Source organism: Clavibacter davisi, from assembly GCF_052751415.1.
In genome coordinates this window covers 3,138,409-3,249,243 of record NZ_CP199882.1, presented here as the reverse complement: position 1 = coordinate 3,249,243, position 110,835 = coordinate 3,138,409, and the positions used below count along the sequence as shown (strand labels likewise).

The following is a 110,835-nucleotide window of genomic DNA, read 5'->3' as shown; positions in this document are numbered from 1 at the left end:
ACGGCCATCCGGACGTCCTCGAGCACGCGCGCGCCGGCGATGCCGAGCGCCTTGCGGGCCTCGTCCTGCGCCCAGACGCCGCCGAACTGGCCGAACGCGCTGCCGATGACCGCGGTCGGCTTCCCCGCGAGGGCGGAGGCGCCGAACGGGCGCGAGGCCCAGTCGATCGCGTTCTTGAGCACCGCGGGCATCGTGCCGTTGTACTCGGGCGTGACCACGAGGAGCGCGTCCGCGGCGGCGATCGCGTCGCGGAAGCGGACGGCCCCGTCGGGGACGGATCCCTCGACGTCGACGTCCTCGTTGTAGAAGGGGAGCCGGTCGAGGCCGGTGTGGATGTCGAGCGTGACATCGTCGGGGGCGTGACGCTGGGCCGCCTCGGCGATCTGCTGGTTGGTGGAGCCGGTGCGCAGGCTCCCGACGAGCACGAGGACGTGCGTCATGGTGTTCTCCTTCGGGGTCGTTCGGGTCGGGTCGTCTCCGTCGACGTGCCGCGGGGTGAGAGGCGCGTGCCTCTCCCGGGACCCTAACCGGCCTCCTCGGGCGTCTCCTCGGACGGGTGCCTGCGCGGATGGTCGCCGCCGGTGGACCCGGTGCCGTCAGCGCGCGCCGATGTCCGCGAGGATCCGGTCCGTCAGCTCGGCGAGGGCCACCGACTCGGCGTGCGGCATCTCGGCGCACTCGACGCTGCCCGCGCGGATCGCCTCCTGCGCGGCGCGGAACATGGGCACGTAGCCGCGGCCCTCGATGTCGTGCTCCTGCCGCTCGGCGTCGCCGTCGGCGGGCACGATCACGAGGCCCGAGGAGGCGAGGAAGAGCGGATCCACCTCGATGCGGCCGGCCGTGCCGCTGACGGTCGCGCCCAGGGGCAGTGCCGCGACGAGCGAGCAGGCGAGCGTGGCCTGGCGGCCGTCGGGCCAGCCGAGCAGGATCGCGACCTCGGTGTCGACGCCGCGCGGGAGCACGGTGCCGATCGCGGACACCGAGGAGGGCGCGCCGAACAGGCCGTGCGCGAAGGCGAGCGGGTACACGCCCATGTCGAGCAGCGTGCCGCCGCCGACCCCGGGATCCCAGAGGCGGCCCGCGCCCTCCTCGGTGACGAAGCCGAAGGACACGGCGATGGCGCGGGGATCGCCGATGCGGCCCGCGTCCAGCGCCGCGCGCACGGCGAGGTAGCCGGGGGAGAACGCCATCCACAGCGCCTCGAGGAGGAGCCGGCCCTCGGCGCGCGCGAGGTCGACGAGCGCGCGGGTGTCGGCGGCCGTCGTGGTGAGGGGCTTCTCGCAGACGACGTGCTTGCCGGCGCGGAGCGCAGCCTCGGCCTGCGACCGGTGGAGGGTGTGCGGGGTGGCGACGTAGACGGCGTCCACCTCGGGGTCGGCGAGGAGCGCCTCGAGGGTGTCGTGGATCCGCGCGATGCCGCACGCCGCCGCCAGCTCCTCGGCGCTCGCGCGGGTGCGCGAGTGCACGGCGACGACCTCGATCCCGGGCACGAGCAGCATGTCGGGCACGACCGAGCGGGCGATGCCGGCGGCACCGACGACGGCCCAGCGGGTGGGGCGGGCGGCGTCGTGGCCGGTGCCGGTGCCGGTGCCGGTGCGGGTGCCGGTGCCGGTGCCGTCGCCGTCGGGGGAGGGCGCGGGCGAGGGCGGCATCGACGTCGACATGCGACGAGCCTAGGCCGGGGACCGCGGCCGTACACTCGACCTGATCCACGCCGCGCCTGATCCGAGCAGCACCTGAGGGGGACCGTGGCCGCCGACGACGAGCAGCAGCAGCCCACGCTCGAGATGGTCGGCGCGCTCGCCGGGGTCAGCCGGGCCACGGTCTCGCGGGTGGTGAACGGATCGGGCAAGGTCGCGCCCGGTGCCGTCGCCGCCGTCCAGGCCGCCATCGCGCAGCTCGACTACGTGCCCAACCGGGCGGCGCGCTCGCTCGCGGGACGCCGCACGAACGCCCTCGCGCTCGTGATGCCGGAGCAGACCGCGCGCGTGTTCGCGGATCCGTTCTTCGCATCCCTGATCCAGGGCGCCATGACCCACCTCGCCGCCACCGAGCACACCCTCACGCTCCTCATCTCCTCGCCCGCGCAGGCGGAGAAGACGCGGCGCTTCCTGCTCGGCGGCAACGTCGACGGGGTGCTCGTCGTCTCGCACCACTCCGGGGACGCGACCTTCAGCGGCCTGCGCGACCGGCTGCCCGTGGTGTTCGCCGGCCGCCCGCTGCGCGAGGACGACCGCGACGCGCCCACCGTCGACGTCGACAACGTGGGGGCGGCGCGCGTCGCGACCGAGCACCTGATCGCGCGCGGCCGCACGCGGATCGCCACGGTGGCCGGCCGGCAGGACATGCCCGCGGGCATCGACCGGCTGCGCGGCTTCCGGCAGGCGATGGCGGCGGCGGGCCTGGATCCGACGCTCGTCGAGGTCGGCGACTTCTCGCCCGCGTCCGGTGCCGACGCGATGCGCGCGCTGCTCGCGCGCGGCGAGCCGATCGACGGGGTGTTCGCCGCGAGCGACCGCATGGCCGCAGGCGTCTACACGGCCCTGCGGGAGCACGGCCTGCGGGTGCCGGAGGACGTGGGCGTCGTGGGCTTCGACGACGACTACCTCGCGGAGTCGGCCGTGCCGCCGCTCACCACCGTGCGCCAGCCCAGCCAGGAGTTCGGGCGGACCATGGCCGAGGTGCTGGTGCGGCTGGTGGCGGGCGAGGACGTGGATCCGCTGACCCTCGTGCCGACGACCCTGGTGGTGCGGCAGAGCAGCTGAGGCGCCTACCGTCCGCTGAGCAGCGCGAGCATCTCGTCGTGACGGCCGTCGCGCTCGGCGAAGCGGAGGCCGTGCACGTCCTGCACGAGGATCTCCTCGTCCTCCGGGCGGGCCTGCAGGATGCCCATGACCTCGTCGAGGAAGTCCTCGAGCGGCATCGCGTCGGCCGCCTCCGCCTGCCCGGGCATGAGCGCGGTCTGCACCTTGGGCGGCACGAGCTCGACGACCTCGACCGATGATCCGGCCAGCTGCGCGCGCAGGCTCTGCGTGTACGAGTGCACCGCCGCCTTCGTGGCGCTGTAGGTGGGTGTGACGGCCAGGGGCACGAACGCGAGGCCGGAGGAGACGGTCATGAGCGTGGCCTCGTCGCTGACGAGGAGGCCCGGCAGGAACGCGTCGACCGTGCGGATGGTGCCGAGGAGGTTCGTGGTGACGATGGCCTCGGCGGTGGCCTGGTGCGCGGGGTCGCGGAGGTCCTCCGGCTGCATGATGCCGGCCATGGTGATCACCACGTCGAGGTCGGGGTGGCTGCGCGCGAGCTCGTCGCGGGCGGCGGTGATGGACGCGGGGTCGGCCACGTCGAGCACGACCGACGCCATGCCCTCGTGCCGGGCGGTGATCTCGTCGAGCAGCTCCGCGCGCCGCCCCGCGACGACCACGCGGTTGCCCGCGGCGTGGAGGCGCTCGGCGAGCCCGAGGCCGATGCCCGAGGTGCTTCCGGTGATGAGGACGGTGCGGCCGGTGATCTTCATGGTGCTCCTTCGCGGCGGATGCGCGGCTGGCGGGGTCGGGATCGGTGCGTGCGCCGCGCGTGGGGCGCGGCTGCGTGGATCGAGTGTGGCCCGTCGCGGGCGCCGCGGGGGTGGGCGCGCGGGGGAGCGGGGGAGGATCCAGCGGGCGTTCACGTGGGGAGGGGCGGGCCCGGGAGGCTCCGCGCGCGGCGACGCGCGCGACCGCTACCTTCAGCGGGTGCCCTCGCCCCTCCCCGCCCCGCCCGCGTCGACCGGGAGGTCCGGGACCGCCGTGGCGGCGACCGCCTTCTGGACCCTGCTCCTCGGCACCGTCGTGCTCTTCGTGCGCGGACTCGTGGTCGTCCTCGCGGACCCGTCCGCCGCGCACGACGCCCCGGCCTGGATCGCGGCGTCGGCGGCGCTCGTGCTGCTCCCGGCCCTGGTCGGCCGCGCGGCGCGCGGGGACGCCATCCGGCGCGCCCTCGGCGCCCCTCCCGCGACCACCGTCCTCGGCCTCCGCGCCCCGGCGCTGGTCGCGGGCCTCGCGGGTCTCGCGGCGATCCCGGCGGTGGTCGAGTCGCTCGAGATCGGCCTGCCCCTCGTGCACGTCGCGGGCGCGCTGGCGGGTGCGGTCGGGGTCGGTGCCGCCAGCCGGATCCTCGGCGGACGGGCGGGGGCCGACGCGGTCGAGCTCCGCGACGGCCTCCTCGACGGTGTCCCGTTCCCGGCCGACGTGCCGTGGGACCGCCGCGCCGTGCTCCTGCGCGTCGCCGGGATCGGCGGGCTGGCGTTCCTCACGATGGTGGTCGGGGCCGCCGTGCAGGCGCCGCCCGTCGACCCGTCGTCGCCGCTGGCCGACGGCGTCATGGCGCTGAGCATCGGCGCGGCGGGCATCGTCGCCGGCATCGCGAGCATGCTCGTGGTGCGTCCGGCCGGACGGGCCCTGCGTCCCCTCCTCCTCGACCTCGACAGGCCGACGCGGACGGCCGTCCTCCGACGTATCCGCGGCGCGGGCGCGGCGCTCGCGCCGGACCACGAGTGGCGGGCCGCGCGGATCGCCCGGGCCTGCCGCATCGGCGAGGCGTTCAGCGCCGCGGGCCTCGTGCTCATCGTGATGGGCGCGTCCGCTTGCGTGCTCGGCGCGGCGTCCATGACGCCGCCCGGTGCCACCTCCGTGCTGACGTCCGTCGCCATCGCCCTCGCGTTCGTCGGCGCGCTCCTCGCGGCCGTCCTCGGGGTCGCCTACGGCAGCGTGCTGGTGCACTCGGCCGGCGATGCCGTGATCGCGCTGGCCGCATCCCCGCGGCCGGGAGCGGTGGAGGCCGACCGCTGGTCGGCGCCGACGGGCGTGCCGCTCGGCTGATCCGGCAGGCGGCGTCCGCGGTCGGTCTGCCCCGTGCCGGGGAGCCGTCGGAGCGCCCGTGGGTCCATGGCGTCGACCGGGGAGCGCACGCGGCACGGCCCCCGGATCCACCCCGACCGACACGGCGCACGCCGGCGGCCTCGGCTCCCGCATCGCCCTCCTGATCGTCCTGGTCGCGCTGATCCTCGGCCTCGGCACGCTCTACGGCTTCGGGCTGTACCAGGTGGCCGTCGTCGCCGACGCGGATGCGGCCGCGATCCTCCCGCAGGTCACCGCGGGCCTGCTCGCGCTCGCGTTCGCCCCGGCCCTCGGCCTGCTGGAGCTGCAGTCGTGGCGGGACCCCGAGCGCACCGCCGGGACGCGCCGGCGCCCGGTGCGGGTGATCGTGTGGGTCGGCATCACCGCGCTCGCCGTGGTCGTGCACGCGGTCGCGTCGCTGGTCGGCGGCGTCTCCCCGCTCGTGGTGCTCGGGTTCGTCGTGGCCGCCGTCGCGACGGCCGCCGCCAGCTGGATCCTCGTGCTGCGTGCCCAGGCCGCCGCGGTCCGCCGGCTGGGCGAGCGCCTCGCCGACGACAGCCCGACCCTCTCGATCGACCTCGACTGGACCGCCGACACGGCGCGACGCAAGTGGCGCCTCATCGGCCTGGTGTTCGTGGTCGCGCTCGTCGTGACCGTCGGCGGCACGCTGCTGCTCGGCCGGTTCGAGCGGCAGGATGCCGCCACGGTCATCGCGCTCGTGCTCCAGTTCTCGCTGCTCGCGCCGGCGCTCACGTGCCTGTTCGTGTCCGTCGGCGCGCAGCTCTCGGGATCCGCCATCACCGGGGGCCTGGCGAAGGAGGACCGGAAGGCGGTGGCGCAGCGTGCCCTGGGCAAGGGCGAGGAGCTCGAGCCCGAGCTCGAGTGGCGCGCCGCGCGGCTCGCCGTCTTCAGCCGCACGCTGCAGCCGTTCCAGCTGGCGCAGTCGCTCATGCTGCTAGTCGGGATCTTCGTCCCCACCCTCATCCGCGGCGACATCGACGGCTGGCTGTTCGTCCTCTTCCTCATCAGCCTCGTCGTGTTCGCCGGCACGCTGCCGTTCGCGATCGTGCAGCACCGCCGCATGTCGCGGTACGCCGCGACCGTCGGCGACCTCCCGCGTGCGGACGCGCCCGTCTCGTCCGACCCGCCTGCCCAGCCCGCCTGATCCCGTGTCGGCGGCCCCCGCTACCGTCGACCCATGCCCGAGGGTGACTCCGTCTTCGTCCTCGCCGCGCGCCTCCGCGCGCAGGTCGCGGGCGCGCTCGTCGCGGACGGGGAGCTGCGGTCCGGCGCACGGGCGGGAGCGCGGCTCGGCGGGCGGCGCATCACCGGGTTCGACACGCACGGCAAGCACCTGCTCATGCGGCTGGACGACGCGTCCACCCTGCACACGCACCTGCGCATGCAGGGCTCGTGGACGGTCACCGGGCCGGGCAAGGGCGTCCCCGAGCGGATCCAGCACCAGGTGCGCGTGCGCCTCCGCCTCGACGACGGCCGCACCCTCTGGGGCATCGACCTGCCCGTGGTCGAGCTGATCCCCACCCGCGACGAGCGCGCGGCCATCGGCCATCTCGGGCCGGACCCGCTGCGTGACGACTGGGATCCGGCGCTCGCCGTCGCCCGCCTCGCCGCCCGGCCGGACGACGCGATCCGCGCGGCCCTCCTCGACCAGCGCCCGATGGCCGGCCTCGGCAACCTCTGGGTCAACGAGGTCGGCTTCCTGCGCGGCGTGCACCCCGCGACGCGCGTCCGCGACGTCGACCTGCCGCCACTCGTCGACCTCGCCGCTCGCTCGCTGCGTCACTCGGCGACGGTGCCGGCGGCGTACCAGATCACGACGGGTGATCCCCGCCGCGGCCGCACGCACTGGGTGGCCGGCCGCGCGGGCCGGCCGTGCCTGCGCTGCGGCACGACGGTGGTCGGCGTCGACGATCCGGGCGGCACGAGCGAGCGCGGGCGGCGGGCGTGGTGGTGCCCCAGGTGTCAGCCGGCTCCTCCACGCTGACGATCGGTCCAGCCCCGTTCCCGGTCCCGTGCGGCGTCCTCGAACCGAGGCGGAGACCTGCTTGACTTGCCGAATGGTTGCGCGCGGCTTCGAGCCCATCGGTGTCGGGTACGAAGGGCGCGATGTGGACGGGCTGCTGGCTGTCCTCGGATCGCGCGGCGTCGAGGTCCTGGTGGACGTGCGGCTCAACCCGCTCTCCCGCAAGCGCGGCCTCTCCAAGAAGGCGCTCTCGGAGCGCCTGGTGCGCGAGGGCATCGAGTACCGGCACGAGCCGGCCCTCGGCAATCCGCGGGACAACCGCGACGGTTATGCGGATCTGCACGGCGAGCCTGCGGAGCAGGCTCGGAGCGCCTTCCGGGCTCGGCTCGAGACGGATGAGGCGCGCGCGGCGTTGGACCGCATCCGGGCGGCGGGGGAGGCGCGGCAGGTCGCTCTCCTGTGCTTCGAGGCGGATGAGGCGCACTGTCACCGCGAGCAGATCCTCGATCGGCTGCGAGCGCTCGAGCCCGTCGCACCCTGAGGGTTCCGATGCCGGGAGTCCGGCGCACGGGCTCGGTGATCAAAAGAGCGTCACGCGTGTCTCGGTGGCCCGGGGTGTCGTCCACACCCCGAGCACCGCGAAGTTCCTCCGCTTCGCCGGGTGGGCGAAGTTGCCGACGAACAAGTACGTCAGGACAGGTTCGGAGAACTTCCCGGCCTCGAACTTCTCGCGGATGACCGCCTCCAGCGCATCCACCGTGACGTGCCGGAAGCGATGCTGCAGCGCCGCGAGCTCCCAATCGAGGATGCGCTGCCGGTGGCCGGCGCACTCGGGCGTCATGCACGTGTACGCGTAGCGGACGACGAGGCGCGGCGCCACCAGCGGAGGGACCTCGTCGACATCCCCGAGGAGCTCCGGTTGCTCCAGGTGCGCCGTCATCGCCTGGATCTGCGCGGGAGTCCAGCCGGGATGGGGCTCGATCGCCACCGACGTGAGAGCGCGCACCCGGACCAACCCCAGGGACTGCGCCCGGAGATCAGCGGCGACTCCGGCTTGCAGCTCGCACATGGTGGGCCCGGTGAGGGGCAGGAGAGCGGGGACGCGCGCGAGGCTGGTGGCGGGCTTGCCCACCAGCTCCACGGAATCCCACACCGGGCGTCTGCTCTCGTGACGATCGTCGCTCTTCGCGGGATTCACATCGACGTCGATGATCTGGTACTTGGCGTACTTCTGCTCGCCGGACAGATGGCGGAAGGGCACCGGATAGAGGCGGATCCAGGAGGGCTCCGGCTGGTCGAGGCGCACACCGGCGACGCAGACCGTGTCGATGTACTTCTTCGACGGCTCGGGAGCCGCTTTCACGGTGATGAGCACCCGCATGCGTTCGGCCAGCATCGCCGCCCCTCTCCTCGATTGCTCGGAGAGTAGGCACGGAAGGGAGCGTCCCGTCCCGATCGATGCAGGAATGTGAGCCGGGCTGCTTCGCTACACCGGGGAGGGACTCGAGGAGGCGTGATGCGGCGACGCACGCGACATCGGGCGGGTCGCTCGGCTTCCGCCCTCCGCACCCCCCCCGCGCGAGGATGGCCCCATGCCCACCGACGACCTCGCCCGCTGGCTGCGCGCGCAGCCCTCGCTCACCGGATCCGCGCCGTCGCTCGACCTCGCTGCGCTCCCGGACGACCCCGACGACCTCTTCCGCACGTGGATCACCGCGGCCGTCGACGCGGGCGTCCCCGAGCCGCACGCGGCGACGCTCGCGACGGTCGACGCGGACGGCCTGCCCGACGCCCGCACGCTGATCCTCAAGGACGTCGGCCCGCGCGGCTGGGCGTTCGCGGGCACGCGCTCCTCCGCCAAGGGCGCGCAGCTCGCGGCGAACCCGGTGGCGGCGCTCGCGTTCTGGTGGCAGCCGATCGTGCGGGCGGTGCGGGTGCGCGGATCCGTCGCGGAGGCCACCGCCGAGGAGAGCGCCGCCGACCTGGCCGCGCGCTCGGCCGCGGCCCGCGCGGACGTGGATCCGGGCGACTGGGTGCTGTGGCGCATCCGCCCCGTGCACGTGGAGTTCTGGCAGGGCTCGCCCGACCGGCGGCACACGCGGATCCTGTTCGACCGCGTCGGCGACGAATGGACCCGGAGCGGCGCCGGCGGCGAGGGCCGCACCTAGCCGGACCAGTCCCGGGGCGACCCGGCGCGGGCGGGAGGCGCCACGCCCGCCCGCGCCGCGCGACGTCAGCGGCGGTCTCGGCCCACCGCGGTCACCGCATCCCCGATGGAGGTGCCGGGGTGGTCCTCGCGGTACGCGCGCACCGCTCGGGCGTCGATGTCACCAGCCGGCCGCGTCGGCACCCGCCCGAGCACGCCCCGGCCGGAGAGGAACGCGACGGCCAGGGCGGCCACGATGAGGAGCATCCCGAGGACGTGATCGATCGTGAGGAAGGTCACGACCGCGAGGAGGGTCAGGAGGATCGGCGCAAGGGCCCGGAGCCAGCGGTTCATGAGAAGCACTGCTCCTTGATCTGGGTGACGCCGATGAGCTCACCGGCGAGGGCGGCCGCAGCACCCCCGAGGGCCTGCACCTTCTCGTAGGAGAAGCTCGCGCCCCACATGATCTTCGCGGCCTCTGTGACTCCCCCGAGCGACTTGATCAGGGCCTTGACCTTGAGGATCTTGGCGGCGGGGAAGGCCGTGGACGCGATCACGGTCGCGATCGCCGCGCCGCAGCCGAGGACGCTGGCCTGCGTGCTCACCATGCCCTCCGGTGCGGTGTTCGCGGGCGCGTTCGCGGCCAGCCACTGCTGCGTTGCAGCGTCGCCCTGGACGAGGACGTCATCGGGGATCTGCTCCACGAGTGCCAGGCCCTGCTCGAAGTCCCGCAGCTGGGCCTCCGAGGGCGCGCTCTGCCCGGTCGATGCGGCAGGAGCCGATGATGCGGCTGCCACGGCGGGACTCGTCCCGCCGAATGCGACGGCCACTCCCACCGCACCGCTGAGCAGGAGGGCCGATATCTGATTCTTGCGCTTCATCTTCCTGGGTCCTCTCGGATCGGAGTCGGACGGTCGTGCTGATCAGCACTTGAGACGGTAGCGACCGGACGGCTCTTTTTCCACAGGCTTTGACGGCATACCCAGCGAAGGGCGGAGCGCCGTGGTATGGGACCAGCCTTCTCGGCCTCCTACTGGAAGGCGGGGTCGTCGCCTACACGAGCGACGCCACCCCGAACACCGCCGAGGCGATCGCGAAGCCCATCGCGCCGATGGCCGTCTCCATCACCGTCCACGTCTTGAGGGTCGTCTTCACGTCCATCTCGAAGAAGCGGCCGACGAGCCAGAAGCCGGAGTCGTTCACGTGGCTCGCGACCACGGATCCACCGGCCACCGCCACGACGAGCGCCGCGACCTGGAACGCGTTGTAGTCGCCCGCGAGGATCGCCGGGGAGACGAGCCCCGCGGCCGTGGTGAGCGCGACCGTCGCCGACCCTTGCGCGATGCGGAGGATCGCCGCGATGAGGAAGCCGGCCAGGATGATCGGGATGCCGAGGTCGCCGAGCACGTCGGCGAGGGCGTCGCCGATGCCGCTGGTGCGGAGCACGCCGCCGAACATGCCGCCGGCGCCGGTGATGAGGATCACCGAGCAGACCGGCCCGAGCGCCGACTCGAGGGTCTTCTCGAGCGCGCTCTTGTCGATCCCGCGGCGCCGCCCGAGCACGAACGCCGCGACGAGCAGCGAGATGAGGAGCGCGACGGGCGTCTCGCCGAGCGTGCGGAGCACCTGGTACCAGGTCTGGTCGCTCGTGCCCTCGGAGAGGATCCCGCCGGTGGAGGCGGCGTTGAGGCCGGTGTTGAGGAAGATCAGGAGGAGCGGCAGCAGCAGCACGGCGATCACGGTGCCGAACCGCGGCGGGTTCGACTCGGCGTGCTCGTCGGCCTCGCCGAGCAGCGTCGGGATCGGCAGCACGAACCTCTTCCCCACCCACAGGCCGAAGAGGTACGCGGTGACGTACCAGGTGGGGATCGCGGCGACGAGGCCCACGAGGATCACGATGCCGACGTTCGCGCCGAAGAACTCGCTGGCCGCGACCGGGCCGGGGTGCGGCGGCACGAAGACGTGCATCACCGAGAAGGCGCCGGCCGCGGGGAGGCCGTAGCGGAGGACGCCGCCGCCGAGGCGTCGGGCCACCGAGAAGACGATGGGCAGCATCACGACGAGCCCGGCGTCGAAGAAGATCGGGAAGCCGAAGAGGAGCGACGCGACCCCGAGCGCGAACGGGGCGCGCTTCTCGCCGAAGACGCGGATCAGGGTGTCGGCCAGCGCCTTCGCCCCGCCGCTGGTCTCGACCAGGCGCCCGAGCATCGCCCCGAGCCCCACGAGCAGCGCGACGGCGCCGAGCGTGGATCCGAAGCTGCCGACGAGCACGGTCACGATCTGCGAGGTCGGGATCCCGGTGGCGAACGCGGTGACGAGGCTCACGAGGATCAGCGCGACGAACGCGTGGATGCGCAGCGTGATGATCAGGATCAGCAGGACCGCGATGGCGCCCGCGGCGATCAGGAGGAGCGGCCCCGCGGTGAGGGTCTGCGTCCAGTCTTCGATGGTCATGGGTCTCCGTTCGGCTGGGCGGATCCGTGGATCGCGTCGCGGGAGGCGGCGCCCGGCCGGGGAGGTGGGCGTCGGTGCCTGCGTGGGGCGGGCGGCGGCGGGGCCGCTCGCGTTCCGTCTACACAACACCCGTAGCCGCGTCCGCGTCCTCGAGGCGATGGCGCTCCTCGTGCCGAAGCGCCGCGCGGGCATCGTGGTGCAGGGCCCGGACCGTTGGAACGTCTCCGACCCGCGCATCATCCGCTGGCGCCTCACCGGCCCGGCCCGCTCGGACCAGTTCCGCTCCCTCACCTAGCTGCGCCGCGCGGACGAGCCGGTCGCGGCGTCACTGGCCGCGCCTAACGCGACTACTGCTCAGCGCACGCGCACGCGCATCGCCGATCTCGCGGTCGCTCTCCGCCGCCCCTGCGAGGCCGGCGCCCTCGTCGACTTCCTCGCCGCCGACATCGAGTTCCACCACCTGATCCCCGAGGCCAGCGGTCACGACGTGTTCTGCGCCCTCCGCGAGGTGACCACGGAGGTCCTGAGCGGTCGCACGCACCAGGGCCTGATGCCGCGGCCGCCGCGGCCGCATGCGCTACACACTGACGAGTAGATGGGGCACTTGATCCGGGATGGCGACGCGGCGACGGCGGAGTCGTTGCTGCCGGAGGGTAACAGTGAGATTCGCTAGCTTTCTGACCTATCGTCTTCCGCCCCGGCGGAGAGGTGACCCGCCGTATATCGACTACCGAAAATCGTAATCCTCGTCCATGCCGCTCGACAACCAAATATCCTCGGCGTCGGACTCGCTCAGCATGTTACTCGACGGGCCGTCTGACCCGGAGTCATGGTCCTCGCCAATAGTGCAACGACAATCCTCAGCGTACACCGATCCAGGATCATCATCGCGCTCGGTGAACTTCTTATGCTTAGGCCCTGTGGGCATCTGGTCCTCGACCTCGTTTGGGCTCCGTCAGTAATCGTGGGGAGGAGCCAACACCGCCTGAACCAGAGCTTAGGGCCGTAGTACGACGCCTAAGCCCGGGCCAAATCAAGCTCCCGTCGCAAGAGTGACCACCCCTCGGTAACATCTCAGCCTCGCGATAGTACGACGGGACTGGTGGGCCGCAAAAAAAGTATCGCCGTACTCATCAAGACCGCCGCTCGAGCCCCGAAGACCCTCCCACACGCGCTGCTCACCTTACTGTGTCCGTGGGCTAATAGTGTGCCCTTGCTGGTCGGTAGAGAAGAGTGGAGTCGGTCGTCAGCTCACTCTCGTGCACCCGGCCGCTCTAGGTTCAATAAAGCCGGGTGCCACCCTTATTGGGGGTGCCACAGCTGAGAACTGCTTGTCCTTACTTCAAGCCTCGAGGCCATACTCGTCATATGGAACACCCGGTAGCTTTCCTCCCAGAACCCGAATATCTCGCCCGCATAGGTGCCCTTGCGTACACGGTTTCGAGTGTGGAGTGGATGGTGTTGGGGGACCTTGGCCGCCTTGCCTCCGACTTACCGGATCAGCTGTCGCTGACCGCGCTGGAGTCCAGGACGACGTCCCAGATCGCGATAGAGATAAAGGCTGCGCTTTCTGAAGTCGCTGCCGGGCCAACAAAAACATACTTGGTTGCCGCATATAGGGCGCTATTTAAGGTGGCCACCATTCGCAATGATGTTCTGCATGCGCGGCCGGCAACGCATCCGTCAGGGTCGCAGCGTCTTAGTAGGGCGGAGACCGCTAATCAGGCTCCGACGGGAAATCGTTTCTGGATCGACGACGGGTGGCTCGACGACGCTGTTTCAAGCGTAAACCAGCAATTGAGAAATGTATCTGAAGCCAGGCCGCCGTTCGCGTGACGTCGCGTTCGTTATCTTCGAATCAGACTACGTTCAACCTCACTTTTTACCTTTTCCGCGAAGTGCCAGCACGGGGGTCGATAACTTATGAAAAAGCTAAAAATAGACTTTACGAATTGCCACGGTATTCGTCACTTGAAGGCAGATCTTAGCTTCAAGGATGCAAGAGCAACTGCGATTTACGCGCCTAACGGAATGATGAAGACTTCATTCGCCCGCGCCTTTAGCGATTTGTCTCGACGGGAGGAGTCGACGGATCACGTATTCCCAGAGCGCGAAAGCTCCAGGACCATCACTGACGAAGATGATACCGCCCTCACGGCGGACCAAGTGGTTGTGATCGTCTCTTATGACGAGGAAATTGGGCCCACGGAGTATACTTCAACGCTCCTTGTGGACAAGGTCCTCCGCTCGGAGTACGCGGCGATTCAGAGTAAGATTATTGAGTCGAAGGCGGAGCTAATTGCGGCACTCAAGGCGCAAGCTCAAACAAAAAAAGACGTGTCTTCGGAGCTCTCGATGGCATTCACGCGTGACCGCGAGAGCTTTTTCAAAGCCCTCCTTCGTGTCGAAGATGAAGTTAAAGACGAAGAGTCTCCTTACGCGTGGTTGCCGTATGACGTTTTATTTGACGACAAAGTTGTTGCACTTCTGGCAACAAAAGACTTTGCCTCATCCCTTGCCAATTATGTCACTCGTTTTAATGAGCTTTTAGATTCGTCCTCGTATTTTTCCCGAAAAACCTTCAGCTATTACAACGCCGAGACTATCGCGAAAAGCCTGGGTGGAAACGGCTTCTTTGAAGCAAAGCACTCCGTCATTCTGAATGACGGAGCTGATGGAACCGCGCTGTCGACGCAGGCCCAGCTGGCGGAGTTGATTGCTTCCGAGAAAGAGGCTATTAGCGACGACCCGCAACTTCGCAAAACATTCACCGCGATCGAAAGCAAGCTCACTAAAAATATCGAGTCGCGGCGCTTTTTTGACCTCGTGTCGGACCATCAAGAGCTTCTTCTGGAGCTTGATAATGTTGAGCGCTTTAAGGAGCGTGTCTGGAAGTCTTATTTGAAGGCTAACGAGCCCCTTTATCTGGAAGCAGTATCTCGCTTTCGAAAGGCAGAATCGCGAAAAGCAGAAATTGAGGCGGAAGCCGGAGCGCAAAGGGGGCAGTGGGAAGATGTTATCGAAATATTCAATCGTCGCTTCTTCGTTCCGTTCACCTTAATTGCGGAGAACCGCACAAATGTAGTTCTTGGACTTGAGCCGGTCGCTAAGCTCGGTTTTGAATTTGCGGACGGTGGTGACCGAACTTCCGTGGACCGCGGAGACCTCTTGGGCGTCCTGAGTACGGGCGAGAAGAAGGCACTTTACATTCTTAATGTTTTATTTGAGGTCGAGCGCCGCAAGGGGGTGCCGGGTGACACCGTATTTATCGTTGATGATATTGCCGACTCATTTGACTATAAAAACAAGTATGCCATCATTCAGTACCTGAAGGATATCGCCGAGGTGCCAAATTTTCGCCTTGTGGTCCTTACGCATAACTTCGACTTCTTCCGCACGCTTGAAAGTCGTTTTGTACCTTACAGCCAGTGCCTCATGGGACAAAGGGCACCAGCGGGGATGGAGCTAGTAAGGGCAGCCGGAATTAAAAATCCTTTTATCAAGGACTTTAAGCCAAACTTCTTTACGGATGCAACCAAACGATCTGCCGCAATTCCGTTTGTGCGTAATCTACTCGAGTATACACGCGGCGAGGATGATCCTGGATACGTCAAGTTGACGTCTCTCTTGCACTGGAAAGCCGAAACCGCCACAGTCACCCAGGCTGATATCGACACTATCTTTAATGACTTATTTTCAACCACTGGCTGCTGGCCGAGGCCGGATGAAAGCGTAACTGAGATGATTGGCGAGGAAGCGCAGAAATGCGTCGCTGACGCAGTTACCATGGATCTAGCGAATAAGATCACTTTGTCAATCGCGATTCGTGTTGCTGCAGAAAAGTATATGGTCGATAAAATTGCGGATCAGTCGTTTGTTGATGGCTTACGTGCCAATCAGACAGGCCACCTCTTTGCGCATTACAGGAAAAATTTCCCCGACGATCGTGACGCAATTCGAACTGTTGACGAAGTGGTGCTGATGACGCCCGAGAATATTCATGTAAACTCGTTTATGTACGAGCCCATACTGGATATGACTGACGAGCACCTTGTTCGCTTGCTCAAAGATGTAGGCGCACTGCAAAAGAGTGTTTCTGGGATCTCTTCAAACTCCAGCTCTTGACGGTGTCGCCCAAGCGCCTTGAGTGGTTGAGTTTGGCAATCAAAACTCGAATTGATATTGATATTGGTGTGGAGCGAGTGACGGGAATCGAACCCGCGCTATCAGCTTGGGAAGCTGAAGTTCTACCATTGAACTACACTCGCGCGACCGGCCTGGGGCCGGGTCGAGACCACAGCCTAGCAAGACTCCGGCCGGGCGCCACCCCGCGCCGGTAGGCTCCTGCCGTGCTCCTCTCCGACCGTGACATCACCGCCGAGCTCGACGCCGGACGAGTGGCCCTCGATCCGTACGACCCCGGGATGCTGCAGCCCGCGAGCATCGACGTGCGCATCGACCGCTTCTTTCGGCTGTTCGACAACCACAAGTACCCCTACATCGACCCCGCCGAGGACCAGCCCGAGCTCACGCGCCTCATCGAGTCGAAGCCGGGGGAGCCGTTCATCCTGCACCCGGGCGAGTTCGTCCTCGGATCCACGTTCGAGCTGGTCACGCTGCCCGACGACGTCGCCGCGCGCCTCGAGGGCAAGAGCTCGCTCGGCCGCCTCGGCCTCCTCACGCACTCCACGGCCGGCTTCATCGACCCCGGGTTCTCCGGCCACGTCACGCTCGAGCTGTCGAACGTCGCGACGCTGCCCATCAAGCTCTGGCCCGGGATGAAGATCGGCCAGCTCTGCTTCTTCCGCCTGTCGTCGCCCGCCGAGAAGCCCTACGGATCCGGCGAGTACGCCTCCCGCTACCAGGGCCAGCGCGGCCCGACCGCCTCCCGCTCGCACCTCAACTTCGTGCACACCGACGTGACGGTGACGGACGCGGGGCAGTCGGGGGAGTAGCCCTCCGCTCGCCGCACGGTGACGCCCGGGCCTCACCGAGCACCCGTCGCGCCCGCGCACCCGCGCACCCGCGCACCCCCGTACCCACCGTGGAGAACCCGCCGACCCCACCTCCGCCGCGTGCCATCCTCAGCCACCGGTTCCGATTCCCCTCGTCGTGATACCGCCAGGGGCGCCCCTCCGCACGACCCACCACGCACGACAGCCACGCACCACGCACCAGCCAGCGATCCACCTGGGGCGCTTCGTCCGCACGCCGCCGGGCGCACACTCGTGCGCCCGGCTCCGTCCCACGAAGGAGAAGGCCATGTCGTCACGCCCACGCAGCAGCAGCAGAGGCAGCAGGAGGAGGTGGCTGGCGGCGCTCGTCGTCGGCACCGTCCTCGCCACCGGATCGGTCGCGGCCACCCACTCCGCCGACGCGGAGGAGGCTCAGGCCGCGACCGTCTACCCGTACACGCTGAAGTCGAGCAAGATCCGCGCCGGCTTCGCCTCCGACGGCTCGCTCCAGTCGCTGAAGATCCCGGGCGACCTGCACGACACCGAGTACCTCATGAACCCCACGACCGCGCCCGACCAGGCCGCGGAGAAGGACGTCGGCAACCGCCAGTGGCTCGGCAACCTGATGTTCTCCTACGCCACCGGCGACGGCGCGATCACGAAGGACGGCGTCGGATCCACCACGTGGAAGACCGCCTGGACCACCCGCTCCGGCGACGCCCGCACCGTCACCGCTACGCCCACGAGCGTCACGGTCACCTACGCCGACTCGAAGGACCCGCGCGGCGTCTCCGGCTTCACCGTGCGCGAGACGTACTCGATCGCGGCCGACGGCTCCCTCACGTGGAAGCAGGACGTCACCAACTCGGGCAGCCAGCGCCTCGTCATCGGCGACTGGGGCATGCCCGTCCCCGGCAACGAGCTGTGGAAGGGCGGCGACCGGATCTACGAACGCCGCGTCCTCACCCACTCCTACGTGGGCAAGAACGGCTCCTACATCACCCTCGAGCGCCCCAGCGGCCAGGGCCCGTTCGTCGCGCTGACCCCCGACACCGCCACCGGATCCGGCCTCGAGTACCAGGACCGCTGGCGCACCCAGGAGGTGGGCGACACCCCGTGGGCCTGGAACGAGGACAAGGAGGGCTCGATGGTGAAGGGCCTCAACGTCTACTACGCGCACTCCATGGCGATCCAGAAGACGAACCGCGGCTACCTCGGCTCCACCAGCCTCGCCCTCGCCCCCGGCGCGACGCAGAGCTACACGTACCACCTCGGCTCCGTCGCCGACGATCACGCGCTGAAGCAGTCGATGTACGACCAGGGGCTGCTCGACACCGCGGTCGTGCCCGGCTACATCGTGCCGGTCGACCGGAAGGCCGAGATGGCGTTCCGCGTGAAGGGCACCATCACGTCCGTCACGGCGCACAACCGCAACGACCTGCACGGCGCCACGCCCACGGATCCGACGGTCACGTTCTCACGCGGCAACGGCGACTACCGCATCTACGACATGGCGTTCGACCGCACGCAGCTCGGCGCGAACGACGTCACGGTGGCGTACACCGACCAGACGGGAGCTGCGCGCACCTCGGTGCTCCAGTTCTCGGTGATCGACGACATCGCGCACCTGCTCGACACGCACGCGCAGTTCATGGTCGACAAGATGCAGTGGACGCCGAAGGACGGCATCGCCGCCTCCGACATCCGGAACTACACGTTCGACGACTGGATGATGAACGCGAAGGACGGCAGCGTCCCCACCCCGTCCAATCCCGCGGAGGGCCGCCGGAACGTCTACGACGGCTATTGGGGCCTCGGCGACGACTGGGGATATCCGCACGCGGAGTTCCTCGCCGAGAAGCAGGTCGTCCGGCCCGACGCGCACCAGATCGAGGCGCTCGACATGTACCTCCAGAAGGCGGTCTGGGAGCACCTCATGGGCAACACCTCGGCCACCGCGGCGCCCAGCTACGTGATCCACGACTTCTTCGAGCAGGGGAAGCCGGGCGCCCAGAACGACACCCCCATCGGGCGCGGCTACGCGTACCCGCACATCTACAACACGTTCCTCTCGATGTACGAGGTCGTGAAGAAGAACCCGTCGGCGGTCGCGTACCAGCACCCCGCCGAGTGGTACCTCCAGGCGGCGTATGGCGTCTTCAAGGAGCTGTACGACAACAAGGACGTGTTCTACAACTACTCGACCGGGCTCATGGGCGAGCAGTCGACGCCCCGCCTCATCGACGACCTCCGGGCCGAGGGCATGGGCGCGCAGGCCGACGACATCGTGAAGAAGATGGCGACGAAGTACGCCAACGTCTCCGCGGCGAAGTACCCGTACGGATCCGAGTACACCTACGACAACACGGGCGAGGAGGCCGTGTACATGCTCGCGCGCACCAACGTCGACGCGGATCGCACGAAGGCGCTCAAGATCATGCGCGACATCGTGTCGAAGACCGAGGCCGACCGCGGCCGCATGCCCGTCTGGTACTGGAACTCCGTGCCCACCACCATCACGGGCGAGAACACCTGGCAGTTCCAGCACACGGCGGCGCTCGCCGGCTACACGATGGACGACTACATCAACCACACGGCGGCCCTCGAGACCGGCGCCCAGGCCGTCTCGCCCGCCCGCCGGGCCGAATTGCAGCGGCTCAACTACGCCGGGAAGGTGGCCGAGCTCGCCACGGTGAACGCGGGGCAGATCAGCTCCGCCCCGGAGAACATCGGCGCCTCCGCGTGGACCTACCAGTCCGAGCGCGGCAACCTCGGCACCACGGGCGTGGGCGGCGGATCCGACGTGCCGCTCCTCAACGGCTGGCGCGGCATGACCGGCGAGAGCGACCTCGGGCTCTGGGGTGCGATGCAGACCCTGAGCGCCGACGTGGTGACCGACGACCCGATCTTCGGCACCGTCGCGTACGGCGCCGACGTCTCGTCCGCCGGCGGATCGCAGACCGTCGTCCCGGAGGACGGCCTCCAGCGACGCCTGCACCTCGTCACGCAGCAGCTCTCGGTGGACCTGAAGGACGACGCGTACGCCCGCGCCACGGTGAGCTCGGACAGCACCGACCTGCGCCTCGCGATGCTCAACCGCGGCGGCGCCGCGCACTCCGGCGTGGCCGAGGTGAGCGGTCTCGCCTCCGGCACCTACGCGGTGGTCGTGGGCGGGGTGACGCAGCGCACCGTCACGGTGCAGCGTCCGGCGGCGGCGACGGATCCGATCGCGCAGCCCACCCGCATCGCGTTCGACGCGCCCGCCGGCGCCACGTTCGACGTGCACGTGGTGCGCACGGGGAGCTGAACCCGGTGGGGGATCCGGCGCGCTGCCGAGTACAGCTAGGCGCCCGGATCCCCCACCGCCGGCCCCGAGTGGTGGTGGTCGAACACGACGCTGGTGCGGGTCGACGCCACCGCCGGGTGCGCCGACAGGTGCTTCAGCACGAAGTCGCGGAGGTGGTCGCTGTCGCGGACGGCGATGTGGAGGATGAAGTCCTCGGATCCGCCGAGGAAGAAGAGCTGCACCACATCCGCCAGCTCGCGCATCTCGTCGGCGAACGCGGCCATCTCGTGCCGGGCGCCCGCACGGATCGCGATGCTGATGAGCGCCTGCAGGCCCACGCCCACCGCATCCGCGTCGATGGTGGCGGTGAAGCCCGTGATCACGCCGCGCTCGACGAGGCCGCGCACGCGGGTCACGCACGTCGACGGCGCGATGCCCGCCTGCTCCGCGAGGCGGCTGTTCGGGGTGCGCGCGTCGGCGCGGAGCAGGGCGACGAGCTTCCGGTCGACCGCATCCAGCGGCTCGGGGGCCCGCAGTTCCTTCGTCCGCATGATCCGCTCGCCCTCCCGCTCCGCAGGATCGCACCAGATGTACGTCTGCCGCCGACGATCCTACGGATTTCACGCGCTCGAAACGCACAATGGGCACCATGAGTCTCGCCCTCCCGCATCGCCGCCGCCGGCCGCACCTCGCGGGGAGACGAGACGGAGCACGCATGAAGGTCGGGATCCCCACCGAGATCAAGAACAACGAGAACCGGGTCGCCGCGACCCCCGCGGGCGTGCACGAGCTCGTGCGCCGCGGCCACGAGGTGCTCGTGCAGGAGGGCGCGGGGCTCGGATCCAGCATCACCGACGCCGACTACGTCGAGGCGGGCGCGACCATCGTCGCCACGGCCGACGAGGTGTGGGGCGCGGCGGATCTGCTGCTCAAGGTCAAGGAGCCGATCGCGGAGGAGTACCCCCGCATGCGCGCCGGCCAGACCCTCTTCACCTACCTGCACCTCGCGGCGTCGCGGCCCTGCACGGATGCGCTCGTCGCCTCCGGCACCACGGCCATCGCCTACGAGACCGTGCAGCTGCCGAACCGCCAGCTGCCGCTCCTCCAGCCGATGAGCGAGGTCGCCGGCCGGCTCTCCACCCAGGTCGGCGCGTACCACCTGATGCGCGCGGCCGGCGGGCGCGGCATCCTCCTCGGCGGCGTGCCCGGCACCCCGAAGGCGCGCGTCGTCGTGATCGGCGGCGGCGTCGCGGGCGAGCACGCGGCGGCGAACGCGCTCGGCATGGGCGCCGACGTCACGATCATCGATCTCTCCATCCCGCGCCTCCGCGAGCTCGAGATCCGCTTCGGCGGGCAGGTGCAGACGCGCGTCTCGTCCGCGTACGAGATCGCGGCGCAGCTCAAGGACGCCGACCTCGTGATCGGCTCGGTCCTCATCCCCGGCGCGCAGGCCCCGAAGCTCGTGACCGACGCGATGGTCGCGACCATGAAGAAGGGCTCCGTGCTCGTCGACATCGCCATCGACCAGGGCGGCTGCTTCGAGGGATCCCGCCCCACCACGCACGACGACCCGACCTTCCCGGTGCACGACAGCGTCTACTACTGCGTCGCCAACATGCCGGGCGCGGTGCCGGAGACCTCGACGCGCGCGCTCACGAACGCGACGCTGCCGTACGTGATCGCCCTCGCGGAGAAGGGGTGGAAGCGGGCCCTCGCGGAGGATCCGGCGCTCGCCCTCGGCCTCAACGTGCACGACGGCCACGTCACGAACTCGCACGTCGCGGCGGCGCTCGAGATGCCGCTGACGCCGGTCGCGGAGGCGCTCGCGGGTTGACGGGCTCGCGGGTCATGTGACCCGAAGTGGAGGCGGAGGAGCCCCGAACTGGTGCCAGGATCTGGTCGGTCCCCTGTCCATCGCCTGTCAGCCTCGGAGCATGACCCAGTACGCCCCACCTCCTGCATCCGCACCCGAAGCGCCTCGCACCAACGGCAACGGCCTCGGCCTCGCCGCCCTCATCGTCGGGATCGTCGCCCTCGTCGGCTCCGTCATCCCGTTTCTCAACTACGTCACCGGCTTCGTCGCCTTCGTCGGGCTCGTCCTCGGCGTGATCGCCCTGTTCCTCAAGAACCGCCGCAAGGGCGCCGCGATCGCCGGCACGATCATCAGCGTCGTCGCGCTGATCCTCTCCGTCGTCCTCGCGGTCACCTACACCGCGGGCTTCGCGTCCGGGGTCTCGGACGCCATCGAGACCTCGCAGGCGGAGGCCTCCGCGGCGGCCGAGCGGGAGGTCACCGTGACCTACGAGCTCACGGGCTCGGCGACCTCCGTCTCCGCCACCTACTCCACCTTCACGGACGGCAACTCCGGATCCGAGCAGGCGACCGAGCAGGCGCTGCCCTTCTCGAAGGAGATCGTCGCCAAGGTGGGCGGGACGTTCGACTTCTCGAGCTTCACCCTGAGCGGCACGTCCGGGACCGAGGGCGGCGACGTGACGTGTCGCATCCTCGTCGACGGTGCTCCGGTGGCGGAGCAGACCGCCACCGGCGCGTACGCGTCCGCGTTCTGCTCGGCCAGCTCGGAGGACCTGCGCGGCGAGTGATCCGTCGCCGCCGAGAGGGCCCTGCCGCATCGCGGTGGGGCCCTTCGGCTTCGGCCCCAGCGGCGTCCCGAGCCGAGGGCCGACAGTCGCAGGATCGTGATGCCGCGGCGACCGCATCCGCCTCCGGCCCTGGCAGGGTCGATGCATGACCTTCCGCTACGCCCCCGAGCCCGAGCCGACCGAGCCCCGGGAGCGGAGGACGTCGAACGGCGTCGGCGTCGCCGCGCTCATCGTGGGCGTGCTGTCGCTGATCGGCTCGGTCATCCCGCTGCTCAACTACGGGTCGGGGTTCCTCGCGTCCGTGGGCGTCGTGCTCGGCATCATCGGCCTGCTGCTCCGCGACCGGCCGAAGGGCACGGCGGTGATCGGGCTGATCGTGAGCGTCATCGCCGTGATCCTCTCGATCGTGCTCGCGATCGTCTACACGGTGGGCATCGCCACGCTCGTCGGCGGCGCGGTCGAGGATGCGCGGGAGCGGGCGCGCACGGCCGAGCCCGCCGTCCCCACGAGCCCGGCTCCCGGCGCGACGGACGGGATCGCGGTGGAGTACGAGCTGACGGGCACCGTGCCCACCGCGCTGGCCACCTGGAGCAGCGTGACCGCGGACGACATCGACTACGAGTCCGCCACCGCGCAGGGCCTGCCGTTCACGCGCGGCACGGTGCTGCCCGACGACGTCACGCCCCGGGACGGCGGCCTGACCCTGAGCGGGATGGCCGACGCGGCCGACGGCGACCTGACGTGCCGCATCCGCGTGGGCGGCGTGGTCGTCGACGAGCGGACGGCGTCGGGGCCGCAGGCGTCGGTCGTCTGCCTCGCCGACGCGGACGGGATCCGCGCGGCCGCCGGCTGAGGCGGGAGCGCACGCACCGACCGGTGCGCGCGACGATGGGCCCGGCGCGCGACGCACCGGGCCCGCATCGCGGGGGCGAGGTCCCCGATCCCTCCCTCGTCGTCCGACCGGCACGTGGTGGTGAGCTGTACCCGTGCACCGTTCCCGGTGCGAGGTGCGGGGCTGACGTGTGCTCGGCTCTCGCCGGGTGCGCTGCCCTCCGCGCCACAGGGGATCAGGTTGCCCGCTGATCCGCCGGGGTGTGCCCGCTCCGGACGACTACCGACTCGCCCCTACGCCTGCTCGACCAGCTCCACCTCCCAGTTCGCGCGCTGGATCCCGGCGTCCAGCTCCCGGAGCTCGCGCGCGGTGTCGTCGGCCCGGTCGCGCACCTCGCGGATCGGCAGCGCAGCGATCTGCCGCAGCTCGCTCCGCAGCTGACGCTGCGCGTAGGTGCCCGCGGCCACGCGTCCGGAGGCGGCGTCGGCCGCGGCCGTGAGGATCCCGTGCCGTGTCCGCAGCGCGTCGCGCCGGGCGAGCGCCGCCGTGAGCGGCGTGCCGTCGTCGAGGCGGGCGGCCGTGTTGGTGAGGTTGATCCGCGTCACGAGCTCCGCCAGCCGGTCGACCGTCTCGCCCGCCTCCGCGAGCAGCGCGGCCGCGTCCTCCGCGGGATCCTCGCCCTCCTGGTGCCGGGCGCTCACCTGGATCCTGCTCCGCAGCGACTCGATGCGCCTCTGCAGGTCGGACCGTTCCATCAGCGCCTCGGCGAGTCTCATGCGTCCACCGTCTCACGGCTCCGGACCCCACCCGGAGCGCGCATCCAGCTGCCGTCCGCCTCGCGGTCGCCTGGTGCGCGACGGTCCCCCACGCAGGCGGAGGCCCGGCGGGCCGGGGCATGTGCGGAGTCGCGCTCATCCCGTATAAGAAAAGGCGACATCGGCGCATAAACTGATGCTGGAGGAAGCGATGGACATGAGCGCGGCATTGGGCGAGCTGGCCGCAGCGGGGTTGTCCCTCGTGCCGGAGAGCGCGATCGCGTTCCGCTCGGCAGACGGGCGTCGCGTCCTCAAGGGGGCGACTCGACGCGCACCGACCCCGTCCGACATCCGCGACGACCTCGAGCGGCTGCATCCCGATGAGCGTGTGCTGTACGTCGTCGACCGCCTCACGCCATCGCTCCGGGCCGCCGCGGTGCGGGATCCGCGACTCGTCTTCCTGGACCTCTCGACCGGCGACGCGTGGATGGACGCGCGCGCGCCGCACGTCGATCGACCCGAGCGCGATCCGGCGCCGAAGCGCGGACGTCCCCCGTTCGGGCAGCTCGCCGTGGCCCGCGCGCTCCTCCTCGGAGGACGCTTCCGGCGACAGCGGGACATCGCGGAGCTGCTCGGGCTCACGCAATCCGCTGTGTCCCAGTCGCTCACGCGTCTGGGTGACGGCGTCGTCCGGACGGCGGCGGGCTTCGAGGCGGGGGACCGGGCGCTGCTCCTCCGCCTCGCCGACGAGGAGTACCCGGGAGCGGGCGGCATCACGACGCACTGGTGGCACGACGGCGATCTCGAGACGCAGGCGCGGATGGCGCAGGCGCAGGGCGGCGTCGTGCTGTCCGGCGATCTCGCCGCACGACGCATCAGCGCGTGGAGGAAGCCCGAGCGGGTCACCACGTACGCCCCGACCGGCCTCGACGCGGCGAGACTCGGCTTCGCCCTCGCGGACGCCGCTGACCACACGCTCTCCATCACCGTCCCCGCGGACAGGACGCTCTTCGCGACCGCGCGCGCCTTCGGCGCAGCGCCAGGGCTCGCCGATCCGGTCACCATCGCGCACGACGTGGAGCGCACGGGCAGCACCGGCGACCAGCAGGAGGCGGCCGAGCGGATCCGCGCCCTGATCCTCCGGGGCGCGTGGCGTCCCGGTGGTGTCGGCCGCGACGGGGTCGCATGACCGTGCCGTCCGCCCACCTCGTCGCCGGCGGCTCGGAGGACGACGCGGCCTTCGTCGCGCTCCGCGACCTCTCGCGGGTGCTGGAAGCGCATCCCGACGCGCGCGTGATCGGCGGACACATGGTCGGACTCATCGCCGCCGCGTTCCCGAGCCCCGGCCTCGTCGAGCGGCGGACAGGCGATGCGGATGCCGGCATCCCCGTCGAGCTCGCCATGACGGCTCCGTGCACGCGGCGCTCGTCGCCGCCGGCTACAGGGACATCTCGGGGAACAGGTACGTCCGCGGAGAGGCGGAGCCCCTGCCGACCATCGATCTCCTCGTCCCCGCCCTGACCGGCCGGTTCTCCGATGGGCTCCATGGCGGCCGCCGGCTCGATGCCATGCCCGGCCTCCACCTCGCCATGGCGTCGCCGTTGCGTCTCGACGCGTCGCTCCTGCTCCAGGACGGGACGGAGCTGTCGGCACCGGTGGTCGTCCCCGGCCTGGAGGCGGCCGTGGTCCTCAAGGCGTACGCGTGGCGTGGACGTGGAGGGCAGACGGTGAAGGACGTCACCGACCTGTCGAACCTCCTCCATGTCCGCGAACGGCATGGTGACGCCGCCGGTTCCTGGACGCTCGGGCGGCCGGGCCTCACCGGCGCCCGCGGAGATGCCCAGCAGCACCTGCATGCCCTCGCCGACCGCCTCGCCGGCCGTTCGGCCCGCCAGCTCGCGGTCGATCCCCGCCGACTCGCCGTCCTCATCGGGCGGCACGTCGCCCGCCCCTGAGGACCGCCGCCGAGGTGCGGGAGCGCGCATCCAGCTGCCGTCCGCCTCGCGGTCGCCGCGCTCGTGGATGATGGTCGGGGACCCGCACCGGGCGGGCCGGGACAGGAGCGACCGTGAGCAGAGCGCAGGCATCGGACGAGCAGGGCACGACGCGGGGACTGGTCCTCGGCGGCGGCGGCGTCGCCGGCATCGCGTGGGAGACCGGGCTGCTGTCGGGCCTGATCGCCGCGGGCATCGACCTCGACGCGGCGGACGCCGTCGTCGGCACGTCGGCCGGATCCGTCGTCGCGATCAACCTGCGCGCGGGCGCCATCGACGCCGCCTACGACGAGCACTTCGTCGACGTGGCGGGCATGGCCGAGCCCACCGGCAGCCGCGACCTCTCCCGCACGATCGAGGTCATCGGCGAGGGCGTCGTGAGCACCGCGGGCGAGATCCCGACGCGCCAGAGGATCGGCGAGTTCGCCCTCGAGGAGTACGACCCCGAGGTGGACGACGCCGCGAGCGTCGAGCGCATCGGCCAGCTGCTGCCGATCCACGACTGGCCCGAGAAGGACCTCCGCATCACCGCGGTCGACGCCGGCACCGGCCGCTTCACCGTCTTCGACAAGGACTCCGGCGCCGACCTCGTGCGCGCGTCCGCCGCGAGCTGCGCCGTCCCCGGCGTGTTCCCGCCCGTCACCATCGACGGCCGCCCCTACATGGACGGCGGCATGCGCTCCGGCACGAACGCCGACGTCGTCGCCGAGCACGAGCGGATCCTCGTCATCGCGTGCGGCCCCGAGGCGCCCGCCTCCGGCATGGGCCCGACGCTCTCCACCGTCGTGCAGCAGCTGCGCGGCCGGGCCGAGGTGCTCGTGATCCAGGCCGACGCGGAGAGCACGGCCGCGTTCGGCGAGAACTCGCTCCTGCTCTCGACCCGCAAGGTCTCCGCCGAGGCGGGCCGCCGCCAGGCCGAGCGCGTCGCCGACGAGGTCCGCGCGTTCTGGGGGTGATCCCGCCCGCCCGCCCGCCGGGTGCGCGACGAGGGGCCCGGCCGCGCGAAGCGGCCGGGCCCCTCGTCGGTGGAGCGTCGGATCAGACCGTGGGCACGGCCGCCGCATCCGGCGAGCCGGCGTGCGCCGGGTGCTCCGGGTACAGCAGCGGCAGCTGCAGCGTGAGCCACGGGCTGAAGGCCCACGGCGTGTGGGCGACCGCGGGGATCAGCTCCTCGGGATCCGCCCACCGGTACTCGCCGACCTCCTCGGGTCGCGGATCCACCGGCGTGGCCGCCACGGCGCGGAACACCGGGCAGATCTCGTTCTCGACGATGCCCGCGGCGTCGGTCGCGCGGTAGCGGAAGTCGGGCAGCACGAGCTCGACCGAGGCGAGGGTGAGCCCGAGCTCCTGCTCGGCGCGGCGGTGCACGGCCTCGAGCATGTCCTCGCCCGGTGCGGGGTGCCCGCAGAACGAGTTCGTCCAGACGCCGGGCCAGGTGAGCTTGCCGATCGCGCGGCGCGTGACGAGGATCCTGCCCTCCGCATCGAACACGTGGCACGAGAACGCGAGGTGCAGCGCGGTGTCGCGGGTGTGGACCGTCGCCTTCGGCGCCGTCCCGATGGTCTCGCCGTCGTCGTCCAGGAGGACGACGAGCTCGGTGTGCTGTGACATGCGCTCCCTGCTTTCCGTTACCGCCTCGATGTTAGGTTTCATCCGTGGACGCCACCAACCTCGCTGCCGTCTCCACATCGAGGCAGGCCCACGTGAACGGCGTGCTGGATGCGTTCTTCGCCCGCTCCCTCGTCCGCGCCGAGGCCATGGGCGACGAGTACGTGAAGCTGTGGCGCACGCTGGAGTCCAACACGGCCGGCGGCAAGCGCTTCCGTCCCCGCATGGTCATGGCCGCGTACGACGGCCTCGGCGGCCAGGACGTGCAGGCCGCGGCCCACGTCGGCGCCGCGTTCGAGATGCTCCACACCGCGCTCATCGTGCACGACGACGTCATCGACCGCGACTTCACCCGGCGCGGCGGCCCCAACGTCTCCGGTGCCTACCGCGACATCGCCACCACCCAGGGCCTGCCCCAGCCGCTCGCCGAGCACCGCGGCATGTCGGCCGCCGTCATCGCGGGCGACCTCGCGCTCGTCAACGCGTACCGCCTCATCGACGCGAGCGGCGTGCGCGACCTCACCCGGTCGCACCTGCTCGAGATCCTCGACGACGCCGTGTTCGCGTCCGCCGCGGGCGAGCTCATCGACGTCGAGTTCTCGCTCACGGCGGACGTGCCGAGCGTCGAGGAGATCCTCCGCATGGAGCGCCTCAAGACCGCCGTCTACTCGTTCGAGGCGCCGCTGCAGGCCGGCGCCGTGCTCGCGGGCGCGCGCCCCGAGGTCGTGGCCGCGCTCGGCGACTTCGGCCGGGACATCGGCATCGCCTACCAGGTGGTCGACGACGTGCTCGGCGTCTTCGGCGATGAGGAGGAGACCGGCAAGACGAACCTCGGCGACCTCCGCGAGGGCAAGCGCACCGTGCTCATCGCCCACGCCGTCCGCTCCTCGGAGTGGCGGGAGATCAGCGCGCTCGTCGGCAAGGACGACCTCTCCCGCGGCGAGGCGGCCCTCGTGCGCTCGGTGCTGGAGAGCTCCGGCGCCCGCGCGTTCGCCGAGGGCGTGGCGCGCGACCTCGCGACGGCCGCGTGCGCGCGCCTCGAGGACCCCGTCGTGCCGGAGGCGCTCCGCCGGGAGCTCGCGCCCGTCGCCGAGTCCGTGCTCGGGCGCATCCGATGACGCGTCGCCTGCCCGGCCGCCGGCCCGCCGCCCCCGAGGCGCCCACGGGCCTCGAGAAGTACGACCGGGTGGCGCAGGACACGGCCTCCGTCGTGATCCGCCGCTACTCCACCTCCTTCGGCCTCGCCTCGCGCCTCCTCGGCGCGGACGTGCGCCAGCACATCGAGAACGTGTACGCGCTCGTGCGCATCGCCGACGAGATCGTCGACGGCGCCGCGGCCGGTGCCGGCGTGGATCCCGCGCACGTCGAGGACCTGCTCGACGCCCTCGAGCAGGAGACCGAGGACGCGATGCTGCGCGGCTACAGCACGAACCTCGTCGTGCACGCGTTCGCCATCACGGCCCGCCGCGCCGGCTTCGGCGCCGAGCTCACCGCGCCGTTCTTCGCCTCCATGCGCATGGACCTGCGGCGCATGGAGCACACGCCCGCCTCCTTCACGGAGTACGTCTACGGATCCGCGGAGGTCGTCGGCCTCATGTGCCTCCGCGCGTTCCTCATGGGCCACCCCACCACGCGGCCCGAGCGGATCCGGTTCGAGGAGGGCGCCAAGCGCCTGGGCGCCGCGTTCCAGAAGGTCAACTTCCTGCGCGACCTCGCCGCCGACCACGACGCGCTCGGCCGCAGCTACTTCCCGGGCGTCGACGTCGCGTCCTTCTCGGAGGCCGACAAGGAGCGCATCCTCGACGACATCGACCACGACCTCCGCATGTCCGGCGCCGTGATCCCCGACCTCCCCGCCTCCAGCCGCCGCGCCGTCGCGCTCGCGCAGGGCCTGTTCGCCGAGCTCGCCGTGCGGCTCCGCGACACCCCGGCGGCCGAGCTGGCGCGCACGCGCGTGCGGGTGCCGGATCCGGTCAAGGCCCGCATCGCGCTCGCCGCCGCCACGGGCGCCGAGCCGTCTGGCGTCGACGGCCGCCTCGTCCGCCGCTCGCGCGCGCCCCGCGTCCACGGCGCGCGATCCACGCCCGCGTCCCGCGCGGAGACCGACGACCACAACGACCACGACGACCACGACCACCGCCCCGCCCCGTCCGACCCCGAGCAGCAGGAGAGCGCCATGACCGCACCCACCGCCATCGTGATCGGCGGCGGGATCGCCGGCCTCGCCTCCGCCGCGCTCCTCGCCCGCGACGGCTACCGCGTCACCCTCGTCGAGGGCCGCGACGAGGTCGGCGGCCGCGCCGGATCGTGGGAGCGAGACGGCTTCCGCTTCGACCTCGGCCCGAGCTGGTACCTCATGCCGGAGGTGTTCGACCACTTCTTCAAGCTGATGGGCACGAGCGCCGCCGAGCAGCTCGACCTGGTGCGCCTCCCCGGCTACCGCGTGCTCTTCGAGGGCGACCCGGATCCCATCGACATCCGCGACTCCCGCGAGGCCAACCTCGACCTGTTCGAGAGCGTCGAGCCCGGATCCCGCCCCGCGATGGCCCGCTACCTCGACTCCGCGAAGGAGGTCTACGAGATGGCGAAGAAGCGCTTCCTCTACACGACCTTCGCCGACTACCGCCCGCTGCTGAAGCGCGACATCGTCACCCGCACCGGCACGCTCGGGAAGCTCCTGCTCACGCCGCTCGAGACGCACGTGGCCCGCTATGTGAAGGACCGCCGTCTCCGCCAGATCCTCGGCTACCCGGCCGTCTTCCTCGGCTCCTCGCCCAAGCTCGCGCCGAGCATGTACCACCTGATGAGCCACCTCGACCTCGAGGACGGCGTGCTCTACCCGCAGGGCGGCCTCATCACCGTGATCGACGCCATCGAACGGGTGGCCCGTGCCGAGGGCGTCGAGATCCGCACGGGAGCGCCCGTCTCGCGCATCCTCACCGAGCCGACGAAGGCCGGCAAGGCGCGGGCGCGCGGCGTGCAGATCACCACCGACGCCGGCACCGAGACGCTCGACGCCGACGTGGTCGTCTCCACCGCCGACCTGCACCACACCGAGACCGAGCTGCTCCCCGAGGCGTTCCGCACCTACCCGCAGGCGTACTGGGACAAGGCCACCGCGGGCCCGGGCGCCGTGCTCGTGTACCTCGGGGTGAAGGGCGAGCTGCCCGAGCTGCACCACCACACGCTGCTGTTCACCGAGGACTGGGACGAGAACTTCTCCCGCATCTTCCCGCCGAAGGGCGGCACGACCTCGGTGCCGGATCCCGCCAGCATCTACGTCTGCAAGCCCAGCGCCACCGACGGCTCGGTCGCGCCCGCGGGCCACGAGAACGTCTTCATCCTCGTGCCGATCCCCGCCGACCCGACCATCGGCCGCGGCGGCATCGACGGCGCCGGGGACGCGCGCGTCGAGGAGATCGCCGACCGCGCCATCCAGCAGATCAGCGACTGGGCCGGGATCCCCGACCTGGCCGAGCGCATCGTGCTCCGCCGCACCTCGGGCCCCGGCGACTTCGCCGCCGACCTGCACTCGTGGAAGGGCACCATCCTCGGGCCCGCGCACACGCTCTCGCAGTCGGCCATGTTCCGTGCCGGCAACACGAGCAAGCGGGTCGACGGGCTGCACTACGCCGGCGGATCCACCATCCCCGGCATCGGCCTGCCCATGTGCCTCATCAGCGCGGAGATCCTCGTGAAGCGCCTCCGCGGCGACACGTCGACCGGCCCCGGCGCCGAGCCGCTCGTGCGCACGGTCGGCCGCCCGGTGGTCTGATGGGCCTCCTCTACCTCGCGGCCCTCCTCGTCACCCTCGGCTGCATGATGCTCGTCGACCGGCGCTGGCGTCTGTTCTTCTGGCGCGACCGCACCGCCGCGGCCGTCACCACGCTCGTGGGCGTCGCCTTCTTCCTCGCCTGGGACGTGGCCGGCATCTCGCAGGGCATCTTCTTCCGCGGCGAGACGCCGTTCATGACGGGCATCCTCGTGGGCCCCGAGCTCCCGCTCGAGGAGGTCTTCTTCCTCACGCTGCTCTGCTACCTCACGATGAACCTCGTCAACGGGTTCAGCCGCCTCGCCGACCACCACGTCGCCCGGGCGAGGGAGCGCGCGAACCGATGAGCTACCTCGTGCTCGACCTGCTGTTCCTCGCTCCCGTCGCGGTCGTCGGGTTCCTGTTCCGTCGCCTGCTGCTGCGCGAGGCCAACGCCGTGCCGTACGGATCCAGCCGCTTCGACTACCCCGAGTACTACTGGTACCGGCGGATGCCCGTCGCGATACTGCTCGTGATGACGCTCCTCTTCGACAACATCATGATCAAGGTCGGCCTCGTCGGGTACGACCCCGACAAGCTCGTGGGCCTCGTGCTCGGCTACGCGCCCATCGAGGACTTCGCCTACGCGATCGCGGCCCTCGTGCTGCTGCCGGCCGTCTGGTACCTGCTGCGCCGCCGCCGCAGCGTCTCCGGCATCGAAGCGCATGAGTGACGTGCGGGCCCGGCCCGGCGCCGCGGAGATGATCCGCACCATCGCGCTGTCGTCCCGCCCGCTCTCCTGGGTCAACACGGCCTTCCCGTTCGCGGCCGCCTACCTCACGGTCACGCGCGAGCTCGACCTCACGGCGGTGCTCGGCACGCTCTACTTCCTCATCCCGTACAACCTCGCGATGTACGGCATCAACGACGTCTTCGACTACGAGTCCGACATGCGGAACCCCCGGAAGGGCGGAGTGGAGGGCGCGGTGCTGGCGCGCGCGATGCACCGGCCGGTGCTGATCGCGGTGCTCGTCACGAACGTGCCGTTCCTCGCGTACCTCGTGGCGGTGGGATCCGCGGCGAGCCTCGCCGTGCTCGCCGTGAGCGTGTTCGCCGTGATCGCGTACTCGCTGAAGGGCCTCCGCTTCAAGGAGCGGCCCATCCTCGACTCGCTCACCTCGAGCACGCACTTCACGTCGCCCGCGGTCTTCGGCATCGTGCTCGCGGGCGGGACGTTCACGCCCGGGCTGTGGGCGATCCTCGCGGCGTTCTTCCTCTGGGGCGTCGCCTCGCACGCGTTCGGCGCCGTGCAGGACATCGTGGCCGACCGCGAGGGCGGCATCTCCTCCATCGCGACCGTGCTCGGCGGCGCCGCCACCGTGCGGATCGCGGTGCTCGCCTACGCCGCGGCCGGCGTGGCGATGCTGTTCACGGGCTTCCCTGGCATCGTCGCGGCCGCGCTCGTGATCCCGTACATCCTCAGCACCGCGCCGTTCTGGTCGATCCGCGACGAGGACGCGGAGGCGGCGAACCGCGGTTGGCGGCGCTTCCTCGGCCTCAACTTCCTCTCCGGCTTCGTGGTGACGATGCTGCTCATCGCGTACTGGCTCGCCACGCCCTGATCCGCGACATCGGCGACGGCGCCCGCGCTCAGTAGTGCGTGGGCATCATCCCCATGGCGAGCTCGCGGTGACGCCGGGCGTGCTCGCCCGCGAACGAGAGCAGCTCCATGTCGTGCTCGCGCATCCAGTCGATGGCCGCCTCCAGCGTGACCGCGGTGGAGACCCACACGCGGCGGCCGGACGCGTCGACCGCGTCCGCGTAGACCTCGTAGACGGGTTCCGCGCCGGCGGCGCGCACCGTGGGCACGACGTAGCCGAGCACGGGCTGCGACGCGACCTGCACGCGCCAGGCGCCCTGGTGGTAGCGGGCGTGCGGGTGGTGGACGAGGGGCTCGGGCTCGCGGGTCATCGGATGCTCCAGGTGGTGGGTCGAGGGCGCGAGCACCCGGCCGTGCTCGTGCACGACGATAGGCTCGGCCTCCGACACGGGGGTGTTCGGCGCATGATGGAACGACGCCCCTCGATCCCCAGGAGCCCATGACCCCGCCGATCCGCGTCCTCCACCAGGCCGTCCGCCCCTTCGTGGCGGCGAGCCTGCGCGGCGGCATCCCCACCCCGCTCACCGCGACCGTGCCCACGGACGCGCCGGTCGGCGTGGTGCCGGGTCCCGACCCCGACCGGATCCTCGCGCTCGGCGGCATCGGCGGATCCGGCGTGGGCCTCCGCACGCACGCGGACGGTGTCGTCGCGCAGTCGGCGCAGGCGCTCGCGGCGCTCACGGGCCGCGGGGTGGAGTGGCGCACGGTGCCGCTCGCCGACCAGCACCTCACCGCCACGCAGGAGGCCGTGCGGCAGGTGACGGAGCTGCACCGCTACGACGTCGTGCTCGTGATGCCCGGGGTCGCCGACGCGCTCGAGCTCGCGCGCATCACACCCTGGGTCCACCGCCTCGAGGACCTGCTCGACCACCTCGTGGAGCAGACCGCCGACAACTCGATCGTGCTCGTGTCCGACGTGCCGCAGGTGTCGCAGTACGTGGAGGCCGGCGCGTTCGTGCGCGGCCTCTTCCGCGACCACGCCGCGTACCTCTCCCAGCGCAAGGCCGAGGTGTGCGCGCGCTTCCCGCAGGCCGTCTCGGTGAAGCTGCCGGATGCGGGCCCGGTCGACTTCGTGGGCGGCGAGTTCCGCTACACGTCCATGTACCGGCGCTGGGGCGAGCACGTGGCCGGGGTCGTCGCCGACCTGCAGGCCGCGCGCGGCGGGATCTAGCGGCCGCGTCGACCGCCCCGCGGCGGGGGAGTGCGCCCGCCGCCCGTGCCGCCGGATCCGCCCTTCGGCGTCGGCTTCCCGCCGCCCTTCGCGCCCGCGGCGCCCGGCTTCCCCGCGGCCTTGCGCGCGGTCTTCTGCGCGGCCGTGGGCTTCCGGCGGTCGCGCTCGTCGTCGTCGCGCGCCGACCGCGAGCTCGCCGCGGTCCGCCCGCGGACGATGCCCACGAGCTCCTCGATGTGCGGGCTGGCGTCTCCCTCGCGCCAGGCCACGGCGATCCGCGTCTCCGGCAGGTCGTGCACCGGCACCGCGACCACGTCCTTGCGCGCGTGCAGCCGGCCGAGCGCGTGCGGCACGACGACGAAGCCGACGCCCGCGGCGACCAGCTCGACGGCCGCCGCCACGTCGTCGGGCATCGGCACCGGATCCGCGCCGGCCGTGCGCCCCGGCCAGCCCGGCACCTCGTCCGCCGGCTGCAGGAGCAGCTCCTCGGCGAGGTCGGTGATCTCGATCGCATCCGCGGTCGCGTGCGCGTGCTCCTTGGGCAGGATCGCGACCTGCACCTCGCCGTAGATCGGCACGATCGTGAGGCCGCGGCCGTCGACGGGGAGGCGGAGGAACGCGACGTCCACGGATCCGTCGACGAGGGACGGCGCCGCATCCGGCTCGGCGAGCGGCACGACCCGCAGCGGCACGTCCGGCACGCGCTCGTCCCACGCGCGGGTCCACTTGGCGACCGTCACGCCGGGCACGATGGCGACGACCAGCCCGCGCGGCGGGGCGGCGGCCTCGGCGGCGAGTCGCGCGTCGTCCGCGTCGATCGCGGCCCGGGTCTCGGCGAGGCGCGCCTCGCCGTCCGGGGTGAGGCGCGTGGGCCCCTCGTCGCGCACGAACAGCTCGACGCCCCAGAGCGCCTCGAGGTCGAGGATCGAGCGGCTCACGGCGATGCGCGAGACGTTCAGGGCCTTGGCGGCGCGGGCGAAGTGCAGTTCGTCGGCCACGGCGGCGAAGCGCCGGAGGGCGGTCGGGTCGGCGTCCACGGGAGTCCCCTCGATGGCCCGCTCGGTGGTGGCGCGTGAGCGGCGGCGGGTCCGATCCAGGCTAGTGCAGGGCGCCCGGGGCCCCGACGGTACCCTGGGCACATGACGAGCCCCGGATCCAGCCAGACGATGAAGGCCGCGACCGCGGCGAAGAAGCTGGGCGTGCACCTCCCGGCGACCCCCGTGGAGTTCCAGGAGTCGACCCCGTCCCGCGCGGAGCTCGCCGAGATGACCGCGAACCCGCCGGAGTGGCTGGCCACGCTGCTGCGCGACGGCCCGCACCCGCGCCCGGTCATCGCCGGCAAGCTCGGCGTCTCCATCGCCGGCCTCGCCCGCGGCGGCGTCGACGAGGCGCTCACCACCGCCCAGATCAAGGAGCTGCTCCAGGCCCCGCCGCAGTGGCTGGTGCAGGAGCGCGCGACGCAGGCCGAGGTGCGCGAGGAGCAGATCCGCGTGAAGAACCGCGACGCCGGCCGCGCCGCCATGGCCGCGGAGCGCGAGCGCCAGGAGGGCGCGGGCGGCTCGCGTCGCTGAGGCCACCCGCCGTCGCTGAGCGGATGGGCCGGGGATCGCCACGCCCTCATCCCGCGCCCGCGTGAGACCCTTGCTCGCGTGACCAGTCCGAACGCCCCGTCCCGCCCCCGCGACGCGGACGCCGCCGAGCCGGATCCCGCCTCCGACGTCCCGGGGCTCCTCACCGGGTCCCGCGTCCCCGGCACCGTCGGCGTCGTCATCGTCGCCGCGCTCGTCACCGCCGTGTACGTGCTGTACTCCGCGCTCCAGTGGCGCCGCTTCACCGTGAAGTCGTGGGACACCGGCATCTTCACCCAGCTCGCGCAGGACTACTCGCGCTTCCAGGCGCCGCTCGTCTCCATCAAGGGCGACGGCTTCAACCTCATGGGCGACCACTTCCACCCGATCCTCGTGCTGCTCGGCCCGGTCTACGCCGTGTGGCCGCACGCCTTCGCGCTGCTCGTGGTGCAGGCGGTGCTCATCGGCATCTCGGTGGTGGGGGTAGGGCGCCTCGCCGGTCGCGTGACCGGGCGCTGGGGCGCCATCACGGTGGCCGCCGCGTACGGGCTGAGCTGGGGCATCCAGGGCGCGGTCGCGTTCCAGTTCCACGAGATCGCGTTCGCGCTGCCGCTGCTGGCCTTCGCGCTCGACGCGGTGATCGCCCGACGGGCCCTCGCCGCCGCGCTCTGGGCCGCGCCGCTCGTCTTCGTGAAGGAGGACCTCGGCCTCACGGTCGCCGTCCTCGGCGCGATCATCGCCCTCACGATGGACCGCCGCGTCGGCATCGCGCTCGCCGGCTGGGGCGTGGCGTGGTTCGTGCTGGCGACCACCGTGATCCTCCCCGCGTTCAACCGCGAGGCCCGCTGGGACTACGCGTCGAAGCTCGACGCCGGCGGCGCGCTCGCGGATCCGTTCGGCACGCTCTGGGGGCTCTTCGCGGCACCCAAGGTGGAGACCGTCGCGTTCCTCGTGCTCGCGGGCGCGCTGATCGCCGTGCGCTCGCCGCTCCTCCTCCTCGTGGTGCCGACGCTGGCCTGGCGCTTCCTGGCCCCCACCGAGGCGTACTGGGCGCCCGGCTACCACTACGACGCGGTGCTCATGCCCATCGTGTTCGCGGCGGCGATCGACGGCGTCGTCCGGGCGCGTGGCGGCGGGCAGCGATGGCTCGCGAACGCGTCGCGCGCGACCGTGCCCCTGCTCGCCGTGGCCGCGGTCCTGCTGTTCCTCCGCTCGCCCCTGATGGAGCTCGGGAAGCCCGCCGCGTGGCAGCCGTCGCCGCGGGCCGCGCAGGCGCAGGCCGCGCTCGACCACGTGCCGGCCGGCGCGAGCGTGCTCAGCGACATCGGCCTCATGTCGTACCTCGTCGACGACCACGAGGTGTACTGGCTCGGCAACCCGGGCAACCCGGCGCCGCAGTACGTGGTCATCGACACGCTCGGCGGCGGGCTCGGAGCCGGCGCCCTCTCGGCCGACCAGTACGGCGCGGCCACGCAGCCGGGCGCCGCCTACCGGATCGTCTACTCCGAGGCCGGGTACCAGGTCGCGGAGCGGGTCTCCTAGGCGGATCGCGGATCCCGCCGGGCCGGGTTCGCGGATCCTGCCCGGGTTCGCGGATCCCGGCCCGGTGGGCGGATCCCGCCCCGGTCGGCGGTTCGCGGCCCGGCGCATCGCGGCGACCGGCCCGCCGTCCCCGCGCACGCGAGGAGGCCGGGCGCTCCCCCGAGCCGCCCGGCCTCCGCGTGCACGCTCCTCGCGGAGCGGTGGCGCTCCTCGCGGAGCGCCTCCCGATCAGATCGGGATGGCCGCCGTGAGCACGCCCACCGCGAGCATCACGAGCGACACCAGGACGGCGCGCCACAGCACCTTGCGGTGGTGGTCGCCGAGGTTCACGTCGGCCAGCGACACGAGCAGCAGGATCGCCGGCACGAGCGGGCTCTGCAGGTGCACGGGCTGCCCGGTGATGGACGCGCGGGCCATCTCCACGGGATCGATGCCGTAGTTCGCCGCGCTCTCCGCGAGCACCGGGAGCATGCCGTAGTAGAAGGCGTCGTTGCTCATGAAGAAGGTCATCGGGATGCTGAGCACGCCCGTGATGACCGCGAGGCCCGGGCCGAGCGCGTCCGGGATGATCGTGACGAGCCACGCCGACATCGCCGAGACCATGCCCGTGCCGTTGAGCACGCCGATGAGGACGCCGGCCGCGAGCACCATCGAGACGACGCCGACCACGCTGGGCGCGTGCGCGGCGATGCGCTCGCCCTGGTCCTTCAGCACCCGGAAGTTGACGATCAGGGCGATGGCGGCGCCGACCATGAAGACGTAGGCGAGGGGCAGCTGGTCCATGATCAGCAGCACGAGCACCGCGATGGTGAGCCCCAGGTTGAACCAGATGAGGCGCGGACGGAGCGTCTCGCGGTCGGGGTCGAGCATCGTCGAGCCGACCGTGGAGACCGCGGCCGTCTCGGCGCGCACGAGCGAGGGGGCGAGGGTGATGAGGCCGCCGCGCGGGGTCGCGGGGGCGCCGCGACCGGCGCGCCACCAGCCGGAACCGCCCGTGGATCCGCCGGAGCCGGCACCCGCGCCGCCGTCGAGGCCGCCCTCGGCCCGCGCCTCGCCGAGCGCCGCGAGGCGGTTGCGCTCGCGGACGCCCATGGTCCAGGCGAAGATGAAGACGAGCGCCAGGCCCACCAGGAGCGACGGGATCATCGGCACGAAGATGTCGGTCGGCGAGACCTTGAGGGCCGCCGCCGCGCGGACGGTCGGGCCGCCCCACGGGACGATGTTGAGCGTGCCGTTCGCGAGCCCGGCCGTGCAGGTGAGGACCACCGGGCTCATCCCGAGCTTGCGGTAGATGGGCAGCATGGCCGCCGTGGTGACGATGAAGGTGGTCGATCCGTCGCCGTCGAGGGAGACCGCCGCCGCGAGGATGGCCGTGCCGAGCACGATCTTCGCCGGGTCGCCGCCCGCGACGCGGAGGATGAGGCGCACCAGCGGGTCGAACAGGCCGACGTCGATCATGATGCCGAAGTAGATGATGGCGAACATCAGCAGCGCGGCCGTGGGGGCCAGGTCGCCGAGCGCCTCGATGACCATGTCGCCGATGCCGAGCCCGGCGCCCGCGAAGAGCCCGAAGATCGTCGGCACGAGGATGAGGGCGACCATGGGCGTCAGCCGCTTGGTCATGATGAGCGCCATGAAGGTGAGGACCATGGCGAAGCCCAGGAATACCAGCACGTGTGACTCCTTCGTCGGTGGGCGGACGCCCGGCTGAACACCACACGCTAGGTCGGCTTCCCCGCTTCGTCGCGCTTGTGCCGCTTCATCGCGATAGTGCACGCAAACGACGTTCTGCGCATTATGCTCACCTCGATGGATCGGGCGACGGGGCGACGACGGGCGGGGCTCGACTTCGCCCGGCGCACCCTCGTCCTCCAGCTGCTCGTCGTGCTCGTCGTCGTGGGCATCGCGACCATCGCCTACGGTCTGCTCAGCTCGTCGGAGAACCGCCAGGAGGCGCAGGCGACGGCACTCGCGATCGCGCGGACGACCGCCGAGGATCCCGCGCTCCGGGCCGCCGTCACCGCCGAGACCGCGGATCCCGCGCGACCCTCGGCCGCGGACCTCGCCGACGGGCTGGTGCAGCGGAGCTCCGAGGCGGTGCGCGAGCGGACGGGCGCGCTCTTCGTCGTGGTGACCGACGACCGCGGACTGCGGCTCGCGCACCCCGACCCGGCCGAGCTCGGGCAGCTCGTGAGCACGGATCCGGCCGTCGCGCTCGCGGGACGCGAGGAGGTCACCTGGGCGACCGGCACGCTCGGGGAGTCGGCGCGGGCGAAGGTGCCGGTGCGGGCGCTGGACGCCGAGGCGTCCGCGGGCGGTGCCTCCGGTGCGTCCGGTGCGTCCGGTGCCTCCGGTGCGTCCGCCGCCGACGGCCGCGTCGTCGGCGAGGTCAGCGTCGGCTTCGCGGCGGCGACCGTGCGCGACTCCATCGGCGTCGACGTCGCGGCCATCGCGGTGGTCGCCCTGCTCGCGCTCGGCGTCGGGGCGGTGGCCAGCGGGATCCTCTCCCGCCGTCTCGCTCGCCTCACCCTCGGCCTCCAGCCGTCCGAGCTCGCGGGCCTCGTGCAGGACCAGGCGGCCGTGCTGTCCGGGGTAGGCGAGGGCGTGCTCGGCCTCGGCCCCGACGGGCGCGTCACGGTCTGCAACCCGCGGGCCGCGGAGCTGCTCGGCCTCGAGGATCCGGTCGGCCGCACGCTCGCGGACCTCGGCGTCGCGCCGGTCCTGCGGGACGCGGTGGCCGCGGCGCGGGCCGGTCAGGGATCCACGGCCGGGTCCGCCGGCGCGCCCGACGCCGGATCCGCGTCGCTGCGCGCGGTGGTCGACGACCGGCTCCTCTTCGTCGACGTCGCCCGGGTCGCCCGCGACGGCCGCGACCTCGGCACCGTGATGGTGCTGCGCGACGAGACGGACGTCGAGGCGATGAGCCGCCGCCTCACCGCCGTCACCGCGATGTCCACGGCGCTCCGGGTGCAGCGGCACGAGTTCGCGAACCGCCTCCACGTCGTGCGCGGCCTCGTCGCGACCGGCCGGGTCGACGAGGCCGACAGCTACCTCGCGGGCGTGCTCGAGCAGGGGCCCGTGGCGTTCCCGACGGTCGACGCGGGGCTCGTCGACGAGCCGTACCTGCAGGCGTTCCTCGGCGCGAAGGCGATGGAGGCCGAGGAGCGGGGCGTGACGCTGCGGGTCGGGCCCGGCACGCTCGTCCGCGGGTTCCTGGTGCGGCCGGAGGAGGTCACGACCGTCCTCGGCAACCTCGTCGACAACGCGGTTGACGCGGCCGTACGCGGATCCCGGGCCGACCGGTGGGTGGAGGTGGAGGCGCTCGACGACGGCGCCGACCTGCACCTCGCGGTCGCCGACTCGGGCGACGGGCTCGGGTCGGCGGACGCCACGGTGATCTTCCGGCGCCGCCCCGACGACGTGGACGGGGCCGCGGAGGCGCTCGCGGCGGCCGGCGGAGCGGATCCCGCGCACGGACTCGGCTTCGGGCTGCCGCTCGTGCGCGACATCGCCCGGCGCGACGGCGGCGACGTGTGGGTCGCGGACCCGGGTGGCCCTCCGTCCGAGGCCGAGTCCGGCGCGGTGTTCTGCGCGCGCCTCGCGGGCGTGGTCGAGCCGCCCGACGCGGATCCGCCGGCCGACGATCCCCACTTCCCCGCCACCCCCGGCACCGACCCCGACACCCACACCCCCGACGGAGCCCGCGCATGACCGACGACCTCACCGTCCTCATCGTCGACGACGACTTCCGCATCGCCCGCCTGCACGAGGGCATCGTGGAGCAGGCGCCCGGGTTCCGGTCCGTCGGCACCGCGGGCAGCGTGCGGGCGGCGCTCGCCGTGCTCGACACGTCGCGCCCCGACCTCGTGCTCCTCGACGCGTACCTGCCCGACGGCAGCGGCATCGACCTGGTGCGGCGCATCGAGCCCGACGTGATCCTCGTCACGGCCGCCGACGATCCCGCCACCGTCCGCCGCGCCCTCCGCGGCGGCGCCGTCTCCTACCTCGTGAAGCCGTTCGCGCCGGAGCTGCTCACCGCGCGCCTGGCGGCCTACGCGGCCTTCCGTGCCGGGCTCGCGAGCGACCGCCCGCTCGACCAGGTCGGCATCGACCGCGCCATCCACGCCCTGCGGCCCGGCCGGGTCTCGGCGCGCGAGCGCCCGGCGACCGAGCAGGCCGTGCTCGACGCCCTCGCCGCATCCGACACGGAGCTCAGCGCCCCGGAGATCGCGGAGCGGGTGGGCGTCTCCCGCGCCACCGCGCAGCGCTACCTCGGCGCCCTCGCGCGCGACCGCGTCGTGGACGTGCAGCTCAACTACGGATCCACGGGCCGCCCGGAGCACCGCTACCGGATCCTGCGGCCGCGCGGCTGACGCGGCGGGGACGGATCAGGGGCAGACGTACATGTACGGCGTGAGGCCCGCGCCCTGGATCTCGACGAGCGTGCGGGCGAGGATCTCGAGGGTGTCCTCCACCTCGTACGAGGCCCAGTCGCCCACATGGGGGCAGACGCCCTGCCAGCGCTCCGCGAGCTCGTCGCGTCGCGCGGGCACGGCGTCGCGCAGCAGGCCGGCGAGCCCCGAGCTGAGCGGCATCACGAAGACGGCGAAGTCGTCCGTCTCCGCGATGGGCTCCTGGGTGTACGTCGGGAGCTCCGAGCCGGCGACTCCGCGGATCAGCCCCTCGAGCTCCCAGACCTCGTCGGGCATCAGGTAGCAGTCGTACCCCTCCGGCTCCCCGTCGAGCTCGAGGACGGCCGCGGCCGCCTCATCGTCTGCAGCACCGAACACGATCGTCGTCATCCCCATGCGGTCATCCTCTCGTGGCGACCGGCGGTCGTGCGAGGCGCGAGCGGATACGTAGAGAAGACGGTCTGCAGCAGCTCGCGTGGGGAGAATCAGTGGGCTGAACAGAGGCTCGTGATGTGCTCCCGAATCCGTCTCTTCGTGACACTTGTCGCGCATAAGCGACGCTACGAGGAGCATTGGCGACACTTCTGTCAGCGATGAGCTCCCTCTCGGCGCCGTCCACCGGTCACACGCGGTGCACTGCGCTTCAGCGGATCAGCTCCCGACGGCCACCGGCAGCGGGACCTCGTCGGCGGCGAGCTCCTCGCTCGTGGAGCCGAGCACCTCGCGGACGGCCTCGCGGATGATGGCGAGCCCCTCCTCGACCTGCTCGTCGGTGATGGTGAGCGCGGGCAGCACCTTCATGACCGTGCCGCCGGCGCCGCTCGTCTCCATGAGCATGCCGCGCTCGAACGCCGCGCGGCAGACGGCGCCGGCGAGGTCGCCCGAGGGGAACTCGATGCCCCGCGCGAGGCCGCGGCCGCGCACCTTCAGCGTCATCTCCGGCGCGACGGAGGCCGCGATCTCGGTGAAGACCTCATGGATCCGCTCGCCCTTGCGGAGCGTGGACGCCTCGAGCTCGCCGTCGGCCCAGTACAAGCGGATGGCCTCGGCGCCGGTGAGGAACGCGGGCGCGATGCCGCGGAACGTGCCGTTGTGCTCGCCCGGCTTCCACTGGTCGAGCTCGGGCTTGAGGAGCGTGAGGGCCATGGGCAGGCCGTAGCCGCCGATGGACTTGGAGAGCGTGACGATGTCGGGGACGATGCCCGACTCCTCGAAGCTGAAGAACCCGCCCGTGCGGCCGCAGCCCATCTGCACGTCGTCGACGATGAGCACGATGCCGTGGCGCGTGGTCAGCTCGCGCAGCTTCCGCAGCCACTCGGCCGAAGCGACGTTGATTCCGCCCTCGCCCTGCACGGTCTCGACGATGACGCCGGCGGGCGTGTCGACGCCCGAGCCCGAGTCGTCGAGGAGCTTCTCGAAGTACGCGAGGCTGTCGGTCTCGCCGCCGAGGTAGCCGTCGAACGGCACCGCGATGGCGTGGTGCAGCGGGTGGCCGGCGCCGCCGCGCTTGAGCGCGTTGCCGGTGACGGAGAGCGCGCCCTCGGTCATGCCGTGGAACGAGTTCGTGAAGTGCACGATGGTGGTGCGGCCGGTGACCTTGCGCGCGAGCTTCATGGCGGCCTCGACCGCGTTGGCGCCGCCCGGGCCGGGGAACATGATGCGGTAGTCGAGCCCGCGGGGCTGCAGGATGACGTCCTGGAACGTCTGCAGGAAGTCGCGGCGGGCCTCCGTGAACATGTCCAGGGAGTGCGTGACGCCGTCGCGGAGGATGTAGTCGACCAGCTTCTGCTTGAGCGCCGGGTTGTTATGCCCGTAGTTGAGCGCGCCCGCGCCCGCGAAGAAGTCGAGGTAGCGGTCGCCGTCGGCCGTGAACATCTCGCTGCCCACCGCGCGGTCGAACACGACCGGCCAGCCGCGGCTGTAGCTCCGGACCTCGGACTCCATCTGCTCGAAGATCGTCATGCCGTGTCGCTCCTTGATGCTCATCGGCGACCTGCGTGGACCGCCGCGCGTCGGGCGGGGCTCGTGGCTCCGGGCGACGGGGAAGACGCTGCGATGCGCAGCCCCTCCATCGTCGCACCTCCTCCCGACATCGCAGGAATCCGCGGCGTGAGGATCTCGATAGGGTCGCGACATGGCCGCATCCGGGGACGTCGATCCGCTCCGGGCCCCGGGGACCGCGATGCTCGACGTGGGCGGCCGGCAGGTGCGGCACCGCGTGACCGGCACCGGGGATCCGCTGCTCCTCCTGCACGGCATCGGCCGCAGCCTCGAGGACTGGGACGAGCAGCACGCGCGGCTCTCCGAGGGGCACGCGCTGCACAGCCTCGACCTGCCGGGCTTCGGCTGGTCGGATCCGGTCCCGGGCGCCACCACGCTCGACGCGCTGGCCGACGCGCTGCCCGCCTACCTCGACGCGGTGGGCGTGCGCGGACCTGTGACCGTCATCGGCAACTCGCTCGGCGGCGCGGTGGCCATGACCTTCGCGACCCGACACCCGGATCGCGTGCGCGCCCTCGTGCTCGCGGACAGCGCGGGCTTCGGCCGTCAGGTCACCGTGGGCCTCCGGATGCTCGCCTTCGATCCGCTCGCCACGCTGCTGCTGCGGCCCACGCCCGGCAACTCGCGGCGCTCGACCCGCACGATCTTCCACGACCCGGCGCTCACCACCGACGCGCGCGTGCGGCACGCGCAGGAGCTCTCGGCCCGCCCGGTGCACGCGGCCACGATGCTCGGCATCGCGCGCGACCTCGGTACGGTCCGCGGGGTGAGCTCGCGCTGGCGGCGCCCGCTGGTCGAGAGCGTGCGGCTGTCGGGGCTGCCGGTGCTCGCGATGTGGGGCGACCGCGATCGGATCCTCCCGCCCGCGCACCTCGCGGCCGTCGCACGCGAGCTGCCGGACGCGCGCACGCGCCTCATCCCGGACTGCGGCCACATGCCCCAGATCGAGCGGCCGGACCTGTTCGCCGGGCTGGTGGAGGACTTCCTCGCGTCGCTGCCCGAGGGTCCGGCGACGCCGCCCGAGCCCGAGCCCGAGCCCGAGCCCGAGGGCTAGGAGCGGTCGGCGTCCGCGTCGGTCGCGGCGTCGTCCATCGCGTCCTCGTCGTCCGCATCCGGCACCGCCGTGCTCGCCGCAGCAGCGGCGGCCGCATGGCGCCCCGCGGCGGACAGCACCTGGTCGTGGCGAGCGGCGAGGGCCTCGAGGCCGTCGTGGGCGGCGACGCGCACGGAGGTGTCGGGATCGGTGAGGGCGCGGCGGATGACGTCCTCGTCGGCGGGGGAGCCGACGGCGCCGAGCGCGCGCAGGGCGGCGCCGCGGACGCGGGCGTTCTCGTCGGTGACGAGCACGGTGAGCGCGCGCACGAGCGGCAGCTGCCGGGTCGCGACGACCTTCGCGCATGCCTCGCGCACGCGCCACGCGCGGTTCGTCAGGTTCTTCTCGACGACCTTCGCGGCCTCGGGGGTCCACGCGTAGAGGAGCGCGCGGGCGCCCCAGGCCTCGGGCCAGTAGAGGGGAGGGGCGCCGTTGAGGATCCCGCGGGCGTGCCGTCCGCCGACCAGCAGCAGGAAGTCGTCGCCCTCGTACAGGCCGTCGAGCAGGCCCATCGCCCGCAGGGCGACCTCCCGCTCGCTCGTGCGCGACACCGCGTCGCTCATGCGCGTCGCGAGGGAGTCCTCGCGACGGCGGGGGTCATCTCCGTCAGCCATGCGGACAACCGTATCGGCTGCGGCGCGCCCGGCCCGCCGCCGGTCGCGTACCGGGTGCCGGATCAGCCCGCCTGCGTGTTGAAGAGCAGCCCCAGCAGGTAGGTGGCCCCGGCCGCGCCGAAGCCGATGAGCAGCTGGCGGCCGGCGCGGCGGAGCGGCGGGCCGCCCGAGAGGAGGCCGGTCACCGCGCCCGTGATGGACAGCGCGATCGCGACCAGCACGCACGCGAGGGCCAGCGCCGCGATCCCCTGGAGGCCGAAGAGGTACGGCAGCACGGGGATCACGGCGCCGGACGCGAAGAAGCAGAAGCTCGACAGCGCCGCGCCCCAGGCTGTGCCGACGCTCTCGTGCTCGTCGTCGGACGCGGTGACGCCCGCGATGCTGACCGGGATCGGCCGGGTCTCGGCGGCGAGGTCGCGGAGGACCTCGTCGGCGTGCGCGAGCGCTTCCTCCTCCGTCATGCCGCGGGCGCGGTAGACGAGGGCGAGCTCGTTGGCGTCGACGTCGAGGTGGGGGAGGGCGTCGCGCGTGCCCGGATCCGGGGCCGAGGCCTCGAGCAGCTCGCGCTGGGAGCGCACGGACACGAACTCGCCCGCGCCCATCGAGAGCGCCCCGGCGAGGAGGCCCGCGAGGCCGGTCGCGAGGATCACGGCGTTCGGCACGCCCGTGGCCGTGATGCCGAGGACGAGCGCGAGGTTGCTCACGAGGCCGTCGTTCGCGCCGAAGACGGCGGCGCGGAAGGTGCCCGAGAGGCGCATCCGGCCGCGGGTCGCGAGGCCGCGCACGACCTCCTCGTGCACGCGCTCGTCGGCGGCCATCGCGTCGGTGGCGTCGGCGTCGTCCGCGTACGGCGAGCGGCTCTCGGCGCGCTGCGCGAGGGCCAGCACGAAGACGGATCCGAAGCGGCGGGCGAGCAGGCCGAGGATCCGGGTGCGGATGTCGCCGCGCACGGGCTTGCCGACGCGGTCGCCGAGCAGCTCGATCCAGTGGTCGGCGTGCCGGCCCTCCGCCTCGGCGAGGGCGAGCAGGATCTCGCGCTCCTCGCCCGTGCGGCGGCCGGCGAGGTCGCGGTAGACGGCGGCCTCGGCGCGCTCGTCGGCGAGGTACTGCCGCCAGCGGCGCACCTGCGCGGGCGTCGGATCGGGCGTGCGGGCAGGGGGCATGGCGGGCATGGGTCCTCCGGTCGGGCGACGGCCGGGACCCGGGTGGGGCGCTCCGGCCGACGCGACGGCGCGCGTGCGCCTGTCGTTCGTCTGGCCGAAGGTCTCGTCCGCCCGCCGTGCACGTGCAGGTGGCGGGTGATGCACCGGGCCCGGGGGCCAGCATGTCGACGCATCGCCGTCCGGCCCGGGGGCCGGGGGGACTACTCCCCTTCGAGAGGAGACCCTAGCGCACGGGTCGGCGGGGTCCCGGCGGAGGGCGCTGCGCGGACGGACGCCGCGGACGGCGCCTCGCGGGATCAGCGGACGGGCAGCAGCACGATCACGAGCGGCAGCACGGGGAGCGCGCACGCGACCGCGCACAGCGTCCGCAGCGCGATGCGGTGCCCGCCGCGGGGGTGGCGCATGCGGTCGGCGCGGAGGCCGGAGAGGCCGCCCCCGGGATCCAGCTTCGTGAGGGCGGCCGCGACGGTGGCGGGGCCGGACACCCGGGCGGCGTGGTCGTCGGCGATGAACTCGATCGCGATGGTGGTGGAGAGCGCCAGGCGCTGGCTCGCGGGCAGCGCCGGGAGGATCGCGCGGGACACCTGGGCGAGGCGCACGGCCAGCGCGTGCCGCTGCTCCAGGTGCGCGGTCTCGTGCTCGATGACCGCGGCGAGCTCGTCGTCGTCGAGGCGGGCGCGCGCCTCGGTGGTGAGGAGGATCACGCCGGTCGCGGGGGAGAGCGCGGCGAGCGGCACGTCGGACTCGACGATGCGCGCGTCCCGCCCGGCCACGCGGTACGGGCGCGATGCGAGCAGCAGGGTCGCGACCTCGCCGGCGCGGTGCCGGGCCTCGCGCACCACGCGTCCACCCTCCTCGACGATGCGGAACAGCAGGATCCCGAGCACGCCCGCCGCCGCGTACGCGAGCGGTACGACCACCGCGACGCGCTCCGCGCCGGCGCCCGCCTGCATCGCCATGCCCTGGTGGATGAGGAGGCCGAGCCCGGAGCCGAGGCTCAGCACGGCCGTGACGAGGAACCCGTGCCACGCGGCGAGCATCGCGACGGGCCGCTGCGCGACGAGCGGCAGCCGGCCGAGGAGGAGCGGCGCCAGCAGCGTGACCGTGACGTAGCACTCGAGCAGGAGCACCGCGCGGACCGTGTCGCTCACTCGTCGGGCTCCGATCGGGTGGGCGGACGCCGCGGGGGCGGATGCCGGATGGGCGCCTCCCGGTCGGGTGGCGGACGCGTCCGTCAGATGGTCTCGGGCAGCGCCTTCGCATTGTCGATGACCTGGCTGAGCACGGTCTTCAGGCCCTCGAGCTGCTCCTCCGTCATGGAGAGGCGGTCGCGGATGCGCTGCGGGATGGCGACGGCCTTCTCGCGGAGCTCGCGGCCCTGGTCGGTGAGGCCGATCTCGAGCACGCGCTCGTCCGTGGCCCGGCGCACGCGCCAGACGTGGCCCATGGCCTCCAGCCGCTTGAGCAGCGGCGAGAGGGTGGCGCTGTCGAGCTGGAGTTCGTGGCTCAGGTCCTTCACCGAGCGCGGCCCGCTGGCCCAGAGGGCGAGGAGCACGAGGTACTGGGGGTGGGTGAGCCCCAGCGGGTCGAGGATGGGTCGATAGAGGGCCGTCACGCTGCGCGCGGCGACGACGAGCGCGTAGCTGACCTGCTTGTCGAGCGCGAGCGGGTCCTGCAGGTCCTGCGGTGTTGACATGGTTCCTCCGCCGGTCATTCTGTCACTCCGTGTTGCTAACTCCCGGGCGAACGGGGGGTAGCGGCCGGATCTGTGGAAAGGCTCCTGCTTGTGAGGGATTCGGAGCGGGCGCCTCAGGCGGCGGGCCGCGCGACCTGGGGGACCAGGATCGCCTCGAGCTCGTCGGCCGTGTCGACCACCGCGATGGTGCCCGCGGCCTCGGCCGGGCTGCCGTAGCCCCAGCCGACCATGACCGTCGGGATCCCGTGGGCGGCCGCGCCGAGCACGTCGTGCTCGCGGTCGCCGACCATCACGACGTGGTCGAGGTCGACGCCCGCGCGCCGCAGCCGGAGCAGCGCCTCCTCGATGACGTCGGCCTTCGCGGACCGCACCTCGTCCTCGCTCGCGCCGCACACCTCGGTGAAGAGGTCGGCGAGCCCGTAGTGGTCGAGCACGCGGCGGGCCTGCGACTCGGGCTTGCTGGTGGCGAGGGAGAGCGGGATGCCGGCCGCGTGGATCGCGCGGAGCACGTCGGGCACGCCGTCGTAGACCGAGCTGTCGAAGACGCCGCCCCCCGAGTAGCCCTCGCGGTAGTGGGCGAGCGCGCGCTGCTGGGCCTCGTCGTCCATGCCCGCGAGGTCGCGGAAGGAGTCGAGGATCGGCGGGCCCACGTACTCGAGGAGCTGCGCGGGGCCGGGCACGGGCAGGCCCATGAAGACGAGCGTCTTCGCGAGCTGCGCGGTGATCCCGGGGGCCGAGTCGGTGATGGTGCCGTCGAGGTCGAACAGGACGCAGCTCCAGGGAGCGGAGGCGGATCCGGCTGTCGTGTCGGGTGCGGACGTGTCGGGTGCGGTCACCCGCCCACCCTACGAGGGTCGCGCGGACGCCCGCCGGGAGCGTCCCCTCACTGCTGGGTGAGGCCGTGCTCCGTCTTCTCCCAGTAGTGCGGGCGCGTGAGCAGCTGCCACAGGCCCTTGTAGGCGGAGATGGAGTGCAGGATCCAGTACACCGGGTTGAGCAGCGACCACAGGATGAGGTGGAACGTGCCGCGCTTGAACGGCCCCATCATCGAGACGTAGACCATGACCCCGTTGCCGACGAGGAAGTTGAACAGGCTCGTCCAGAGCGCCCACGCGGGGAAGACGGAGGCGATGACCTCGTTCGGGATCGCGAGCGACGCGATCGTCACGAGGTAGAAGGGGATGACGCCGAGGAACGTCGCCGGGGTGCCGCCGATGAGGAGCGCGAACGCGACGAAGCGCACGATGCCGACCTCGCGGATGAGGGCGACCGGGCGGCGGGCGTGCACGAGCGTGGTCTGCATGTACCCCTTGATCCACCGGGAGCGCTGGCGGATGAAGTTGGGGATGGAGGTGTTCGCCTCCTCCATGGTGGTGGAGTTGATGACGCCCACGCGGTAGCCGACGGCCGAGGCGCGGATGCCGAGGTCGGCGTCCTCGGTGACGTTGTACGGGTCCCAGCCGCCGAGCTCGACGAGCGCCGCCGTGCGGAAGTGGTTCGAGGTGCCGCCGAGCGGGATCGGCAGGTTCGAGTGGTCGAGGCCCGCGAGCATGTAGTCGAACCAGTAGGAGTACTCGAGCGTGAACATGCGGGTGAGGGCGTTCTCGCTCGCGTTGAAGTAGTTGAGGGCGGCCTGCACGCACACCATCTCGGGGCCGCCGCGCTCGAAGGCGACGAGCGCCTTCTTCAGCTGGTCGGGATCCGGCGTGTCCTCCGCGTCGTAGATGACGAGGTACTCGCCGGACGCGAGCGTGAGGCCCACGTTGCAGGCGCGCGGCTTGGTCTGCGGCTGGCCCGCGGGGATCGTGACGATGTGGAAGTGGGCGGGCGGATCCGCGTGCACGATCGCGTCGCGCGTCTCGGCGTCCTCCTCCTCGATGAGGATCAGCACCTCGAGCTTGTGCGCCGGGTAGTCGAGGCCGCCGAGGTTCTCGATGAGCTGGGCGACGATGTTCGCCTCCCGGAACACCGGGACGAGCACCGTGTAGACCGGCAGGTCGGCGTCGACGAGGCGGTGGACCTCCGCCTCGGTGACGCGGTCGACGACGTCGTAGCGCGCGCCCTGCAGCGCGACGAAGAACTTGAACGCGGTGGCCGCGAGGAACGCGAGGCTGACCACCGACAGCGCGCCGACGGCGGTCTGCCGCGGCCACACCACGGCGAGGGCGACCAGCAGGACGGCGCCCACGAGCGCGCCGGCCTTCTGTCCGCGGGAGAAGACGAGGCGCCCGGACAGCTCCGGGTTCGCGCGGAAGAGCCGGTTGGCGGCGTCGTCGGCCACGGCCTCGCCGCAGAGGCGGAGGACGGCGTCCTTCAGCTCCCACGCGTCCACGCGGGTGAGGGCGACGGGCGCGCCGAGCTCCGCGGCCAGCGCGGCCGCGAAGCCGGGATCCCGGCGCCGGTCGTCGGCGGCGACGAGCTGCCGGCCGTCGGCGAGGAGGCGGACGGGGATCCACCCCTCGGCGAGGTAGCGCTCGCGGGGGCCCTGGCGCACCGGACCCGGGTCGATGCCGTCCTGCCACGTCGGTGGAGCCGGAGTCGCGGGTGCGCTGTCCGCGGTCGTCATGTCGCGCCCGTCCGAGGGCGACGGCTGCGTCGTGGTCATGTCACGCCCATCCGAGGGCGCGGGCGAGCGCGCCCATCCAGTCGAGGACCACGGGCCGGTTGTAGGCGGCGGCCCAGGCGATGGCGATCTGCACGGCGGCGACGACGGTGATCAGCACGTCGGCCCGACGAGTGGTGGCCGCCGGCAGGATCGCCATGCCCATCATCGTCATGATGAAGAAGGTGTTGCCGGCCGAGTTGGCGGGGATGAGGCCCAGGATGTAGCCGGTCAGCAGCCCGAGGAACAGCAGCGTGGAGATGAGCACGGCACCCGGGCGGCGGACGAGCAGCGCGAGGATCCAGCCGGAGATCATGGGCGCGAGCAGCAGGAACCCGTTGAGGGTGGTGACGAGCTGCGGCACCGTGTCCCAGAGCGCCGGGTCGTAGTGGAACTGCGCCGTGAGGAACGCGAAGGGGCGGTCGAGGAACACGAGCTGGAGGAACGCGACGGTGACGAAGGCCGAGAGCGTCGGGAACAGCAGCACCAGCACGTTCGACGCGCGGGCGCCGCGCTCGCCGTGGCGGGCGAGCGAGATGAGCGGCGCGGCCAGCCCGATGACCACGATGTAGACGATGCCGCTGGCGCTGGAGAGGGCCGCGAACGCGAAGAGCAGCCCGGCCCGGAAGCCGGCCTGCGTGTTCCGGTAGGCGACGAAGCGGACCATGTTCGTCGCGCCGACCCCGAAGGCCGCGACGCCGAGGAAGGCCTCGAGGTTCGTGGTGACCATGTGGGCGAACAGCGGGTTGGCGCCGAGGGCGACCATGAACATGGCGGACTGCACGCGCGGGAAGCGGCGCTGCTGCATCGCCTGGAGCATCTGCTGGAGGAACGGGCCCGCGATGAGGGCGCCGAGGATCCCCATGCCGAGCGTGCCGCCGGGCGTGACGGCGGCGAGGATCGTGCCGACGGGCGGGTAGAGGCTGCCCACCCAGGCGGCGTCGGCCCGGGTCCAGTCGATCTGCGCGACGCGGGAGAGGAGGTCGGCGTTCACGGTGGTGGAGACGGGGCCCGTGGCCGACCCGGCGGGCGCGTGGTCGGCGAGGAGCGCGATCACGACGAAGGGGAGCGAGAAGAGCAGGCGGAGCAGCCAGCGATCGCGGAGGCGCCGGGGGAACGGGTCGATGCGGACGCGCACGGCGGTCGCTCCCGTGCCGGCACCGGCGGCCTTCGCGGCGGCGCGTGACGCGGCCACGTCCGTGGTGGTCATGGTGGTCACGGGCGCGCACCGGCGGAGGCGGATGCGGAGGCGGATGCGGACGCGCGCGCCGGGGCGCGGCGGCAGGGCGCACCGGACTGCATCAGATCCACCCCCGAGGACACGGCGGCGACGGGCCGCTCGTCGTCAGTATGCGCGGGTCGTCGGCGGCCGGAGGCGTCCGGTGGCTCCGCGGATCGTGAGCGGATAGGCGGGTCGGCGCCGCGCCTCGCGACGGTCGCCGGGGGCCCGTCGGCGGATGCGGCGGAGGCCTGTCGAGCGGCGGATCAGAACAGGCGGGAGTGCCCGTCGTCCATCCCGCGCATGGCGTCGTAGTCGAGGAGGAGGCAGCGGATGCCGCGGTCCTCGGCGAGGGTGCGGGCCTGCGGCTTGATCTCCTGCGCGGCGTAGACGCCCGTGACCGGCGCGAGGTGCGGATCCCGGTTCATCAGCTCGAGGTAGCGCGTGAGCTGCTCGACGCCGTCGATGTCGCCGCGGCGCTTGAGCTCCACCGCGACCGACTTGCCGCTCGCGTCGCGCGCGAGGATGTCGACCGGCCCGATCGCGGTCATGTACTCGCGGCGCACGAGCTCGTGGCCGTCGCCCAGCAGGTGGATCTGCTCGGCCAGCAGCTTCTGCAGGTGCGCCTCCACGCCGTCCTTCACGAGGCCCGGGTCGACGCCGAGGTCGTGCGCGGAGTCGTGCAGCACCTCGTGGATCGAGACGACGAGCATGTCGGCCGTCTTCGGCTGCACGACGCGCCAGATCTCGCGGACGCCCGCGAGCGCCTGGTCGTCGTCGGGCTCGACCTCGACGATGGAGCAGGGCGGGCTCATCCAGTTCAGCGGCTTGTAGGAGCCGCCGTCCGAGTGGACGAGGAGGCTCCCGTCGGCCTTGACCATGAGGAGGCGGGTGGCGAGGGGGAGATGCGCGCTGAGGCGGCCGGCGTAGTCGACGGAGCAGCGGGCGATGACGAGACGCACCCGGCGAGCCTAGCCGGGCGTCGGAGGGGTGCGCGTCGCGGTGGTGCCGGCCGGGTGCGTCTCAGCCCAGGAGCTCGAGGTACTGCGGCCGGCACCTCATCGCGTGGATGATCTCCTCGGTCCCGTCGTCCCACACGATCACGACGATCTCGAGGAGACGCGCCGCGGTGTCGAAGCCCACGCGGAGCTGACGCTGCGGTTCCTCGTCGTCGAGGGGACCCGAGATCAGCGGCGTCGATGCCGCGGTGACGGCGTCCTCGTCCGCCACACCGTGCTTGCGCGCGGACGGACGGACGATCACGCGGCGTGCGACCAGGCGTCGAGCGCCGCGCGGATGGCCTCGGAGCGGTTCAGCCCCTCGCGCTGCGCACGAGCCATCACGGCTTCGAGCTCCGCTTCCGTGAGTCGCACGGGGATGACCTTCGCGGCCGACTCCCCGCGGGGAGCGCGTCCCCAGCGCGCGCGGAGCGCGCCGACGTCGTATCCCGCCTCCGCCTCGTCGACCCACTCGTCGACTTGGGACTCGTCGACTTCTCGACCGTTGATGATGCGCGCCATGCGCTCATCGTAATACGGAAGTCCTCATCGGGCCACGGTCGGGGCGGCGGATCCGCGCGCGGCACGGCGGCGGCCCTGCGCGAGGAGCACGCCGAGGAGCACGAGGACCGCGCCCGCGGGCTCGTTCCAGTGCAGGGTCTCGCCGAGCACGAGGATCCCGAGCGCCACGCCGACCACGGGCGTGATGTACGTGACGGTCGAGGTGGCCGTGGGCCCCCAGGCGAGCAGCACGTTCATGTTCCAGAGGTACGCGAGGCCCGTGCCGACCACGCCGAGCGCCAGGAGGCTGAGGACGACGGGGAGGTCGAGCGCGATGGGTCCGGTCGCGAGGAAGGGGGTGGCGAGGATCATCGCGGCGGCGCCCATGCCGATCTGCATGAAGGCCGTCACGACGCCCGGGATGCCGCGGTGGGTGAGGAAGCGGCGGAGGTAGCCGAACGTGATCCCGTAGCAGAGGGCCGCGCCGAGGCACGCGAGCTGGCCCGCGAGCTCGAGGAGCGGCTGGCCGGACGCGGCGGCCTCCGCGCTGGGGGTGAGGCGCCACGGGCCGATGATCACGACGACGCCCGCGATGCCGAGCGCGATGCCCGCGAGCTGGCGGCGTCCCAGCTTCTCGACGCGGAAGGCGAGGGTGGCGAGGAGGGCGGTCATGATCGGCGTGGTCGCGTTGTAGATGCTCGCGACGCCCGACGTGACGTGCTGCTCGGCCCACGCGAACAGCGAGTAGGGGATGGCGGATCCGACGACGCCGACGACCGCGAAGTGCAGCCAGACGACGCGCTCGCGGGGGAGCGGCAGGCGGCGCCACGCGACGATGAGGCCGAGCGCGACGGCGCCGAGCACGAGCCGCGTCCACGACACCTGGCCGAAGGACACGCCTTCCAGCGCGACCTTCATGAAGAGGAAGCTCGCACCCCAGACGGTGCCCATGGCGGCGAACTGGACGGCGATGCGGCGGCCGCCGGGGAGCGCGAGCGGCGAGGCGGGGGCGGCGGATGCGGAGGGCGTCGGGGCGCCGCGGGGGGTCACGTCGTCAGCGTATCGGCGGGGTCGTGCGGCGCGAGGTCCGAGTGGTGTCGTCAGCCTGCGGGCGGGTGGTGGCCGCGGCCGGGGATCGGCCCGCGCAGGTCGCCGCCGGGCTGGGCCGAGTCGCCGTGGAAGCGCGGGATCAGGTGCACGTGCAGGTGGAAGACGGTCTGGCCGCCGGCCGCGCCCACGTTGATCCCGACGTTCCAGCCGTCCGGGTGCAGCTCGGCCTCGAGACCGTCCTTCACCTCGGTGACGAGCGCCATGATCGCGACCTGCTCCTCCGGCGTCGCCTCGAACCAGGTCGCGACCTCGCGGCGCGGGATCACGAGGCTGTGGCCGGGCGTGACGGGGTTCGCGTCGCGGACCGCGAAGGCCAGCTCGTTGGCGGCGACGTGCTCATGGGCGGACATGGCGGTGAAGGGGCTCGGCACGGGGACAGCATGCCCGGGCGGCCAGGGCCGCCGTGCTTGCATGGCCGGATGCGCCTGCACATCGACGAGACCGGCACCGGGCCCCGCGCGGCCGTCCTGCTCCACGGGCTGATGGGATCCGCGGAGAGCTGGTGGCGGATCGCGCCCCTCCTCGCCGCGCGCGGGTACCGGGTGCTCGCCGTCGACCTGCCCGGCCACGGGCTCTCCGACCGGGATCCCGAGCTGACGGTCCCGCGGGCGGCGGAGGCGGTGACGCGCGCCGTCGCGGACGCGGGCGTCGAACGACCCGCCCTCGCCATAGGGCACTCGTTCGGCGGGATCGTGCTCGGGGAGGCCTTCCCCGAGCGCCGCCCCGAGGTGGTCGTCTACGTGGACGCGCCGCTCGCGCCGGCCGGAGGCGGCGACCCCGTCGAGATCCGGGACGCCTACGAGTGCGACCGCCGGGGCCGGACGGCGGAGGCGCTGCGGATCTCGCGACCCGAGTACTCCGAGCGCGATCGCGAGGTCGAGGGCCGCGCCGCCGAGCGGTTCGACCCCGCCACGGCCGTCGCGCTCGCTGCGGTCCCGTCGTACGCATGGGCGCCGGAGCCCGGATCCATCGTCGTGCGGCCGGACCCGAGCCGCTTCGTGAGCGCCGAGGAGGCCGCGCGCCTCGCCGCGTCGGGCGTCGACGTGCGGGGCATCCCGGGCGCCGCGCACTCCGTCTGGTACAGCCACTTCGACGCCTTCACCGCGGCGCTGCCGGAGGCGTTCGGCTGATCCGGTGTCGCGTCCGGGATCGCCTGCCGCCGCCGCGGATGCGTGGGAGGCTCGGGCGATGACGACGACGCCGGCCCCCGTGCTCGCCACGGCCCGGTTCGCGCTCGAGCCGCTGGTGGTCGCGCATGCGCGGGAGATGGTCGGGGTGCTGGCGGATCCGGCGCTGTACCGCTTCACCGGGGGCGAGCCGCCGTCGCCTGCCGCGCTCGAGGTGCGGTTCGCGCGGCAGGCAGCGGGGCGCTCGCCGGACGGATCCGCGCGGTGGCTCGTGTGGATCCTCCGCGAGCGCGCGACGGGCCGCGCGGCCGGGTTCGTGCAGGCGACCGTGACGGGTGAGGGCGAGGGCACGGAGCGCGTGGCCGAGGTGGCATGGCTCGTGGGGACCGCGACGCAGGGATCCGGCGCGGCGGCCGAGTGCGCGGCGGCGATGGTGGCGTGGCTGCGGGAGGACGGCGTCGGGGTGGTGCGGGCGAACATCCACCCGGATCACGCGGCGAGCGAGGCCGTGGCGCGGCGGCTCGGGCTCGCGCCGACCGACGTGCGCGTCGACGGCGAGGTGCGCTGGGAGTCGCCGGCCGACGGGCTGACGACGGGCGAGCTGCGCGCCGGCTAGTCGCGCGCGGGCCGGACCCGCTCGGGCTCGGCGTCGGCGGTCGACGGATCCCGGAGGTCGCAGACCATCCACACGATGTCGCCGTGCTCGGCATCCGCCGTGCTCCGGCCGCTCTCCGCGAAGCCCGCCTTCTCCAGCACGCGGAGGGACGCGGCGTTCCAGCGGCGCACGGTCGACCAGAGCCGGGTGCGTCCCGTCGCGCGGGCGGCCTCGACCACGGCGCGCGCCGCCTCCGTCGCGAGCCCCGAGCCGTGCACGTCGCGCAGCAGCTCGAAGGCCATCTCGGGCTCCTCGACGGAGGCGCTCCCGACGACGAGCCCGCAGTACCCGACCGCGCCCGCCTCGTCCCGGCGTTCGACGGCGAGCAGCCCGATGCCCGTGCGGAGCGACTCCTCCTCCTGCACCGTCAGGCGGTCGCGCACCTCGTCGCGCGACGGGTGGCCCGCGGCGTCGAGGCGGCGATGCGGGGGATGGCGCGGGTCGCGCTCGACCCAGAGGCGGTGGACGAGGTCGGCGTCGGCAGGTCCCAGCGGCCGCAGCCGGAGGCGGGCGGTCTCGAGGTGCACGGGGAGCCGGGACGCGGTCATGGCCTCACGCTACGTCGGACGGATCCCAGCGTCCCGGCGTCGACGCCGAGCGGATCAGTGGACGGCCAGCTCCACCGCGAGCGCCGCCGCACCGAGCACCGCGACGCCCGCGAGCACGAGCAGCTTCACGCCGAGGCCCACGCGGAGGCGGCGGACGGCGATCAGCGTCACGAGCACCAGCGTCGCCACGAGCGCGAACGAGATGATCCGCAGGGCCGCCGCCAGGTCGAGCGCGCCGAGCGCGGACAGGCCGAGGACCGCCATCGGCACGGGCAGCACCCCGAGCGAGCTGGCGCATACGTAGAGGATGTGGCCCACGTCGCGCCGGTCCGGCACCTCGCCGTCGCGCACCATCTGCGCGATGAACTCCGCGACCGACACCGCGAGGAGCGTGCCGACGACGGTGAGCAGGAGCGTCGTGGCGGCGCCGCCCACGGTCGCGTGCTCCGCGTCGCGCCCGATCGCGATGGTGACCGCGAGCGCGGTGAACGTGACGTAGATCCGCTCCTTGAGCGCCTCGGAGCGCTGCTCGGCGTCGGGACGGCGGCGAGCGCGGGCGTCGCCGGCGGGCGGCTGGTGGGGATCGTCGGTCACGGCATCAGGCTAGGGGCGCGCCGCCGATAGCGTCGGGCCCGTGACCTCCCTCGATCCGCGCCTCGTCGCGCTGTACGACGCCGACAACCCCGACGGCCCCGACCACGACTTCGACCGGGCGCTCGCCGAGGAGGTCGGCGCGCGGTCGATCGTCGACCTCGGCTGCGGCACGGGCATGCTCACCGTCTCGCTGGCGACCGCCGGGCGCCGGGTCGTGGGGGTGGACCCGTCGGCTGCCATGCTCGACGTCGCCCGCTCCCGGCCGGGCGGCGATGCGGTCGAGTGGATCCACGGCGACAGCCGCGTCCTCCCCGCGGGCCCGTTCGACCTCGCCTTCCTGACCGGCAACGTCGTGCAGCACATCCCCGACCCCGAGTGGATCCGCACCCTCGCCGACCTCCGCCGCGCCCTCCGCCCGGGCGGCACGCTCACCTTCGAGAGCCGGAACCCGGCCGACCGCGCGTGGGAGTCGTGGGCGGGCCCGGCGACGACCCGCGACACCGCGCACGGCCCGCTCGAGGAATGGATGGAGGCCGAGGAGACGGGGCCGGGCGTCGTGCGGGTGGTCTTCCACAGCCGGTTCGTCGCGACGGGCGAGGTGGTGTCCGACGTCCAGCCCTTCGCGTTCCGCGACCGCGCGACGCTCACGGCCCAGCTCGACGACGCCGGCTTCGACGTGGATGCGGTGCACGGCGACTTCGCGCGCGGCCCGCTCACGGAGGCGTCGCGGGTGATGGTGTTCGTGGCGCGGGCGCGCTGACGGATCCCGCCCCGCCGCCGCGGCCGGGCTGCGTGGGAGCATCGGACCCATGAGCGATGCGACCGCGCCCGTCTCCCCGCCCGACCTCGAGGCGGCAGCGCGCATGTGGGGCGCGTACGCCGAGGCGCACCCCCAGGCGGTCGCGGCCGGGCCCGAGCACACGGTCGAGCACTTCGGGGACCACGCCCGGCTCGCCGACGAGCTGCTCGGGATCGTGCTGTCGGGCCGGAAGCGCGCGACCGCCGAGCTGGTCGCCGACTTCCTGGCGCGCGGCGACGAGGTGCCGCGGATCGGGTCGCACTGGATCGCCTGCGACAGCACCGGGGCGCCGCGCATCGTGATCCGCAGCACCGAGCTCCGCGTCGGCCCCTTCACGAGCGCCGACGCCGCCTTCGCGCGCGACGAGGGCGAGGACGATCTCTCCCTCGAGAGCTGGCGCACGCAGCACCGCATCTACTGGGAGCGCGTGAGCGCGGCCCGCGGCGCCGCCTGGTCGGAGGACGACGAGATCGTCTTCGAGCGCTTCGCCGTGGTGTGGCCGCCGGAGCACGCGGACCCGCTGTGACGCGCGCGGGCGTCGCGGCGACGCCGCGCGTCCGCTGAGGCGCGCCGCGGGACCTGGCCGGACCCGCCCCGACGGACGAGGATGGACGCGATGGCTGACACCTGGATCCCCACGACCACCTTCCCCGACGGCCGCACCGCCGTCGCCCTCGCGCAGGGCACCTGGAACATGGGCGACGACCGCGCCGCCCGCTCCACCGAGCTCGACGCCCTGCGCGCCGGCCTCGACGCGGGCCTCACCGCGATCGACACCGCCGAGATGTACGGCAGCGGGCGATCCGAGGAGCTCGTCGGCGAGGCGATCGCCGGCCGCCGCGACGAGGTGTTCCTCATCAGCAAGGTGCTGCCGTCGAACGCGTCGCGCCGCGGCACAGGGGAGGCGGCGCGCCGCAGCCTCGCGCGCCTCGGCACCGACCGGCTCGACCTCTACCTCCTGCACTGGCGCGGATCCCACCCGCTCGCCGACACGGTCGCCGCGATGCAGGAGCTCGTGGAGGAGGGCCTGATCCGCGCGTGGGGCGTCAGCAACCTCGACGCCCGCGCCCTCGACGAGCTCGCCGCGATCCCCGGCGGAGACGCCGTGCAGACCGACCAGGTGCTCTACAACCTCGCCCAGCGCGGACCCGAGGCCGACGTGATCCCGTGGGCTCGCGACCGCCGCATGCCCGTCATGGCGTACTCGCCGCTCGACCAGGGCCGGCTCGCGACGGATCCGACGCTCGCCGCCCTCGCGGAGCCCCTCGGCGTCAGCGCGGGCCAGCTCGCGCTCGCGTGGGTCGTCCGGCAGGCGCCGCACGTCTTCGCGACCGCCAAGGCCGCGACGGCCGCGCACGTCGCCGAGAACCGCGCGGCGCTCGACCTCGTGATCCCGGACGAGACGCTGGCAGAGCTCGACCGCGCGTTCCCGGCGCCCGCGGGCGCGGGGCCGCTCGCGATGTACTGAGGCTCATCAGGAACACATCCTGTATTGCTGCATTTGTTGCGTTTACGCATAGAATTGCAGCATGGCCACCCAGGGAACCCGGACGCTCGAGGAACTCGCCTCCGAGCAATGGGGGCTGGTGACCGCCGCGCAGGCGAGCGCGGCCGGCGTCGCGCGAAGCACGCTCACACGGCGAGAGAGTTCCGGGTCGCTGGAACGCATCCGCAATGGCGTGTACAAGGTCTCGACCTCGGCGATGGATGGGCGAGACGATCTCCGTGCTGCTTGGCTCGCCTCGACGCCCGCCGTGCCGGCGCGAGAACGTCGTCGGGATCCGGATGTCGTCGTGGGCGGTGCCGCCTCGGCGTGGGTGCATGAGATGGGTGACGTGAAACCGGCGCCCTTCACCTTCTGGACCAGGGCTCGCAAGCAGACCCGCGCTACGGACGTGCGATTCCGGGTGTCGGACCTGCCTCCCGCGGATGTGACCGTCGTCGACGGCCTCCCCGTGACGACTCGGGAGCGGACCCTCGCCGATCTGCTCGAGACGGACGGGTCGGACCTCAGCCTGGTCGCCGATGCGCTCGGCGATGCGGAACGGTCTCGCGGGGACCTCGACGTGCCGGCGTTGATCTCGCACCTCGAGCGTCGCGCTCCTCGTCTGGGTTTCGTCGACGGCGCAGCCCTGTACCGCCGACTCCGAGCGCTGTCCGGCGTCGACGGCCGTGATCCTGAGGGTCTGACGGTGCATGCCGATCTGGCTCAGCGGTTCATCCGATCCTTCGACGCGCAGCTGGAGGAGGTCCTGGCACCGCTGCGTGCTGATGAGAGGCGGATTGTCCGGGCGGCGATGCTGCCGGTCCATGATGCGATCGCCTCGATGGCCCGGGGCCTCCAACCGCTGATGTCGCGAGAGCTCCTCTCTGCGACGCCGGCTGCGCTGGCGGGGACGACCGCCCCGACATTCCCTCGCTCCACGATCGATGAGCTGGTGCATGATGCCCTGCGCGCTGCGACGAGGTCTGCGCTCGAAGAGGAGGGCGGCAGGACGGAGGGGGCCACATCATCGTGACAGCAGATGACGCATATCGGCGCCCGGCGGACACCATGCGCGCCATCTCGGCGGCTGCACGGCGTGCGGCTCCCGCGCTCGGCGTCTCCGTCTCCGATCTGAGGACCTACCTGGTCTTCGACCGGTTCCTCGGTCGAGTTTTCGCGCGCGCCGATCCGGCGTTCATGTTGAAGGGCGGCACGCGGATGCTGGCCTTCATCCCGGCCGGTCGCGCCACCGTGGACATCGATCTGGAGAGCGGGCGGATGGGCCTGGAGGCTGCCGTCGCGCACCTCGCCGAACTCGTTGCGGTCGACATCGGGGATCGGCTCTCCTTTCGCCTGATGAGGCGCGTCGACGGAGACAGGGGAGACCAGCCCGCGCTCGCCGTCACTTCGCTGCGGTTCGAGTTGGACGAGGTCCCAGGACTCGCGATCAAGGTCGACCTCGCCGTCCACGAGCGCATCGGGGTGTCGGTGATCAGAGCTGCGCCACGTTTCCGGGTGCCGCTCGGCAAGCCGGTTCCCGTCGTCGACTACGCGATGATCTCCGTCGAGCAGCAGATCGCGGACAAGGCCGCCGCGATGATGGAGCGGGACCACGCAGGCGGAGATGGACGCTCCTCCCGAGCGAAGGACCTGGTCGATCTCGCGCTCATCGCGATGCACCTTCCCTGCGATGGGCTTCTCCTGCGCGAGGCGACGGAGCAGCAGATCCGGGAGCGCCGTCTCGAGCCGTTCCTCGCCGTGGACGCCTCGCCGGAGATCCAGCGGGGCTTCGCACGAGTCGCGCGAGGCCTCAGCGGCTTCGGGCTGGGCTGGCGTGCGGCGGAGGAGCTCGTCAACATGATGCTCGCACCGGCACTCCGGGGTGAGGCGCAGGGGACGTGGGTCCCGGATGACCGCGCGTGGAGGTCGCTTTGACGCGCGTCAGGCCCGCGCGACCCCCGTCACGATCCACCGGTCGCCGCGCGCCCGCAGGCCCAGCGTGAGCGCCCGGGCGCCGATGTAGACGAGGCCGAAGGCCGCCCACAGCGCGAGGAGGGCGGGGGTGCCGGCGACGCGGCCGGTCTCGGTGAGCCAGGCCACGAGGATCAGGGCGGGCGCGTAGATCGCGAGGTTCACGAGGCCCGCGAGGGCGAGGTAGCGGGCGTCGCCGGCGCCGATCAGCACGCCGTCGAGCACGAACACGTAGCCGGCGACAGGCAGGCCGACGGCGAGCACGAGGGTCACGGCGGTCAGCATGCGGTGGATGTCCGCGTCGCCCGTGAAGACCGGCCCGAGCAGCGGCGAGAGCGCCGCGAGCACGAGGCCGAGGATCGCGCCGAGGCCCACGCCCCACTGCACCAGCCGGCGGGACACGGCGCGGACGCGCGGCACGTCGTCGGCGCCGAGCCCGTGGCCGACGAGCGCCTGGCCCGCGATGGCCAGGGCGTCGAGCACGAACGCGACGGTCGAGAAGAGGGTCAGGGCGATCTGCAGGGTCGCGAGCCCCGTGACCCCGAGGCCCGCGCCCACGGCCACCGTCGCGAGGATCGCCGCCCGGAGCGACGCCGTGCGCACCAGCAGCCAGCCGCCGGACGCCGCCGAGCGCGCGACCCCGCGGAGGCCGGGCCGCAGGGTCGTGCCGTTCTCCCGGGCCGCGCGCACCGCGATCGCGACGAAGACCGACGCCATGCCCCACTGCGCGATGACGGTGCCCCACGCGGATCCGGCGATGCCGAACCCGAGCCCGTAGATGAGGAACGCGTTGAGCGCCGCGTTGGCCGCGAAGCCCGAGACCGCGACGACGAGCGGGGTGCGCGTGTCCTGGAGGCCGCGGAGGAGGCCGGTCGCGGCGATGACGAGGAGCATCGCGGGCATGCCGGCGAGCGAGATGCCGAGGTAGGTGCGCGCGGCGTCGACCACGGCGGCGGTCGCGGCCGGATCCGCGTCGGCGCCGCCGGTGTCGGCGAGGGCGCGCACGAGCGGATCCGCGACCACGAGCCCCACGACCAGCACCACCGCGCCGAGCGCGAGCGCCAGCCACAGGCCGTCGATGCCCGCGCGGATCGCGCCCGGCCGGTCGCCCGCGCCGAGCCGTCGCGCGACCGTGGGCGTGGTCGCGTACGCGAGGAAGACGAGGAGGCCGACGATCGTCTGAAGGATCACGCTCGCGATGCCGAGGCCCGCGAGCGGCGCGCTGCCGAGGTGGCCGACGAGCGCCGTGTCGGTGAGGAGGAACAGCGGCTCGGCCACGAGCGCGCCGAGCGCGGGCACCGCCAGCGCGAGGATCTCCCGGTCGAGCGGGCGGCGGATCCGCGGGCCGCGCCCGGTGGGCCCGCGCCCGGCTGACCCGGACCCGGGTCCGGCCGGCCCGGATCCGCCCTCGGACGCGCCCGTCAGCGGACCGCGTGCGCCAGGCGCTGCACGACGCCCGCGGTCGCGGCCGTGAAGGCGCGCGCCACCTCGGGGTCGAGCGACGCGAGCGAGATCGGTCCGCGCTCGGCGATGTGCGCGTCGTACGGCACCGTGAAGATCTGGGCCGGGCGGGCGTCCTCGAGGATGCGGTCGATGCGCGCGACGACCGCCGGATCCTCCGGGCGTCCGTCGTGGAGGCGGATGATGACGGCGTTGTCGGCCAGCATGGCCGCGTGGCCGCCGAGCTCGCGCAGGAAGTCGAGCAGCGCGACGGCCTCGAGCACCGCGTCGCCCGCGTTGAGCACGGGGACGACGAGCACGTCGGTGACCTCGATCGCACCGCGGAAGGCGGACGACGACGGCTGGTTGCCGGAGTCCATCACGCGCATCGCGTAGTACTCGTCGATGAGGCGGGAGACGCCGATCACGTCGTCGCCCGTGAGCTCGCGACGCGGCCCGACGGACGCGACGACGGACGCGAAGCTCGTCTGCGGCGCCGTGTAGCCGGCGAGCTGGCCGGCGCTGTGGATCTCGTCGCGGTCGCGCACGAGCTCGCCGAGCCCGCGGGTCGGCTGGCCCTCGGCGCGGTAGCCGAGCGCTCCGGGATCGTCGGTGACCTCGACCACGGCGACGGATCCGCCGCGGATGGAGCCGAGCACGCCGCCCAGGATGAGGGAGGTGGGCGTCTTGCCGACGCCGCCCTTGCGGTTCGCGACCAGCACGCTGACCGCGCGCGACCACGTGGCCTGGCGGATCACGCGCTCGTCGCCCTCGCGCCGGGTGACCTCCGCGTTCGCGGCGGCCTCCTCGGCGCCGGGCGCGATCTTGAAGACGCCGCCCGTGACGCTGTTGAGGAAGCCGCGGAAGCCGGTGCGCGCGACGACCGGGCCGCGCGGCGGGCGCTGGCCGGTCTGCTCGGGGAAGAGGGTGAGGCTGCTCGTGGCGGCGTCGGCGCGGGGGGTGCGCATGACGTAGCGCTGCGGATCCGCGTCGGGGAACGCCGTGAGGTCGCTGCCGGGACGGCGGTCGTCGGCGGGCTCCTCGGTGTCGGCGGGCGCCGGGGGGAGGGAGGAGATCGGGTGCGGCTCGGGTGCGGGCGCCGGGGCGGTGCGCTCGGGGACCGCGGGGGTGATCGGGACCTGCCGCGTGTCCGTCGGCTCGGATGCCGTCACGCCGTCCGTGCTCGCGTCGTCCGCGGACGCGCCATCGCCGTCGCCCTCGGTCGACGGACGCAGCGGCATCCGGAACGGGTGCGCGTCGTCGGCCTGGGGCGCGGGGACGGCCCACGCGGATCCGACCGCCGGCGCGACGAACGCGTCGAAGGGGGAGGGGGCGTCGCCGTGCGCGGAGGCGCCCGCGGGGAGCTCCTCGGCCGCGTCGTCCGCGTCCTCGGCGGCGTCCATCTCGGCCTCGCGCTCGTCGTCGACGAACAGCTCGTCGAACGCTCGCGTGCCGACGATCTCGACGTCGCCGGTGTCCGTGTCCTCGTCTTCGCGGGCGTCGACCGCGTCGACCGCGTCGATCGGGAGGTCGGCGGCCGCGTCGGCCCCCGCCGCGCCGGGCGCCGCGAGGTCGTCGATGCCGTCGGCCTCGTCGTCGAAGGAGGCGGGCACGTGGGCGGGAGCGACGGCCGTGGATCCCGGACGCACGCGGTCGGGCCCGAACAGCCCGCCCTCGGAGGTGCGGGGGACGGCGGGGAAGGGATCCACCCACCGGTGCGCGTCTCCGGAGTCGCCGGATCCGCGGTTCTGCTCCATCTCCTGCTGGCGGCGACGCAGCTCGCGTCGGCTCAGGATGGGGGGCTCGGAAGCGCCCCCGTCGCGTGCGGCGCCGTCTCGGGGGCCCGGATCCTGCGTGTCGTCGGTCATGTGGCTCGCCTTCGTCGTCCCCGCCTGCGCGGACGAGGCTACCAGGGGAGCCGTTCCGGCCCGGAATCGCGGGGGAGGGACCTCCGGACCCTCGTACGGGGCACAGACCCCGCCTCGGTAGTCGGACCCGCGGATCCCCCGCGCCACTGGTGATCGACGCGGCCGGTACCGGTTGTCCCCCGTCGGCCTCGGCGGCGGCGGATCGCCGACCTAGCGTCACGATGTCGCCCGATTCGTGGCGACGCAGGGGGCAGGACGATCCGCGAGCCGGATGCGGGGCCCGCACTATCAGGGGGATCACCTTCATGGCACTTCACGCAGAGCGTCCGCGCATGTCGCGTCGCACCAAGACCATGGCGTTCCTGTCCGGGGGCCTCGTCCTCGGCCTCGGCGTCACGGCCACCCTCGCCGCCTGGACCGACTCCGAGTGGGTCTTCGGCGGCGGCAACGGCAGCGGCCCCGGCCTCGGCACCTCGACCTTCGAGGTCGAGCAGAACGTCGTCGCGCCCTTCGCCTCCACCGGCTTCACGCAGAACGAGACCAACCCCGGCCAGGACCTCACGTTCTCGCCCGGCGCCCTCGCGCTCATCCCCGGCAACACGGTCTACGCGCCCGTCGCGCTCCGCACCTCCGCGGGATCCGTCGCCGGAACGCTCCTCCTGCAGGACTCCGAGCCCGCCACCGGCACCGCGAACGCGGCCGTGGACGCGAACAACCTCCTCCTCGGCGCGCTCAACCTCCGGGTCGCGACCTCGGCGACCTCGGCCACCTGCGACGCGACGTCGTTCGCCACGGCCGCCAACGTCATCGCCGCCGGCCCGCTCGCCACGGCCGAGCCGACCGCGGCGCAGACGCAGGCCCTGGCCGCGAACAGCACGTCGGTGCAGTACTACTGCTTCGAGATCACGCTGCCCACGGCACCGACCCTGCCGGCCGGCACCACGGTCGACGCCCTCCAGGGCCGCGCGGTCACGCCGGCGTGGGAGTTCGCCGGCACGTCGGTCGCGTCGGTCAACTAGCCGGATCGGGCCCGTGCCATGACCGCCGAGGGCGCCGTGACGGCGACACGGAGAGGGGACCGCGACGCGCTCGCGGCCGCCCGCCGTGACGCCGTCGCGGCCGCCCGCGCGCGGGCGCGGCCCCGGCGCACCGTCGGCGTCGTCGTGCGCGACGTCGTCATCACGCTGCTGGGGCTCGCGGGCGTGGTGGTCATCGCGTGGACCGTGCTGTCGCGGATGCTCGGGCTCTCGCTCGTGGTGCTGCTGACCGGGTCCATGGCGCCGACGCTGCCGACCGGGTCCGTCGCGATCATGGCCGACGCCGTGCCCGCCGCCGACCTCGAGGTGGGCGACGTCATCAAGGTGCAGCGGCCGGGGTACGACCTGCCGGTCACGCACCGCATCATCTCGATCGGCGCCGTCACGGGCGAGGTCGAGCAGCCGACCGCGGGCGTGGACCCGCAGGACCCGGCCGCCCGCCAGGTCGTCCTCCAGGGCGACGCGAACGAGACCGCCGATCCCGCGCCGTACGTCATCGCGTCGGCGGACCGCGTCGTGTTCGGCGTGCCGTACCTCGGCTACGCCAACCGGATCCTGCACACGCCGCTCGTGCTCATCGGGCTCGCGGGGGCGCTGCTGCTGCTGCTCGTCGGGACGTCGCTGCCGTCGGGCCGGAGCCGCGGGCGCCGGGTCGCGGGGGCGGATGCCGGACCGGACGCCGATCCCGACGAGGACCGGCACGTCGCCACCGCGGCGGCCATGTCCGCGCCGGCGCGCGCCCGCCGGTCCGCGCTGACCCGGGCGGCTGCGCGTGCGTCGGATGCCGCACCGGCTGTCGGTGCGCGGGCCGGCGTCACGACGGGCCCGGATGCGACGGCCGTCGCCGCTGCGCCGGCGGGCGCCGCATCCACCACCGCGCCCACTCCCACGAGCCGTCGCGAGGCGCGCGCCGCCGCCTCGGCCGGTCGCGCCCGGTCGCGCCGCTCGGACCACGCGGCGCGCGCCGCCCAGACGGCGCGGGAGTCGCACGCGGCCCATGCCGCTCGCGCGTCCCGTGGCGCGCGCCCGGAGCGCCCCGCCGACGCGCCGCGAGCCGCCCACTCGGCGCGTGCCGCGGATGCGCCCCGGCCGACGCGCGCCCGCCGATCCCCGGAGGTGCCGCCCGTGGCCGCGCCTGCTCCCGCTGCTGCGTCTGCCGCGCTCGCTGCCGCTGCCGCGCCTCCTGCCGCTGCGCCTGCCGCGCCCGCTGTCGCCGCTGCTGCGTCTGCCGCGCCCCCTGCCGCCGCTCCTCGCACCCGGCGCTCGATCCGTGCCGCCGAGACGTCGATGTCCGCTCCGGCGCCGCGCGCCGCGCACTCGGCGCGCTCCGTGGACGCGCCGCGCGCCGCGCGCGCCGCCGACACGCGTCCGACCCGCCGGTCGTCCTTCGTGCCGCTGCGCTCGGGGGACGCCGCGGCCGTGCCGACGGGCATGCCCGTGCCGCCCGCCGCCTCCGCCGCGCCGGCTGACCCGTCGGCTCCCGCGGCCGCCGCCGCTCCCGCCGTGCCGGCCGCCGCCCCCGCTGCTGCTCCGCCCGCGCCCGCCGCTGCCGCGCCCGCAGCCGCACCCGCCACCCCGCCCCTAGCCGCCGACGCCCTGCGTCCGCGCGACCGCGCCCGTCGCGCATCCGGTCGCCGTGCGCGCTGACGCGGCCCGGGCACCCCTCCGCGGGATGCTCGCCGCCGCCGCGGTGCTCGCCCTCGTCGGCGGGCTGTCGCTGATCGGCGCCCGCGCCACCGCCGCCATCCTCGACACGCCCGACACCGGCATGCCCGGCCGGCTCTCGGTCTCCTCCGAGTGGACCGCCGCCTTCCTCGACGTGGCACCCGGCGAGCACGGCCACTGGATCATCGACGCCGGCATCGCGGACGCCGAGTCGGCGACGCTCGCCGTGGAGATCCGCTCCGGCGGGGAGCTCGCCGACCTCGACCGCGGCGTGCTCCTCCAGGTGGACCGCTGCGACGACGAGTGGGTGCCCCCCGCCACCGCTGCGCCGCGCACCGCGCCCACCTGCGCCAGCGGCACCGCCTCCGTCCTCGCGCCCACCCCGCTCCGCGAGTTCCGCGGGTCGACCGACCGCATGGACCTGCCGGACATCACCGCCGCCGCGGGCGAGCACCTGATGCTCACGGCCTCGGTCGATCCCGCCGACAGCGGCGACGAGCGGATCATGGGCCGCTCCGGCACCGTCGCGGTCGGCCTGCACGCCGAGAGCGCCGATCCCGCCGCGGTGCCCGTGCCCGTGGACGCGGCGGCTCCGCCCGTGGGAGGGACCACGGGGTTCGCGGGGATCCTGCCGCGTACCGGCAACGCGCTCGACGTGCTATCGCTCGCGCTCGTGGCGGTCGGCGCGCTCGGCCTCGGCCTGCTCGCGCGCGGCGGCGCGGGACGCCGTCGCGCCCCCGCCCGGCGCGCGAACCGCGCCCGCCGCGCGAACCGCGCCCGCCGCGTGGACGCCGCTCCCGGTGAGGTGGCCGCGTGACCGCCGCCCCCCGTCGCCGCGACGCCCGTCGCCGCGCGCCGCGCACGCCGATCCTCCGCCGCCTCCTCGCGGGCGGCCTCCGCGCCCTCCCCGCCCTCCGCCGCCTCTCCGGCCCGACCGGCCTCCGCCGCCCCGCCCTCGTCGCCGCGGGGGTCGCCGTCGCGCTCGTCGCCGGTGCCGTCACGCCCCCGGTCGTCCCGTCGGAGGCCGCCTGGCGCGACGCCGAGTGGATGAAGTCGCGCGTCGCGACGGAGAACCTCACCTGCGGCACCAGCACCGGCTTCACGACCACCGCGTCCGCGCGCTTCCTCCGCGGCAGCCTGATCGGCACGAACCTCGACGCGGCCGGGAGCCTCGCCGGCCTCTCCGCCGTCGACGACGCGCGCCCGGGATCGCAGCCCACGCCCGCGAGCGCGCCGAGCCCGGCCACCGGCGTGTACGTCAACCCGCTCGTCGCGCAGGCCCTCGGCACCACCGCGACGCTCGACCTCACGGGTCTGAACGCGGGCCTCCCCGCCGGATCCGCGGGTGCGCTCAACCAGTACGTGCGGGTCACCGAGACCGGCACGTCCGCCGCCGCGAGCGGCCTCGTCTCGAACTCGGGCGCCGTCGGCGTCACCGGGACCCCCACGTCCCCCGCCCTGCCCGGCCGCGCGACCATCGACCTCGACCGGGTGCTCGCGAGCGTCAACGCGACCACCGGCACCTCGGCCCTCACCACCACCCGGCTCGCGCTCGGCGCCGTCGCCTCCAGCTCGGTCCTCGACTGGTGCAGCGGGCGCCGGAACGCGGTGTGGGGGAACGGATCCCTGCCCGGCTCGACCCGGCAGTACGGCATCGCGGGTCTCGAGCTCACCGCCGTGAGCCCGGCCGTCCGCGGCATCACCGGCACGACGACCACCGCCGCGACCACCGGCGTCACGGCCGCGGCCGCGCTGCTCACCAGCGGCTCCTCCACGACGACGCCCACGGGCGCGATCGCGGACGCCATCCGCAGCACGATCCTCTCCACGCTCGGCGGCATCGGCAGCACCCTCGGCCTCACGGCGCTGACGGGCACGGTCAGCGTGACGGGCGTCGACGCGGCGGCCACGGCGGTCGCGCCCCTGCTCACGGCCCCGCTGCGGAGCGCCGACGGCAGCGTGGCCGTCGACCTCGCGACCGGCACCGTGACCGTCGACCTCGCCTACTTCCTCGGCAGGGGCCCGAACGGGCTCAACGGGAAGGCGCCGAACACGGAGATCCTCGTCGACGCGGCGACGCTGAGCACGGTGGCCGCGAGCGTCGGCGCGCTGATCGACCAGCGCAGCGCCGACATCCGGGCCGCCATGACGACGGCGCTCCAGAAGGTCACGGTCGTCGTCGACGTGACCGCGAACGTGACCCTGCAGCCGCTCCTCGGCAGCCCGATCCCGGTCCTCGCGCTGCGGTCGCAGTTCTCGGGCACCCTCGCCGACCTCGTCGCGGGCAAGCAGTTCACGGTCACGGCGACGGCCCTCAGCCTCGGGACCCTGGGCTCGGTCGTGGCGGGGCTGCTCTCGGCGCTCGGCTTGGGATCCGTCTCGGCGCTCGGCGATCGCCTGGTGGCCTCGCTGACCACCGGGCTCGTCGCGCCCGTGCGGAACGCCGTCACCACCGGTCTCGCGGTGCCGGTCACGAACCTCGGCACGAACCTCGCCGCCGTCTCCGCGGGCGCCGTCACGGGCGTCGGATCGCTCGTCAACGCCCTGCCGCGCGTCCTCTCGCTGCAGGTCAACGTGCAGCCGGACCAGGCCGGGGCGCCCGCCGGATCCACGTACCTCCCCGCCATCGGCCGGAGCACGAGCGCGGAGTACACCGTGACGGCGCTGCGGCTCGGCCTGCGGGTCGCCGACGCGGTGACGGGGACGCCGTTCTCGGTCACCGAGCTCGCCACCTCCACGGCCGGGCGCAACGCGTACCGGACCCCCTGATCCGGGTCGGTTAGGGTTCCCTTCGTGAATCCCCCGTCCGCCGGTGCAGACCGAGCTCCCGCCGCGGACGAGCGCGAGGCCGCCGTGTCCGCCGTCGCCGCCGAGCTCGCCGGCCTCCTCATGTCCATCCGCTCCCTCCGCGTCGAGGAGGCGGCCCTGTTCCACCCCGGCCTCCAGCCCGGCGCCTTCGCGGTCGCCCGGTGGCTGCGCACGGACGGGCCGGCGTCCGCGGGCGCCGTCGCGACCGGCCTCCTCATGGACAAGAGCTCCGTCAGCCGGCACCTCCGGGTGCTGCGCGAGGAGGGCTTCGTGCAGGACGAGCCGGATCCCGCGGACCGCCGCTCCACCATCCTCAGCCTCACGCCGCGCGCCGAGGAGCGCCTCGAGGCGGTGCGCGCCAGCACGCGCGGCCGGCTCCAGAACCGCCTCCACGCGTGGGACACCGACGATGTCGAGCGGCTCGCCCAGGCGCTGCGCCGCTTCAACCTGTCGCCGCGCGACCGGCCCGCGGAGGACTGACGCGGCGGGACTCCTCCTTCGTTCTTCTCCTGAGAGGCGGGACGCTGCTGCCACGCGGACGAAGCTCAACCTTTGCTGCATCGACGTCCGGAGCTCGTCACATCCGATGCGGAGACTGATTCAGGGCCACCGAATCGACTCTGAGATGCACCTGCGTCGAGACGTTCGTGCCGCGCGTTGTCCTCATATTCGGGGACGCGGGGCGTTCTGGATCGTAGTCCGAGCACCCGTTTTGTCAAACAAACGGTGATGTGTTGTGCGCAGGTCACATGAGTGCTGTCATGGATCCACGCCATCACGCGACGGGGGTTCGTTTTGACATTCAGATCCAGGGTTTCCACGGTGATCGCCGCCGTGACGTTGAGCGCTTTGCTCGGGGGCTGCACCGGCACGTCCTCCGGAGGTGTCGACACGAGCACGTCACCCTCAGCACATGGCGACAGCGCGGAGAGCACGCCGCCGCTCGAGGCTCAAGCGGTCCGAGATCCATTGGATCGGGTCACCACGAGGGGGTCCGGGAGCTTCGTCGCCGACACCGTCCAGCCCCTTCTCCACCAGGAGGGTGCAGGGCCTCAGAAGTTCACGATCGACAGGCCAGAAGGTGGCGGCGCGCAGATCACCTTTTACGTCGCCTGCTCTGCGGGGGACTTCACCGTGACCGTCGGAACGTTCTACTCGGGAGCGTGCACTCCTGACTTCCAGAGCAACGGGAGCATTCCGGTCCCTGAAGGGGAGGGACCTCTGGTCGTGGATCTCGACGTCGGACCCGACGTTCGATACTGGATCTTGGCGATACCGCGACAGCAGTGACAGTCACTGCGTCGAAATAGGGGGAAAAATGAAGAAAGCAATCGGGGCATTGGCACTCACTGCGCTATTCATCGCCGTCTCAGGCTCGTCGGCTTCGGCAGCGCCTGTGTCGTCGAAGGATGATGGCCAGGTGAGGCCGAATGCCGAGTGCTCGGGGAGCAACATCGTCTACAAGACCACCGGGGTGTCCTCGGTATTCACTCAAGCGCCGGGTTCCATGAGCTCTGTCACGGGCGGGCCGGGTGTGACGTTGCAGATCGATACGACAGTCTCGTTCGAGGTCTCCGGCAGTATCAACGCCACCACGAGCGTGTCGCTGAGCAGCGTCGTGGCCAGCGTCCAGCAGGACGTCGGCGTCACGATCGGCGTCAGCAAGACCGGCACGACGACGAACGGAGGTTCGTGGACCGTCCCGAGCGACTACGTACTCGGACGGCTCGCCCTGGGGGCCGTCAAGTACAGCGGGACGACGACGCAGTACTTGGAGAACTCCGGGTGCAATCTCATCAAGCAGGGCGAATCAGCAGCCTTCGATGCTCCGGCTCAGGAATGGAGCTTCCAGACGTCCCGCGTTCAGTGACGTCATCCTGATCACGAACGCTCCTCGCATCGTATTCGTGATGCGAGGAGTGTTCGTGCGAGCGAGGCGAGACGGCTGATCAGCGACTGAAGTGGGACTCGCGCCTCATACCTCCGTCCTCGACCACGTCCACCGGGGGAGTGCGGACGAGGGAGGGCGGTTGCCGCGGGCGGCACGGGAGCGTGTGTCCGTCACCCCGCCTGGTGCACCGCGTAGCTCGCCACGAAGCCGAGCACCGTCACGAGGCCGGTGAGCGCCTGCGCCTTGCGGAACGCCTCGGGGATCATCGTGTCGCAGATCATCGCGAGGATCGCGCCGGCCGCGAACGCCATCACGACCGACTGCCCGCTCTCCGGCAGGCCGCCGAGCAGCGCGTAGCCGCCGAGGGACGAGAGCGCGCAGACGACGGCGATGGAGATCCAGAGGCCGAACACGTAGCGCGCGCTCCGGCCGCTCTCCTTGAGGTCGGCCGTGCTCGACATGCCCTCGGGGAAGTTCGAGATCACGACCGCCACCAGCACGCCGATGCTCAGCGCCCCGCCGCCCGTGAGGCTGAGCCCCTGCACGGCCGTCTCGGGCACGCCGTCGAGGAGGGCGCCGAGCGCGATCCCCACGCCGGTGCCGCCCCCACCGGTCGACTTCCCGTGGTGCTTCCGCCGGAACCCGCCGTGCTCGAGGATCTGGTCGAGCACCACGTAGACCACCGCGCCCGCGACGAAGCCGCCGAGCGTGGGGATCACGCCGCCGCTCCCCGCCGCCTCGTCGACCAGGTCGAACGACAGCGCCGAGATCAGCACGCCGGCGCCGAACGCCATCACGAGCGCGACGACCTCGCGCGGCACCTTCACGAACCACGCGACGAGGGATCCGACGACGAGCGACAGCCCGGACAGCAGGCCGGCGAGCCCGGCGAGGAGGAGAGGCGACATGGATTCGAGGATGCTCCCAGTAGCAAGCTGAGGCAAGTAAGCACTTGTGATCGTCACGGTCAACTAGTTTCCGAAGCCAAACCCCTCCTGAAACCGCTGAGCCTCATCGTCCCGGCGCCGCCCTTCGTCTTCGTAGCCCGACGCCAGTTCACGCAAAACGCGCGCAGTTTTAGGTGACTGAAATTTTAGTGCGTCTGCCCAGCCTCTAAACCGTTTGGCAAGTTCCCGTTCGCTCTTGCCGCCATCCTCAAGTCCACGGCTGGTTATTCCTCTCTTGTTATATGCCCCCATACTAAACCCGCGGAGCATAGCTTCAGTCGCGAAGTCCTCAATCACGGTGGCGACAGGCCTCGGTGGCCAAACGTCACCACTTGCAGCGTGAGAACGCGCCAGCATCTGACCGATTTGAAGATCCGCAACCCCTCCCCGCCCTGCGGTAATCGCAAGTCCTTGAGCCTCACTCACCCAGGCGCTAAGTTCATGCTCATTGATTTCTTGCGACTTTTGATCACTACCTGGAGTAACCTTCCAATCATTGAGCAACCGCCACGCATTTGTAGCTATTTTCGCATCGACATGAGATGGCTCCTGACCCTCTTCGTCCTCTCCAGAGTAAAGAAGTGACAGGATCTCGATGAAGAAGTGCGGGCTTCGTGCAAGCCGCTGTTGAAGGGTGGAGCTTGTCGGATCAGAATCCAGTATCGGAAGGAGCGCCCATTCCAGCCGCGCTAGTGTCTCCTCTTCAACGCCCGCCGATTGCCGTAATAGCTCCATCAAGTTATTAACTTCGTAACTAGATAGCACGCCAAGTTCGTCGTCTTTAGCGTCAATGAGGCGCTGAAAGCTACTTACGATGAGATCTATATCCATCTCCTCCTTACCATCTCGGTAGTGGGAAAGGGCGTCAAGTGCTAAAGCGACCCTTCCAGCCTCGGCAAGATGCCTTGCCGCCGAGATACCGAATGGGAAATCAGCTCCACGGCCGTACGGATAGAATTCCTTCCAGTAGGCCTCAGTCACAAAATTACTTCGCTTTCCCAAGTCTGCCCAAGCGGCTTCAACGTCATCCGCGAGTTGGAGTAATCGGGCCTGCGCTAAGGGATGGCCCTCGAGCTTGCCTACCAACCAAGAGAGTCGCGGAAAGTCGGCGCGGTATTTCCTACCTAAATACCCTCGAGCAACATCAAAAAGCACCTCAGAAACGCTATCTAGGCTGCGAGCTAGTTCTAATTCATCGATGTCGTATTGCGTGCGCGCTAGAGCATGACCGACTGCATAAGGAGAATCAGCGGCTTGAGCTAGTTCAAGCACGCTTGCGAATCCACCCTCTTGCCATGCCTCTGCGATTGCAGTTTCTCGCCGGGTATCAAGCTCGGCGGCATAGTCTGCTACGACAATACGCGTTCCTAAGTTTAGGAATGCATCAGTAAAAAGCCATGCATACCGGACAGCTGCTCTGAGCGGCTTAAATAGCCGTGCAGCATCAGTAAGCGTCGTAAGCTCCTCTGCCGACATGGCCCACTCGGAATCTGGGTGATCCAGGTGTTGGCGAAGAAGGGTATTGAGCTTCAGCCAAAGAGCTGCTCGCGTCTGCTCATCGGTTATCTGCGTCTCCGCGAGCCGCTCAATAGCAGTTCTGCGGTATTGATGAGGAAGTTTACCTAGATGCTGAACAAGATCCGGCCATAGATTCGGATCTTCAACGAGTCGCTCTAGGCACGATTCAAATATCATTCCCACGGATGCCCAGTATTCGGACTCTAGAATGGTCCGATCCTGGTCGGGCTTCCAGGGGCGAAAGCGCGGCCCGGGTGTACTGCTTACGACTGTAGTTACTCCGGGCAGAAGGGCAACCAGGAGATTCCAGCCAATCACTTGTGCCTCCTTAGAAGGCTGCGCAAGGCATCTGCCCGCTGGTCTACGTTGGCGGCTGTATGCGGCATCCACGGAAGAAATATGGATTCCAGCGACCGAGAAGGGCGGTTGCCTGATTTGCCGCCAGGGTCCAGGGCCGCCAGCCGTGCGATGAGATGGGCCACTTCGGCAAAGTAATCCTCAGACCAAGCGAGAGTTTCAAGAGCCCAAAGAACGAACACGTGCGGGCTTGTTGCCGAGAAGAGATCATCGCTCTCGTTAAACATTCTCTCTTTGAGGGGACCGTTACGGTCGAGCTCTCGGGAGAGCGCGACCATGACCTCGTCTGGTGCTGCTTCGGCGAAAAGTGGTAATAAGTCGACAAGCGAAAGCCATAATGCGCCTGATAAATCATTGTGTGCACGCTCAAGCGTGGCGCGAACAACTAGCTCCGTCCATCCTCGGAGGGTACCTGAACCTAAAGAGACATCTTCCCCGAGTGAGCCAAAGGCTGCCAATGTTGTTGCGATTCCTGTCCTCAGGTCCTTTGAGTGAAGGCGGCCTGGTCCAACAGTGTCAGCACGCCATCGTTCGCTTGCGCCTATTTGGAGCGTTGGGTCGACGGCACCGAGGACCGACTGGATCGCCCTTTCTAGGGCGTCAACATCGTCGGTTGTCAGTCGTGAACCAACACTCGCGACATGGATATCTGGTGCAATTACCCTCCAACTGGAGCCGACACGCGTGAACACCGGGTCTGCGGTGAGTGTTGTCGAGGTTAGCAGGGAATCATCAAATGCAGTGCCGAGCACGTCTTCTAGTACGTTCTTATCTCCTGTCCGTTCTGAATTCCAGCCTCCTAGCATCCAGACGCGGCGGAGCTTGGGCATTTCGGCTAGAGCTTGCGAAGTCGCGCTGGATCCAACAGTAAGTTCTCCTAGAAGTGTAGCTCTTAGGAGGGGAAGGCTTCGGTAGGCCGCGACTGCTAAGGTTCGCGTTTCGGTTCCCGCTACGCCCTCTGCGGCGAGCATCTGTTGCACTTGCTGAATGGGCAGTTGAGGAAGCGAGATATTAGACCTGGATCCCGTCTCGACGCGAATGATGACTGAATTACCCGAGGCAAGTTCCGCCTCTCGGATCAGTGATTCTGCAAAGGGTATGAGAATCAAGAGATCTTCGTGATCGCCTAAATAAAGCATTGCACCTGGCTCGAAGACCACGAGGGCGCCCTCTAGGTGTTCGGGATGGCCCTTTTGGGCGGCGTCAATTAGGGTGGCCGCAACGAAGCCGATTACATCGTCAATGCTCACGGCGTCGATGTATATATGCGCCTTCGGTTCGTGGCTCAATATTCTGATCAACTCTCGTGAGGCCTCTTCTCGGCCTACTAGTAAGAGTCGGGACGGGAGGCGGTCATCGACGCGCTTCGTGTACCGACGCCACCAATCTGCAAGAGTGCGGACGCCGTTAGCCGGCATGCCAATGAGTTCCGAAAAGTATACGTGTAGCGAGGGTACCTCGATCATCGCCGAGTGGACAGCAACGGCGTCCCGGACAACCACGTCCTTCCAGGCGCCTTCCGCCCTCCGTTCCGAGGCCCATTTCTCGGCGCCTGGCCATAGTCTTGGAGTCACGAAAACGAAAGTGGTCGCCGATCGATCGACCCCGAGGGGATCATTAGTGCGTTTGGCATAGTCTTTATCCGCTTTTTTCTTCGGATCGGTAGTTACGCCCATCTCCCATACACTGGGGCCGGCGGGGACAAAAGGCGATGCGCTCATGGCCGTGACTGTCCCGTCATAACCCGCGAAGTCCACCGACCGACCGCCGCCCATCGTTAGCTGAATGACGGTGTCGTTGGTACCTCGGATTATGCGACTGATTATGGATGGCAGCTCGGAACGGGCGTCGTATCGCTCAGCCCAAAGCGCTAGGTGTTCGAGACTGGAAAGGTGTGGTAGGCGATAAGACATTGCATTGCCCCTCTTTCCGCGTCATATGTCCTGGAGAAAGACATCTGCGGATCGTGATTTGCGGAGAGCTGGCGTTGGTATCTACACGCCGATGAACAACCTCAGGTGCTTATGCAGTTGAGGTATGTGACACAAGTTTAGTAGCCGAGCTGGTGCTATGGGTCAGTCTTCTGCTCGGAATCCCGCGGTCCATTAGTCGTTGCTTGCCGAGTACGGAGGTCCCGCGGCGTGTTGATCCCCGCGTCCCGCAGCGCGAGCTCCGCGAGCTGGCGCACGACCCGCGGGTCGCCCGCGCGCCAGGCGGCGACCGGATCCGGGTGCGCCTTCAGCAGCGACGCCGGCTTCCGCGACGCGAGCGCCCGCAGCGCGAGCAGCTCGGTGCCGCCGGGCGTCGCGGCGAGCGAGCGGGCGGCGGCCGCGCGACGCACGAACGCGATGCGGCGCAGCAGCCAGTGCCGCACGATGAACGCGATGGGCACGAGCGCCACGAGCAGGCCCAGCACGAGCGCGACGGTGCCGACGAGCGACTGCTGGTCGCGTCCGGCTTGCACGAGGCCCGCGCCGATGCCGCTCGCGTCCTCGAAGGGCCCGCGCGCGGCGTCGCCCACGAGCGGTAGGCGGCCGAGGGCGTCGGCGGCGTCGGCCATGGATCCGCTCAGCTGCGTGCCCGACCGCTCCATGCTGCGGCCGAGGTCGCCGAGCGGGCGGATGAGCGCGGCCACCGCGATCCCGGCCAGCACCGACACGACGATGCTCGCGAGCGCCGCGGTGTCGGCCGCGATCTGCCGGGCGCGGACGAGGGGGAGCGCGGAGTAGAGCTGCATGGGTCCAGCCTGGACCCGCCGAGGGGCCGCGCGTCAGCTCGCCGGGCCGTCGAGCGCGTCGAGCTCCCGCAGCGCCTCGCGCGCCCGCTCGAGGCGGGCGTCCTCCGGCTCGTCCCACCAGCGCGGGCCGCGCTCGCCGAGGCCGTGCTTCGCGAGGCCGACCCGCTCGCGGGCCTTCGCCACCGCATCGCCGTCGCCGCGACGCTTCGCCGCGCCCACGCCAGACCGGCCGCGCCCCAGGTGCGACTTCAGCGCCTCCACGACGTCGTCCGGCAGCGACGGATCCGTTCGCGGCCACCGCCGCCCGCCCACGACCAGCCAGCGCTCCGCGTCGGTCGCGCCGTCGCCGGACCCGTGGCCCGTGTCGTCGGGATTCGCGGGCTCGCTCATCCCCCGACGCTAGCCCGGCGGGATCCCGCTGACCGCCTCCGCACGCACGAGGGCCGGGGCGCACGCACGCCCCGGCCCTCCGATCGGCCCCCCGATCAGCTCAGCGGGTCACCCCGCGAGCAGCTCTCCCCGGATCAGCCCCGGAACACCTGGATCACCGACGGGCGCGGTCCGCGCCAGGCTCCCTTCGGCGGGGTGACGCCGGCGGGCACGTAGTCGGGGAAGAACGAGTGCTGCTCGGCGAACGAGCCGTCCTCGCCCGGGTGCTGCACCGCGACGAACACCATGCCCTCGGTGTCGTGCACGACCGGGCCGCAGGTCTCCGCCTCGGTGGGCACGGAGAGGAACTGCTGCACGTGGCCGCGCTCGGCGCCCTCGACGGGGACCTTGAACAGGCCGTCGTTGAGGCCGATGGTGCTCGGGGCGCCGTCGGTCGAGATCCAGAGGTTGCCCTCGGAGTCGAACGCGACGTTGTCCGGGCAGCTGATGGGCGAGACCTTGTCCTTCGGGAAGCCCGCGAAGTAGGTGGACTCGTTCTTCGCCGGGTCGCCCGCGACGAGCAGCAGGTTCCACGTGAACGTGGTGGAGCGGGCGTCGCCGCCGTCCTCGGTGATCTCCACGATGTGGCCGTCGCGGTTGGTCGTCCGCGGGTTCATCTCCGTGGCGCCCTCCTTGCCGGCCTTGCCGCGGTCGGTGTTGTTGGTGCAGGCGACGTAGACCTTGCCGGTCGTGGGGCTCGGCTGCACGTCCTCGCAGCGGTCCATCTTCGTGGCGCCGGCCGCGTCGGCGACGAGGCGCGTGTGCACGAGCGCCTCCTCGGTGGTGAACCCGGGCACCTGGCAGACGCCGTCGATCACCAGCGGGATCCACTGGCCGATGCCGTCGAACTGGCCGTCGGAGGGGAGCTCGCCGGTGCCGGTGATCTCCGCGACGGGCGAGTCGCCCGTGAAGCGCGCCACGTAGAGGGCGCCGCGGGTGAGGAGCTGCTTGTTCTCGCGGCGGGCCCGGCGGGAGCTGCCCACGACCATCGTGTCGTGCGAGACGAACTTGTAGAGGTAGTCGAAGCGCTCGTCGTCGCCCATGTACGCGGCGACGTGGCCGCTCTTCCCGAGGATGACGTTCGCGCCCTCGTGCTTGAAGCGGCCGAGAGCGGTGTGCTTGACGGGCGCCTCGCCGGGCTCGAACGGGTCGACCTCGACGATCCAGCCGAAGCGGTTCGGCTCGTTCTCGTAGCCGGCGGTGCGGGCGTCGAAGCGGGGGTCGATGGCCTCCCAGCCGCGGGTCGTCGCCTTGTCGGCGAGGCCGTAGCGCTTGTCGGCGGCGGAGGTGCCCGCGGTGCGGAAGTAGCCGTTGAAGTTCTCCTCGCCGGAGAGCACGGTGCCCCACGGGGTGGTGCCGCCGGCGCAGTTGCCGAGGGTGCCGAGGATGCGTCTGCCCTTCGGGTCGCCCTTGGTGCGCAGCGACGCGGACCCTGCGGCCGGGCCCGACACGGCGAAGGGCGTGTCCGCGGTGATGCGGCGGTTGCGGTGGTGGCCGACGGTGTAGGTCCACGGCTTCCCGACCGCCTTGCGGCGGAGCGCGACGACCGACATGCCGTGCGAGGCCTTGGCCGTGCGGCGCTGCTCGTCGAGCTCGGCGGCGTCCGCGGCCGGCGGGAACATGATGTTCTCGTTCGTGTACTCGTGGTTGGCGACGAGGAGCGCCTCCCTGTTCCGCGGGTCGACCGGGATGATGTCGAGGTAGTCGTTGTTGTAGCCGAACTGGCGGGCGGCGAGCCTGGCCGTCTGGTCGTCGGCGTCGAAGTCGTCGGCGCGGCTGAAGAGCGGGTCGCCCCAGCGGATGATCGGCTGCCAGCGGTATCCGGTCGGCACGGTGAACTGGTCGACGGCGGCGTCGACGGGCGTGATCGCGGTGAAGGGCAGCTTCGACGCGGCCTGCGCGGCGGCGGCCTCCGCGCCGGGAGCGGCGGCGTTCTGCGCCACGAGGATCGCGAGGGCACCGGCGCCCGCGCCGCCGAGCAGCGTGCGGCGCGAGAGGGCGCGGCCCGCGATGTCGCGGAAGTAGGAGTTGTCGGTGACGTTGGGGACGGGCTTGGTGCACGCGTCGTCGCACTTGAGGTGGCAGGTGACGGTGCTGCGCTTGCCGCGGGCGTGGGGATCGCGCGACAGGACCGGCAGCAGCCGGTGGTGGGACTCACGGGTGAGGGTCATGTGGGGTCTCCATCGATCTCGGGCGTCTGCTCCGGGCACCGGCGGACGCATCACATCTGAAAGGTATTGACGCCCCCGAGCGCGCCCCCGACCGGCCGGTGGACGGCGGGTGAACCCCGGGTGACCGGATCCTGCGGGCGTACCGTCGAGGGGCGACGCGGCCCGCGTCGCCCCAGACGAGGAGGATCCCCATGGCCAGGTTCGACACGAAGACCGCGCTCGTGACAGGCGGAGGCAGCGGCATCGGCGCCGCGATCTCCCGCGCGCTCGCCGCGGAGGGCGCGTCGGTCGTCGTCACCGACATCCAGCTGGAGGCGGCCGAGCGCGTCGTCGCCGAGATCGAGGCGGCGGGCGGCACGGCCACCGCGTTCCGCCAGGACACGTCGAAGGCGGAGGACTCGGAGGCCGCCGTCGCGCACGCGGTCGACGCCTACGGCGCGCTGCACCTCGCCGTGAACAACGCCGGCATCAGCGCCCCCGCCGCCGACATCGGCGAGTACGACATCGCCGCGTGGGACCGCACCCGCGCGGTCGACCTCGACGGCGTCTTCTACGGCCTCCGCTACCAGCTCCCCGCGATGGTGGAGGCGGGCGGCGGCGCGGTCGTCAACATGAGCTCGGTGCTCGGATCCGTCGGGTTCGCCCAGAACGCGGCCTACGTCGCGAGCAAGCACGCCCTCGTCGGCCTCACCAAGGTCGCGGCGCTCGAGTACACGGCGCGCGGCGTGCGCACCAACGCGGTCGGCCCCGGCTTCATCGACACCCCGCTCGTGCGCTCCTCCCTCTCGCCCGAGGCGCTCGCCCACCTCGAGAGCCAGCACGCGACCGGGCGCCTCGGCACCGACCAGGAGGTCGCGGCGCTCGTCCTCTTCCTCCTGAGCGACGACGCGTCCTTCATCTCCGGCAGCTACCACCTGGTGGACGGCGGGTACTCGGCGCGCTGAGCCGCGGCCGGGAACACGCGTGGGACCCCGCCGAGGCGGGGTCCCACCGGTCTGTCGGATATCGACAGCCCCTTTCTCGGGATCAGCTGCTCAGAATGCGAGCGACGATTCCGGCTTGCGCTCCGAGAGCACGCTGGAGATGCGGTCGTCCTTGATGTCGAACGTGGCCGATCCGTAGCTGTGGGTGTTGATCGTGCCGCGCACAGCGTCGCTCGTGAGATCCCAGCTGAGCAGCGCCGGACGCTGCCAGGTGCCGTAGTGGTTCTCGGCGGGCTCGTCGTCCCCGCTGGCGAAGCGCATGGCGTGCGTGTGCGGACCGTCCTTGTGGTAGACGATCTTGGGGTGCGTGTCCTCCCACAGCACGTCCGCCGCGGCCCTCGTGTCGTATCCGCCATGGGCGGAGGCCGACACGTAGCGCGCCTCGCCGTCCTTGACCCACACGATGACGTGCTCGAGGTCGTGGCGGTGCCCGTTCCCATCGCCGGCGACGCCCTCCGCGCGCTGGTCCTTCTCGAAGTAATACGCGTACGCGTGGGCGCACCAGCCGTCCGCGACGCACGTGGTGCGCGCGTAGCTGTTCACGTTGTCGAGGTCGGACTGGTCACGGCAATTGCCGTTGTTGGCTCCGCCCAGGCTCAGCCCCTCGGCGGGAGTCCCCGCGGCATCCATGGCGGGGGTGGGGTAGCAGCCCTCCCCGTCGTAGTCGGTGGCCGGCTGCCACCTCGCGTCGTCTTCCGTGGCGGCCGCCGGGATGGCGGACGGAGGATCCGCATGGGCGGCGGCGGCGGGCCCGACGACGAGGGCGAGAGCCCCCAGCGCCGCGGCCGCGCCGCGCCATCCCGTGCGAGAACGCGTCCCCGTGGTCGTTCGATCTGTTCGTCGGATCTTGCTGGACATGGATATCCCCCTTGCCCGCGACATTGCGGGCATCGAATAGCAGTCGTTCCGGACACCATCGACGATACGCACGCTCCGGGATTCGAGGATGCATTCACAGGCTGCGCACATGCGCGGTCGCGCGCGGCGGGAATGATCTCGCTCGGATATCCGCCGCGCATCTCACACGGGCGCGAGGAATGTCAACTGCGATCCTTCCTCCACGATGAGCGGTGCGAGCCGCGCATTGAATTCGGCCCCGTATTCGGCCCCGATGTGCGCCTGGAACGCGGCCTCGTCGCGGTAGACCTCGTGCACGACGAAGCGCGCCGGATCCTCCACCCGCCGGTACGGCTCGAACACGACGTTGCCGGGCTCGGCCCGCACCAGCTCAGCGAGGTCGGCGATCATCCGCGCGACCTCCTCCTCGTGGCCCGGCAGCGCCGTGAACTCCGCGTAGAGGACGGTGGCCGTCATGCCGTGGCCGCGCCCGTCATGATCGCGACCGCGTCGGTCATCGAGTGCGACTGCGGCGTGATGGTGGCGGCCTTCTTGCCGAGGCGCTGGATGTGGATCCGGTCGGCGACCTCGAACACCTGCGGCATGTTGTGGCTGATGAGGATCACCGGGATCCCGCGGTCGCGCAGGTTCCGCACGAGCTCCAGCACCTGGTTCGACTCGCGCACGCCGAGCGCCGCGGTGGGCTCGTCGAGCACCACGACCTTCGACCCGAACGCCGCGGCGCGCGCCACGGCGACCGCCTGCCGCTGCCCGCCGGACAGGTTCTCGACCGGCACGGTCACGTCCTGCAGCGTCGAGATGCCGAGCTCGGTCAGCTCCGCCTTGGCCTCGCGGCGCATGCCGGCCGTGTCGAGCATGCGGAACACGGATCCGAGAATCCCCTTCTTCCGCTTCTCCCGCCCGAGGTAGAGGTTCGACGCCACGTCGAGCGCGGGCGAGACGGCGAGGTTCTGGTACACCGTCTCGATGCCCGCGGCCCGGGCGTCCTGCGGCCGCTTGAACGAGACCGGCTTGCCGTCGAGGAACAGCTCGCCCTCGTCGGGCGTCTCGGCCCCGGTGAGGCACTTGATGAGCGTCGACTTGCCGGCGCCGTTGTCGCCGATGATCGCGAGCACCTCGCCGGGGAAGAGCTCGAGGCTCACGCCGTCGAGGCCGACGACCCGGCCGAAGGTCTTCACGAGCCGCTTCGCCTCGAGGACGGGCGTGCGGGTCGGCGCGGGGGCGCTCCCCGCGGGGTCGGTGAGGGTCACTTGCGCACCTTTCGGATCCACTGGTCGACGGAGACCGCGACGATGATGAGGACGCCCACCGCGAGCGTCTGGTAGAGCACGTCCAGCCCGGCGAGCGAGAGGCCGTTGCGGAAGACGCCCACGATGAGCGCGCCGAGGAGCGTGCCCCAGACCGTGCCGCGGCCGCCGAAGAGGCTCGTGCCGCCGATCACCACCGCGGTGATGGAGTCGAGGTTGAGGTCGGCGCCCGCGTTGGGGCTGGCCGCGTTGCTGCGGCCGATCTGGATCCACGCGCCGACCGCGAGGATGGCCCCCGCCGCGAGGTACACGCTCATGAGCACCCGGTTGACGCTGATGCCGGCGAGGCGCGCGGCCTCCTTGTCGTCGCCGACCGCGTACACGTGCCGGCCCCAGGCGGTCTTGCCGAGGATGAAGGCCACGACGATGTACAGCACGAGCATCAGCACCACGCCGAAGCTGATCTTCACGCCCGCCAGGTCGAACGTGCGCCCCGTCCAGGAGAGCGCCTTCGGCATGTCCACACCGCGGACGGTCGCGCCGTTGGAGTAGAGGAGCGTGAGCGCCACGAAGATGTTGAGCGTCCCGAGGGTCACGATGAACGGGGGGAGCCGCAGCCGCGTGACCAGCAGGCCGTTGAACGCGCCGGCCGCGAGACCCACGATGAGGCCGGCGGCCAGCGCGGCGGGCGCCGGCAGGTCGTTCTGGCTGGCGGCCTGCGCGATCACCATCGACGTGAGGACCATGACCGCGCCGACCGAGAGGTCGATGCCCGCGGTCAGGATGATGAGCGTCTGCGCCACCGCGAGCGTGCCGACCACGGCGACCTGCTGCGTGACGAGCGACAGGTTCGCGGGATCGAGGAAGCGGTCGTTGAGCAGGCCGAACACGATGATCGCGAGGACCAGCACGACGGCCGGGCTGACGGCGGGGTAGCGGTGGAGCACGCCGCGGATGCGGTCGACGGGCGTGCGGCGGTCGAGGAACTCGTTGGCGAGGTCGAGCGACGAGGTGGGCGGGTTCGGGTCGGTCCGGCTCACGGTCACTCGCCCCAGCACTTCGTCGCGGCGTCGTCGGCCGTGATGCTCTCGAGGCCGTCGACGGGGGTGTCGGTGACGAGCGCGGATCCGGTGTCGAAGAAGTCGAGGCCGGCGCTCGTGGCGGGCTTGGTGCCGTCCTTCGCGAGCTGCGCGATGGCCTCGACGCCGAGCTGCGCCATCTTCACCGGGTACTGCTGGGCGGTGGCGCCGATGACGCCCTCCTTCACGTTCTTCACGCCCGCGCAGCCGCCGTCGACCGAGACGAGGACGACGTCCTTCTCCTTGCCGGCGGCCTGGAGCGCCTGGTAGGCGCCGAACGCGGCCGGCTCGTTGATCGTGTAGACGACGTTGATGTCCGGGTCCTTCGACAGCAGCGTCTCCATGGCCGTGCGGCCGCCGTCCTCGGCGCCCTGCGTGGCCTCGTTGCCGACGATCTCGTAGTCGCCGCCGCTGTAGTCGCCCGACTTCGCCTCGTCGCCGTTCTTGGCCTTGTCGCCGACGTCGATGCCCATGCCGGTGAGGAAGCCCTGGTCGCGGTCGTAGTCGACCGACACGGCCTTGTCGTCGTACAGGTCGAGGAGGGCGATGGTCGCCTTCTTCCCGCCGAGCTGCGACGCGGCCCACTTCCCGATGGACTCGCCCGCGGCGAAGTTGTCGGTGGCGAACGTGATGTCGACGGAGTCGGCCGGGTCGGGCGCCGTGTCGAGCGCGATCACGTAGAGGCCGGCGTCGCGCGCCTTCTGGATGGCGTCGACCACCGAGGGGCCGTTCGGGGTGATGAGGATGCCCTTGTCGCCCTTCGAGATGGCGTTCTCGATGGCCTGGATCTGGGTGTCCTCGTCGCCGTCCTCCTTGCCGGCCGCCAGCGTCAGGCTGATGCCGGAGGATGCGGCGGCGTCCTTCGCGCCGTCCTGCATGGCGACGAAGAAGGGGTTGGTGGTCGTCTTCACGATGAGCGAGACGCCGACGTCGCCCGAGCCGGATCCGCCGCCCGAGCCGGAGCCCGAGCTGGAGCAGCCGGTGAGCCCGACCGCGGCGACGAGGGCCGCGGAGCCGAGGGCGATGGTGCGCACGAGGCGCGGGGATCGGTTCGTCATTGATGGATCCTGTCCTTCGGGTGGGAGCGCGCTCCCGACAACGTTGTCATGGGAAGGTCTAGCGGGTCGGAGCCGGTATGGTCAACCCATAGCGCAGAGAGCGAGACCCATCCGTGACACCGTTGTCATCCCCGAGCGGAGCCCCGTCCGGCGCGCGCCGACCCACGATGAAGCACGTCGCGCGGCTCGCGGGCGTGGGCATCAAGACGGTGTCGCGCGTCGTCAACGGCGAGCCGAACGTCTCCGCGGAGCTCACCGACCGGGTCCGCGCGGCGGTGGAGCAGCTCCAGTACCAGCCGGATCTGCACGCCGGCAACCTGCGCCGCACCGACCGCCGCACGAACACGCTGGGCCTCCTCGTCGGCAGCGTCGCGAACCCGTTCTCGGGCGCGCTGCACCGAGCCGTGGAGGAGGCGGCCAGCGAGCGTCACGTCGCCGTTTTCGCCTCGAGCCTCGACGACGACGCCGACCGGGAGCGCTCCGCCGTCGACGCGTTCCTCGCCCGCCGGGTCGACGGGCTGATCCTCACCACCATCGCCCCGAGCCAGGCGTACCTCGGCGTCGCGGCATCGCGCGGCACCCCGCTCGTGTTCGTCGACCGCGTGCCGACGGGGCTGGAGGCCGACGCGGTCATCGTCGACAACGCGGCCGGCGTCTCCCGTGCCGTGGCGCACCTGGCCGACCAGGGGCACCGCCGCATCGCGTTCCTCGGCGACCGGCCGGAGATCTTCACGGCCCGCGAGCGCGAGCGCGGCTTCGCCGAGGAGATGCGACGGCGCGGGCTCCCCGTGGCGCCCGAGCTCGTGCTCGAGGGCGCGACCGACGAGGTCGTGGCGGATGCGCTCGCCGAGCGCCTGCTCGCGCTGCCCGAGCCGCCGACCGCGATCGTGAGCGGGCAGAACCTCATCACCATCGGCGTCATCGCGGCGCTCCGGCGGCACGGCGCCCAGCGCCGCATCGCGCTCGTCGGCTTCGACGACCTGCCGATGGCCGCGCTCCTGGAGCCCGCCGTCACCGTCGTCGCGCAGGATCCGTCGCGCATCGGCCACGCCGCCGCCGAGCGCGTCTTCGCCCGGCTCGACGGTGACGCGGGACCCGCGCAGACCGTCGTCGTCCCCACCACGCTCATCGTCCGAGGCTCCGGAGAGGTCCCCCGCCATGCATGACCAGCCCATCGTCGTCGTCGGCGACGCCCTGATCGACCTGCTCCGCGAGGACGGGGAGGAGACCGCCTTCGTCGGGGGAGCGGCCCTCAACGTCGCGGTCGGGCTCGCGATCCTCGGGCACCGCGTGCAGCTCATCGCGATGGTCGGCGACGACGAGCACGGCCGCCGCATCCGCGCGGAGCTCGACGCGCACGGGGTCGAGCTCATCGCCACCATCGGCCCCTCGGGCACCTCCGTCGCCGTGAGCGAGCGCGAGGACGGCGAGCCGCGCTACTCGTTCAACGAGGCCGCGTGGAACCGCCGCGTGCGCATCGGCGCGGCGGAGCGGGCGGCGCTCGACGCGGCGTCGCTCGTGGTCGTCAGCTGCTTCCCGTACGACGACCACGCGCAAGCCGACGAGCTCCTGGCCGCGGTGCGGGATCCGCGCGAGCGCCTGCTGGTCGACCCGAACCCGCGCGGCGGCATGCTGCACGACGCCGAGCGGTTCCGCGTCGGCTTCGCGCGCGCGGCGGCCGAGGCGCTGCTCGTGAAGGTGGGCGACGACGACACGGCCCTCCTCGAGCTGGGCGCGCTCGCGGACGCGCGCGCCGGGCTGCACGCGACCGGCAGCCGCCTCGTGCTCGCCACCGACGGCCCGCGCGGCGCGTCCGTGCAGCTCGAGGACGGCGAGGTGGTGGCGGCGGGGATCGCGGCGGATCCGCGGCCGATCGTCGACACCATGGGCGCCGGCGACGCGTGCCTCGCGGCCGCGGCCGACGCGATCGCCCGTCGGGGTGCGCCGCGCACGGCCGCGGAGGGCGAGGCGATGCTGCGCACCTGCATGGCGATCGCCGCCGCCACCTGCCGGCAGCCGGGCGCGCTGCTGCGGATGCCGACGGCCTGAGGCGGGCGCCGGCTCGCGGGATCGGCAAGGGGAGCGCGTGCGCGGAGGCGGGTGTCGGGCCGCCCTCGTGTCGCTGCGGACGCCGGATGGTAACCGGGCATCCGGCCGCTGTCGAGACGCGTGGGGCGATGGGATCGCCGGCCCTCGTCCGGCGTAGCCTCTCGACGCACGAGTCGACCGAGCCGCCGGGCGGTCTCCCCCTCGGCGGCTCCGCTCGCGCAGCTCATCGCCGTGGTCCGTGACGCGTCCGGCGGCGACGAGCTCCCGAGCGGACGGCCGACGACCGTGCCGCACGCACGCACGCATTGACGAGACAGGAGGATCACCATGGGCGACGCACGAACCCTGATCATCGGCGGGACCGGGACGGTCGGCTCGGCCGTCATCGCCGAGGCCCTGCGCCGGGGCATGACCGGACTGAGGGTCCTGAGCCGCGACGCGCGGCGGCTCGCCGACCTCCCCGACGGCGTCGACGGGGTGGTCGGCGATCTGGGCGATCCCTACGAGGCGACGTCGGCGTTCGAGGGCGTCGAGCAGGTCTTCCTGGCCCTGACGGGGACGCCCACCGAGCTGTACGAGACGACCGTCGCGGTGGACCACGCCGTGGCGGCGGGCGTCCGCCGGATCGTCTACCTGTCCGTCCAGGACCTCGACCGGGCGCCGCAGGTGCCCCACAACTCCGCGAAGCTCGCGGTGGAGGCCCTCCTCGAGCACAGCGACGTCGAGGCCTGCTTCCTCCGGGTCAACAACTTCTTCCAGAACGACGTCTGGTACCTCGAGGCGATCCGCGACGGCCTGTACCCGCAGCCCCTCGGCGGGACGGGCGTCTCCCGGGTCGACGTGCGCGACATCGCGGAGGTCGCCGTGAGCGCTCTGACCCCGGGGACGGAGCTCGAGGGTCCGATCGACGTGTTCGGCCCGACCGCGTGGACGGGCGACACGACGGCCGCGGCCCTGTCCGAGGCCCTCGGGAGGACGGTGACGTACGCGGGAGACGACCTCGTGGCGTGGCGGGAGTCGTCCCTGGCCTCCATGCCCTCCTGGCTCGTGTACGACTACGAGCGCATGTACTCGGGGTTCCAGCGGGACGGGCTCGTCGGGACCCCCGAGGCCCTCGCTCGCCTCACCGCCGTCCTCGGACATCCGCCCCGCTCCTACGAGGACTTCGTGCGCGAGGTGCTGGTGCCTGCCCTGTAGGGCGGGGCGTGCGTGGATCCGCCGTCGGCTCAGCGGGCGAGCGCGAGGGCCAGCGCGGCGAGCCCGGCGCACGCGGTGAGCGCGGCGACGAGGGCGGGCAGCGCGCCGCCGGGGAGCGCGGTGGTGCCGGGGCCGGCGGGTCCCGCGGTGAGGATCCGGTGCACCCGCCGGTAGCGGAGGTGCGCGGTCGCGAGCACGGCCAGGGCGGCGATCACGCCCGCCGCGGCGACGACCAGCCCGGCCGGCCCGAGGAGCGCCGGGAGCGCGCGGAGCCCGAACAGGGATCCGACGACGAGCGCGAGGGCCGTGCGGCGCCAGGCGAGGGCGGTGCGCTCGGGCTGGAGGCCAGGGTCGAAGGGGCGCCCGGCCGGGTCCGGCGCGCTCACGCGGTCAGCACGCCCAGCAGCACGAGCACGCCCGCGCCGACGACCGCGATCCCGAGGGGCAGCGACAGCGCGGCCGACGGCAGCGGGCGGTCCCGGCGGAGGGCGCGCTCGGTGCGCATCCAGCCGATCCACGCCTGGGCGGGCGCGGCGATCCCGGCGACGATCAGCACGAGCGACGCGGCCAGCCGGAACCCGGGCTGCAGCCCGAGCGCGAGCGCCTCGAGCGCGACGCCGCCGGCCAGGAGCGCGAGCGAGGTGCGGATCCAGGCGAGGAACGTGCGCTCGTTGGCGAGGCTGAAGCGCACGTCGGGCTCGGCGCCCTCGCGGTAGACGCGACGGGGGAAGCGGCGGTCGGGCGCGGTCATGCGGCGGGATGGGGCAGGCGCGGCGCCGCGTCGGGCTGGGGCATGCGCCCATCCTCGCGGGTTCCGGCGCGGGCGGCGTCGACGGATGCACGGTGCCGCCGCTCGATCGCCTGGCCCGCGTACGACGCCGCGACGATGAGCGCCGCGCCGCCCGCGCCGACCGGCCCGATCGCCTCGCCCGCCACCACCACGCCCACCAGCAGCGCCCACACCGGCTCGGTCCCCATGAGGATGCTCGCGCGCGACGCCGACGTACGCCGCACGGCCCAGAGCTGCACCGCGAACGCGAACAGCGAGCACAGCACCCCGAGGAAGAGCACGCCGGCCCAGCCCCGGGCATCGAGCGAGGCGGCCGCCGCCGGCAGGTCGGGCCCCGCCAGCGCGGAGAAGAGGGCCGCGCACACGACCATCTGCACGAGGACCACGCCGAGGGTCCCCTCGCTCCGCCCGCGCGTGAGGTGCCCGCTCGCGGTGACGTGCACGGCCCGCACGACGGCCGCGGCGATCACCAGCCCGTCGCCCGGCGTGGGCGCGCGCAGCCCGCCCTCGGAGACCAGCAGCGCGACGCCGACCACGGCCGCGACCGCCGCGACGAAGTACGACCGCGGCAGCCACGAGCGCGACGCGGCGCCCTCGAGCACGGGCGTCATCACGAGCGCCAGGCTGATGAGGAGGCCCGCGTTGGTCGCGCTCGTCAGGTGCACGCCCCACGTCTCCAGCCCGATGACGGCGGCCTGCGAGCAGCCGAGCGCCGCCGCGATCAGGAGGCCGCGACCTCGTGGCAGCCGCTCGCGCCGGGCCAGGCAGACGATCCCGGTCGCGACCGCGGCGACGAGGAAGCGCAGCGCGACGGCCGCGGGCACGCCCGTCTCCGCCGCGAGGTCCTTGGCCGCGAGGAAGCTCGCGCCCCACACGGCCGCGACCGCCAGGAGCAGCAGGTCGACGACGGGTCCGGGACGGGTGGGGGAGGTCATGCCCCCACTGTCCGGCAGCAGACCCGGAAGATCGACGGGCATCGTCTTCATCGATGCGTTAGACAGGGCTCATGGATCCCGCCCGCCTCCGCCTCCTCCGCGAGCTCGGCGATCGCGGGAGCGTCGCGGCCGTCGCGGTCGCGATGCACGTGAGCGCGTCGGCCGTATCGCAGCAGCTCGCCGCGCTCCAGGCCGGCGTGCCCGTGCCGCTGACCGTCAAGCGTGGGCGGCGCCTGGCGCTCACGGAGGCCGGCGAGGCGCTCGCCGCGGCGTCGACGCGCGTGGACGAGGCGCTCGCCGCCGCCCGCGATGCCGTCGGGTCGTTCCTCGCGCACGACGACCGGGCCGTGCGCGTGTCCGCCTTCCACAGCGCCGGGCTCGCGCTCTTCGGGCCGCTGCTCGCGGAGCTGGCGGGCGCGGAGGGATCCGGGGCGGGCGGATCCGGGGCGGGCATCCGGGTCTCGCTCGCGGACGCCGACGTGGCGCAGGGCGACTTCGCGGGCCTCACCGCGGATCACGACCTCGTCGTCGCGCATCGCCTCCCGCACGATCCGCCGTGGCCGACCGCCCGGCTCGTGGTGGTTCCCCTGCTGGTGGAGCCGCTCGACATCGCGCTCCACGCCGGGCACGCGCTCGCGTCGTCGGCGGCGATCACGCCGGAGATGCTGCGCGACGAACGGTGGATCTCCACGCACGCGGGCTTCCCGCTCGCGGGCGTGCTCGACCACCTCGGCGCGCTCATCGGGCAGGCGCCGCGCATCGTGCACCGCGTCAACGAGTTCTCGGTGGCGGCGCAGATCGTGCGGGCCGGCGACGCCATCGCCGTGATGCCGCGGACGACCGGCGCGCCGCTCGCGGTCGACGGGGTGGTGCTGCGGCCGGTCGTCGGCGCGCGGCTCGTGCGCCACGTCGACGTGCTCGCCCGGCCGGACGCGCTCGCGCAGGCGCCGGTCCGCTTGGTGCTGGCGGCGCTGCGGCGGGTGGCGGATGCCGCGGCGGAGGCCGCCGAGCGGGCCGCCGCGAGCTGACTCGGGGCGTGTCGAGGGCCGAGTCCGGCCGTCAGCCGCCCGCGTGGCGCGGGCGCCGACCACCGCCGGCCGTCAGCCGCCGATCCCCTCCAGCTCCGCGAGCGCGTCCTCGGGCAGCCGGATCCGCGCCCCTGCCACGTTCTCCCGCAGGTGCTCCACCGACGACGTGCCCGCGATCACGAGCACGTTCGGCGACCGCTGCAGGAGCCAGGCGAGCGCGACCGGCAGTGGCGCCGAGTCGAGCGAGGCGGCGACGCGCGCCAGCACCTCCGACTGCAGCGGCGAGAACCCGCCGAGCGGGAAGTACGGCACGTACGCGATGCCGTCGGCGGCGAGCTCGTCGATGAGCGCGTCGTCGTCGCGGCGGGCCAGGTTGTAGTGGTTCTGCACGGACACGATGGGCGCGATGCGGCGGGCCTCGGCCACCTGCTCGGGCGTCACGTTGCTGACGCCGAGGTGCCGGATCAGCCCCTCCCGCTGCAGCTCGGCCAGGGCGGTGAACGGCTCCTCGATGGACCCGTCGGTCGGGCTGTCGAAGGCGCCGACGCGGAGGTTCACGACGTCGAGCACGTCGAGCGTCAAGTGCGTGAGGTTGTCGTAGACGGCCTGGCGGAGCTCGGCCGCGGAGAGCGCCTGCGGCCAGCGGCCCTTCGCGTCCCGCAGGGATCCGACCTTGGTCACGATGTGGAGGCGCTCCGGATACGGGAAGAGCGTCTCCTCGATGAGCGCGTTCGTGTGCCCGGGGCCGTAGAAGTCGGCGGTGTCGATGTGCGTGATCCCGAGCGCGACGGCCTCGCGCAGCACGGCGCGGGCGGCGTCGGGATCCGCGGGCGGCCCGAACACGCGCGGCCCCGCGAGCTGCATGACGCCGTAGCCGAAGCGCGTGACGGTGAGGTCGTGGGCGAGCGGGAAGAGCCCTCCGGGCAGGTCGGTGGACATGGCGATCCTCTCGGGTGGCGCGGCGGGCGGCGTGCGCCCACTCTCCCGCGGCGACCGCGTGCGCGACCGCACTCGCAGGAGCCCGTGAGCGGATCCGGCCGCGCGCCGCCCGCCCCTCGGGGGCCGGCGCTAGCGTGACGCGCATGACCGAAGACGCCGTGGCCCACCTCTACCGACGGTTCGCGGAGGTCGAGGCGCGCGGCGTCTCGGACGTCTACGACGACTGGGCGTCGGGAGTGGCGGAGGACGACGGGGTCCTGGCACTCATCGCGGCCCTGCCGGCGGGGAAGAGGCAGCCGAACCTGGTCTTCGCCGCGGCCCGTCTCGTCGGTGCACCCGTCGGGCCGTATCGCGCGTTCCGCGAGTGGCTGGTCGGGCGCTGGTCGGAGGTCGAGCCGGTGATCCGGAGCCGCTCGACGCAGACCAACGAGGCGGCGCGATGCGCGGTGCTGCTCCCGGTGCTCAGCGCCCTGGAGGGTCCGCTCGCCCTGATCGAGGTCGGCGCCTCCGCCGGGCTCTGCCTCCAGCCCGATCGCTACGGGTACCGCTACGCGACCCCCGACGGCGTCGTCGCGCTGGATCCCGACGCCGGCCCCAGCCCGATGACGATCCCCTGCTCCATCGACGCTGCCAGCGTGCCCACCCGGCTCCCGAACGTCGTCTGGCGAGCCGGCATCGACCTGAACCCGCTCGACGCCCGGGACCCGGAGACCCGCGAATGGCTCCGCGCCCTCGTCTGGCCGGAGCACGGCGGACGCCGGGCACGGCTCGATGCCGCGCTCCGGATCACGGCCGCGGATCCGCCCCAGCTGGTGCGCGGAGACCTCCTCGAGCGCATCCCGCAGCTCGTCGCCGAGGCTCCGGCAGGCGCCCACGTGGTCGTCTTCCACAGCTCGGTGCTCTCCTACGTGGATCCGGATGCGCGGCAGCGCTTCGCCGCGATCATGCGAGCGTGCACGAGGGCGACCTGGGTCAGCAACGAGGGGGAGCGCGTGCTCCCGCGGGTGGCGGAGCGGCTCGACCGGCCGGCGCGGGGACGGACGGTCCTCGCCGTCGACGAGCGTCCCGTCGCCCTGGTCGGGCCGCACGGGCAGAGCTACGAGGCGCTCTGAGCGGATCCGCCCGCGCCGCCCCTAGGAGGAGGGAACCGACGCCCCCGGCGCCGCCTGCGCCGGCGGGTGCGCGCGACGCGTCGCGAGCACGCGGGAGAAGACGAGCACGAGGAGCCCGGACGCCGGCACGAAGAGGAGCCCGAAGCGCAGCGACGACGCGTCCGCGATGGCGCCGACGACGGGCGGCGAGACGAGGAAGCCCACGCGCAGCAGCCAGCCGACGATCGTGAGGCCCGTGCCCGGCCGGAAGCCGGGCAGCTCGTCGGCGGCCTGCATGGCCGCGGGGATCAGGGTCGCGACGCCGAAGCCGGCCACGCCGAACCCGATGATCGTGCCGACGATGCCCGGGAACGCGAGCGCGCCGCCCATGCCCGCGAGCACGAGCACGCCGCCGAGGCGGGCGATGGCGCGCTGCCCGAAGCGGTCGACCATGCGGTCGCCGAGCATCCGGCCCACGAACTGCATGCCCTGGAGCGAGATGAAGCCGAGGCCCGCGACGAACGCGCTGGCGCCGAGGTCGCGGGAGAGGTAGATGGCCGACCAGGTGCTGCCGGAGTCCTCGACGATGGCGCCGCCGGACGCGATGACCACGAGCGCGAGCAGCACGCCGTACTTCGCGACGAGGCCGAGCGCGCGCGGGGAGGCGGCGCGCGCGACGTCGCCCTCGGGATCGGGGGCGTGCGCATGCGCGGCGCCGCCCTCGCCGGGCTCCGGCTCCGGTCCCTTCAGCAGCCACGCGAGCGCGAGCACGGCCAGCGCGCTGAAGACGACCGCGGAGATCGAGAGGTGCACGATCAGCGGCAGCCCGATCTGCGCGGCCGCGGCGCCCATGATCCCGCCCGCCACCGCCCCGACGGACCAGACGGCGTGGAAGGAGTTGTTGATCGACCGGCCGTAGAGGCGCTGCACCCGCAGCGCGTGCGAGTTCTGCGCGACGTCGGTGATCGCGTCCATGGCGCCCGCGAGGAACAGCGCCATCGCGAGCACGAGCCAGCCGGGCGCGAGGCCGGCCAGCAGGATCCCGACCGAGGCCACCACGGTCGCGGCGACCGCGACCCGCGCCGACCGGTAGCGGCGGATGAGCACGCCCGCGGCGAGCCCGGCGATGAGGGCGCCGAGCGGGGACGCGGCGACCGCGGCGCCGAACTCCACGTTGGTCAGCCCGAGCTCCGTCTTGATCGACGGGTAGCGCGGCAGCAGGTTCGCGAAGATCGCGCCGTTGGTGAAGAAGAGGACGGCGACCGCGACGCGCGCGCGGCGGACGTCGCGGGTCGGGGCGGGCGTGCGCGACAGCGTCGGCGCGGACGGGGAGGGCATCGTCGGTCTCTTCCTGGCCGGGTGGCGCCGTGGCGCGGGCGGGTCGGCGCCGGTTCGCGGGCTGCCGGATCCAGCCTAGGGTCGGCGGGACGCCAGCGGCGACGTGTCCTCGGTGACGTCCATGACCAGGTCCATGAGCGGCACCAGCCGGGCGCTCACCTCGTGCCCGAGCTCGGTGAGCCGGTAGTCGACCCGCGGCGGGATGGTGGGCTGCGCCTCGCGGAGCACGAGGCCGTCGTCGGCGAGCGTGCGCAGCGTGGAGGCCAGCATCTTCTCGCTGATGCCCTCGATCTCGCGGCGCAGCTCGCCCCAGCGGCGCGACCGCTCCCCGAGCGCGAGGAGGACGAGCACGCCCCACTTGCTCGTGATGTGGTCGAGCAGGGTGCGCGACGGGCAGTTCGCGGGATAGCGGCCCTCGGTCACGCCGGGTCGGTCGCGGCTCACCCGGAAGCTCATCTGCGTCACATCGCACAACTTACCAGAAGGTGGGTACCTCCCTGTGGGAAGGTACTCGGCGACGGAGTCGTTGACCCCGGCGTACCGCTCGTCCCCTGACTCGAAAGGCACCCCATGACCATCGTCGTCACCGCCGCCACCGGCCGCCTCGGATCGCGCATCGTCGCGTCCCTGCTCGCCCGCGGCTACGCCGCCTCCGACATCCTCGCCACCGCGCGCCGCCCCGAGGCCCTCGCCGACCTCGCCGCCCAGGGCGTCCGCACCGCGCGCCTCGATTACTCCGACGCCGACAGCGTCGCCGCCGCCATCCGACCCGGCGACACCCTCGTGCTCGTCTCCGGCAGCGAGGTCGGCCAGCGCGTGCCGCAGCACACCACCGTCATCGAGGCCGCGAAGGAGGCGGGCGTCGGCCGGATCCTCTACACGAGCGTCCTCCGCGCGAGCACCACCGAGCTCTTCATCGCGGGCGAGCACAAGGCCACCGAGGAGGTGCTCGCCGCCTCGGGCGTGCCCGTCACGCTCCTCCGCAACGGCTGGTACACCGAGAACTACGCCGGCACGGTCGACTCCGTGACGCAGTCCGGCGGCCTCCTCACGAGCGCCGGCGACGGCCGCGTCGCGAGCGCCACCATCGCCGACTTCGCCGAGGCCACCGCGGTCGCGGCCCTCGACGACTCGCTCGCCGGGCAGACGCTCGAGCTCGCGGGCGACGAGCGCTGGACGCAGGACGACCTCGCCCAGGCGATCTCCGGCATCACGGGCCAGCCCGTCCCCGTCTCCCGCGTCTCCTCCGAGGAGCACGCGCGGATCCTCGGCGAGGCCGGCCTCGACGAGGGCACGATCGGCTTCCTCGTGGGCCTCGACGCCGCCACGGCCGCCGGCCAGCTCGACGACGAGACCGGCGACCTGGCGCGCCTCCTCGGCCGCCCCACCACCTCGCTCGCCGACGGCCTCCGCCAGGCGGTCGCGGGCGCCTGACCCGCCCGGATCCGCGCCCGAGGCGGATCCGCACGGCTCCGCACGCGACGACGGCCCGTCCCCTCACGGGGGCGGGCCGTCGTCGCGCGCGGGCGCGGGGCGCTCAGCCGAGCGCGTCCCGCATCGAGCGGATCGCGTCGGGCCCCACCCGGCAGCAGCCGCCCACGAGGGTCGCGCCGGCGTCGATCCAGGCGCGCGCGTCGGGCACGCCCGGGTCGCCGCCCCAGCCGCGCGCGACCGCGTCCCAGCGCTCGCCGGAGTTCGGGTAGACGACCACGGGCCGGTCGGTCACGCTGCGCGCGGCGGCGATCGCGGCGGGCACCTCCTCCGGATGCGCGCAGTTGATCCCCACGGCCACGACCTCGTCGGCCTCCTCCGCGAGGCGGAACCCCTCGGCCATCGGCTCGCCCGACCGCAGCCGCCCGCCCTCGACCGTGAACGCGAGCCACGCGGACGCGCCCGAGCCGCGCGCGAGGTCCACCAGGGCGCGGCCCTCGTCGAGGCTCGGGATGGTCTCGCAGGCGAGGAGGTCGGCGCCGGCGTCGGCGAGCACGGCGAACCGCGGCGCGTGCCAGCGGCGGAGCCCCGCGCGGTCGAGGCCGGTGGATCCGCGGTACTCCGAGCCGTCGCCGAGCGTCGCGCCGAGCGGGCCGATGGATGCGGCGACCCAGCGCTCGCGGGCCGCGCCCTGCGGATCCTCCCGCGCCACCTCGTCGCGTGCCTCCGCCGCGAGCCGCACGCTCGCGCGCAGCAGCTCCTCGGTGTCGGCGTGCGACAGCCCGCGCGCCGCGAACGCGGCGAAGCCCACCTGGTACGACGCCGTGATCGCGACGTCGGCGCCCGCGCGGAAGTACTCGGCGTGCGCCGCGCGGATCGCCTCCGGCTCGTCGGCGAGCACGCGCGCGCTCCACAGCGGATCCGACAGGTCGTGCCCGCGCGCCTCCAGCAGCGTGCCGAGGCCGCCGTCGAGGAGGAGCGGGCGGTGGGGGAGCTGCATGCGCACATCCTGCCGGAGCGGCCGGCCGGATCCGAGCCGGGGGTCACGCGCCGTCGCACACGCCGCCGCCGGGTACCGTGGACGCGACGGTGGGAGTCCCGATGAAGGATGACGACGACGTCGACCTGGTGATCGACGCGTGGGGTGCCGCCCTGCCCGACGTCGACTTCGCGCCGCTCGACGTGGTGTCGCGGCTCCGGCGGCTGCTGCCGCAGATGCAGCGGATCCGCGAGGGCGCGTTCGCCGCCGAGGGCCTCACGACGAGCGAGTTCGAGTTCCTCTCCATCCTCCGCCAGCAGGGCGACGCGGGCCTCACGCGCGCCGCGCTCGCCGAGCGGCTCGGCACCGACACGGGCAGCCTCGTGCACCGGGTGAACCGGCTGACCGCGCGCTCCTTCATCACGCGCGAGGAGGATCCGTCGGGCGGCCGCAGCCGGCTCGTCGTGCTCACGCCGTTCGGCATCGAGCGCGTCGACCGGGCGATGCGCCGGCTCGTCGCCGACGAGGACGAGGTGCTCGCCGACCTCAGCCGGGCCCAGATCGCGACCCTCATCGACAGCCTCCGGGTGATCGCGCGCACGACCGAGCGGGTGCGCACGCGCCGGTCGTCCTGATCCCCGGCGCGGCCCCGGTCCCGGTCGCGGCGCGGCCCCGGTCCCGGCGCGGCCCCGGTCCCGGCGCGGCCCCGGTCCCGCCCTTGGGCGCGTCGCGTCGGCCGGAGCACGATGGACGGATGGCCGACACCTCCTCCATCCCGCCCGCCGTGCTCTTCGACATCGACGAGACCCTCATCCACACGGGCGGCTCCGGCGCGCGCAGCTGGGCGATGGCGTTCCGCGACCTGCACGACGTGGAGGCCGACATCGGCGAGCACTCGTCGGCGGGCGAGACGGATCCGCAGGTCGGCGCCGCGACGTTCCGCGGAGTGATGGGCCGGGATCCGGAGCCCGCCGAGCTCGCGCGCCTCTACGCCTCCTACCTGCGGCACCTCGCCGACGACATCCGCGTGTCCGAGGGCTACCGCGTGCTCGACGGCGCGGAGGCGCTGCTCGACCGGCTCGCCGACGCGGGCGTCGTGCTCGGCGTCGTCTCGGGCGCGATGGAGGGCGCGGCCCGCACGAAGATGGAGCCCGCCCGGCTCGGCCGGTTCTTCGTGTTCGGCGCGTACGGATCCGACTCGCCCGACCGCGTCGACGTCGTGCGCCGCGCCATCGCGACCGCGGGCACGCTCCGCGGCGCCGAGCCCGCGCGCGACGAGGTGCTCGTGGTCGGCGACACCCCGAACGACATCACCTCCGCGCACGACGCGGGCGCGACCGCGGTGGGCGTGGCGAGCGGGCACTACTCGGCCGAGGAGCTGCGCGACGCGGGCGCGGACCTCGTGCTCGACTCCCTCGAGGACCCGGCGCTGGAGCGGCTGCTCGGACTCTGAGCCGTGCGGATCCGTAGCCCCCGTTGCGTGATTCTCGACCGCATCTGCGGTAGGGTTACGCGCAACCCGAGGAGAGCTCATGGCTGACGCGATGATGAATGAGCCCACGTTCGATCCGAGCGTGGAGTCGCGTCTCGAGCAACTCGGCCTCTCCATCGCGCTCATCCACGACGCCCTGCGACCTGCCCTCGATCACGCACGTAATCGATCCGCGTTGGCCACCAAATCGGCACGGGGCAGTGACCTCTACCAGGATTCGTTCGAGAACTTGGCGCTACGGCTGGTCCCTCTGGGCTGGCATCCCCAGGAGGTCGACGGGCAGCCGCGGCTCATCCATTCCGACGGTCGCCTGGCCCTCACCGTGTCCTCGGCCACCGACGTCGCGAGCGCCGACCCGCGGGTGCAGCCACGCACGAGGAAGAAGGGGCCGGCGACTGCGCGTGCGGTCGGCGCTCCTGCTCCTCAGTCGGCGTTGGATCTTCCCGAGTTCCGTTTCGGCGTCGGCGTCGGCGCCGGGGGCGAGGGGGTGGACGCGCCCCTGTGGTTCATCCTGCATGAGCTCGTCGATCAGGGCCTCAACATCGCGGTCGCGAAGCCCTCGGGGCTGGACTCCTCCGGTGCCGTGGTCACGTGGGAGGAGCAGATCCCGCTGCCCTCGCTGAGAACCGACGAGGACTTCTCCGTCTTCCCGCTCGACGACGGCGACGAGGATGCTGCTGCATTCGATGTACCCGTCACGCCTCGCGCCTGAGACCGGAGCCGATCACCTTCATGTTCGATTCATCTCGCCTGAAACTCGCCCGGCAGCGGTTGGGGTGGACGCTCACGCAGCTGTCGACGGAGAGCGGTGTCTCGCCGCGGTCCCTCTCCAACTACGAGAACGACAAGGGACAGGAGCCGTCTCCCGAGACGGTCGGCAAGCTGGCGCGCGCCCTGATGCTCCCCGCCTCGTTCCTCACCCGCGAGCCGGTCGACGTCCTCCGGGTCGAAGCGGTCAGCTTCCGGAAGTTGAGCAGGACGAGCGCCGCGAAACGCGACGCGGTGCTGGCCTCCGCGACCATCGCGCTCGACTTCTTCTCGTTCGTCGAGGAGACGCTGACCTTGCCGGCTCCGGATCTGCCCACATACGACAAGCACGCACCCGAGCAGGCTGCCGAACTCCTTCGTCGCAGATGGGCTCTCGGGGACAGGCCGATCTCGAACATGCTGCATCTCCTGGAGTCGAAGGGCGTGCGCGTCGTCGGGCTCTCGCGTGACCTGGCCGAGATCGATGCGTTCTCGTTCGTGCGGGACGGCGTCCCCGTCGTCGTCCTGAACACCCTCAAGTCCGGCGAGCGGCAGCGGTTCGACCTCGCGCATGAGCTCGGACATCTCGTGCTGCACGATGAGCGGGAGATGACTCCGGCGGATTCGAAGGACCGGGAGGCGGAGGCGAATCGCTTCGCCGCGGCCTTCCTCATGCCCAGCTCCGGGATCCTGGCTCAGGACATGCGCGGGGCGAGCGTCAGCCGCGTCCTCCGCGCCAAGGCGGCGTGGAAGGTGTCGGCGATGGCGATGACGCATCGTCTCCGCGATCTCGATCTGATCGGAGATTGGCAGTACCGCTCCATGTGCATCGCACTGTCCGATGCCGGATACCGCTCAGGGGAGCCCGACGGGATGATCCCCGAGACCTCCTTGTTGCTCCGCAAGGTCCTATTCGGGGACAACAAGGTCCAGGTGTCGAAGGCGGCGGAGCGAATCGGTGTCACGTCCCGTGACATCGACCAGTTCCTCCGAGGTTTGGTCCCGACCGTCGCCTGAGGGCAGCGAGTTCGCCCGGAGGGTCGCCAAGCGACTCGTCCTGGGAACTACACCTAGCCCGCCTCCGCCTCCGCGCGCGTGAGCGCCTCGAGGGCGGCGCACGCGTCGACGCGCGTGGCGTCGATGTGGCGGCGCGCGAGATCCGCCGCCCGGGCGCCCTCGCGCCGCTCGAGGAGGGCGACGAGCTCGCGGTGGTCGGCGAGCGAGTCGGGCCGGCGGGCGGCGGCCGTGGGCAGGTAGTGGAAGCGCACGCGCTTCGACATCGACTCCACGACGGCGGCGAGCGTGCTGTTCTGCGAGGCGCGCGCGACGGCCACGTGGAAGTCGTGGTTGAGGCGGGCGAGATCGGCCGGATCCGAGGTCTGCTCCTGCAGGCGGAGGACGCGCGCGAGCTCGCCGAGGTCGTCGGCCGTGCGGCGCTGGGCGGCGAGCTCCACGGCCTGCGGCTCCACGAGCGCCCGCGCCTCGAACAGGTCCACCAGCTCCGACAGCACGCGAGGCCGCACCGACACGCCCTCATGCGGCCGGTGCACGACCCACCCGTCGGCCTCGAGCGCGCGCAGCGCCTCGCGCACCGGGATGTGGCTCGTGCCCGTGCGGCGGGCGATGTCGTCGGCCTTGACGCGGGAGCCGGGGGCGAGCGCACCACCGAGGATCTCCTCCTCGAGCAGCACCCGCACGCGCTCCGCGGCGCCGACGCGGGAGGGGACCGGGGCGGGAGCGGGCATGCGCTCGATTATAGGATCCGCCGCCACGCCACCACCCAGACGTGTTTCACATCCCGGAAACACAGGCGAAACGCGCGCGTGCGGCCGGGCTGTTCCTATAGGACGCAGCCGGGTCCCCCGCCGGCGCCACCCGATCCCAGGAGAACCCATGTCGCTCCCCGCCGCCCCGCCGGTCGCGCGCCACGCCGACGGCGCCGTCCCGGATCCCGCCGACCGCCCCGTCTTCTCGGAGTACGAGTCGGAGCCCGTGCCCCCGCACGCGCGCCGCCGCACCGCATCGGTCGCGGCCGTGTGGCTGGGCTTCCCGATGATCCTCACCTGCGCGGTGTTCGGCGGCCTCGTCGTGCACTCGCTCGGGTTCTGGGCGGGCATGGGCGCCATCGTGGTCGGCACGCTCGTGCTCATGGTCTACGTCGGCGCGCTGAGCTACCTCGCCGGCCGCAGCGGCGAGAGCTTCGCGCTCATGGCGATGCGCACGTTCGGCGCCAAGGGCTACGTCGTCCCGGCGGCGTTCCTCGCCACGGTGGTCATCGGCTGGTTCGCGTTCCAGACGGGGCTCACCGGATCCACGCTGCACGGCTCCCTCGGCTGGGACCAGACGGCGACGACGCTCGTCGCCGGCATCCTGTTCGTCGCCGTGACTCTGCTCGGCATCCGCGCGCTGTCCTGGATCGGCGTCATCGCCGCTCCCCTCTACCTCGTGCTCGGGGCCGTCGCCATCGCGATCGTCGCGACCCGGCCGGGCGCGGAGCTGCAGGCGGCGCCCGCGGGAGGCGCCGGCGCGCTGAGCTTCGGCGCGGCCGTGACGCTCGTCGTCGCGCTGTTCGCCGACTCGGGCACCATGACCGCCGACTTCACGCGCTGGGCGCGCTCGGGCCGGCAGGCCGTGCTCGCGTCGCTCGCGGCGTTCCCGTTCGGCAACGCGATCGCGCTCGTGGTCGGCGGCCTCATCGTCGCCCTCGGCGGCGCGACGGATCCGGGCACCGCGGGCGGCGACTTCCTCGGGATCCTCGTGGCGCAGGGCGGCGCGCTCGTGCCGCTCGCCGTGCTGTTCGTGGTCGTGAACCTCGGATCCGTGTGCGCCCACTGCCTCTACAACGGCGCGGTCGGCTGGAGCCAGCTCACCGGCATGAGGATGCGCCGCACGACCCTCGTGCTCGGCGCGGTCGGCGTGGTGCTCGCGGTCGCGGGCATCTGGACCTACTTCGAGGTGTGGCTGAACCTGCTCGGGGTGATCGTGCCGCCCATCGGAGCGGTGCTCATCGTCGACCAGCTGCTGCTCGCACCGCGTCGGGCGGCGGCCTCCGCTGCCGGCACCGCGTCCGCCTCCACTCGCGGCCCGTGGCGCGCGCCCGCGTTCGTCGCCTGGATCGTGGGGGCCGGTGCCGCGCTCGCGGCCCACGCCTACGCCGACTTCCTCTCCACGGCGGTCGTGGGCCTGGTCGTCGCCGCGGTCGCGCTCGTCGCCGCCGACGCGCTGGGACGCGTGCGCGCCCCGCTCGGCGCGGCCGTCGAGGCGGGGGAGGTGCGCTCGTGAGCATCGCCGCCACCACCGCCGTCGCACCCGTCGCCGGCACCACGTCCGTCGCCGCGGACCCGTACGCCTGGCCCTACGACGGCGCCGTCGACGTGGCGCGCACCGCCGTGGTCTGCATCGACTGGCAGGTCGACTTCTGCGGCGTCGGCGGCTACGTCGACCGCATGGGCTACGACCTCGCGCTCACCCGCGCCGGCCTCGCGCCCACCGCCCGGCTGCTGGAGCGGGTGCGGGCGCTCGGCATGACCGTGATCCACACCCGCGAGGGCCACCGGCCCGACCTCTCCGACCTCCCGGCGAACAAGCGCTGGCGCTCGGAGCGCGCCGGCGCCGAGATCGGCAGCGTCGGCCCGTGCGGGCGGATCCTCGTGCGCGGCGAACCCGGCTGGGAGATCGTCCCCGAGGTGGCCCCGCTCCCCGGCGAGCCCGTGATCGACAAGCCCGGCAAGGGCGCGTTCTACGCCACCGACCTCGACCTGGTGCTGCGCTCCCGCGGCATCGACCGGCTGATCCTCACGGGCATCACCACCGACGTGTGCGTCTCCACGACCATGCGCGAGGCGAACGACCGCGGCTACGAGTGCCTGGTGCTCTCCGACTGCACGGGGGCCACGGACCCGGCGAACCACGACGCGGCGCTGCGGATGGTCACGATGCAGGGCGGCGTGTTCGGTGCCGTCGCGTCGTCCGACGACGTGCTGGCGGCGCTCGCCGGGGCGGGCCGCGTCGGATCGGAGGCCCGCGAGTGAGCGGGGGCATCGGCGTCCCCGGCGTCCCCGGCGTCCCCGCGCTGCCGCTCGTCGGATCCGCCTCCGTCGTCGACCGCGTGCGCGCCGCCTACGCGCGCATCGCCGAGGTCGACCGGCCCGAGGTGTGGATCACGCTGCTCGACCGCGCGGACGCCCTCGCCCGCGCCGCCGACCTCGACGATCGCATCGCCCGGGCCCCGGCGGGATCGCTGCCGCTCGCGGGCTGGCTCGTCGCCGTCAAGGACAACATCGACGTGGCCGGCCTGCCGACGACCGCCGCGTGCCCGTCCGCCGCCGCCGCGCCCGAGGTCGACGCGCCCGCCGTCGCCCGGCTCCGGGAGGCCGGCGCGCTCGTCCTCGGCAAGACCAACCTCGACCAGTTCGCCACCGGCCTCGTCGGCACGCGCAGCCCCTACGGCGCCGTGCGGCACGCGACGCGGCCCGACCGCATCTCGGGCGGATCCAGCTCCGGCTCGGCGGTCGCCGTCGCGCTCGGCCTCGTCGACGTGGCGCTCGGCACCGACACGGCCGGATCCGGACGGGTGCCCGCGGCCCTGCACGGCCTGGTCGGGATCAAGCCGACGCTCGGCCTGGTGCCGACCACGGGCGTCGTCCCCGCCTGCCGCTCCTACGACACCGTGAGCGTGCTCGCGGCCGACCTCGCGACCGCGCAGCGCGCGCTCGCCGAGATGGTCGGGCCCGACGCCGCGGATCCCGCGAGCCGCGACTGGCCGTCCACCACCCGGCTCGCGCCGCGCGGCGTCCCCGTCGTCGGCGTGCCCGCGGAGCACGACCTCGCGCCGCTCTCGCCCGGCGCCCGCGCGGCGTTCCAGCAGGCGGTCGCGCGGATGCGCGACTCCGGCGCCGTCGTCGAGACGGTCGAGCTCGGGCCGTTCCTCCGCGCCGCGCTCCTCCTCTACGAGGGCGCGCTCGTGGCCGAGCGCTGCGAGGCGGCGGGGCCGTCGGTGCTCGCGGACGCGCCGGACCTGGATCCGACCGTCGCCGGCATCGTGCGCGGCGCGCTCGGGATCCCCGCGCACCGGCTCGTGGAGGACCGCGCGCTCCTCGAGCGCCTGCGCGTCGCCGCGTGCACGGTGTTCGACGCCCCCGGCGACGCGCGCCGCGGGATCGACGCGCTGCTCCTGCCGACGACCACCGAGCACCCCACGCTCGCCGAGGTCGCCGCCGAGCCGGTCGCCGTCAACGCGCGCCTCGGCACGTACACGAACTTCGTGAACCTGTTCGACCTGTGCGCCGTCGCGGTGCCCGCGGGCGAGGCGGACGGATCCCCGTTCGGCGTGAGCCTCGTCGCGCCCGCCTTCGCCGACCAGGTCGTGCTCGACCTCGCCGGCCGGATCACGGGCGACTCGGCCCGGCCCGCGCTCCTGCCCACCGACGCGGTCGACGTGGTCGTGTTCGGCGCGCACCTCGGCGGCCAGCCGCTGCACCGCCAGCTCAGCGAGCTCGGCGCGCGCTTCTCCCGCGACGTGCGCACGAGCGCGGCGTACCGCATGGCCCACCTCCCGGGTGAGCCCGCGCGCCCCGGCGTGACCCCGGCGCCCGACGGCGACGGCACGCCGCTCGCGGGCGAGGCATGGACCCTCACGCGCGCCGGCCTCGCCGCGTTCCTCTCCGGCATGGTCCGCCCCATGGCCCTCGGCCCGGTGGAGCTCGACGACGGCACGCAGGCGATCGGGTTCCTCTGCACCGACACCGCGGGCGCGCCGGACATCAGCGCGCACGGCGGGTGGCTGCGGTACCTGGCGTCCCGCGGTCAGGCGGTCCCGGGCTCCTGATCCGCGGGGGCCGTCCGCCACGGGCTGAGCTCGTGCGCGGTGGCGGCCGCGGGGGACGCGGTCGGCGTCGCCCCCGGGACCCCCGGGACCCCGGGGACGGGCGGCACGCCCGGCGCCCGCGACACGCCCGCGCTCGCCCCGTGGGATCCGTGTCCGCGTGCCGCCCGTCCCGCGCGCACCCGCGCCGGCCCGTCCGTCGCCGTGCCGCGCAGCCGCACGAGCTGCACCACGGCGACGCCGAGGAGCACGATCTCGCCGAGGTCGCGGAGCGTGATCACCCCCACCATCACCGGGACCGCCTCGAGCAGCAGCACGTACGCGTAGGGGTAGACCAGCTGCGTGAGCGCGGCCACGACGAGCCCGAGGCGCGCCGCGAGGGCCGTGCCGGGGGCGTGGCGGTCGTGCACGAGCATCACGATGATCGGCACGGCGAACCACGAGACGTACTGCGGCGAGCCGACCTTGTTCGTCACGATGAGGACGGCGACGAGCGCGAGCGACAGCGGCCCGATGAGCGCGGCGGGGGAGGCGCCGCGGTGGTGCGCGCGGATCCCGAGCAGCGTCACGATGAGCACGACGCCGAGCATGATCGGCGTGAGCGCGGCCGCGACGGCGTCCACCCCGGGCCCCGCGACCTGGAACGTGATGATGCCCAGGTCGTCGTACACGCGGTACCGGTCGTCGCCCGCGACGATGCGCCACAGGTGGTACAGCGCCGCGGTCGACTCGACCTGCAGCCCGCGCCCGGTCTGCTGGCCCACGAAGCCCAGCACGTTCGCGCCGCTGCCGAGGGCGAGGGATCCGGCGACGACCACGGCCGTCGTGCCGAGCGAGACCGCGACGACCGTGCCCCGCGCCAGTCCGCGGCGGGCGATCACGGCGGTGAGCAGCAGCGCCGCCGGCCACACCTTCACCCAGGCGCCGATGGTGAGGAGCGCGGAGGCGAGGGCGGGCCGGGTCGCGAGCACGAGCAGGCCGGCGAGGGCGAGGGGCACGGTGACCGCGTCGATCCGGCCGAGCGAGATCGGCCCGAGCGCCACGAGGAAGCCGAGCCACCACGCGGCGGGGGCGAGGCCGCGGCCGCGGCGGATGCGGAGGAGCAGGGCGAAGGCGGCGGCGTCGAGCAGGGTGATCAGCGCGAGCCACACCGTGCCGAAGAACGCGGTGCCGCCGAGGAGCGAGACGAGCATGGGCGCCGCCGCGAGGATCGGGTACACCCACGGCAGGTCGAGGCCCACCCGGCCGCCACCGGCCATCCCCTCCTGCATCCAGATGCGGTAGATGCCCGTCACGTCGCCGAGCGCGGAGGTGGGGCCGATGAGGTTGAGCGTGATGAGCCAGAGGTGGCAGAGCGCGAAGGCCAGCCACGGGCGTGCCATGATGCCGGCGGCCGGCGGCCGGACGGCATGCGCCGCGAGCGACTCGTCCGCGGTCACCGGGCGGCGCCCTCTCGGCGCGCAGGCGGGTGCATGTCGGGTGGTTCTCCTGCGGTCGGGACGGACGGGGACGCGGCCCGCGGGGGCCGGAGCCCGGCTCGCGGACGCCCGTGGTGCGGGCGGCGCTCTCGCGATGGTAGGCCACGCGGTCGTCGCCCTGCCGTGAGCGGACGAGTCGCCCGCGCGGTCAGGCGGTGCCGCGCAGCCGCGCGACGGTGCTCATCACGTGGTAGATCACGATCGCCGCGACCGTCCCGAGCGCGATGCCGTTGAAGGAGACGTCGCCGAGCGTGAAGGTGAAGGGCGCGATCGCGACGATGAGCGCGGTCGCCGCCGTGAGCTGGTTGACGGGCTTCGAGAAGTCCACCCTGTTGTCCATCCAGATCTTCACGCCGATGATCCCGATGAGGCCGTACAGCGCGGTCGTCACGCCGCCGAGCACGCCCGCCGGGATCGTGTCGATCACCGCGCCGACCTTGGGCGACAGGCCGAGCAGCACGGCGAACGTGCCGGCCACCCAGTACGCGGCGGTCGAGTAGACGCGCGTGGCGGCCATCACGCCGATGTTCTCGCCGTAGGTCGTGGTGCCGGATCCGCCGCCGAGGCCCGCGAGCACGGTCGCCAGGCCGTCGGCGAGCAGCGCGCGACCGGTGAGCCTGTTGACCGATCCGTCGGTCATCTGCGCGACGCCGCGGATGTGGCCCACGTTCTCCGCCACGAGCACGAGCACCACGGGCAGGAACGCGGGCAGCAGCGCCCAGAACTGGGGCGTGAACTGGGGCGCGTGGAACTCGGGCAGCCCGATCCACGCCGCCGCCTCGAGCTTCGAATAGTCGATCTCCTGGCGGATCGCCGCCACGGCGTAGCCGACGACCACGCCGAGCACGATGGAGAGCCGGCCGAGGATCCCGCGGAACAGCACGGTGGAGAGGATCACGACGGCGAGCGTGATGGTCGCCGTCACGGGTGCCTTGACGAAGTTGTCGCGCGCGGCCGAGGCGAGGTTGAAGCCGATGAGCGCGACGATCGCGCCGGCGACGACGGGCGGCAGCAGCGCGTCGATCCAGCCGGTGCCGGTGAGCTGCACGATGCCGCCGATGATCGCCAGCATCACGCCGACCGCCACGATGCCCGCGAGCGCCGCCCCGATGCCGCCGCCGCCGGCCGCCGTGGCCGCGTTCGCCGCGGTGATCGGCGCGATGAACGCGAACGACGAGCCGAGGTAGCTGGGCAGCCGGTTCTTCGTGAGAGCCAAGAACAGGATCGTGCCGAGCCCGGAGAAGAACAGCGTCGTCGTGGGCGGGAAGCCCGTGAGCGCGGGCACGAGGAAGGTCGCGCCGAACATCGCGACGACGTGCTGCAGCCCGAGCCCGATGGTGCGCGGCCAGGTGAGGCGCTCGCCGGGGCCGACGACCGCGGAGGTCTCGACCGCCTTGCCGTCGCCGTGGAGGGTCCAGATCTGTCGGGCCATGATCGCCTGCTCTCGCGCGGGTGTGTGGGGAGACGCCCCGATCGGCGAGCGTACCGACGCCGTGTTGCGGTGGCGTTTCGCGCGGCGGATCCGGTCCGGGCTCCGGCGGACCGGCTCGACCGCCGGTCCCGCTCCGCCGCTCCCGGGACGCGCGCGGGAGACGCCCCTAGGCTCGTGCCCATGAGCGCCGAGACACCTCCGACCGGGATCCGCACCGACGAGCTGGACCAGGGGGTGCGCCCGCAGGACGACCTCTACCTCCACGTGAACGGCCGCTGGCTCGAGCGCACCGCGATCCCGGACGACAAGGCCCGCTGGGGCTCGTTCCACCAGCTCGCCGAGGCGGCCGAGGAGGCCGTGCGGGTGATCATCGAGGAGGCCGTCGACGCCGAGCCCGGCACCGAGGAGCGCCGCTTCGGCGACCTCTTCACGAGCTTCATGGACGAGGAGCGGGTGGAGGCGCTCGGCACCGAGCCGATCCGCGACCAGCTCGACCAGGCCGCCGCCGTCACCGACGTGCCGTCCTTCCTCGCGACCCTGGGCCGCCTCGAGCAGACGAACGTGAGCGGCCTCCTCGGCCTCTTCGTCGACAACGACCCGGGCGACCCCGAGCGCTACGTCGTGCAGGTCGAGCAGGGCGGCATCGGCCTCCCCGACGAGAGCTACTACCGCGAGGAGGGCCACGCGGCCGTCCGCGACGCGTACCGCGCCTTCGTCGAGCGGATGCTCGGCCTCGCGCAGCTGGACGATCCGGCGGGCCGCGCCGACCGGATCCTCGACCTCGAGACCCGCGTCGCCGCCGTCCACTGGGACAACGTCCGCACCCGCGACAGCCAGGCCACCTACAACCTCGTCACCTGGGCGGAGCTCCGCGAGCTGGTCGCGAAGGCCGCCGGCGCCGATCTCGACGTCTGGCGCGACGCCTTCGCGGCGCCCGCCGCCGCGCTCGACGAGCTCGTGCTCCGCGAGCCGTCCTTCGCCGAGGGCCTGGGCGCGCTGCTGACCGACGCCGAGGTCCCCGCGCTCCGCGACTGGCTCGCCTGGCAGATCATCCGCTCGAACGCGGCGCTGCTGCCGAAGGCGTTCTCCGAGGCGTCCTTCGACTTCTACGGCCGCACGCTCACGGGCGCACCCGAGCAGCGCGCGCGCTGGAAGCGCGGCGTCTCGCTCGTCGAGGGCGCCATGGGCGAGGCCATCGGCCGCATCTACGTCGACCGCCACTTCTCCCGCACCGCCAAGGCCGAGATGGACGTGCTCGTCGGCCACCTCGTGGAGGCGTACCGCGACTCCATCTCCGGCCTCGAGTGGATGACCGCGGAGACCCGCGGCCGGGCGCTCGAGAAGCTCGAGAAGTTCACCCCGAAGATCGGCTTCCCCGACCGCTGGCGCGACTACTCGTCCCTCGAGATCGACCCGACGGACCTCGTGGGCAACGTGCGCGCGACCGCCCGCTTCGAGACGCGCCGCGAGCTCGCGAAGATCGGCGCCCCGCTCGACCGCGACGAGTGGTTCATGACGCCGCAGACCATCAACGCGTACTACAACCCGGGCTTCAACGAGATCGTGTTCCCGGCCGCGATCCTCCAGTTCCCGTTCTTCGACGAGGAGCGCGACCCGGCGGCGAACTACGGCGCGATCGGCGCGGTCATCGGCCACGAGATCGGCCACGGCTTCGACGACCAGGGCTCGCGCTACGACGGCGACGGCCGCCTCACCGACTGGTGGACCCCGGCCGACCGCGCCGCGTTCGAGGAGCGCACGGCGTCGCTCATCCAGCAGTACGACGCGCTCGTGCCGGCGCAGCTCACGGGCGACGACGCGCCGCACGTGAACGGCGCGCTCACCATCGGCGAGAACATCGGCGACCTCGGCGGCCTCTCCATCGCGTGGAAGGCGTACCTGATCTCGCTCGAGGGCGCCGAGCCGCCGGTCATCGACGGCCTCACGGGAGCTGCGCGCTTCTTCCTCTCCTGGGCGCAGGCCTGGCAGCAGAAGGGCCGCGACGCGGAGGTGATGCGCCTGCTGGCCATCGACCCGCACGCGCCGAACGAGTTCCGCTGCAACCAGATCGTCCGCAACATCGACGCGTTCTACGCGACGTTCGACGTGCAGCCGGGCGACGGCCTGTGGCTCGACGAGGACGCCCGCGTCACCATCTGGTGACGCGCGTCCGGCGATGACGGATCCCACGCACGGGCCGGGCGACGACGTCCCGGGCCC

At 72.4% G+C, this 110,835-nt stretch carries 110 protein-coding genes and 1 tRNA gene (2 of these 111 cut by a window edge); 58 read left to right on the top strand and 53 right to left on the bottom strand.

Translation table 11 applies throughout. The features are described from left to right. Together ACU4ZT_RS15505 and ACU4ZT_RS15500 are read right to left on the bottom strand one after the other, a co-directional pair. Window positions 1-440: the 5' portion of an NAD(P)H-dependent oxidoreductase gene (locus ACU4ZT_RS15505; protein WP_445337525.1), read on the bottom strand. The gene continues 112 nt to the left of window position 1, outside the view; only the first 440 of its 552 coding nucleotides appear in the window; it begins with the start codon at window positions 438-440; its stop codon lies beyond the left edge, outside the window. Window positions 441-596: 156 nt separating this feature from the next. After that, the gene (locus ACU4ZT_RS15500) at window positions 597-1,664 is read right to left on the bottom strand and encodes a Gfo/Idh/MocA family protein (protein WP_445337524.1); all 1,068 of its coding nucleotides are present in this window, start codon (window positions 1,662-1,664) and stop codon (window positions 597-599) included. Window positions 1,665-1,787: 123 nt separating this feature from the next. On the opposite strand from ACU4ZT_RS15500, the gene ACU4ZT_RS15495 reads away from it, so the two are divergent. After that, the gene (locus ACU4ZT_RS15495; protein ID WP_270981862.1) at window positions 1,788-2,765 is read left to right on the top strand and encodes a LacI family DNA-binding transcriptional regulator; all 978 of its coding nucleotides are present in this window, start codon (window positions 1,788-1,790) and stop codon (window positions 2,763-2,765) included. A gap of 5 nt (window positions 2,766-2,770) precedes the next feature. Here ACU4ZT_RS15495 and ACU4ZT_RS15490 read toward each other — a convergent pair whose 3' ends face one another. Beyond that, entirely contained in the window at window positions 2,771-3,517 is a 747-nt protein-coding gene (locus tag ACU4ZT_RS15490) for an SDR family oxidoreductase (protein WP_445337523.1), read from the bottom strand. A gap of 217 nt (window positions 3,518-3,734) precedes the next feature. Here ACU4ZT_RS15490 and ACU4ZT_RS15485 point away from each other — a divergent pair, with 217 nt between their 5' ends. From ACU4ZT_RS15485 to ACU4ZT_RS15470, 4 genes are all read left to right on the top strand, one after another. Next, window positions 3,735-4,859 carry a hypothetical protein gene (locus tag ACU4ZT_RS15485; protein WP_445337522.1) on the top strand — a complete coding sequence of 375 codons (1,125 nt, stop codon included), beginning with the start codon at window positions 3,735-3,737 and terminating at the stop codon, window positions 4,857-4,859. Between the two features lie 58 nt (window positions 4,860-4,917). Further along, window positions 4,918-6,042, top strand: a complete 1,125-nt coding sequence (locus ACU4ZT_RS15480; RefSeq protein WP_445337521.1) for a hypothetical protein — start codon at window positions 4,918-4,920, stop codon at window positions 6,040-6,042. Window positions 6,043-6,075: 33 nt separating this feature from the next. Next, window positions 6,076-6,882, top strand: a complete 807-nt coding sequence (locus tag ACU4ZT_RS15475; protein ID WP_445337520.1) for a DNA-formamidopyrimidine glycosylase family protein — start codon at window positions 6,076-6,078, stop codon at window positions 6,880-6,882. 73 nt (window positions 6,883-6,955) lie between these two features. Next, window positions 6,956-7,402 (top strand): DUF488 domain-containing protein, encoded by a 447-nt coding sequence (locus tag ACU4ZT_RS15470; RefSeq protein ID WP_270981814.1) that lies wholly within the window; start codon window positions 6,956-6,958, stop codon window positions 7,400-7,402. Window positions 7,403-7,441: 39 nt separating this feature from the next. Here the strand turns inward: ACU4ZT_RS15470 and ACU4ZT_RS15465 are convergent, their stop codons facing one another. After that, complete coding sequence (locus ACU4ZT_RS15465; RefSeq protein ID WP_414763865.1) at window positions 7,442-8,257, bottom strand: hypothetical protein; 816 nt, start codon at window positions 8,255-8,257, stop codon at window positions 7,442-7,444. A gap of 196 nt (window positions 8,258-8,453) precedes the next feature. Between ACU4ZT_RS15465 and ACU4ZT_RS15460 the strand changes: the two genes are divergently transcribed. Then, complete coding sequence (locus ACU4ZT_RS15460; protein WP_445337519.1) at window positions 8,454-9,029, top strand: pyridoxine/pyridoxamine 5'-phosphate oxidase; 576 nt, start codon at window positions 8,454-8,456, stop codon at window positions 9,027-9,029. 65 nt (window positions 9,030-9,094) lie between these two features. Here the strand turns inward: ACU4ZT_RS15460 and ACU4ZT_RS15455 are convergent, their stop codons facing one another. From ACU4ZT_RS15455 to ACU4ZT_RS15445, 3 genes are all read right to left on the bottom strand, one after another. Further along, window positions 9,095-9,361 (bottom strand): hypothetical protein, encoded by a 267-nt coding sequence (locus ACU4ZT_RS15455; protein WP_445337518.1) that lies wholly within the window; start codon window positions 9,359-9,361, stop codon window positions 9,095-9,097. Further along, window positions 9,358-9,888 (bottom strand): hypothetical protein, encoded by a 531-nt coding sequence (locus ACU4ZT_RS15450; RefSeq protein WP_445337517.1) that lies wholly within the window; start codon window positions 9,886-9,888, stop codon window positions 9,358-9,360. The genes ACU4ZT_RS15455 and ACU4ZT_RS15450 overlap by 4 nt, the downstream gene beginning before the upstream one ends. Window positions 9,889-10,060: 172 nt before the next feature. Next, complete coding sequence (locus ACU4ZT_RS15445) at window positions 10,061-11,461, bottom strand: GntP family permease (RefSeq protein WP_445337516.1); 1,401 nt, start codon at window positions 11,459-11,461, stop codon at window positions 10,061-10,063. Window positions 11,462-11,618: 157 nt separating this feature from the next. Here ACU4ZT_RS15445 and ACU4ZT_RS15440 point away from each other — a divergent pair, with 157 nt between their 5' ends. The 3 genes from ACU4ZT_RS15440 (at window position 11,619) to ACU4ZT_RS15430 (ending at window position 15,586) form a co-directional block, all read left to right on the top strand. Beyond that, window positions 11,619-11,756: a hypothetical protein gene (locus ACU4ZT_RS15440; RefSeq protein ID WP_445337515.1), complete on the top strand. Its 138-nt coding sequence runs from the start codon at window positions 11,619-11,621 to the stop codon at window positions 11,754-11,756. After that, entirely contained in the window at window positions 11,757-12,056 is a 300-nt protein-coding gene (locus tag ACU4ZT_RS15435) for an FCD domain-containing protein (RefSeq protein WP_445338673.1), read from the top strand. 1,328 nt (window positions 12,057-13,384) lie between these two features. Further along, window positions 13,385-15,586, top strand: coding sequence for a hypothetical protein (locus ACU4ZT_RS15430; RefSeq protein ID WP_445337514.1), 2,202 nt, complete (start codon window positions 13,385-13,387; stop codon window positions 15,584-15,586). A gap of 69 nt (window positions 15,587-15,655) precedes the next feature. On the opposite strand, the gene ACU4ZT_RS15425 is transcribed toward ACU4ZT_RS15430, so the two are convergent. Continuing rightward, window positions 15,656-15,729 (bottom strand) — tRNA-Gly (locus tag ACU4ZT_RS15425). A gap of 81 nt (window positions 15,730-15,810) precedes the next feature. Here ACU4ZT_RS15425 and dcd point away from each other — a divergent pair. Together dcd and ACU4ZT_RS15415 are read left to right on the top strand one after the other, a co-directional pair. After that, the gene (dcd, locus tag ACU4ZT_RS15420; RefSeq protein ID WP_043583745.1) at window positions 15,811-16,416 is read left to right on the top strand and encodes a dCTP deaminase; all 606 of its coding nucleotides are present in this window, start codon (window positions 15,811-15,813) and stop codon (window positions 16,414-16,416) included. Between the two features lie 307 nt (window positions 16,417-16,723). Continuing rightward, window positions 16,724-19,723 (top strand): DUF5695 domain-containing protein, encoded by a 3,000-nt coding sequence (locus ACU4ZT_RS15415; protein ID WP_445337513.1) that lies wholly within the window; start codon window positions 16,724-16,726, stop codon window positions 19,721-19,723. A gap of 35 nt (window positions 19,724-19,758) precedes the next feature. On the opposite strand, the gene ACU4ZT_RS15410 is transcribed toward ACU4ZT_RS15415, so the two are convergent. Next, window positions 19,759-20,253 carry an Lrp/AsnC family transcriptional regulator gene (locus tag ACU4ZT_RS15410; protein WP_081234865.1) on the bottom strand — a complete coding sequence of 165 codons (495 nt, stop codon included), beginning with the start codon at window positions 20,251-20,253 and terminating at the stop codon, window positions 19,759-19,761. 164 nt (window positions 20,254-20,417) lie between these two features. On the opposite strand from ACU4ZT_RS15410, the gene ald reads away from it, so the two are divergent. The 3 genes from ald (at window position 20,418) to ACU4ZT_RS15395 (ending at window position 23,155) form a co-directional block, all read left to right on the top strand. Further along, window positions 20,418-21,536: an alanine dehydrogenase gene (ald, locus tag ACU4ZT_RS15405; RefSeq protein ID WP_445337512.1), complete on the top strand. Its 1,119-nt coding sequence runs from the start codon at window positions 20,418-20,420 to the stop codon at window positions 21,534-21,536. 100 nt (window positions 21,537-21,636) lie between these two features. Continuing rightward, window positions 21,637-22,302 carry an MmpS family transport accessory protein gene (locus ACU4ZT_RS15400; RefSeq protein ID WP_270981824.1) on the top strand — a complete coding sequence of 222 codons (666 nt, stop codon included), beginning with the start codon at window positions 21,637-21,639 and terminating at the stop codon, window positions 22,300-22,302. A gap of 145 nt (window positions 22,303-22,447) precedes the next feature. After that, window positions 22,448-23,155 (top strand): hypothetical protein, encoded by a 708-nt coding sequence (locus tag ACU4ZT_RS15395; protein WP_270981825.1) that lies wholly within the window; start codon window positions 22,448-22,450, stop codon window positions 23,153-23,155. Window positions 23,156-23,427: 272 nt separating this feature from the next. On the opposite strand, the gene ACU4ZT_RS15390 is transcribed toward ACU4ZT_RS15395, so the two are convergent. Further along, window positions 23,428-23,910, bottom strand: coding sequence for a DIP1984 family protein (locus ACU4ZT_RS15390; protein ID WP_445337511.1), 483 nt, complete (start codon window positions 23,908-23,910; stop codon window positions 23,428-23,430). 196 nt (window positions 23,911-24,106) lie between these two features. On the opposite strand from ACU4ZT_RS15390, the gene ACU4ZT_RS15385 reads away from it, so the two are divergent. From ACU4ZT_RS15385 to ACU4ZT_RS15375, 3 genes are all read left to right on the top strand, one after another. Then, window positions 24,107-25,078, top strand: a complete 972-nt coding sequence (locus ACU4ZT_RS15385) for a hypothetical protein (RefSeq protein WP_445337510.1) — start codon at window positions 24,107-24,109, stop codon at window positions 25,076-25,078. 379 nt (window positions 25,079-25,457) lie between these two features. Beyond that, complete coding sequence (locus ACU4ZT_RS15380) at window positions 25,458-25,844, top strand: hypothetical protein (protein WP_445337509.1); 387 nt, start codon at window positions 25,458-25,460, stop codon at window positions 25,842-25,844. Window positions 25,845-25,957: 113 nt separating this feature from the next. After that, entirely contained in the window at window positions 25,958-26,839 is an 882-nt protein-coding gene (locus ACU4ZT_RS15375) for a patatin-like phospholipase family protein (protein WP_270981829.1), read from the top strand. Window positions 26,840-26,921: 82 nt separating this feature from the next. Here ACU4ZT_RS15375 and idi read toward each other — a convergent pair whose 3' ends face one another. Beyond that, a complete protein-coding gene (idi, locus tag ACU4ZT_RS15370; protein WP_270981830.1) occupies window positions 26,922-27,494 on the bottom strand; it encodes an isopentenyl-diphosphate Delta-isomerase in 573 nt (190 codons plus the stop codon). A 44-nt stretch (window positions 27,495-27,538) separates the two neighbouring features. Here idi and ACU4ZT_RS15365 point away from each other — a divergent pair, with 44 nt between their 5' ends. The 5 genes from ACU4ZT_RS15365 to ACU4ZT_RS15345 are packed head-to-tail and all read left to right on the top strand — an operon-like array spanning window position 27,539 to window position 32,864. Further along, entirely contained in the window at window positions 27,539-28,609 is a 1,071-nt protein-coding gene (locus ACU4ZT_RS15365; RefSeq protein ID WP_414748857.1) for a polyprenyl synthetase family protein, read from the top strand. Next, window positions 28,606-31,266 (top strand): phytoene desaturase family protein, encoded by a 2,661-nt coding sequence (gene crtI, locus ACU4ZT_RS15360; RefSeq protein ID WP_445337508.1) that lies wholly within the window; start codon window positions 28,606-28,608, stop codon window positions 31,264-31,266. Before ACU4ZT_RS15365 ends, crtI begins: the two co-directional genes overlap by 4 nt. Continuing rightward, window positions 31,266-31,610: a lycopene cyclase domain-containing protein gene (locus ACU4ZT_RS15355; protein WP_063070994.1), complete on the top strand. Its 345-nt coding sequence runs from the start codon at window positions 31,266-31,268 to the stop codon at window positions 31,608-31,610. Before crtI ends, ACU4ZT_RS15355 begins: the two co-directional genes overlap by 1 nt. Continuing rightward, window positions 31,607-31,975, top strand: a complete 369-nt coding sequence (locus ACU4ZT_RS15350; protein ID WP_063070995.1) for a lycopene cyclase domain-containing protein — start codon at window positions 31,607-31,609, stop codon at window positions 31,973-31,975. Before ACU4ZT_RS15355 ends, ACU4ZT_RS15350 begins: the two co-directional genes overlap by 4 nt. Then, window positions 31,968-32,864: a prenyltransferase gene (locus ACU4ZT_RS15345; protein WP_063070996.1), complete on the top strand. Its 897-nt coding sequence runs from the start codon at window positions 31,968-31,970 to the stop codon at window positions 32,862-32,864. The genes ACU4ZT_RS15350 and ACU4ZT_RS15345 overlap by 8 nt, the downstream gene beginning before the upstream one ends. Before the next feature lie 28 nt (window positions 32,865-32,892). Here the strand turns inward: ACU4ZT_RS15345 and ACU4ZT_RS15340 are convergent, their stop codons facing one another. Further along, on the bottom strand, window positions 32,893-33,267 hold the full coding sequence (locus ACU4ZT_RS15340) for a hypothetical protein (RefSeq protein WP_270981835.1): 375 nt from the start codon (window positions 33,265-33,267) through the stop codon (window positions 32,893-32,895). Window positions 33,268-33,341: 74 nt separating this feature from the next. Here ACU4ZT_RS15340 and ACU4ZT_RS15335 point away from each other — a divergent pair, with 74 nt between their 5' ends. Further along, window positions 33,342-34,073, top strand: a complete 732-nt coding sequence (locus ACU4ZT_RS15335) for an SGNH/GDSL hydrolase family protein (RefSeq protein ID WP_063070997.1) — start codon at window positions 33,342-33,344, stop codon at window positions 34,071-34,073. Here the strand turns inward: ACU4ZT_RS15335 and ACU4ZT_RS15330 are convergent. Next, entirely contained in the window at window positions 34,070-35,110 is a 1,041-nt protein-coding gene (locus ACU4ZT_RS15330; RefSeq protein ID WP_445337507.1) for a LysR family transcriptional regulator, read from the bottom strand. The two genes, ACU4ZT_RS15335 and ACU4ZT_RS15330, sit on opposite strands and share 4 nt — an antisense overlap. Window positions 35,111-35,212: 102 nt before the next feature. Here ACU4ZT_RS15330 and ACU4ZT_RS15325 point away from each other — a divergent pair, with 102 nt between their 5' ends. Continuing rightward, window positions 35,213-35,644, top strand: coding sequence for a DUF5997 family protein (locus tag ACU4ZT_RS15325; protein WP_063070999.1), 432 nt, complete (start codon window positions 35,213-35,215; stop codon window positions 35,642-35,644). A gap of 78 nt (window positions 35,645-35,722) precedes the next feature. Then, a complete protein-coding gene (locus ACU4ZT_RS15320) occupies window positions 35,723-37,183 on the top strand; it encodes a DUF2079 domain-containing protein (protein WP_063071000.1) in 1,461 nt (486 codons plus the stop codon). Window positions 37,184-37,411: 228 nt separating this feature from the next. Here ACU4ZT_RS15320 and ACU4ZT_RS15315 read toward each other — a convergent pair whose 3' ends face one another. Further along, complete coding sequence (locus tag ACU4ZT_RS15315) at window positions 37,412-38,833, bottom strand: CitMHS family transporter (protein WP_254654484.1); 1,422 nt, start codon at window positions 38,831-38,833, stop codon at window positions 37,412-37,414. Window positions 38,834-38,992: 159 nt separating this feature from the next. Between ACU4ZT_RS15315 and ACU4ZT_RS15310 the strand changes: the two genes are divergently transcribed. After that, entirely contained in the window at window positions 38,993-40,894 is a 1,902-nt protein-coding gene (locus tag ACU4ZT_RS15310) for a sensor histidine kinase (RefSeq protein ID WP_445337506.1), read from the top strand. Beyond that, window positions 40,891-41,556 carry a response regulator transcription factor gene (locus ACU4ZT_RS15305; protein ID WP_414763881.1) on the top strand — a complete coding sequence of 222 codons (666 nt, stop codon included), beginning with the start codon at window positions 40,891-40,893 and terminating at the stop codon, window positions 41,554-41,556. Before ACU4ZT_RS15310 ends, ACU4ZT_RS15305 begins: the two co-directional genes overlap by 4 nt. A gap of 15 nt (window positions 41,557-41,571) precedes the next feature. On the opposite strand, the gene ACU4ZT_RS15300 is transcribed toward ACU4ZT_RS15305, so the two are convergent. Together ACU4ZT_RS15300 and ectB are read right to left on the bottom strand one after the other, a co-directional pair. Further along, window positions 41,572-41,991 (bottom strand): hypothetical protein, encoded by a 420-nt coding sequence (locus ACU4ZT_RS15300; protein WP_063071003.1) that lies wholly within the window; start codon window positions 41,989-41,991, stop codon window positions 41,572-41,574. Between the two features lie 255 nt (window positions 41,992-42,246). Next, a complete protein-coding gene (gene ectB, locus ACU4ZT_RS15295) occupies window positions 42,247-43,581 on the bottom strand; it encodes a diaminobutyrate--2-oxoglutarate transaminase (RefSeq protein ID WP_445337505.1) in 1,335 nt (444 codons plus the stop codon). 148 nt (window positions 43,582-43,729) lie between these two features. On the opposite strand from ectB, the gene ACU4ZT_RS15290 reads away from it, so the two are divergent. Continuing rightward, window positions 43,730-44,650, top strand: a complete 921-nt coding sequence (locus tag ACU4ZT_RS15290; protein WP_445337504.1) for an alpha/beta fold hydrolase — start codon at window positions 43,730-43,732, stop codon at window positions 44,648-44,650. Here the strand turns inward: ACU4ZT_RS15290 and ACU4ZT_RS15285 are convergent. The 12 genes from ACU4ZT_RS15285 to ACU4ZT_RS15230 all read right to left on the bottom strand — a co-directional run bounded on the left by ACU4ZT_RS15285 (window position 44,647) and on the right by ACU4ZT_RS15230 (window position 54,963). After that, complete coding sequence (locus ACU4ZT_RS15285) at window positions 44,647-45,303, bottom strand: HEAT repeat domain-containing protein (protein WP_445337503.1); 657 nt, start codon at window positions 45,301-45,303, stop codon at window positions 44,647-44,649. The genes ACU4ZT_RS15290 and ACU4ZT_RS15285 overlap by 4 nt on opposite strands. A 62-nt stretch (window positions 45,304-45,365) precedes the next feature. Next, window positions 45,366-46,475: a VIT1/CCC1 transporter family protein gene (locus tag ACU4ZT_RS15280; protein ID WP_063071006.1), complete on the bottom strand. Its 1,110-nt coding sequence runs from the start codon at window positions 46,473-46,475 to the stop codon at window positions 45,366-45,368. 287 nt (window positions 46,476-46,762) lie between these two features. After that, window positions 46,763-47,617, bottom strand: a complete 855-nt coding sequence (locus ACU4ZT_RS15275) for a M56 family metallopeptidase (RefSeq protein WP_063071007.1) — start codon at window positions 47,615-47,617, stop codon at window positions 46,763-46,765. 83 nt (window positions 47,618-47,700) lie between these two features. Next, window positions 47,701-48,162 carry a MarR family winged helix-turn-helix transcriptional regulator gene (locus tag ACU4ZT_RS15270; protein WP_063071008.1) on the bottom strand — a complete coding sequence of 154 codons (462 nt, stop codon included), beginning with the start codon at window positions 48,160-48,162 and terminating at the stop codon, window positions 47,701-47,703. 113 nt (window positions 48,163-48,275) lie between these two features. Beyond that, window positions 48,276-48,998 (bottom strand): HAD family hydrolase, encoded by a 723-nt coding sequence (locus ACU4ZT_RS15265; protein WP_063071009.1) that lies wholly within the window; start codon window positions 48,996-48,998, stop codon window positions 48,276-48,278. Between the two features lie 47 nt (window positions 48,999-49,045). Continuing rightward, the gene (locus tag ACU4ZT_RS15260) at window positions 49,046-50,767 is read right to left on the bottom strand and encodes a glycosyltransferase family 2 protein (RefSeq protein WP_445337502.1); all 1,722 of its coding nucleotides are present in this window, start codon (window positions 50,765-50,767) and stop codon (window positions 49,046-49,048) included. Window position 50,768: 1 nt separating this feature from the next. Further along, a complete protein-coding gene (locus ACU4ZT_RS15255) occupies window positions 50,769-51,974 on the bottom strand; it encodes a hypothetical protein (RefSeq protein ID WP_445337501.1) in 1,206 nt (401 codons plus the stop codon). Window positions 51,975-52,249: 275 nt separating this feature from the next. Then, window positions 52,250-52,945, bottom strand: coding sequence for an endonuclease NucS (gene nucS / locus ACU4ZT_RS15250; RefSeq protein WP_012039553.1), 696 nt, complete (start codon window positions 52,943-52,945; stop codon window positions 52,250-52,252). Window positions 52,946-53,006: 61 nt separating this feature from the next. Further along, window positions 53,007-53,246, bottom strand: coding sequence for a hypothetical protein (locus tag ACU4ZT_RS15245; protein ID WP_175345465.1), 240 nt, complete (start codon window positions 53,244-53,246; stop codon window positions 53,007-53,009). Then, window positions 53,243-53,503, bottom strand: a complete 261-nt coding sequence (locus ACU4ZT_RS15240; RefSeq protein WP_063071011.1) for a ribbon-helix-helix protein, CopG family — start codon at window positions 53,501-53,503, stop codon at window positions 53,243-53,245. The genes ACU4ZT_RS15245 and ACU4ZT_RS15240 overlap by 4 nt, the downstream gene beginning before the upstream one ends. A gap of 24 nt (window positions 53,504-53,527) precedes the next feature. Further along, the gene (locus ACU4ZT_RS15235) at window positions 53,528-54,433 is read right to left on the bottom strand and encodes a DMT family transporter (RefSeq protein WP_445338671.1); all 906 of its coding nucleotides are present in this window, start codon (window positions 54,431-54,433) and stop codon (window positions 53,528-53,530) included. 149 nt (window positions 54,434-54,582) lie between these two features. Then, complete coding sequence (locus ACU4ZT_RS15230) at window positions 54,583-54,963, bottom strand: HIT family protein (RefSeq protein ID WP_254654480.1); 381 nt, start codon at window positions 54,961-54,963, stop codon at window positions 54,583-54,585. A 48-nt stretch (window positions 54,964-55,011) separates the two neighbouring features. On the opposite strand from ACU4ZT_RS15230, the gene ACU4ZT_RS15225 reads away from it, so the two are divergent. Together ACU4ZT_RS15225 and ACU4ZT_RS15220 are read left to right on the top strand one after the other, a co-directional pair. Then, window positions 55,012-55,722 carry an alpha/beta fold hydrolase gene (locus tag ACU4ZT_RS15225; protein WP_445337500.1) on the top strand — a complete coding sequence of 237 codons (711 nt, stop codon included), beginning with the start codon at window positions 55,012-55,014 and terminating at the stop codon, window positions 55,720-55,722. Between the two features lie 58 nt (window positions 55,723-55,780). Beyond that, window positions 55,781-56,335 (top strand): GNAT family N-acetyltransferase, encoded by a 555-nt coding sequence (locus tag ACU4ZT_RS15220; RefSeq protein ID WP_270981849.1) that lies wholly within the window; start codon window positions 55,781-55,783, stop codon window positions 56,333-56,335. Here the strand turns inward: ACU4ZT_RS15220 and ACU4ZT_RS15215 are convergent. Continuing rightward, complete coding sequence (locus ACU4ZT_RS15215; RefSeq protein WP_445337499.1) at window positions 56,332-56,922, bottom strand: GNAT family N-acetyltransferase; 591 nt, start codon at window positions 56,920-56,922, stop codon at window positions 56,332-56,334. The genes ACU4ZT_RS15220 and ACU4ZT_RS15215 overlap by 4 nt on opposite strands. Window positions 56,923-56,976: 54 nt before the next feature. Then, on the bottom strand, window positions 56,977-57,516 hold the full coding sequence (locus tag ACU4ZT_RS15210) for a hypothetical protein (protein WP_445337498.1): 540 nt from the start codon (window positions 57,514-57,516) through the stop codon (window positions 56,977-56,979). Between the two features lie 40 nt (window positions 57,517-57,556). Between ACU4ZT_RS15210 and ACU4ZT_RS15205 the strand changes: the two genes are divergently transcribed. From ACU4ZT_RS15205 to ACU4ZT_RS15185, 5 genes are all read left to right on the top strand, one after another. Continuing rightward, on the top strand, window positions 57,557-58,276 hold the full coding sequence (locus ACU4ZT_RS15205) for a class I SAM-dependent methyltransferase (RefSeq protein ID WP_445337497.1): 720 nt from the start codon (window positions 57,557-57,559) through the stop codon (window positions 58,274-58,276). 49 nt (window positions 58,277-58,325) lie between these two features. Continuing rightward, window positions 58,326-58,841, top strand: a complete 516-nt coding sequence (locus ACU4ZT_RS15200; protein ID WP_270981853.1) for an ASCH domain-containing protein — start codon at window positions 58,326-58,328, stop codon at window positions 58,839-58,841. Window positions 58,842-58,922: 81 nt separating this feature from the next. Further along, entirely contained in the window at window positions 58,923-59,783 is an 861-nt protein-coding gene (locus ACU4ZT_RS15195) for an aldo/keto reductase (protein WP_270981855.1), read from the top strand. Window positions 59,784-59,844: 61 nt separating this feature from the next. Beyond that, on the top strand, window positions 59,845-60,834 hold the full coding sequence (locus ACU4ZT_RS15190; protein ID WP_445337496.1) for a type IV toxin-antitoxin system AbiEi family antitoxin domain-containing protein: 990 nt from the start codon (window positions 59,845-59,847) through the stop codon (window positions 60,832-60,834). A gap of 35 nt (window positions 60,835-60,869) precedes the next feature. Further along, window positions 60,870-61,736 carry a nucleotidyl transferase AbiEii/AbiGii toxin family protein gene (locus tag ACU4ZT_RS15185; RefSeq protein WP_414763888.1) on the top strand — a complete coding sequence of 289 codons (867 nt, stop codon included), beginning with the start codon at window positions 60,870-60,872 and terminating at the stop codon, window positions 61,734-61,736. A gap of 6 nt (window positions 61,737-61,742) precedes the next feature. Here ACU4ZT_RS15185 and ACU4ZT_RS15180 read toward each other — a convergent pair whose 3' ends face one another. Together ACU4ZT_RS15180 and ACU4ZT_RS15175 are read right to left on the bottom strand one after the other, a co-directional pair. Continuing rightward, entirely contained in the window at window positions 61,743-63,071 is a 1,329-nt protein-coding gene (locus tag ACU4ZT_RS15180) for an MATE family efflux transporter (protein WP_414748839.1), read from the bottom strand. A gap of 122 nt (window positions 63,072-63,193) precedes the next feature. Beyond that, window positions 63,194-65,080, bottom strand: a complete 1,887-nt coding sequence (locus tag ACU4ZT_RS15175) for a MinD/ParA family ATP-binding protein (protein WP_445337495.1) — start codon at window positions 65,078-65,080, stop codon at window positions 63,194-63,196. 332 nt (window positions 65,081-65,412) lie between these two features. On the opposite strand from ACU4ZT_RS15175, the gene ACU4ZT_RS15170 reads away from it, so the two are divergent. The 7 genes from ACU4ZT_RS15170 (at window position 65,413) to ACU4ZT_RS15140 (ending at window position 72,460) form a co-directional block, all read left to right on the top strand. Continuing rightward, window positions 65,413-66,099 carry a SipW-dependent-type signal peptide-containing protein gene (locus ACU4ZT_RS15170; protein ID WP_445337494.1) on the top strand — a complete coding sequence of 229 codons (687 nt, stop codon included), beginning with the start codon at window positions 65,413-65,415 and terminating at the stop codon, window positions 66,097-66,099. A gap of 18 nt (window positions 66,100-66,117) precedes the next feature. Then, window positions 66,118-67,764 carry a signal peptidase I gene (locus tag ACU4ZT_RS15165; RefSeq protein WP_445337493.1) on the top strand — a complete coding sequence of 549 codons (1,647 nt, stop codon included), beginning with the start codon at window positions 66,118-66,120 and terminating at the stop codon, window positions 67,762-67,764. Next, window positions 67,754-68,599 carry a hypothetical protein gene (locus ACU4ZT_RS15160; protein WP_445337492.1) on the top strand — a complete coding sequence of 282 codons (846 nt, stop codon included), beginning with the start codon at window positions 67,754-67,756 and terminating at the stop codon, window positions 68,597-68,599. Before ACU4ZT_RS15165 ends, ACU4ZT_RS15160 begins: the two co-directional genes overlap by 11 nt. Then, complete coding sequence (locus ACU4ZT_RS15155) at window positions 68,596-70,551, top strand: choice-of-anchor G family protein (RefSeq protein ID WP_445337491.1); 1,956 nt, start codon at window positions 68,596-68,598, stop codon at window positions 70,549-70,551. The genes ACU4ZT_RS15160 and ACU4ZT_RS15155 overlap by 4 nt, the downstream gene beginning before the upstream one ends. A gap of 24 nt (window positions 70,552-70,575) precedes the next feature. Then, the gene (locus ACU4ZT_RS15150) at window positions 70,576-71,070 is read left to right on the top strand and encodes a MarR family winged helix-turn-helix transcriptional regulator (protein WP_445337490.1); all 495 of its coding nucleotides are present in this window, start codon (window positions 70,576-70,578) and stop codon (window positions 71,068-71,070) included. Between the two features lie 273 nt (window positions 71,071-71,343). Further along, the gene (locus ACU4ZT_RS15145; protein WP_414748833.1) at window positions 71,344-71,880 is read left to right on the top strand and encodes a hypothetical protein; all 537 of its coding nucleotides are present in this window, start codon (window positions 71,344-71,346) and stop codon (window positions 71,878-71,880) included. 28 nt (window positions 71,881-71,908) lie between these two features. Then, window positions 71,909-72,460, top strand: coding sequence for a hypothetical protein (locus tag ACU4ZT_RS15140; protein ID WP_131798093.1), 552 nt, complete (start codon window positions 71,909-71,911; stop codon window positions 72,458-72,460). Window positions 72,461-72,651: 191 nt separating this feature from the next. Here the strand turns inward: ACU4ZT_RS15140 and ACU4ZT_RS15135 are convergent, their stop codons facing one another. The 6 genes from ACU4ZT_RS15135 to ACU4ZT_RS15110 form a co-directional block, all read right to left on the bottom strand. Next, the gene (locus tag ACU4ZT_RS15135) at window positions 72,652-73,389 is read right to left on the bottom strand and encodes a ZIP family metal transporter (RefSeq protein WP_063070496.1); all 738 of its coding nucleotides are present in this window, start codon (window positions 73,387-73,389) and stop codon (window positions 72,652-72,654) included. A 63-nt stretch (window positions 73,390-73,452) separates the two neighbouring features. Then, window positions 73,453-75,129: a hypothetical protein gene (locus ACU4ZT_RS15130; RefSeq protein WP_445971902.1), complete on the bottom strand. Its 1,677-nt coding sequence runs from the start codon at window positions 75,127-75,129 to the stop codon at window positions 73,453-73,455. A gap of 131 nt (window positions 75,130-75,260) precedes the next feature. Beyond that, a complete protein-coding gene (locus tag ACU4ZT_RS15125; RefSeq protein ID WP_445337488.1) occupies window positions 75,261-77,024 on the bottom strand; it encodes a hypothetical protein in 1,764 nt (587 codons plus the stop codon). A 347-nt stretch (window positions 77,025-77,371) separates the two neighbouring features. Continuing rightward, window positions 77,372-78,040 (bottom strand): hypothetical protein, encoded by a 669-nt coding sequence (locus ACU4ZT_RS15120; RefSeq protein ID WP_445337487.1) that lies wholly within the window; start codon window positions 78,038-78,040, stop codon window positions 77,372-77,374. A gap of 33 nt (window positions 78,041-78,073) precedes the next feature. Further along, window positions 78,074-78,430: a biopolymer transporter Tol gene (locus ACU4ZT_RS15115; protein WP_414748830.1), complete on the bottom strand. Its 357-nt coding sequence runs from the start codon at window positions 78,428-78,430 to the stop codon at window positions 78,074-78,076. A gap of 134 nt (window positions 78,431-78,564) precedes the next feature. Next, on the bottom strand, window positions 78,565-80,640 hold the full coding sequence (locus tag ACU4ZT_RS15110; protein WP_445337486.1) for a PhoX family protein: 2,076 nt from the start codon (window positions 80,638-80,640) through the stop codon (window positions 78,565-78,567). Window positions 80,641-80,831: 191 nt separating this feature from the next. Between ACU4ZT_RS15110 and ACU4ZT_RS15105 the strand changes: the two genes are divergently transcribed. Beyond that, on the top strand, window positions 80,832-81,584 hold the full coding sequence (locus ACU4ZT_RS15105) for an SDR family NAD(P)-dependent oxidoreductase (RefSeq protein WP_063070500.1): 753 nt from the start codon (window positions 80,832-80,834) through the stop codon (window positions 81,582-81,584). Window positions 81,585-81,674: 90 nt separating this feature from the next. Here ACU4ZT_RS15105 and ACU4ZT_RS15100 read toward each other — a convergent pair whose 3' ends face one another. The 5 genes from ACU4ZT_RS15100 to ACU4ZT_RS15080 form a co-directional block, all read right to left on the bottom strand. After that, window positions 81,675-82,481 (bottom strand): NPP1 family protein, encoded by an 807-nt coding sequence (locus tag ACU4ZT_RS15100; RefSeq protein ID WP_445337485.1) that lies wholly within the window; start codon window positions 82,479-82,481, stop codon window positions 81,675-81,677. Between the two features lie 162 nt (window positions 82,482-82,643). Beyond that, window positions 82,644-82,937, bottom strand: a complete 294-nt coding sequence (locus ACU4ZT_RS15095) for a putative quinol monooxygenase (RefSeq protein ID WP_445337484.1) — start codon at window positions 82,935-82,937, stop codon at window positions 82,644-82,646. Continuing rightward, the gene (locus ACU4ZT_RS15090; RefSeq protein WP_043583835.1) at window positions 82,934-83,731 is read right to left on the bottom strand and encodes an ATP-binding cassette domain-containing protein; all 798 of its coding nucleotides are present in this window, start codon (window positions 83,729-83,731) and stop codon (window positions 82,934-82,936) included. The genes ACU4ZT_RS15095 and ACU4ZT_RS15090 overlap by 4 nt, the downstream gene beginning before the upstream one ends. Further along, window positions 83,728-84,768, bottom strand: a complete 1,041-nt coding sequence (locus ACU4ZT_RS15085; RefSeq protein WP_445337483.1) for an ABC transporter permease — start codon at window positions 84,766-84,768, stop codon at window positions 83,728-83,730. The genes ACU4ZT_RS15090 and ACU4ZT_RS15085 overlap by 4 nt, the downstream gene beginning before the upstream one ends. 2 nt (window positions 84,769-84,770) lie before the next feature. Then, entirely contained in the window at window positions 84,771-85,865 is a 1,095-nt protein-coding gene (locus tag ACU4ZT_RS15080) for a substrate-binding domain-containing protein (protein WP_445337482.1), read from the bottom strand. Between the two features lie 167 nt (window positions 85,866-86,032). Between ACU4ZT_RS15080 and ACU4ZT_RS15075 the strand changes: the two genes are divergently transcribed. From ACU4ZT_RS15075 to ACU4ZT_RS15065, 3 genes are all read left to right on the top strand, one after another. After that, window positions 86,033-87,031 (top strand): LacI family DNA-binding transcriptional regulator, encoded by a 999-nt coding sequence (locus ACU4ZT_RS15075; RefSeq protein ID WP_445337481.1) that lies wholly within the window; start codon window positions 86,033-86,035, stop codon window positions 87,029-87,031. After that, window positions 87,024-87,914 (top strand): PfkB family carbohydrate kinase, encoded by an 891-nt coding sequence (locus ACU4ZT_RS15070; RefSeq protein WP_445337480.1) that lies wholly within the window; start codon window positions 87,024-87,026, stop codon window positions 87,912-87,914. The genes ACU4ZT_RS15075 and ACU4ZT_RS15070 overlap by 8 nt, the downstream gene beginning before the upstream one ends. A 327-nt stretch (window positions 87,915-88,241) precedes the next feature. After that, window positions 88,242-89,111: an NAD(P)H-binding protein gene (locus tag ACU4ZT_RS15065; protein ID WP_445337479.1), complete on the top strand. Its 870-nt coding sequence runs from the start codon at window positions 88,242-88,244 to the stop codon at window positions 89,109-89,111. A 29-nt stretch (window positions 89,112-89,140) separates the two neighbouring features. Here ACU4ZT_RS15065 and ACU4ZT_RS15060 read toward each other — a convergent pair whose 3' ends face one another. Genes ACU4ZT_RS15060 through ACU4ZT_RS15050 form a run of 3 tightly spaced genes read right to left on the bottom strand, consistent with a single transcriptional unit; the run spans window position 89,141 to window position 90,836 of the window. After that, window positions 89,141-89,497, bottom strand: a complete 357-nt coding sequence (locus ACU4ZT_RS15060; protein ID WP_270981186.1) for a DUF202 domain-containing protein — start codon at window positions 89,495-89,497, stop codon at window positions 89,141-89,143. After that, window positions 89,494-89,862: a YidH family protein gene (locus tag ACU4ZT_RS15055; protein ID WP_063070510.1), complete on the bottom strand. Its 369-nt coding sequence runs from the start codon at window positions 89,860-89,862 to the stop codon at window positions 89,494-89,496. Before ACU4ZT_RS15055 ends, ACU4ZT_RS15060 begins: the two co-directional genes overlap by 4 nt. Next, window positions 89,859-90,836 (bottom strand): DMT family transporter, encoded by a 978-nt coding sequence (locus ACU4ZT_RS15050; RefSeq protein ID WP_445337478.1) that lies wholly within the window; start codon window positions 90,834-90,836, stop codon window positions 89,859-89,861. The genes ACU4ZT_RS15055 and ACU4ZT_RS15050 overlap by 4 nt, the downstream gene beginning before the upstream one ends. Before the next feature lie 71 nt (window positions 90,837-90,907). Between ACU4ZT_RS15050 and ACU4ZT_RS15045 the strand changes: the two genes are divergently transcribed. Further along, window positions 90,908-91,864 (top strand): LysR family transcriptional regulator, encoded by a 957-nt coding sequence (locus ACU4ZT_RS15045; protein WP_445337477.1) that lies wholly within the window; start codon window positions 90,908-90,910, stop codon window positions 91,862-91,864. Window positions 91,865-91,936: 72 nt separating this feature from the next. Here ACU4ZT_RS15045 and ACU4ZT_RS15040 read toward each other — a convergent pair whose 3' ends face one another. Beyond that, window positions 91,937-92,803, bottom strand: a complete 867-nt coding sequence (locus ACU4ZT_RS15040) for an aldo/keto reductase family oxidoreductase (RefSeq protein WP_445337476.1) — start codon at window positions 92,801-92,803, stop codon at window positions 91,937-91,939. Between the two features lie 143 nt (window positions 92,804-92,946). Here ACU4ZT_RS15040 and ACU4ZT_RS15035 point away from each other — a divergent pair, with 143 nt between their 5' ends. Beyond that, a complete protein-coding gene (locus tag ACU4ZT_RS15035) occupies window positions 92,947-93,915 on the top strand; it encodes a DUF2332 domain-containing protein (protein WP_445337475.1) in 969 nt (322 codons plus the stop codon). Between the two features lie 21 nt (window positions 93,916-93,936). Here ACU4ZT_RS15035 and ACU4ZT_RS15030 read toward each other — a convergent pair whose 3' ends face one another. Beyond that, entirely contained in the window at window positions 93,937-95,232 is a 1,296-nt protein-coding gene (locus tag ACU4ZT_RS15030) for an MFS transporter (RefSeq protein WP_414748820.1), read from the bottom strand. 75 nt (window positions 95,233-95,307) lie between these two features. Next, window positions 95,308-95,688 carry a winged helix-turn-helix transcriptional regulator gene (locus ACU4ZT_RS15025; protein WP_063072802.1) on the bottom strand — a complete coding sequence of 127 codons (381 nt, stop codon included), beginning with the start codon at window positions 95,686-95,688 and terminating at the stop codon, window positions 95,308-95,310. Window positions 95,689-95,802: 114 nt separating this feature from the next. Here ACU4ZT_RS15025 and ACU4ZT_RS15020 point away from each other — a divergent pair, with 114 nt between their 5' ends. Then, window positions 95,803-96,666: an SDR family oxidoreductase gene (locus tag ACU4ZT_RS15020; RefSeq protein WP_414748819.1), complete on the top strand. Its 864-nt coding sequence runs from the start codon at window positions 95,803-95,805 to the stop codon at window positions 96,664-96,666. Between the two features lie 103 nt (window positions 96,667-96,769). Here ACU4ZT_RS15020 and mmuM read toward each other — a convergent pair whose 3' ends face one another. Further along, complete coding sequence (gene mmuM, locus ACU4ZT_RS15015; RefSeq protein ID WP_414763904.1) at window positions 96,770-97,663, bottom strand: homocysteine S-methyltransferase; 894 nt, start codon at window positions 97,661-97,663, stop codon at window positions 96,770-96,772. A gap of 101 nt (window positions 97,664-97,764) precedes the next feature. Between mmuM and ACU4ZT_RS15010 the strand changes: the two genes are divergently transcribed. From ACU4ZT_RS15010 to ACU4ZT_RS14995, 4 genes are all read left to right on the top strand, one after another. Beyond that, window positions 97,765-98,277 carry a MarR family winged helix-turn-helix transcriptional regulator gene (locus ACU4ZT_RS15010; protein WP_270981193.1) on the top strand — a complete coding sequence of 171 codons (513 nt, stop codon included), beginning with the start codon at window positions 97,765-97,767 and terminating at the stop codon, window positions 98,275-98,277. 119 nt (window positions 98,278-98,396) lie between these two features. Beyond that, window positions 98,397-99,095 (top strand): HAD family hydrolase, encoded by a 699-nt coding sequence (locus tag ACU4ZT_RS15005; protein WP_445337474.1) that lies wholly within the window; start codon window positions 98,397-98,399, stop codon window positions 99,093-99,095. A gap of 79 nt (window positions 99,096-99,174) precedes the next feature. Beyond that, the gene (locus ACU4ZT_RS15000; protein ID WP_445337473.1) at window positions 99,175-99,846 is read left to right on the top strand and encodes a hypothetical protein; all 672 of its coding nucleotides are present in this window, start codon (window positions 99,175-99,177) and stop codon (window positions 99,844-99,846) included. Between the two features lie 20 nt (window positions 99,847-99,866). Beyond that, window positions 99,867-100,898, top strand: coding sequence for an ImmA/IrrE family metallo-endopeptidase (locus tag ACU4ZT_RS14995; RefSeq protein WP_445337472.1), 1,032 nt, complete (start codon window positions 99,867-99,869; stop codon window positions 100,896-100,898). A 53-nt stretch (window positions 100,899-100,951) separates the two neighbouring features. Here the strand turns inward: ACU4ZT_RS14995 and ACU4ZT_RS14990 are convergent, their stop codons facing one another. Further along, window positions 100,952-101,626 (bottom strand): GntR family transcriptional regulator, encoded by a 675-nt coding sequence (locus ACU4ZT_RS14990; RefSeq protein ID WP_445337471.1) that lies wholly within the window; start codon window positions 101,624-101,626, stop codon window positions 100,952-100,954. A 148-nt stretch (window positions 101,627-101,774) separates the two neighbouring features. On the opposite strand from ACU4ZT_RS14990, the gene ACU4ZT_RS14985 reads away from it, so the two are divergent. Genes ACU4ZT_RS14985 through atzF form a run of 3 tightly spaced genes read left to right on the top strand, consistent with a single transcriptional unit; the run spans window position 101,775 to window position 105,708 of the window. Further along, window positions 101,775-103,163, top strand: a complete 1,389-nt coding sequence (locus tag ACU4ZT_RS14985) for a purine-cytosine permease family protein (RefSeq protein WP_445337470.1) — start codon at window positions 101,775-101,777, stop codon at window positions 103,161-103,163. Beyond that, window positions 103,160-103,912, top strand: coding sequence for a biuret amidohydrolase (gene biuH / locus ACU4ZT_RS14980; protein WP_445337469.1), 753 nt, complete (start codon window positions 103,160-103,162; stop codon window positions 103,910-103,912). Before ACU4ZT_RS14985 ends, biuH begins: the two co-directional genes overlap by 4 nt. After that, the gene (gene atzF / locus ACU4ZT_RS14975) at window positions 103,909-105,708 is read left to right on the top strand and encodes an allophanate hydrolase (protein WP_445337468.1); all 1,800 of its coding nucleotides are present in this window, start codon (window positions 103,909-103,911) and stop codon (window positions 105,706-105,708) included. The genes biuH and atzF overlap by 4 nt, the downstream gene beginning before the upstream one ends. Here the strand turns inward: atzF and ACU4ZT_RS14970 are convergent. Further along, on the bottom strand, window positions 105,687-107,144 hold the full coding sequence (locus ACU4ZT_RS14970) for a glycosyltransferase 87 family protein (protein ID WP_063072809.1): 1,458 nt from the start codon (window positions 107,142-107,144) through the stop codon (window positions 105,687-105,689). The two genes, atzF and ACU4ZT_RS14970, sit on opposite strands and share 22 nt — an antisense overlap. A gap of 187 nt (window positions 107,145-107,331) precedes the next feature. Beyond that, on the bottom strand, window positions 107,332-108,615 hold the full coding sequence (locus tag ACU4ZT_RS14965) for a uracil-xanthine permease family protein (protein ID WP_445337467.1): 1,284 nt from the start codon (window positions 108,613-108,615) through the stop codon (window positions 107,332-107,334). Window positions 108,616-108,795: 180 nt separating this feature from the next. Between ACU4ZT_RS14965 and ACU4ZT_RS14960 the strand changes: the two genes are divergently transcribed. Both ACU4ZT_RS14960 and ACU4ZT_RS14955 read left to right on the top strand, forming a co-directional pair. Then, the gene (locus ACU4ZT_RS14960; protein ID WP_445337466.1) at window positions 108,796-110,778 is read left to right on the top strand and encodes a M13 family metallopeptidase; all 1,983 of its coding nucleotides are present in this window, start codon (window positions 108,796-108,798) and stop codon (window positions 110,776-110,778) included. 13 nt (window positions 110,779-110,791) lie between these two features. Next, window positions 110,792-110,835, top strand: the beginning of a protein-coding gene (locus ACU4ZT_RS14955; protein WP_445337465.1) for a serine hydrolase. It continues 874 nt past the right edge of the window; 44 of the gene's 918 nt are visible here — the first part of the coding sequence; its start codon is at window positions 110,792-110,794; its stop codon lies off the right edge, out of view.

Coding starts and splice junctions, on each gene's coding strand:
- ACU4ZT_RS15500 (WP_445337524.1), bottom strand. CDS start 1,664: ATGTCGACGTCGATGCCGCCCTCGCCCGCGCCCTCCCCCGACGGCGAC.
- ACU4ZT_RS15495 (WP_270981862.1), top strand. CDS start 1,788: ATGGTCGGCGCGCTCGCCGGGGTCAGCCGGGCCACGGTCTCGCGGGTG.
- ACU4ZT_RS15490 (WP_445337523.1), bottom strand. CDS start 3,517: ATGAAGATCACCGGCCGCACCGTCCTCATCACCGGAAGCACCTCGGGC.
- ACU4ZT_RS15475 (WP_445337520.1), top strand. CDS start 6,076: ATGCCCGAGGGTGACTCCGTCTTCGTCCTCGCCGCGCGCCTCCGCGCG.
- ACU4ZT_RS15470 (WP_270981814.1), top strand. CDS start 6,956: ATGGTTGCGCGCGGCTTCGAGCCCATCGGTGTCGGGTACGAAGGGCGC.
- ACU4ZT_RS15465 (WP_414763865.1), bottom strand. CDS start 8,257: ATGCTGGCCGAACGCATGCGGGTGCTCATCACCGTGAAAGCGGCTCCC.
- ACU4ZT_RS15460 (WP_445337519.1), top strand. CDS start 8,454: ATGCCCACCGACGACCTCGCCCGCTGGCTGCGCGCGCAGCCCTCGCTC.
- ACU4ZT_RS15455 (WP_445337518.1), bottom strand. CDS start 9,361: ATGAACCGCTGGCTCCGGGCCCTTGCGCCGATCCTCCTGACCCTCCTC.
- ACU4ZT_RS15450 (WP_445337517.1), bottom strand. CDS start 9,888: ATGAAGCGCAAGAATCAGATATCGGCCCTCCTGCTCAGCGGTGCGGTG.
- ACU4ZT_RS15445 (WP_445337516.1), bottom strand. CDS start 11,461: ATGACCATCGAAGACTGGACGCAGACCCTCACCGCGGGGCCGCTCCTC.
- ACU4ZT_RS15440 (WP_445337515.1), top strand. CDS start 11,619: ATGGCGCTCCTCGTGCCGAAGCGCCGCGCGGGCATCGTGGTGCAGGGC.
- ACU4ZT_RS15430 (WP_445337514.1), top strand. CDS start 13,385: ATGAAAAAGCTAAAAATAGACTTTACGAATTGCCACGGTATTCGTCAC.
- ACU4ZT_RS15415 (WP_445337513.1), top strand. CDS start 16,724: ATGTCGTCACGCCCACGCAGCAGCAGCAGAGGCAGCAGGAGGAGGTGG.
- ACU4ZT_RS15410 (WP_081234865.1), bottom strand. CDS start 20,253: ATGCGGACGAAGGAACTGCGGGCCCCCGAGCCGCTGGATGCGGTCGAC.
- ald (WP_445337512.1), top strand. CDS start 20,418: ATGAAGGTCGGGATCCCCACCGAGATCAAGAACAACGAGAACCGGGTC.
- ACU4ZT_RS15400 (WP_270981824.1), top strand. CDS start 21,637: ATGACCCAGTACGCCCCACCTCCTGCATCCGCACCCGAAGCGCCTCGC.
- ACU4ZT_RS15395 (WP_270981825.1), top strand. CDS start 22,448: ATGACCTTCCGCTACGCCCCCGAGCCCGAGCCGACCGAGCCCCGGGAG.
- ACU4ZT_RS15390 (WP_445337511.1), bottom strand. CDS start 23,910: ATGAGACTCGCCGAGGCGCTGATGGAACGGTCCGACCTGCAGAGGCGC.
- ACU4ZT_RS15385 (WP_445337510.1), top strand. CDS start 24,107: ATGAGCGCGGCATTGGGCGAGCTGGCCGCAGCGGGGTTGTCCCTCGTG.
- ACU4ZT_RS15380 (WP_445337509.1), top strand. CDS start 25,458: ATGCCCGGCCTCCACCTCGCCATGGCGTCGCCGTTGCGTCTCGACGCG.
- idi (WP_270981830.1), bottom strand. CDS start 27,494: ATGTCACAGCACACCGAGCTCGTCGTCCTCCTGGACGACGACGGCGAG.
- crtI (WP_445337508.1), top strand. CDS start 28,606: ATGACGCGTCGCCTGCCCGGCCGCCGGCCCGCCGCCCCCGAGGCGCCC.
- ACU4ZT_RS15355 (WP_063070994.1), top strand. CDS start 31,266: ATGGGCCTCCTCTACCTCGCGGCCCTCCTCGTCACCCTCGGCTGCATG.
- ACU4ZT_RS15350 (WP_063070995.1), top strand. CDS start 31,607: ATGAGCTACCTCGTGCTCGACCTGCTGTTCCTCGCTCCCGTCGCGGTC.
- ACU4ZT_RS15345 (WP_063070996.1), top strand. CDS start 31,968: ATGAGTGACGTGCGGGCCCGGCCCGGCGCCGCGGAGATGATCCGCACC.
- ACU4ZT_RS15335 (WP_063070997.1), top strand. CDS start 33,342: ATGACCCCGCCGATCCGCGTCCTCCACCAGGCCGTCCGCCCCTTCGTG.
- ACU4ZT_RS15325 (WP_063070999.1), top strand. CDS start 35,213: ATGACGAGCCCCGGATCCAGCCAGACGATGAAGGCCGCGACCGCGGCG.
- ACU4ZT_RS15315 (WP_254654484.1), bottom strand. CDS start 38,833: ATGGTCCTCACCTTCATGGCGCTCATCATGACCAAGCGGCTGACGCCC.
- ACU4ZT_RS15310 (WP_445337506.1), top strand. CDS start 38,993: ATGGATCGGGCGACGGGGCGACGACGGGCGGGGCTCGACTTCGCCCGG.
- ACU4ZT_RS15305 (WP_414763881.1), top strand. CDS start 40,891: ATGACCGACGACCTCACCGTCCTCATCGTCGACGACGACTTCCGCATC.
- ACU4ZT_RS15300 (WP_063071003.1), bottom strand. CDS start 41,991: ATGGGGATGACGACGATCGTGTTCGGTGCTGCAGACGATGAGGCGGCC.
- ectB (WP_445337505.1), bottom strand. CDS start 43,581: ATGAGCATCAAGGAGCGACACGGCATGACGATCTTCGAGCAGATGGAG.
- ACU4ZT_RS15290 (WP_445337504.1), top strand. CDS start 43,730: ATGGCCGCATCCGGGGACGTCGATCCGCTCCGGGCCCCGGGGACCGCG.
- ACU4ZT_RS15285 (WP_445337503.1), bottom strand. CDS start 45,303: ATGGCTGACGGAGATGACCCCCGCCGTCGCGAGGACTCCCTCGCGACG.
- ACU4ZT_RS15280 (WP_063071006.1), bottom strand. CDS start 46,475: ATGCCCGCCATGCCCCCTGCCCGCACGCCCGATCCGACGCCCGCGCAG.
- ACU4ZT_RS15270 (WP_063071008.1), bottom strand. CDS start 48,162: ATGTCAACACCGCAGGACCTGCAGGACCCGCTCGCGCTCGACAAGCAG.
- ACU4ZT_RS15260 (WP_445337502.1), bottom strand. CDS start 50,767: ATGACCACGACGCAGCCGTCGCCCTCGGACGGGCGCGACATGACGACC.
- ACU4ZT_RS15255 (WP_445337501.1), bottom strand. CDS start 51,974: ATGACCACCACGGACGTGGCCGCGTCACGCGCCGCCGCGAAGGCCGCC.
- ACU4ZT_RS15240 (WP_063071011.1), bottom strand. CDS start 53,503: ATGGCGCGCATCATCAACGGTCGAGAAGTCGACGAGTCCCAAGTCGAC.
- ACU4ZT_RS15235 (WP_445338671.1), bottom strand. CDS start 54,433: ATGGGCACCGTCTGGGGTGCGAGCTTCCTCTTCATGAAGGTCGCGCTG.
- ACU4ZT_RS15225 (WP_445337500.1), top strand. CDS start 55,012: ATGCGCCTGCACATCGACGAGACCGGCACCGGGCCCCGCGCGGCCGTC.
- ACU4ZT_RS15220 (WP_270981849.1), top strand. CDS start 55,781: ATGACGACGACGCCGGCCCCCGTGCTCGCCACGGCCCGGTTCGCGCTC.
- ACU4ZT_RS15215 (WP_445337499.1), bottom strand. CDS start 56,922: ATGACCGCGTCCCGGCTCCCCGTGCACCTCGAGACCGCCCGCCTCCGG.
- ACU4ZT_RS15200 (WP_270981853.1), top strand. CDS start 58,326: ATGAGCGATGCGACCGCGCCCGTCTCCCCGCCCGACCTCGAGGCGGCA.
- ACU4ZT_RS15195 (WP_270981855.1), top strand. CDS start 58,923: ATGGACGCGATGGCTGACACCTGGATCCCCACGACCACCTTCCCCGAC.
- ACU4ZT_RS15190 (WP_445337496.1), top strand. CDS start 59,845: ATGGCCACCCAGGGAACCCGGACGCTCGAGGAACTCGCCTCCGAGCAA.
- ACU4ZT_RS15185 (WP_414763888.1), top strand. CDS start 60,870: ATGCGCGCCATCTCGGCGGCTGCACGGCGTGCGGCTCCCGCGCTCGGC.
- ACU4ZT_RS15175 (WP_445337495.1), bottom strand. CDS start 65,080: ATGACCGACGACACGCAGGATCCGGGCCCCCGAGACGGCGCCGCACGC.
- ACU4ZT_RS15170 (WP_445337494.1), top strand. CDS start 65,413: ATGTCGCGTCGCACCAAGACCATGGCGTTCCTGTCCGGGGGCCTCGTC.
- ACU4ZT_RS15165 (WP_445337493.1), top strand. CDS start 66,118: ATGACCGCCGAGGGCGCCGTGACGGCGACACGGAGAGGGGACCGCGAC.
- ACU4ZT_RS15140 (WP_131798093.1), top strand. CDS start 71,909: ATGAAGAAAGCAATCGGGGCATTGGCACTCACTGCGCTATTCATCGCC.
- ACU4ZT_RS15135 (WP_063070496.1), bottom strand. CDS start 73,389: ATGTCGCCTCTCCTCCTCGCCGGGCTCGCCGGCCTGCTGTCCGGGCTG.
- ACU4ZT_RS15125 (WP_445337488.1), bottom strand. CDS start 77,024: ATGAGCGCATCGCCTTTTGTCCCCGCCGGCCCCAGTGTATGGGAGATG.
- ACU4ZT_RS15120 (WP_445337487.1), bottom strand. CDS start 78,040: ATGCAGCTCTACTCCGCGCTCCCCCTCGTCCGCGCCCGGCAGATCGCG.
- ACU4ZT_RS15115 (WP_414748830.1), bottom strand. CDS start 78,430: ATGAGCGAGCCCGCGAATCCCGACGACACGGGCCACGGGTCCGGCGAC.
- ACU4ZT_RS15110 (WP_445337486.1), bottom strand. CDS start 80,640: ATGACCCTCACCCGTGAGTCCCACCACCGGCTGCTGCCGGTCCTGTCG.
- ACU4ZT_RS15105 (WP_063070500.1), top strand. CDS start 80,832: ATGGCCAGGTTCGACACGAAGACCGCGCTCGTGACAGGCGGAGGCAGC.
- ACU4ZT_RS15100 (WP_445337485.1), bottom strand. CDS start 82,481: ATGTCCAGCAAGATCCGACGAACAGATCGAACGACCACGGGGACGCGT.
- ACU4ZT_RS15095 (WP_445337484.1), bottom strand. CDS start 82,937: ATGACGGCCACCGTCCTCTACGCGGAGTTCACGGCGCTGCCGGGCCAC.
- ACU4ZT_RS15080 (WP_445337482.1), bottom strand. CDS start 85,865: ATGACGAACCGATCCCCGCGCCTCGTGCGCACCATCGCCCTCGGCTCC.
- ACU4ZT_RS15075 (WP_445337481.1), top strand. CDS start 86,033: ATGAAGCACGTCGCGCGGCTCGCGGGCGTGGGCATCAAGACGGTGTCG.
- ACU4ZT_RS15070 (WP_445337480.1), top strand. CDS start 87,024: ATGCATGACCAGCCCATCGTCGTCGTCGGCGACGCCCTGATCGACCTG.
- ACU4ZT_RS15065 (WP_445337479.1), top strand. CDS start 88,242: ATGGGCGACGCACGAACCCTGATCATCGGCGGGACCGGGACGGTCGGC.
- ACU4ZT_RS15055 (WP_063070510.1), bottom strand. CDS start 89,862: ATGACCGCGCCCGACCGCCGCTTCCCCCGTCGCGTCTACCGCGAGGGC.
- ACU4ZT_RS15050 (WP_445337478.1), bottom strand. CDS start 90,836: ATGACCTCCCCCACCCGTCCCGGACCCGTCGTCGACCTGCTGCTCCTG.
- ACU4ZT_RS15045 (WP_445337477.1), top strand. CDS start 90,908: ATGGATCCCGCCCGCCTCCGCCTCCTCCGCGAGCTCGGCGATCGCGGG.
- ACU4ZT_RS15040 (WP_445337476.1), bottom strand. CDS start 92,803: ATGTCCACCGACCTGCCCGGAGGGCTCTTCCCGCTCGCCCACGACCTC.
- ACU4ZT_RS15035 (WP_445337475.1), top strand. CDS start 92,947: ATGACCGAAGACGCCGTGGCCCACCTCTACCGACGGTTCGCGGAGGTC.
- ACU4ZT_RS15030 (WP_414748820.1), bottom strand. CDS start 95,232: ATGCCCTCCCCGTCCGCGCCGACGCTGTCGCGCACGCCCGCCCCGACC.
- ACU4ZT_RS15025 (WP_063072802.1), bottom strand. CDS start 95,688: ATGAGCTTCCGGGTGAGCCGCGACCGACCCGGCGTGACCGAGGGCCGC.
- ACU4ZT_RS15020 (WP_414748819.1), top strand. CDS start 95,803: ATGACCATCGTCGTCACCGCCGCCACCGGCCGCCTCGGATCGCGCATC.
- mmuM (WP_414763904.1), bottom strand. CDS start 97,663: ATGCAGCTCCCCCACCGCCCGCTCCTCCTCGACGGCGGCCTCGGCACG.
- ACU4ZT_RS15010 (WP_270981193.1), top strand. CDS start 97,765: ATGAAGGATGACGACGACGTCGACCTGGTGATCGACGCGTGGGGTGCC.
- ACU4ZT_RS15005 (WP_445337474.1), top strand. CDS start 98,397: ATGGCCGACACCTCCTCCATCCCGCCCGCCGTGCTCTTCGACATCGAC.
- ACU4ZT_RS15000 (WP_445337473.1), top strand. CDS start 99,175: ATGGCTGACGCGATGATGAATGAGCCCACGTTCGATCCGAGCGTGGAG.
- ACU4ZT_RS14995 (WP_445337472.1), top strand. CDS start 99,867: ATGTTCGATTCATCTCGCCTGAAACTCGCCCGGCAGCGGTTGGGGTGG.
- ACU4ZT_RS14990 (WP_445337471.1), bottom strand. CDS start 101,626: ATGCCCGCTCCCGCCCCGGTCCCCTCCCGCGTCGGCGCCGCGGAGCGC.
- ACU4ZT_RS14985 (WP_445337470.1), top strand. CDS start 101,775: ATGTCGCTCCCCGCCGCCCCGCCGGTCGCGCGCCACGCCGACGGCGCC.
- ACU4ZT_RS14965 (WP_445337467.1), bottom strand. CDS start 108,615: ATGGCCCGACAGATCTGGACCCTCCACGGCGACGGCAAGGCGGTCGAG.
- ACU4ZT_RS14960 (WP_445337466.1), top strand. CDS start 108,796: ATGAGCGCCGAGACACCTCCGACCGGGATCCGCACCGACGAGCTGGAC.